Here is a 112,159-nt window from a genome sequence, read left to right as displayed (position 1 = left end):
CTCGCGTGCTCGCCGCCAAGGAAGAGATGTTCAAGAGCGGCGAAGGCTTCGACTGGGCGACGGCGGAGGCCCTCGCCTTCGGCAGCCTCGTCACCGAGGGCTATGGCGTTCGTCTCTCCGGCCAGGACTGCGGTCGCGGCACGTTCTCGCAGCGCCATGCGGTGTGGACGGACCAGACGAATGAGAACAAGTACGTCGCGCTTTCGACGCTGCCGCACGGCCGCTTCGAAGTGCTGGATTCGACACTGTCGGAATACGGCGTGCTCGGCTTCGAGTACGGCTTCGCCAGCGCCGATCCCAAAACACTCGTCCTCTGGGAAGCGCAGTTCGGTGACTTCGCCAACGGCGCACAGATCATCATCGACCAGTACGTCGCCTCGGCCGAATCCAAATGGCTGCGCGCGAACGGCCTCGTCATGCTGCTGCCGCACGGGTACGAAGGCCAGGGGCCGGAGCATTCGTCGGCGCGCCTGGAGCGTTACCTGCAGCTCTGCGCGCAGGACAACATCCAGGTCTGCAACATCACCAGCCCCGCGAACTACTTCCACGTTCTGCGCCGCCAGATGCGCCGTCCGTTCCGCAAGCCGCTGATCATCATGACTCCCAAGTCGCTGCTCCGCCACCCGCTGGCGAAGTCAAGCGCGAAGGAGTTCCTGGAAGGCGACTTCAAGCGCATCCTCTCCGACCCGAACGGCTCGGCGGACGAAGCGACGAAGAAGGTCATCCTGTGCTCGGGCAAGGTCTTCTATGATCTTCTCGAAGCGCGCGATGCCGCCGAGATCACCGACACCCAGATCATCCGTCTCGAACAGCTCTACCCCTTCCCGGGCGAACCGCTGACCGAGCGTCTCTCGAAGATGCCGAATCTCGAGGAGATCGTCTGGTGCCAGGAAGAGCCGAAGAACAACGGTTCATGGTTCTTCGTTGACCCGCTGATCGAGGAAGCCGCGAAGGCGGCAGGGGTTTCCGCCCCTCGTCCCCGCTACGCCGGTCGCGCCGCGTCGGCTTCGCCGGCCACCGGCCTCGCCAAGCGCCACACCGCCGAACAGGCGGCGCTGGTTGCCGATGCGCTGCATCTTTCCGTTCGTTCCGAACTCCGTCGCAAGCAGAAGGCTTGAGATACATCATGTCCACCGAAGTCAAGGTCCCCACGCTCGGCGAATCCGTCTCCGAAGCCACCATCGGCCAGTGGCTGAAGCAGCCGGGCGAAGCCGTCGCCGCTGACGAGCCCATTGCCAGCCTCGAAACCGACAAGGTCGCGATCGACGTCATGGCACCTCACGCAGGCGTGATGGGCCAGCACATCGCCAAGGAAGGCGACACCGTCACCGTTGGCGCGCTCATCGCCACGATCGAGGAAGGCGCAGGCGCACCGGCTGCGAAGCCTGCCGCAGCCCCCGCCGCCACCCCGGCGCCCGCTGCGGCGGTAGCCCCTGCCGCCGCTCCGGCCGCCGACGAGGCTTCGGCCGGTTCGTCGGTCCTGTCGCCGGCCGTGCGCCGCGCGATCCTTGAGCACGGCATCGATCCGGCGACCATCAAGGGCACTGGCAAGGATGGCCGCATCACCAAGGACGACGTCCTCGAAGCGGCCAAGAACAAGCCGGCGTCCGCGCCCGCCACGTCGGCACCGGCGGCGGCCGCCGCTCCGGCTGCCCGCAACGAGGAACGCGTCAAGATGACGCGCCTGCGCCAGACGATCGCCAAGCGCCTCAAGTCCGCGCAGGACAACGCGGCGCTTCTCACCACCTTCAACGACGTCGACATGTCGGCGGTCATCGAGGCGCGCGAGAAGTACAAGGACGTGTTCCAGAAGAAGCACGGCATCAAGCTGGGCTTCATGTCCTTCTTCGCCAAGGCGTCGGTCCTCGCGCTCAAGGACATCCCGGCGGTCAACGCGCAGATCGACGGCGACGAGATCGTCTACCATGATTACGTCGACATCTCGATCGCCGTCTCGGCGCCGAACGGCCTTGTCGTTCCCGTCGTGAAGGACTGCGACAAGCTCGGCTTCGCGGGCATCGAGAAGGCGATCGCGGGCTTCGGCAAGAAGGCCAAGGAAGGCACGCTCACCATGGAAGACATGAAGGGCGGCACCTTCACGATCTCCAACGGCGGCGTGTTCGGCGGCCTGATGTCGACCCCGATCATCAACCCCCCGCAGTCGGCCGTGCTGGGCCTCCACCGCATCGAGGACCGCCCGGTCGTCCGCAACGGCGAGATCGTCATCCGCCCGATGATGTACATCGCCCTGTCCTACGACCACCGCATCATCGACGGTCGCGAGGCGGTCACTGCCCTCAAGACCATCAAGGAAGCGATCGAGGATCCCACGCGTCTCCTGATCGACCTCTGAGATGAAACGCCCCGCCCGCCCCGAGTTCAGGTCGGGCGGGGTTTTCACTTGTGCTGAAACGCTTAACTACCGCTCGTACCAGTTTGTGAAATCCACGAGCGTGAGGAGGCCAAGAAATGGCTGATTACGACTACGACGTCCTTGTCATCGGTGGCGGCCCCGGCGGCTATGTCGCGGCGATCCGCGCGGCACAGCTGGGCCTGAAGACGGCCTGCGCCGAAGGGCGTGAGACGCTGGGCGGAACCTGCCTCAATGTCGGGTGCATCCCCTCGAAGGCGCTGCTGCACGCTTCGGAATACTTCGAAGCGGCCAAGGGCGGCGCAATGGCCGCCATGGGCATCAAGGTCACTCCCGAACTTGACCTGCCCACCATGCAGGGCCAGCGCCTTGACGCGATCAAGGGCCTTACCGGCGGCATCGAGTTCCTGTTCAAGAAGAACAAGGTCGATTGGCTGAAGGGTTACGCCCAGTTCAAGGACGCGCATAGCGTCGAAGTCGCGGGCAAGACCGTGACGGCCAAGAACATCGTCATCGCCACCGGCTCGTCGGTCACGCCCCTGCCCGGCGTTGAGATCGACAACGAAGGCGGTGTCGTCGTGGACTCGACCGGCGCGCTGGAACTGGCTTCGGTGCCGAAGAAGATGGTCGTCATCGGCGGCGGTGTGATCGGGCTGGAACTCGGTTCGGTGTGGCGTCGCCTCGGCGCGGAAGTCACCATCGTCGAATTCCTCGACCAGCTGCTTCCGGGCATGGACATGGACGTTCGCAAGGAAGCGTCCAAGATCTTCAAGAAGCAGGGCATGACCCTCAAGCTCGGCACCAAGGTCACCGGCGTGACCGTTGAAGGCAAGAGCGCGAAGGTCACCGTCGAGCCGGCCAAGGGCGGCGAAGCGGAAGTGATCGAGGCGGACGTGGTCCTCGTTTCCATTGGCCGCCGTCCCAATACCGAGGGTCTCGGCCTCGCCAACATCGGCCTTGAACTGAACCAGCGCGGTCAGATCGAAACAGACCACGACTTCGCCACCAAGGTGGACGGCGTCTGGGCCATCGGCGACGTAATCCCCGGCCCGATGCTCGCCCACAAGGCCGAGGACGAAGGTATCGCCGTGGCCGAGAACATCGCAGGGCTGACCGGCATCGTGAACCACGACGTCATCCCGGGCGTAGTCTACACCCAGCCTGAGATCGCGGGCGTCGGCCTGACCGAGGAAGCCGCCAAGGAACGTGGCGCGGTGAAGGTCGGCAAGTTCCCGATGCTGGCGAACTCTCGCGCGAAGACCAACCACGAGCCTGACGGCTTCGTTAAGGTGATCGCCGATGCCGAGACCGACCGCGTGCTGGGCGTGTGGTGCATTGCATCGGTTGCCGGCACGATGATCGCGCAGGCGGCGCAGGCTATGGAATTCGGCGCGACCAGTGAAGACATCGCCTACACCTGCCACGCGCACCCGACGCACTCGGAAGCGATCAAGGAAGCGGCAATGGCTGTCACCGGCAAGCCGATCCACATGTGATCGGATCTCGGATCTGACTTCGGAAGGCCGGCGCGAAAGCGCCGGCCTTTTCGTTTATGCGCGGATCCTGCAGCGCTGCCTAGCCAGAGGAGCAGGAACCACAAACCCCCTCGCGGATTTCATCGCGACACGGTTTGGGGCACTTTTTCCGCAAATGAACTATCCGCGCATCGGTCTGATCGCCATCGCCGGCACGCTTGCGCTGGCTGCCTGCAACCGCCACCGGAACGAGCCGCCCCCCCGCGCCCACGACGCAATCACGGTGGATTCACAGGCTTCCCTTATCACCGTTCCCGTGACGGCGGACCTCGGCAGCCTTGCCGCCGCCCTCGAACGCCAGATCCCGCGCACCTTGTGGACCATCAACAAGCCTGGGCAGACGTGCGTACCATCGAAGCGCGTGGACATTGGCATAGCCACGCTCAAGACCCCAAAGCTGAAGTGCCGGATCGTGGGCGAAGTCACGCGCGGCGCGCTGACTTTCGCGGGCAAAGGCAAGGAAATTCGCGTCGCCATGCCTTTGCACGCGGTGGTGCGCGCTGAAGACATTGGCGGCGTCCTGAAGCGCGAGACGGCAACAGCGGACGCCATGGCCCATGCCGTGATCCGTATCCGCCTCGCGCAGGACTGGGCGCCGCAGGGAACGGTGGACATCCGCTACGACTGGACCAACGCACCGCACCTCACGTTTCTGGGACAGCGTATCGACCTGCGCGAACAGGCCGAAAGCCAGCTTGCCCCCGTCATTGCGCGCCTGGAACGCGAACTGCCCGGCGAACTGGGCAAGCTCCAGGTGCGCCGCCAGGTGGAGAACGCCTGGCAGTCCGCTTTCACGACGCTGTCGCTAAACCGCCGAAACCCGCCGGTATGGATGCGGGTAAAGCCGACGGAGTTGCAGTACGGCGGCTACGAACTCGACGGCACGCGCATGCGGCTGCGCCTCGGCCTGAAAGCCGTTACCGAAACCTTCGTAGGGCATCGACCGAAGGACCCTGCCCCCACTCCGCTGCCGGCCATGACCCCGCTCGAGGCCGAGGCGGGGAGACTGGCGTTCTTCATCCCCGTCATTGCCGATTACCGCGAGCTTGAGCCGGTGCTGATGAAAGCCTTGCACAAGCGCTCGGCGCGCCCCTTCGCTGTACCCGGCGTCGGGCCTGTTCGTGCAAAGTTCCACAAGGCAACGATCTACGGGACCGAGGGCGGGCGCATCGCCGTGGGCGTAACCTTCACGGCTCGCGATGATGCCGGGCGGATCGGACCCACGACGGGAACGGTGTGGATGACAGGCAAGCCGGTCAATGCGGACAATTCGCGCCGCGTCCGGTTTGAGGAATTCGAAGTGAGCGGCACGACGGACATGAGAGGCGGCGACCTTATCCTGCGCCTTGCCAACACGCCGGTGCTCGACGCGACGATTGCCGATGCTCTCGCGCAGAACTTCGAAAAGGACTACGCCGAACTGCTGGGCAAGATCGACCGGGCCATAGAGGCCAAGCGCGAAGGCACGATCCTGATCCACGCCGAGATCACCCGCACACGCACGGGGCGCATCAAGGCTGCGGGGCAAGGCCTTTATCTTCCGGTCTGGGCCGACGGCGAGGCATCCATCACCGTCGCGCCGTGAAGTCAAATATCCTCACGCCTGCGCAACAAGCGGGAAGCAATTGGCCCCTACCTCCCCATTGCACAAGAAATGTGCACAGCTGCTTAGTTTTTAGGCATCCTAGTGGGAGACATCATGAGCCTTCTCGTTCTTGCGGCCATGTCGGCAGCCGCAGCCGCCGCACCGGTCCATACTGTCAATCTCGAACACCGGGGCAGCACGTACACCGTCGATTACCGGTCCAGGGTCGAAACCTCCACCCGCAGCATCGGCATCTCGCCGCCCACCCGGCCAAGCTCGCAGCGCTGCGTCATGACCGCGACCGTATCGGTCGAGCGTGCAATCACCGATGGTGGCCATGAACTCACGGCCAAGCTCCCGGGCAAGGAAACCTACACCCGCCAGCTGCCCGGCAGCTGCAGCGGCCGCGACGCGCAGCTTGCAAAGCTGGTCGAGGACAAGAGCGGCGCCATCAACGCGCATCTCGCGCAGCTTGCGGCGAAGGACCGGTCGCATGCAATCGCCGCCATCGATGCCGCTCATCACTTTGCATCCAACTGACAAGGCGCTAGACGCCGGGGATGCGATACATCTGTTGTCTGGCCGCTGCCTTGTGCGGCGGCCTCATCACGGCTGACGCCCGAGCCCAGTCGGCCCCGGCCTCCGCTTCCATCGAGTTCGAAACCGATCACCGCGAGCGTGGGCTGAGCTGGAGCGACGGCAAGGCCGCCTTCGGCCTCGAGGCGTCACTTCCCGTCACGTACGATCTCGCGCTTGATCTCGACGCAGTGACCCTCCGCGACAGCGCACGCCATGGCGGCGCCGACGTGGGCCTCACCATCGCCCCGCGTTACACCCTGCGCACGGGGGGGTGGGACGTGTCGGCGGGTGTCCGTGGCAACGTCTTCATCGGCCGGTCCGGGACCAGCTACGTCGAGTTGACCGGCGACGTCGCGCGCACGCTCGGCCCCGCACAGCTCGTCGTCGGTGCGGCCTTCGCACCCGCGCAGGACGCTATCGGCGGCAGCAACCTCTATATCGACGCGCAGCTCTCCGCGAGCTTGCCGGGAACGCCGGTCACCCTCTACGGCGGCATCGGCCACACCAGCGGCTCATCACGCAATGACCCTCGCGTGGCGCGCCTGCGTCCGGGCGGAGACTACCTCGACCATCACCTGGGTGCCGAGTATACCGCCGCCAACCTCACTGCAGGCGTGCGCTATTCGGGCACTTCCATCGGCGCCGACGAGGTCGATAGCCTGTCTCCCTGGACAGATCGCCACACGGGCTCCCGGGTCATGGCCTACCTGCGCTTCACCCCCTGATGCAAAAGCCCTTCTTCACCGGCTGAAGAAGGGCTTTCTCTTTCGCGCAGGCGGCGATGGGCGGGTGGCGCTCAGATGGCGTCGGGGTAGACGGGCCGGATATCCACCGGCAGGCTGGCCATGGCAGCGATCGCCGCTTCGGCCTCACCATCGAGCTTCGCCCAGCGCGCCATGAAGGCCTTGGTCCCCTCGTAGTCGCCGGTGGCTTGCAGCATGAGGATGTCGTGCAGCAGGGCCTTCAGCCCCGCTTCCATCCTGGCGTCGTCGATGACGTATCGGCGTGCGGCCACATCATAGGTAAAAGCGCCCTTGTCCCGCAGGTAAGCATATTGCAGCGCCGCGCCCTTGCCATGGGCTTCCACGGCACCGAACCGGACGGCGCGGAAGATGCCCGTGAAGTAGGTTGCGAAGAGCTGCGGACGCTGGGCGATCGGCAGTTCGCCCTTGTTCATCATCAGCAGGATGTTCCAGACCCCGGCGACGTCGGCCTTCGCCTCTTCGAGGGCGGAGTTCTGCTCTTTCAGCGCCTTGTCCACCGTGGTCTTCTCACCGTTGACGGTGATCGAACCCGGCCCGAGGCTGTGAGAAAGCTCATGGAACAGCGTCTCGTACTGCATGTAATCCTTGACCACGAGCCGAGCCTGGTCGGGCTTCAGGACAAGCGCGGCCATCGGCTGCAGGATACGGTCGAACTTCGCCCCCAGCACGTTGGAGAGGATCACCTTCTTGGCGCCCTTGGCCTCGCGCACACGTTCGTCGTTCGGCAGGTTGAACGCGATTGTCTGCGAACCGGGCACGTTGTCCCCGCCGCCACGGACCTGCTCGGCCACGGCAATCGGGCTCTCGAAGCCGCGCTGGAAGTTCTTGTAGGCATCCGCGATCGGAAGGTTCGCTTCCATGTCCCGCAGGTAGTTCTTGTACTTGGCGAGAGCGGCCGACTCCTGCGGGTCCTTCAGGGTGACGAAGCTCTCGAAAGCGGTCTTGGCCCCCATCAGCCGATCGGTGTAGACCTCGTAAGGTCCAATCGCCACTTCGATCGGCGTGCCGGACAGGTCCATCCAGGCCAGTTCGCTTTCATAGTAATCGTCCGTGAGGAAGGCCTTCGCTCGCAGGCTGAGGAAGCGCTTCAGGCTCGGATTGCTCGTACGCGCCGCAGCCTGTTCGAGCAGCCTGGCGGCGGGCTCCAGCCACTGCCGGTACGCCACCGAATACGGCACGGCCACGAGCTTTGCGCCATCCCGGCGAACCACCGTGTAAGGGTTCAGCAGTGCCGCCTTCTGGTGCGGGTTCGCGGCGATGTAGGCGTCCAGTTCCTGCCGCGTCATGTCCTCGGGATAGAAGCCCGCGCCTTCCGGCATCGGCATCGTTCCCCAGAACGGATGCAGGTCCGCCATTTCATCCCACGGCCCGAAGTTACGGGCGAACATCTCCACCAGAAGGTCCCGATCCGAACGCCGGTTCATCGATACGGCGCGCTGGACCTGCGGATTGCGTTCGTAGCGCTGGCGAAGGTAGATCTCGCTCATCAGGTCCGATGCCTTGATCAGCAGATTCACGACCTCCCGCTCCTCAGCGTTCAGGAAGGTAGTGTCGACCTCCATGGGGATGGTGGCGAGCTTTTCCTTCTGCGCGGCAAGATCGTAATCGACTTCAGCGGTCACAGGCAGGCTCTGCGCCAGGGGCGGCGTCGGTGAAGCGCCGGAAGCCACGTCTGCGGAAGAGGTGGCGGTACAGCCGGCGCTTGCCAGCAACAGAGCGGCAGGGGAAAGGCGCTTTAGGATGAGCATCAAGGACGTCCGTTGTGTTCTGCTATGCCTCCAGCCTAGTGCGACGAGCGCCTCATGCAAGCGCGCCGGGTGCAACCTTCCCCGGACACGGCTCAAACGCCGGCCTCAAACCTTCAAACCGGATCGAATTCGAGGTGGAGCGCCTTGAGCGCCCGCAGCACGTAGGTCGGTTCATACTCGAACCTGTGCGCGCCTTCCGGGCCGTGATGCGCCTCCGACAGACGAATGTTGTCCATGCGTGCGAGCAGCCGCTCGATGCTGACCGCAACCTCCCGCCGGGCCAGCGGCGCCCCGATGCAGGTATGGGCGCCGCGGCCGAAAGCCAGATGCTCCTTGATGCGTGGCCGGTCCATGTCGAAGCGGCCCGGCTCGGGAAAACGCGCGGGGTCGCGATTCGCGGCCATGTGGCTCATGAGGATCGGCGTGCCCGCCTTGATCTCCACGCCGCCCAGCGTCGTTGTCTTGCGGCAGATCCGCCCGCCGCTCTTGACCGAGCCATCGTAGCGCAGCAATTCTTCGATGAAGTCGGGGATGCGTGAAGCGTCACGCCGCAGCGTCTCCTGGATATCGCGGCGGGTCGCGATCACCTTGAAGCCGTTCGCCAGCAGCCGATTGGTGGTGTCCTGCCCGGCGCCGAAGAGGAACGCCGCCAATCCGGTAACATCGACCAGCGAAGGCTGCGACCCGTCCGGATAAGTCGCTCTGGCAAGGTCGTTGAGGATATCCTCCTGAGCGAGCAGGCGACGAAGCGGCCGCATCAGCGGATGGCTGGCCAGACGCCGGCGCGCGATGAGGCCGAAGAGATCCTTACCCACCGGCACGAGGGGGTTCTTCATCATTTCCTCGTGCGTGGCGTCCATCGGTATCGGAATGGCGCCTTCCAGAAGTCCACGAAACTTTGCGCGGGTGCCTTCTGACAGGCCGAGAAGGTCGGAGATCACGAGGGCACCGTAAGGGCTGCCGTACTGGCGCACGATATCGACGCGGCCATCCTTGTGGAACTCGTCGATCAGTCCCTCCGCTGTCGCGGCGAGTTGAGGCTGGAGCTGCTTCAACCGGCTGGGCGTGAACAGCCGCGAAAGGATCGAGCGCAGGTCGGCATGGCGAGCGCCCTGCTCCGCCACGATCTGGTCGGCAAACGCGATCTGCTTGCGGTGGGCTTCCAGCTCCGGTCCGATGTCGTCCCCCTCCGGTGTGAAAGGCAGTTCGACCATCCCGCCCGTGACCGCGTTGATCTCGGAGAAGTGTTCGGTATCGAGCAGAAGCTGCACCGTTTCCTCGTAGCCGACCACGGCCACCGCCCCCCGGTGAGGCAAGGGAACGACGGAGCCCTTTTGCCGCAGGTGGTCGAAATAGGCGTGTGGATCATCCACAAGCGACACGTCGCTGTACCAGTCGGCAGTCTCGTAGTTCATGCGGCCCGCTCCACTCTTATGATCCGCTGTGTATCGTAAATTGAATGTGGGTCAAGTGCTGCTCGTCATGCTACCAGCCCGGCCATGATCCCGCCCTCGCCCGCCCTGCCACCGGCCCTCGACTTGCTCGGTATCGCTGTCTTTGCGTTGACGGGTGCACTTGCGGCGGCACAGCTGCGCCAGACGTTCGTGACGGTCGCCTTCTTTGCACTGATCACGGGCGTGGGTGGTGGATCGCTGCGTGACCTGCTCATCGGCGCCCCGGTGTTCTGGGTTCACGACCCGCTGGTGGCCCCCGTCTGCCTTGCCGTGGCGCTCCTCGCCTGGTTTACGCCTGTTCGCTGGTGGCGCGGGCAGCTACTGGAATGGGCGGACGCGCTCGGTCTGGCGGTCTATGCCGTATTCGGCACGATCAAGGCCCTGCACTGGGGCGTACCGCCCGTCCCCGCCGTGTTGATGGGGGTCATCACCGGTTGCATTGGCGGCATCGTGCGCGACGTTCTGGCCGGGCAACCCTCGATCCTGATGCGACCGGAGCTTTACGTCACTGCCGCCGCGCTTGCCGCCAGCCTCGCCAGCCTCGGCATCGCGCTCGGTCTCTCAGCGCCGCTGACGTGGGCTATAGCGGTACTTGCCGGCTTCAGCCTGCGCGGAGCGGCGATACACTGGTCGCTTGGCCTCCCCGCTCACCAGGGCGACGACGACTAGCCGGCGCGTCAGGCTTGACCGTCCTGTCGGTCAAGCCGCTCCGCCAGCATCCGGGCAAGCTCGCGGCGCGCCACCTTGTTGGAATGCAGCAGAGGCACCTCTTCTCGCTCAAGTTCCAGATAGGCGCGAGGGACCTTGAAGCTGGATAGGCGCTGTCGCAACTCGCCCTCGATCACGGCGAAGTCCAAACCGGCACCATCCCTCGCGACGACGCCCGCCACAAGGCGATGGCCGCGTTCCCGGTCAGGCAGGCCGACGACATAGGCGGCGTGGATGGCGTCGAACGTCTGAAGCTCCATCTCGACCTCCGCCGGAGAGACGTTGGAGCCGGATACCTTGATCATGTCTCCGCTTCGTCCGACGAAATGAACGCGGCGGCCCTGCGGACGATCCTCCACAAGGCACATGTCGCCCGTCCGGTAGTATCCATCCGGCGTGAAGTGCTCTGCCCGCTCGATCTTGTGCAGCCCGAGTGCAACCGGATAGCCGCGCACCTGCATCTCGCCAGTCTCCCCCGGGGTGACCGGCCGGTTATCGCCGTCCGCGACACGGATATCGTAGCCCGGTGCAAAATGATCCATCGGCGCACAGACCGGCCGGCCGGGCGCCCGGAAATCGTCTCCCCAGGAGTACGGCCCCAGCGTCTCGCTCATGCCGAGGCCCCACCAGGGCTTTGGCCCGCGAATAGCGGCAAGGTCCTCCTCCGCCAGCACCGACCCCATCGCAAAGCGGCTGTCGGAAAGCGTCCGCTCCGTACACACCACGGTCGCGCCGGCTTCGAGCCCGGGCACAAGGTACATCATCAAGCCACCCACCCAGAACATCGGCAGCGGGCATTGCACGCGCTTGCCAGCAACATGCCCCATCATCTTCCGCAACGTGTGGCTGCGCAGGCACACCGCCCCATGGCCGTGCCGCACACCCTTGGGCAGCGCCATTGATCCCGAGGTATAGATCTCGATCATCTGGTCGGTCGGATGCACTTCCGCTTGGACGGAACAAAGCAGGTCGTCGCTCACGCTCCCGGCCGCGTCCGTCAGGAAGGTGGAGGTGCCCACGCAGCCGGGCAGTGCTGTGCCTGCCGATACGATCCAGCGCAGGTAAGGCACCGAAGGGAGGCGCAGCCTACCCTGCTCCTGCCCTTCGAGTTCCGGCAGCGCCTCCATCAGCCGCTCGATCAGATCCTTGCCGAGCATCGTGCGCTGCACAACAAGGCCCTGGATGTCCGATTGCCTCAGCACCCGCACCAGTTCATTCGCCCGGATCATCGTGCTGATCGGAATGGCGATCGCTCCAATCCGGCTGATCGCGGCAAGCCACACGGCAAAGCCGGGCCCGTTGCCGTGGATGAACCCCACCCGCGATCCCTTGCCGACCCCCTGCGCCAGCAGCCCTCGTGCAAGGAGCGCGGACCTTTCGCCAAGCTCCCGGTACGTCAAGGACGCAAGCACCTCACCCCCGTCCTCCAGTGTCACGGCAGGCGCATCACCATAGGCTGCGGCCACGGCGTGGATGAATTGCGCAAAGGTCGCCGCGGCCTCGGGAAGACCGGAGCCGCGCTCAGCACATTGCACCTCCCGCGATACGCCCTGCCTGCTCACGTCCTCGCCCTTACCCATCCTCATCTACCCCCGCACACCGTCAAGCGGCGCCTCCGCTGCCGCAAAGCCGATCGGGAAATAAGGAGAGGCTGCCGGGCCCGCGCAACAGCTATGTCCGCCGCAGCACCGATACCGCTCAGGCGTTTAGGGACTGTGCTCCGCGCGGGCGGCGCGGGCGAACTCCACTTCGGCCTTTCCCACGCAAAAGCGGCCGCGAACCGAAGTTCACGACCGCTTCCGTAGATCCTGTAAGGACGCCGCCGGGCTTAAGCCTCGGCGTATTCCTCGACGTCATTATTCACCGGACCCGAGTCCTGGCCCTTGGCCGCAACGTCGCGGTCAACCAGTTCGATGATCGCCACCGGAGCCGCGTCCGAGGCGCGGTAACCAGCCTTGATGATGCGGGTGTAACCACCGTTACGACCAGCGTAGCGCTCGGCGAGAACTTCAAACAGCTTCTTTTCCTGCGCTTCGTCCATGAGACGAGCGTGGGCCAGACGGCGGTTCGACAAGCCGCCATGCTTGGCGAGCGTGATCAGCTTCTCGACATAGGGGCGCAGTTCCTTGGCCTTGGCCGTGGTCGTCTGGATCTGCTCGTGCTTGATGAGCGCGGCCGCGAGGTTACGCAGCAGGGCGGCGCGGTGGCCAGAGGTGCGCTGCAGCTTGCGCTGGCCATACTTGTGACGCATGTTCTCTTCTCCGTTCGTCAGACAGCCGTTCAAGGTACTGCCTGCCGGGCGATGCAGTACGGCCATCGCCCAAAGCCGGTTCACCTATCGTGAAGCGCTGCCCTCAACCCGATTTCGGGCAAGGAGTCAAGCCAAAGAAAAAGGCCCCGCGATCTCTCGCGGAGCCCTCTTCATGTCAGCCTCGGGACGCCCGATCAGCCGAGCAGTTCCTGCTCCAGCTTCTTGGCCATCTCTTCGATGTTTTCGGGCGGCCAGCCCGGGATGTCCATGCCGAGGCGCAGACCCATCGACGAAAGCACTTCCTTGATCTCGTTGAGCGACTTGCGGCCGAAGTTCGGCGTGCGCAGCATCTCGGCTTCGGTCTTCTGGACCAGATCGCCGATGTAGATGATGTTGTCGTTCTTGAGACAGTTCGCCGAACGCACCGACAGCTCCAGTTCGTCGACCTTCTTGAGAAGGTAACGGTTGAGCTGATTGGTGTCGCTTTCTTCCGCGGTCGTCGTGCCGCCGACAGCGACGCCGATCATCGGCGAGGCGCCAACCGGAGCGATGTCCTCGAAGTGGACGAACAGCGCGAGCTGGTCCTGCAGAATGCGAGCGGCGTAAGCAACCGCGTCCTCGGGGGTCACGGTGCCGTCGGTCTCGACAGTCAGGTTCAGCTTGTCGAAATCGAGTTCCTGACCGATGCGGGCGTTCTCGACCTTGTAGCTCACCTGGCGAACAGGCGAGTACAGCGAGTCGACCGGGATCAGGCCGATGGGCGCGTCAACTGGACGGTTCGACACCGCAGGGACGTAGCCCTTGCCCGTGTCGGCGGTCAGCTCCATGTTGAGCGTCGCGCCCTCGTCGAGATGGCAGATCACCAGGTCCTTGTTCATGACCTCGATGTCGCCCGAGACGGCAATGTCGCCAGCCGTGACGGCAGCCGGGCCGGTCGCCGAAAGCTGAAGACGCTTCGGGCCGTCGCCCTGCATCTTGAGAGCGATCTGCTTGACGTTCAGGACGATGTCCGTGACGTCTTCACGCACGCCGGCAAGCGACGAGAATTCGTGAAGTACGTTCTCGATCTTGATCGAGGTGATCGCCGCACCCTGCAGGGACGAAAGGAGCACGCGACGCAGCGCGTTTCCGAGCGTCAGACCGAAGCCGCGCTCGAGAGGTTCGGCGACGAAGGTCGCCTTCAGCTTGGGGTCTGGTCCCGGCTTGACCTCAAGGCTGTTCGGCTTCTTGAGTTCCTGCCAGTTCTTGATGTTGACAGTCATGGACTTCCCCTGGGAGTGATGGCGGTTACGCCCCGAAGGCCTGGTGGAGAGGCCCGGGACGTTCCGAAGACGGGCGACGACCGGTCGTCGCCCGCATTAGCTCGATCAGACGCGGCGGCGCTTCGAGGGACGAACGCCGTTGTGCGGAATCGGCGTGACGTCGCGGATCGAGGTAATCGTGAAGCCGACAGCCTGGAGGGCGCGCAGCGCGCTCTCACGGCCCGAACCCGGGCCCTTGACTTCGACTTCGAGGGTACGGACGCCGTGTTCGGCGGCCTTCTTGCCGGCGTCATCCGCGGCCACCTGAGCGGCATACGGCGTCGACTTGCGGCTGCCCTTGAAGCCCATCATGCCTGCCGAGGACCACGAAATCGCGTTGCCCTGGGCGTCGGTGATGGTCACCATGGTGTTGTTGAAGCTTGCATTCACGTGGGCAATGCCGCTCGTGATGTTCTTGCGCTCGCGGCGCTTAATGCGCTGAGGTTCGCGTGCCATGTTCGTCTATCCTGTCGAAATATCGCTGCGGGAAACCGAAAGCCTGTACGGCTCCGCGGCTTACTTCTTCTTGCCGGCGATCGGCTTGGCCTTGCCCTTGCGGGTGCGCGCATTGGTGTGCGTGCGCTGGCCGCGAACCGGGAGACCCTTGCGGTGACGCAGGCCGCGGTAGCAGGCCAGGTCCATCAGACGCTTGATGTTCATCGCGGTCTCGCGACGAAGGTCACCCTCAACGGTGTGATCCGCGTCGATCGTTTCACGGATCTGCAGCACTTCGGCGTCCGACAGGTCCTGCACGCGGCGGGTATGATCGATACCGAGCTTGTCGGCGATTTCGACGGCCTTGGTACGACCGATGCCGTGGATATACGTCAGCGCGATAATAACGCGCTTGTTGGTGGGGAGATTTACCCCTGCAATACGAGCCACTTAATTCTCCTGCTCCACAGGGGCACGACAGCGCACCCCCATCTCAACGCTGTCACACCCGGAAAAGTCAAATGGCAAAAGGTCCGGTGGGCGGTAACTCGCGGGTGCATTGAACACGCGGTATTGGCCTTCCGGACTTGCCGTTGCTGTCGAGTGAAGGGGGCGCATAAGATGATTCGGCGTCAAAGTCAACGCCCGCAGCGCCGACGGCCGGCAGCACCCGGGACCGGTGCGTAACGCCTGACGGAATGCAGTTATGCTTAATACAGATCCGCACAGCCGTCAAAGGCCACCCGCCGATCCTCTACACCGGAGGTGCGCCGGGACGATCGATCAGCGACCTATAGGCGCGCCGGTCGGCGGAGCGGGGGACTCCGAAAGCGGCAGCAACCCGGGAGGAACGGCCGTATTCAAGCCCGGCGCTTCCTCTTCGGTCGGTTCGACATTCTCGACGGCTTTCCCGGCGTCGATGCCCGTATCAATGCCTGAAAAAGCCTCCGCGAAACTGCCCCCCAGTTTCTGGGCAAGTCGCTTCATCTGGTTCGCCAGGACGCCGTCGACCGCAGGTGCAAGTTGGTTGAAAGCCGTACGGGCGTACCCGCCGACCACATACTCCAGCAGGATCTGCGTAGAGGTGCCGCTGGGATCAGGCTTGAGCTGGAACGTCAGGGTTCCGGTCAGAGCTTCCGACTGCAACGGACCAAGCGCGCCCATCATTCGCAGGGCCCGCCCGGGCTCCGCGTAGATGACGCGAAGGTGCTCGACACTCCCGCGCCCGCCCGCCTTGTCCCCCGACTTCGCCGGCAGGATCTCGCAGAAGCAGCCCCCTGCCCGCGCGTCCAGCGACAGGTTCGCAGCCTCGCCGGACCATGTGTGTTCGGCGTCCCACCAGACCGAGGGCCTGGTAAGGACCGCCCAGGCCTCTTCGGGGCTGGCGGTGACCTGGACGATATGCCGCACGACGAAGCCGGCGCTCGCCACCTGCGCGACCCTGGCCACCGCCGGCATCGGCTGCAGAGCCAGTCCGGCCGTCAATAACGCGGCAGCTATCGCCATCCTCATAGATACTGCCCCGTTTGTCGCGAGATACCCGTGGGCGTCAGCCCGCCACGATGCTTTCGATGGCGGCGGTCACCTCGTCCATGTCCGCCATGCCATCGACCTTAGCGACGATGCCCCGCGCTTCGTAGATCGGCAGAATCGGTGCGGTCTTCGCGCGATACTCCGCCATGCGGGTGCGCACGGTCTCCGCGTTGTCGTCCGGACGCCGCTTGAACTCGTGGCCGCCGCACCTGTCGCAGGTGCCCTCGACCTTCGGCTTCTCGAAGCTGTCGTGATAGCCCTTGCCGCAGCTCGCGCACGTGAAGCGGCCGGTGATCCGCTCGACAAGAGCGTCCTCGTTCACCTCCAGCTCGATTACGTGGTCAAGCTTGCGGCCGCGCTCGGCGAGGATCGCATCGAGTGAAATCGCCTGCGCCTCAGTCCGGGGATACCCGTCGAAGATAGCGCCCGTGCCGGACCCCATCGCGTCAAGCTCGTCGCCAATGAGGGCAGAAACGATGGTGTCGGAGACCAGTTCGCCCCGCTCCATCACGGCCTTGGCCTCAAGCCCGGTCGGCGTTCCCGCACGCACTGCAGCGCGCAGCATGTCGCCGGTCGAAAGCTGCCGCATTCCGTGCTTGTCCACCAGGCGCTGTGCCTGGGTGCCCTTACCTGCCCCGGGCGGCCCCAGAAGGATGATATTCACGCCGTAAACCCCCTCACTACTTCGGTATGGGTCAGACCCTAGCGCGCATCAGCGCAGCCGACCCTTCAGCTTCGCCTTCTTGATGAGATCGCCATACTGGTGCGCCAACAGGTGCGACTGGATCTGCGTGATCGTATCGACGGTCACGTTGACCACGATCAGCAGGCTGGTGCCACCCATGAACAGCAGCGGCAAGCCCGTCAGCGACATGAAGTATTCCGGAACCGTGCAGACGATCACCAGGTACGCAGCGCCGAGGACCGTGATGCGGGTCAACACGTAGTCCAGGTACGTTGCGGTGTTCTTGCCGGGCCGGATACCCGGTATGAAGCCGCCATTCTTCTTCAGGTTCTCGGCCGTCTCCTCGGGATTAAACACAACCGCCGTGTAGAAGAAGCAGAAGAAGATGATGCCGGCCGCGTAGAGCAGCATGTACAGCGGCTTGCCATGCGCAAGGTACTGGTTGAGAGTCACAACGATCTTGCCGATCGTCGAGTCCGGCGTCAGCGAATTGCCCGCGAACTGGCTGATGGTCAGCGGCAGCAGCAGCAGCGAACTGGCGAAGATCGGCGGAATGACGCCTGCCGTATTCAGCTTCAGCGGGAGGTGGCTGCGATCCGCCTGCATCATGCCACGCTGGGTCGCACGCTTGGGATACTGGATCAGGAGGCGACGGGTCGCGCGCTCCATGAAACAGATCATCAGGATCATCGCTACAACAAGCGCGATCAATGCGATGATGAGGATCGAACCCGTGTCGCCGGCCGCGTAAGCCGCGCCCAGATTGCTGGCGAACGTCGGCATCTGCGCGACGATACCCGCCATGATGATGAGCGAAACGCCGTTGCCGATCCCCCGCGACGTGATCTGCTCACCAAGCCACAGGAGGAACATCGTGCCGCCGATCAGCGAGATCACCGCGCCGATACGAAACATCATGCCCGGATCAACGACAGCCGTCAGGCCGCGCGAGGTCGACAGGGCTTCCAGACCGGTGGCGATGGCATAACCCTGCACGATGCAAAGCAGGACCGTACCATAACGCGTGTACTGGTTCAGCTTCTTGCGACCGGCCTCGCCTTCCTTCTTCAGCGCGATGAGCGCCGGGTGAAGGGACGCGGCGAGCTGCACCACGATGGAAGCAGTAATGTACGGCATGACACCCAGAGCGATGAGGCTCATGCGCGACAGAGAACCGCCCGAGAACGTGTTGAAGAGATCGAGAATGCCGCCCTGCGTCTGCAGGTAGAGGTCGCGCAGCGCGATCGGATTGACACCCGGCAGCGGCACGAAGCTCAGGAAACGGAACACGATCAGGGCGCCGATGGTGAACCAGATGCGGTTCTTGAGCTCGGTGGCCTTGGAGAAGTTGGCCAGGCTGAGCGTGCTGGCGATGTTGTCGGCGCGTGAAGCCATGACGTTCTAAAAAGCCTCGAAGAATCTGATCGGATTCGCCCTTAGCCGCTCATGCCGGCGTTGTCGAACCCGGGAAAGGAACTGGCCATATAGACATTGGAACAAGCTCTGAAAGCCCCTGTCCCGCAGCATACGCGCTGGTGTGATGTGCGTGCATCACTTCCCGGCAGCCCCCGAAAGCAAAGAGAGGGCAAAGCGCCCGGCGCCCGCCCTCTCCCTTGATCTGCTCTCCGTACCCCGGAACTTAGGCCGCAGCCTCTTCCTTGGCGGGAACGATCACGGAGCCACCGACCTTCTCGACGGCGGCCACCGCGCCGGCAGATGCGCCGGCAACGTTGAAGGTCACCTTGGAAGTCAGCTCACCCTTGGCGAGAAGGCGCACGCCGTGCTTGCCGCCACGCGCAAGGCCGGCTGCCTTCAGCGCCGCGTGATCGACGACGCCAGCGACGTCGAGCTTGCCGGCGTCGATCGCCTTCTGGACGAGGCCCAAGTTCACTTCTGCGTAGTCCTTGGCGAACTTCTTGTTCGAGAAGCCACGCTTCGGCAGACGCATGTGAAGCGGCATCTGACCGCCTTCGAAGCCGTTGATGGACACGCCCGAACGCGCCTTCGCGCCCTTCTGACCGCGGCCGGCAGTCTTGCCCTTGCCCGAGCCGATACCACGGCCTACGCGGATGCGGCGGTGACGGGCGCCAGCGTTGTCACGGATGTCATTCAGTTTCATGTCTTGCACTCGCTTTCGCTTTGAGTCGCGCTGATAGGAAGTGGCGCCCTTAGAGGACGCGCCGCCGATTGTCACGCCCCAAACCGTACTCCTGCGCTCTGCCCTACCGCATGGCAGAAGGGGCCCTCGATCTGTCGGCCACCGTCAGTTGCCCCCGCCGAAGCCGACAAGCAGCTTCGCGGTTTCCGGCACCCGGGTACCGAAGGCGTCGCGTGCCGGAGCCCAACGCACGATCTCTACGGCCAAGCCGCACAGTTCCCTGTCGAACGCAGGTGAACCCGAGGCGGGTTCCATCACGCACTCCAGTGTGTTGCCCTTTTCGTCGACTTGGAAGTTCAGGTCATGACGGCTGAATCGCTGTCCGCGAAGAACCGTGCGGTAACGCTCCTTCAGCTCCGTCAGCGCATGATTGAACTCGATCAGGCTGGCATCGTCCCAGCGCGGTTTTTGGCGAAGGCTCGCGAACTCTTCCTCGGTCACCAGTGGCCGCATCGCGCGAATGACGCCGTACCACCGCATGATGCGGGCGATCTGCAACGGGGACTGGCGGTCGATCGTCGTCTGACAGGTGCCGCCCGTCGGGCTTGCCTTCGCGCGCAGCAGGGCCTGCGCAGCGGGCCATCGGTGGTAAGCGACGGCCCAGGCAAGAGGCGTGAGGCCGAAGAGGTCCGGACGATCCAGCGCTGCCGGATCCCGCTTCAGCAGCACCGCGATGTCACGGATGGACCCCCGGCGGGCTGCTGCTCCCAAGCCGTGCTCCATCCGGGCGACGCCGAGTTCCGCGAACCCGAACGGCTGCTCGACCCCCGCATCCGGGCTCTCCGGAAGGCTCGGTGCGGGTCCGGCCTTGTCCACGGCCCGGCACACGTCACCGTAGGGATACCGCGGATCCGCCAGGACGGCCGCGTTGTACCGCCGCCCGAAGCCCGTCACTGTGTCGTCGGGCTTCATCTGACCCTCGTCGATCTTGCCGTCCGGGACGAAAGCCACCGCCCGTACCGACCACGGCGAGAGCCCGCCGAGCACCCGGCACTGTACACCGTACGCTTCGGTCGAGATGCCAGAGGGTGTCGTCGCCGCGATCAGGCGGTAGTCGCCCCTGTCCAGCGCCTTATGCGCCTCGGCCACGGCGTTGGCATCCCCAAGCGCGAGCTTGCGGCGCAGCGACTTGTCGCTTTTGCGCAGCGCTGCAAGAAAGCCCGTATCCGCGCGGCGATCGCCGCACTGGCTGACCGCCGCCCCCTCCACTGTCAGGTTCGTCTCAGGAGCCTTCTGCGAGCAGCCAACCACCCCCAGCACTCCGAGAGACAGAAGAGAAGCTGCACAAAGCCGCCTGCCGATCAAGACTAGTCCCCGAATGGAAAAACGGCGCCGTCATGCGCCCATCATGCCGGCGCGAATAGCACAGCCGTGCCCTGTTGGAAGGCCTTTCCTGTAGCCGCCCCCGCCCGCATACGACAAAAGGCCCCGGCGTTTCCACCGGGGCCTTTCAAACTTCGCGGGCAAGGCCCGTGATGCTCAGTCGACGATAGCGACCATGTGGGGGAGCTTGGCAATGGCACCGCGCACTTCGGCGGTATCTTCCAGCTCCACGACGCGGTGCATCTTGCCGAGGCCAAGACCGATCAGGATCTTCTTCTGGCTCTCGGGACGACGGATCGGCGAACCGATCTGCTTGATCTTGATCTTCGCCATGCCTGTTACTCCGCGATCGCTTCGGCGGCGGCTTCAGCCTCCGCTTCGCTGGCGCCACCGCGACCCAGCAGGTCTGCGACCTTCTTGCCACGACGCTGGGCAACCGACTTCGGCGAAGTCTGGTTGGTCAGCGCGTCGAAGGTGGCGCGGATCATGTTGTAGGGGTTCGAAGTGCCGACCGACTTGGTGACAACGTCAGCGACGCCCAGGCTCTCGAACACGGCGCGCATCGGACCGCCGGCGATGATGCCGGTACCCGAAGGAGCCGTACGCACGTTCACGCGGCCCGCACCGAAGTGGCCCTTGCCGTCGTGATGGAGAGTACGACCCTCCTTCAGCGCGACGCGGATCATCTTCTTCTTGGCCGAAGCGGTCGCCTTGGTGATCGCTTCCGGCACTTCGCGTGCCTTGGAGTGACCGAAGCCTACCCGGCCCTTGCCGTCACCCACGACGACCAGAGCTGCGAAGCCGAAGCGCTTACCGCCCTTGACCGTCTTCGACACGCGGTTGATGTGGACGAGCTTCTCGATGAGCTCCTCGCCCTGTTCTTCCTCGTTGTTGCCACGGCCGCGACGGTCGTCGCGGCGGCCACGGCCACCACGATCGCCTCGGTCGTTGCCGCCACGGCCACGGCCGCCACGACCACGACCGCCGCCTTCGCGACCTTCGTGAGGAACGCCACCCTGCGGGTGCTCAGCCGCGATCGGCTGTTCGGTGATGTTTTCGTCGGCCATGATCAGAACTCCAGCCCGCCTTCACGGGCGGCTTCGGCCAGCGCCTTGACGCGACCGTGGTACAGGAAGCCGCCGCGGTCGAACACGACCGAGGTAATGCCCGCCTTCTTGGCGGCCTCGGCGAGTTCCTTGCCAACGCGGGTCGCGGCGTCGAGGTCGGTGCCCTTGGCGCCAAGCGTGTTGGCTGCGGCAACGGTGTGGCCCTGCGCATCGTCGATGATCTGCGCATAGATATGACGGCCGGTGCGGTGCACCGACAGACGGGGACGACCACCCGAACGGGCCTTGAGCGCGGTGCGTACGCGGCGCGCGCGGCGATCGAAGAGAGACAGCTTTGCCATTACTTCTTCTTCCCTTCCTTGCGGAAGATGTACTCGCCACGATAAGCGATACCCTTGCCCTTGTAGGGCTCAGGCTTGCGCCAGCGACGAATCTCGGCCGCGATCTGGCCGACCTTCTGCTTGTCGATGCCCGAAATTTCGACCGTGGTGTTATCCGGGGTCTTGATCTCGATGCCTTCCGGCACTGCGATGTCAACGTCGTGCGAGTAGCCGAGCTGAAGCTTCAGGGTCTTGCCCTGCGAGTTCGCACGGTAGCCGACGCCCTTGATCTCGAGGACCTTGGTGAAGCCGTTCGTCACGCCTTCGATCAGGTTCGAAACCAGAGTGCGCTGCATGCCCCAGTGGCTGCGGGCCTGCTTCGACTGGTTGACGGGCTGCACGGCGATCGAACCATCTTCCACCGCGTAGGTGACCTGGTCCGACAGGCTGAGGGTAAGCGTGCCCTTCGGGCCCTTTACCGACAGAACGCCGTTGTCGATGTTGGCGGTGACGCCGCTAGGAACGGCCACCGGCTTCTTACCGATGCGGCTCATTAGAACACCTCCGCCAGCACTTCGCCGCCGACGTTCTGCGTGCGGGCTTCGGCATCCGAGAGCACGCCGCGCGGGGTCGAGACGATGGTGATGCCAAGACCGTTGCGCACGATCGGAAGTTCCTTGGAACCCGAATAGACGCGGCGGCCCGGCTTGGAGACGCGAGCAATGTGCTTGATGGCAGGTTCGCCCTCAAAGTACTTCAGCTCGATGCGAAGCTGCGGGTGAGCGCCGGTCGCTTCGTCGGAGTAGCCACGGATGTAGCCCTCCCGCTGAAGCACTTCCAGGACGCGCGCACGCAGCTTCGAGGCCGGCGAAAGAACAGAATCCTTCTTCGCCTGCTGGCCGTTGCGGATGCGGGTGAGCATATCACCCAGGGGATCGGTCAATGCCATTGCTTCTAACCCTTACCAGCTCGACTTGGTCACGCCGGGGATCATGCCCTTGTTGGCAAGATCACGCAGCTCGACGCGGCACAGGCCGAACTTGCGGTAATAACCGCGCGGACGGCCGGTCGTGGCGCAACGGTTGCGAACCCGGGTCGGGTTGCCGTTGCGCGGGATCTCGGCCAGCTTCAGGCGAGCAATGAGGCGCTCGGTTTCATCGAGCGATTCATCAGCAGCGACCGCCTTGAGGCGCTCGTACTTGCCTGCATACTTCTTGACGAGCTTCTTGCGACGCTCGTTCTTGTTCACGGAACTCAGTTTCGCCATGGACTTAAGCTCTCTTCCTCAGCGGCTCACGCCGCTTCCTTCTGTTCCGACTCTTCAGCCGGGAACGGGAAACCGAACAGACGCAGCAGCTCACGCGCCTCGTCGTCGGTCTTCGCGGTGGTGGTCACGATGATGTCCATGCCACGCACCTTGTCGATCTTGTCGTAGCTGATCTCCGGGAAGATGATCTGCTCCTTCAGGCCCATGGCGTAGTTGCCACGGCCGTCGAACGACTTCGGGTTCAGGCCACGGAAGTCGCGGATGCGGGGCATCGCGATCGTCACGAGGCGATCGAGGAACTCGTACATGCGCTCGCGGCGGAGCGTCACCTTGCAGCCGATCGGCATGCCTTCACGCAGCTTGAACTGCGCAATCGACTTGCGAGCCTTGGTGATGACGGGCTTCTGACCGGCGATGGCTTCCATCTCGGCTGCAGCGGTCTGGACCTTCTTCTTGTCCTGGCTCGCTTCGCCCACACCCATGTTAAGGGTGATCTTCTCGATCTTCGGCACTTCCATCGCGTTCTTGTAGCCGAACTTCTCGGTCATCGCCTTGACGATTTCCGCATCGTACTTCGAACGCAGACGGGGGGTGTACTTGTCAGCCATCGATGGTCTCCCCGGACTTCACGGCCACGCGGACCTTGACGCCGTCCTTGGTTTCGAAGCGAACGCGGGTCGGCTTGCCGTCCTTGTCCGCCACGGCGACCTTGCAGATCGGCATCGCAGCCGGCGTGCGGTCGATGCCACCCAGCGGGTTCTGCTGGGTGGGCTTGCGGTGCTTGGTGGCGACGTTCACGCCTTCGACAACGACCTTGCCGTCCTTCGGCAGGACCTGCAGAACCGTGCCGGTGCGACCCTTGTCCTTGCCGGACAGGACGACGACCGAGTCACCCTTCTTGATCTTCGCGGCAGCCATTACAGCACCTCCGGAGCGAGCGAGATGATCTTCATGAAGCCACGGCCGCGCAGTTCGCGCACCACGGGGCCGAAGATACGGGTGCCGATCGGCTCCTCGTTCTTGTTGATCAGCACGGCAGCGTTGCTGTCGAAACGGATCACGCTACCATCGGTACGACGCACGTCCTTGCGGGTGCGCACGATAACGGCGCGGTGCACGTCGCCCTTCTTGACGCGAGCGCGGGGCTGCGCCTCCTTGATCGACACCACGATGATGTCGCCGACGCCTGCGAAGCGACGCTTGGAGCCACCCAGTACCTTGATGCACTGGACGCGCTTTGCGCCGCTGTTGTCCGCCACGTCGAGATTGGATTGCATCTGGATCATCGATCCGAGTCCTTCTCATCTGGCTTGCCGGAACCAGTCCGGCAGTTCCTAAAAATACAGGCCCCCGAAGAGGCCCGAGTCGCCCTGCGGGGGCGAAGGCGGCGCTTTGCCGCATTCATCCGCACAGGTCAACACTCGTGTCAGGCAAGGCCAAAGCCGGGAACTGAAGTCCCCGGCTTCGATCTCAGCGGAGGATCAAACCTCGGCCTCGAGTGCCGTACCCTTGCTCGCCTGAAGACGGTCAAGAACCTTCCAGGTCTTGGTCTTCGAGTAAGGAGCCGTCTCCTCGATCCGGACGCGCTCGCCGGTCTTGAAGGCGTTGTCCTCATCGTGAGCGTGGTACTTCTTCGAGCGGCGGATGATCTTCCCGTAGAGCGGGTGCTTCACCTTGCGCTCAACGAGCACGGTCACGGTCTTGTCCGTCTTGTCGGAAACGACGGTACCGGTCAGAATACGCTTGGGCATCGTTGTTTCTCCTTACGCCTTCGCCGCTGCCGAACGCTCAGCCTGGAGCGTCTTGATGCGGGCGATGTCGCGACGGACTTCCTTGATGCGCGCCGGGGCCTCGAGCTGGCTCGTGGCGGCCTGGAAACGCAGGTTGAACTGCTCGCGCTTCAGCTCGACGAGATCAGCGGTGAGCTGGTCGTCGGTCTTGGCGCGAAGGTCTTCGATCTTGTTAGCCATGATGGACTTCCTTACTCGCCGCCAAGGTGCGAGGTGTCGCCGAGGCGAGCAACGACCTTGGTCTTGATCGGCAGCTTCATCGCAGCGCGGCTGAAGGCTTCGGCTGCGAGCGGGCCGGCAACGCCGTCCAGCTCGAACAGGATGCGGCCCGGCTTCACGCGAGCTGCCCAGTATTCAACCGAACCCTTGCCCTTACCCTGACGGACTTCAGCAGGCTTCTTCGAAACCGGCACGTCGGGGAAAACGCGGATCCAGAGACGGCCCTGGCGCTTGATGTGACGGGTGATTGCGCGGCGTGCAGCTTCGATCTGACGGGCGGTAACCCGCTCCGGCTCGAGGGCCTTGAGGCCGTACGAGCCGAAGTTCAGATCGGTGCCGCCCTTGGCGTCACCCTTGATCCGGCCCTTGAAGGCCTTGCGGAACTTGGTCTTTTTGGGTTGCAGCATGGTGCTTCTCTAATCCTGGGATCAGCGGGCCGGACGGACGCCGGAGGTCTGAGCCTCCACCATCAGTCGGTCTTGCGCCGTCGGGTCATGGCCCAGGATCTCACCCTTGAAGACCCAGACCTTGATGCCGATGATGCCATAGGCGGTTAGCGCCTCGGCGTCGGCATAGTCGATGTTCGCACGCAGGGTGTGAAGCGGCACGCGGCCTTCGCGGTACTGCTCGACACGGGCGATTTCCGCACCGCCAAGACGGCCGCCGCACATGATCTTGATGCCTTCGGCACCCAGACGCATGGCGGACTGCATGGCGCGCTTCATCGCACGGCGGAACGCCACGCGGCGGATCAGCTGGTCAGCGATACCCTGTGCGATGAGCTTCGCATCGACTTCCGGCTTGCGGATCTCGACGATGTTCAGCTTCACTTCGCTCGAGGTCATGGCCGAAAGCTGCTTGCGCAGCTTTTCGATGTCCGCGCCCTTCTTGCCGATGATGACGCCCGGACGAGCCGCGAAGATCGAGATGCGGCACAGCTTGGCCGGACGCTCGATCACCACCTTCGAGATCGCTGCCTGCGGCACCGTCTCGATGATGAACTTGCGGATCTTGAGGTCTTCCTCAAGCAGCTTGCCGTAGTCCCGGCCTTCCGCGAACCAGCGGCTGTCCCAGGTACGGTTGATCTGCAGACGCAGACCGATCGGATTGCTCTTATGACCCATGGATCAGGCCTCCTCGACTTCGCGAACGACGATCCGCAGGCGCGAAAACGGCTTGAGGATGCGGGTGGACTTGCCGCGGCCACGAGCGTGGAAACGCTTCATGGTCACCGACTTGCCGACCGACGCCTCGGCGACGACGAGAGCGTCGACGTCGAGGTTGTGGTTGTTTTCCGCGTTGGCGATCGCCGAAGCGAGAACCTTGCGGGCATCGACCGCCATGGCCTTCTTGGAGAAGGCCAGGACGTTCATGGCGTCTTCGGCGCGCATGCCGCGGATCAGGGCAGCGACCAGGTTGAGCTTCTGAGCCGAACCACGAATGTTCGTGTTGACCGCGAGAGCTTCCTTGTCACCTACGCGACGGGGTGCTGCTGGCTTGCTCACTTGCGCTTGCCCTTCTTGTCGGCGGCGTGGCCAGGGAACGAGCGGGTGGGCGCGAACTCACCGAGCTTGTGACCGACCATGTCCTCGTTGACAGCAACGGGGATGAACTTGTGCCCGTTGTAGACCTGGAAGGTCAGACCAACGAACTGCGGGAGAATGGTGGAGCGACGCGACCAGGTCTTGATCGGACCAGCGCGGCTGCCGGCATCCTGCGCGACTTCGGCCTTCTTGAGAAGGTAGAGGTCGACGAAGGGGCCTTTCCAGACGGAACGTGCCATCGTGACTTACCTCTTCTTCTTGGCGTGACGCGAACGGATGATGAGCTTGTCCGTCTGCTTGTTGTTGCGAGTGCGGGCGCCCTTGGTCGGCTTGCCCCACGGCGTGACCGGATGACGGCCACCCGAGGTGCGGCCTTCACCACCACCGTGCGGGTGGTCGACCGGGTTCTTGGCGACACCACGAGTCAGCGGGCGACGACCCAGCCAGCGGCCACGACCGGCCTTGGCGAGGGTCTGGTTCGAGTTGTCGGGGTTCGAGACCGCGCCAACCGTACCCATGCAGTCACCACGCAGGTAGCGCTGCTCACCCGAGTTCAGGCGAACGATGACCATGCCGCGGTCACGACCGACGACCTGGACGTACGTACCGGCCGAACGGGCGATCTGACCGCCCTTTTCAGGCTTCATCTCGACGTTGTGGCAGATCGTGCCGACCGGCATCTGCGACAGAAGCATGGCGTTGCCCGGCTTCACGTCGGTCTTTTCGCCAGCGACGACCACGTCGCCAACAGCCAGACGCTGCGGAGCGATGATGTAAGCCTGTTCACCGTCGGTGTACTTCACCAGCGCGATGAAGGCCGTGCGGTTCGGGTCATACTCGATCCGCTCGACGGTGGCTTCCATGTCCCACTTGCGACGCTTGAAGTCGATGAAGCGGTACTTCTGCTTGTGACCGCCCGCGATGCCGCGCGAGGTCACGTGACCCTTGTTGTTGCGGCCGCCGGTCTTGCTCTTGCCTTCGGTCAGCGCCTTGAGGGGCTTGCCCTTCCAGAGCGACGACTTGTCGACGAGGACCAGGCCGCGGCGAGCGGGGCTGGTCGGGTTGTAGTTCTTGAGTGCCATCGGAAATTAACCCCGCGCGCCTTCGGTGATGTCAATCGACTGGCCTTCCGCCAGCGTGACGATCGCCTTCTTCACGTCGCTGCGGCGGTAAGCCTTACCGCGCCAGCGCTTGGTCTTGCCCTTGGTCACGAGCGTGTTCACGCCGGTTACCTTGACATCGAAGAGTGCCTCGACGGCAGCCTTGATCTCGGGCTTGGTCGCCTTGTCGGCAACCTTGAAGACGACCGCATTGTTCTCCGAAAGGAGGGTCGACTTCTCGGTGATGTGCGGAGCGAGAATCACGTCGTAGTGACGGATATCCACGGTCTTAGCCATTGAAACGCGCCTCCAGCTTCTCGACCGCGGCGCGCGTCAGCACCAGCGTATCATGCTTCAGGATGTCGTAGACGTTCGCGCCGACAGCCGGGAGCACGTTCACGCCGACGATGTTGCGGGCAGCGCGGGCGAAGCCCTCGTTGACCTGCTCACCATCAACAACGAGCACCTTCTTGCCGAAGCCAGCCTTCGCAAGCTGACCGGCGAGCGCCTTGGTCTTGGCGTCGGCTACGTCGAGGGTGTCGACGATGACGAGGCCGTTCTGTGCCTTCGACGACAGGGCCATCTTCAGGCCAAGCGCACGAATCTTCTTGTTCAGCGAGATGTTGAACTCGCGGCGACGAGCACCGTGAGCCTTACCACCGCCGATGAACACGGGAGCCGCACGGTCGCCGTGACGGGCCGTGCCGCCACCCTTCTGACGACCGAACTTCTTGCCGGTGCGCGCGACGTCCGAACGCTCGCGGGTCGCACGGGCGATGCCGCGACGGTTCTCGAGCTGCCAGGTGACGACGCGGTGCAGGATGTCCGCGCGCGGCTCGAGGCCGAACACGTCGTCCGAAAGCTCGATGTCGCCAGTGCCGGCGGAGCCATCGATATTGAGGACCTGAACCTTCATGATTAGCCCTCCTGGCCTTCGGTCGCTTCGGGAGCCGCGGTCTCAGCGGGCGTCTCGGCAGCGGCCGTATCATTGGTGTTGGCCACCGACTTGATGCCGGCGGGGTACGGAGCCTCGGCGTGACGGTTCACCTTGACGGCGTCCGAAACGGTGAGCCACGAGTTCTTCGCACCGGGGACAGAGCCCTTGACGAAGATCAGGCCGCGCTCGTCGTCCACTCGGACGATTTCGAGGTTCTGCTGAGTGCGCTGACGGTCGCCCATGTGGCCGGCCATCTTCTTGTTCTTGAACACCTTGCCCGGATCCTGACGGTTACCCGTCGAACCGTGCGCACGGTGCGAGATCGACACACCGTGAGTGGCGCGCATACCGCCGAAGCCCCAGCGCTTCATAGCGCCCTGGAAGCCCTTGCCCTGCGTGTGGCCACCCACATCGACGAGCTGGCCGGGGACGAAGTGCGAAGCCGCAATCGTCGCGCCAACTTCGAGGAGAGCGTCGTCGGCGACGCGGAATTCCGCGACGCGCATCTTGAGGGGAACCTGAGCCTTCGCGAAGTGCTCACGCTGCGGCTTCGCAACGTTCTTCTGCTTGGCTTCGCCGGCACCGAGCTGAACCGCGACATAACCATCGCGCTCTTCGGTGCGGACAGAGACGACCTGGCAATCCTCCAGCGCCAGGACGGTGACGGGCACGTGGCGGCCGTCCTCCTGGAACAGGCGGGTCATCCCGACTTTCTTTGCGATCACGCCGGTACGCATGACCTTACTCCTTACAGAGGCGTACGCAGGACCATCCCTCGCACGCATGTCCAACCCTATGTGTGATACGCACCCCGTCCGGGTCAGGTGTTCCCTGCAAGGCCTTTGAAGGCCTCGCGGAAACGAGACGGGGGACGCATTCCCGAACAAGGCCCGAAGGCGTTGCCGGAGGTATCCCTTGTGTCCCTTCGGGCTTTTCCCTCAGGGCTCTGTCTCTGCGGGTTTCTCCCCGCAAAGCCGGCGTCATCGAGCCGACAAGATAATCCTCGGTCTAGTTAGGGTCCGACCGGAAAGGACCATCGGGGCAATCGTGCGACTGCCCCGGTAAACCAGCTCAAGCGAGCTTGATCTCGACGTTCACGCCAGCAGCCAGGTCCAGCTTCATCAGAGCATCGACAGTGGCAGCATTCGGCTGCACGATGTCAAGCAGGCGCTTGTACGTGCGGACTTCGAACTGCTCACGCGACTTCTTGTCGATGTGCGGACCACGGTTCACCGTGAACTTCTCGATCTTGGTCGGCAGCGGAATGGGGCCACGAATCAGAGCGCCGGTGCGGCGGGCCGTGTCAGCGATCTCGCCAGTGGCCTGGTCGAGCACGCGATGGTCAAACGCCTTCAGGCGGATACGGATGTTCTGAGCTTCCATTACCTACTACCGATGAGAAAGAGCCATAGGACCGAAGTCCCGTCAAATTCGAGCCGCGCCCCTACAACGGCGCGGCGAGTCGATCAACCCCTAGTTTTCCGGGAATCGTCGCCCCTACCCTTTTTACGCGAAAAGCCCGCCCTTCCAAACGGAAGGCCGGGCCAATCACTTCAGCCTGAGATCAGCGAATTACTTCGTGATCGCGCTGACAACGCCCGAACCAACGGTGCGGCCGCCTTCGCGGATTGCGAAGCGCAGACCTTCGTCCATGGCGATCGGAGCGATGAGCTTGACCGACAGGGCAACGTTGTCGCCCGGCATGACCATCTCGGTGCCCTCGGGGAGGATCACTTCGCCGGTCACGTCGGTGGTGCGGAAGTAGAACTGCGGACGGTAGTTCGCGAAGAACGGGGTGTGACGGCCGCCTTCTTCCTTCGACAGAACGTAGACCTCGGCCGAGAACTCGGTGTGCGGGGTCACGGTGCCGGGCTTCGCCAGAACCTGGCCACGCTCGACGTCTTCACGCTTCAGGCCACGAACCAGTGCACCGATGTTGTCGCCGGCTTCACCCTGATCGAGCAGCTTGCGGAACATTTCGACGCCGGTGACGGTGGTCTTCTGGGTGTCGCGGATGCCGATGACTTCGACTTCCTCGCCAACCTTGATGATGCCGGTTTCGACGCGGCCGGTCACAACCGTACCACGGCCCGAGATCGAGAACACGTCTTCGACGGGCATCAGGAAGGGCTTGTCGGTCGGGCGCGGCGGCTGCGGGATGAACTCGTCAACGGCCTTCATCAGCTCAAGGATCTTTTCCTTGCCGATGTTGTCGTCACGACCTTCAAGAGCGGCCAGAGCCGAACCCTTGATGATCGGAATATCGTCGCCCGGGAAGTCGTACGACGACAGCAGTTCGCGAACTTCGAGTTCGACGAGCTCGAGAAGCTCTTCGTCGTCGACCTGGTCAACCTTGTTCATGAACACGACGAGAGCCGGAACGCCGACCTGACGTGCGAGCAGGATGTGCTCGCGGGTCTGCGGCATCGGGCCGTCAGCAGCGTTCACAACCAGGATCGCGCCGTCCATCTGGGCAGCACCGGTGATCATGTTCTTCACGTAGTCGGCGTGACCCGGGCAGTCGACGTGCGCGTAGTGGCGAGCGTCGGTCTCGTATTCGACGTGTGCGGTCGAGATCGTGATGCCGCGCTCGCGCTCTTCGGGAGCCTTGTCGATGTTTGCGAAGTCAACCGCTTCACCACCGAACGTTTCCGACATCACCTTGGTGATGGCGGCGGTCAGCGTGGTCTTGCCGTGGTCAACGTGACCGATGGTGCCGATGTTGCAGTGCGGCTTGTTCCGCTCGAATTTTGCCTTGGCCATTTTCAAACCTTCTTTCGTCTTGAATTTGAATCCGCGGGTATCGGAGCGGCTCCCATGGAATCAGGCGCCGCCCCTAAAACCTTTCTTGCCCTCAGGCAAGCTTCTCCTTGACTTCGGCCGCGACGTTCGCCGGAACCTCATCATAGTGGGAGAAGATCATCGAGTAGTTTGCGCGGCCCTGCGTGAACGAGCGGAGCTGGTTCACGTAACCGAACATGTTCGCCAGCGGCACCATGGCTTCGACGACCTGGGCGTTGCCGCGGCTGTCGGTGCCCTGGATCTGGCCGCGACGGCTGTTCATGTCGCCGATGACGTCGCCCAGGTACTCTTCCGGGGTCACGACTTCGACCTTCATGATCGGCTCGAGCAGCTTGATGCCAGCCTTCTGAGCGACTTCGCGCATCGCACCGCGGCCGGCGATTTCGAACGCCAGAGCGGACGAGTCGACGTCGTGGTACGCACCGTCGTAGAGGACGATGTCGAAGTCGATGATCGGGAAGCCGACCAGCGAGCCCGAGGCGGCGGTTTCACGCATGCCCTTCTCAATGGCGGGGATGTATTCCTTCGGAATGTTACCGCCCTTGACTTCGTCCTTGAAGGTGATGCCCGCACCGCGCTCGCCCGGCGTGACCTTGACCTTCACGCGGCCGAACTGACCCGTACCACCCGACTGCTTCTTGTGGGTGTAGTCGATGTCGACCGGCTTGCCGAGGTACTCGCGGTAAGCCACCTGCGGCGCACCGACGTTCGCTTCGACCTTGAACTCGCGACGCATACGGTCGACGATGATGTCCAGGTGAAGTTCGCCCATCCCCTTGATGATGGTCTGGCCCGACTCGTGGTCGGTGCTGACGCGGAACGAAGGATCCTCGGCCGAGAGACGGTTGAGCGCGACGCCCATCTTCTCCTGGTCGGCCTTGGTCTTCGGTTCCACCGACAGCTCGATGACCGGCTCGGGGAATTCCATGCGCTCGAGGATGATCGGGGTCTTCTCGACGCAAAGCGTGTCGCCCGTCGTCGTTTCCTTCATGCCCGCCAGAGCAACGATGTCGCCCGCAAAGGCTTCTTCGATGTCCTTGCGCTCGTTGGCATGCATCTCGAGGATGCGGCCGACCTTTTCCTTCTTGTTCTTCACCGAGTTCAGGTAGCTGCCCTTCGAGAGCGTACCCGAGTAGATGCGAATGAAGGTGAGCGAGCCCACGAACGGGTCGTTCATGACCTTGAACGCAAGGGCGCTGAACGGTGCGTCGTCAGCGGTCTTGCGGGTGTCGGGCTCGTCCGTGTCGGGGTTCACGCCCTGGACGTCGGCGATGTCGAGCGGCGACGGCATGAAGTCCACGACCGCGTCGAGGAGCGTCTGCACGCCCTTGTTCTTGAACGACGAACCGCACAGGACCGGAACGAACGCCTGAGCGAGCGTGCCCTTGCGGATCAGCGCCTTCAGTTCGTCGGCCGTGGGGATGGTGCCTTCGAGGTAGGCTTCCATCACGGCGTCGTCCTGCTCGACCGCCAGCTCGATGAGCTTTTCGCGGTACTCGGCAGCCTTTTCCTTCATGTCTTCCGGAATGTCGACGTACTGGAATTCAGCGCCGAGGCTCTCGTCCTTCCAGACGATGCCGCGCTCGTTGATCAGGTCGACGAGGCCGACGAATTCGGACTCTGCACCGATGGGCAGGTAGAGGACAGCCGGAACGGCGCCGAGACGGTCGATGATCGTCTGGACGCAGTAGTAGAAGTTCGCGCCGGTGCGGTCGAGCTTGTTGATGTAGCACATGCGGGGCACGCCGTACTTGTCGGCCTGGCGCCACACGGTTTCCGACTGCGGTTCGACGCCTGCGACGCCGTCGAACGCGGCCACGGCACCGTCGAGGACGCGCAGCGAGCGCTCCACTTCGATGGTGAAGTCGACGTGTCCGGGGGTGTCGATGATGTTGAGGCGGTGGTCGTTCCAGAAGCACGTCGTTGCGGCCGACGTGATGGTGATGCCGCGCTCCTGCTCCTGCTCCATCCAGTCCATGGTAGCAGCGCCGTCATGGACTTCGCCGATCTTGTAGGACTTGCCGGTGTAGTAGAGGATACGCTCGGTCGTGGTGGTCTTGCCGGCGTCGATGTGCGCCATGATACCGAAGTTGCGGTAGCGGTCGAGCGGATGGCTGCGTGCCATGGGATGAGTCCTTAGCGAGGGTTTCGGGAGCGAGAGCGGCCTTCAGATAAGACCTTGCCCCCTGAAATAAAAGTGTGACGCCCGGATGACCTTCCACCCGGGCATCACCACCCACATTACCAGCGGTAGTGCGAGAAGGCGCGGTTCGCGTCCGCCATGCGGTGCGTGTCTTCGCGCTTCTTCACGGCGTTGCCGCGGTTGTTGGCCGCATCGAGCAGTTCGCCCGAGAGACGCGCCGCCATGGTGGTCTCGGGACGGTTGCGCGCGGCGGTGATGAGCCAGCGGATGGCGAGGGCCTGGGCGCGCTCGGGGCGCACTTCGACGGGGACCTGGTAGGTCGCACCGCCGACGCGGCGCGAACGCACTTCGATCTGCGGCTTCACGTTGTTCAGGGCATCGTGGAACAGCTGGACCGGATCGGCCTTGGCGCGGGTTTCCATGGTGGTCATGGCGCCATAGACGATCGATTCCGCGACCGACTTCTTGCCGTCGAGCATGAGGTTGTTCATGAACTTCGACAGGACCAGATCACCGAACTTGGGATCAGGCAGGATTTCCCGCTTCTCGGGACGACGACGACGTGACATCGCTTGTATTCCTTGTTCTTTCGGGCGGGAGCGTGAGCGTCACCGGCCGGTAATTCCATCACCGTGCGAGCCGTGAAGGGTCAGCACCCCCGGCCCGCCACCAGCTTACTTCGGACGCTTGGCGCCGTACTTCGAGCGGCTCTGCTTGCGATCCTTGACGCCCTGCGTGTCGAGCACGCCGCGCAGGATGTGGTAGCGAACGCCCGGAAGGTCGCGAACGCGGCCGCCGCGGATGAGCACGACCGAGTGCTCCTGCAGGTTGTGGCCTTCACCCGGGATGTACGAGATGACTTCGCGCTGGTTCGTCAGGCGCACCTTGGCGACCTTGCGGAGAGCCGAGTTCGGCTTCTTCGGGGTCGTGGTGTACACGCGGGTGCAGACGCCGCGCTTCTGCGGGTTCTGCTCCATGGCCGGGACCTTGGACTTGGCCTTCTGCGGCTCGCGGCCCTTGCGGACCAGCTGGTTGATAGTGGGCATCTATACTCTTCTTTCAAATGGGAGTGCGATGGATCGAAACCGACGCATCGGCGTCGACCCGTCGCACCCCGGCAGGATCACCGGGCCGGGAGGGCTGCTGCAGCGATGTTCGGGAGAAGAGTAGTCGATCACGGGGCCTTGCGGCTGAGGAAGCCCCGAAACCGCCATCCAGGAAAAGGACGGACCGCCGGTGGCTGCCCTGCCTCCTTCTTCACGAAAGGAGGCCGCACCCGTGAGCCGAAAAACACTCCACCCGGTCGCCAAGAAGCGCTGCCGGATTACTTTGCCGCCCGCCCGCCGGATGCCCCCTCACCCGATTCGGGCAAGGAAAACCGTCCGAGATCACTGGCCCGCCGTGCCTGAAAGCCGCGGAAAAGCCGGAGAAACGCGCTGAAACGGCAATGTTCAGCTCTTTAGTATCCACCGCGAGCACGCCCGCAAGGGATGCGCGCCTTTAGGGGATTGAGGGTTTGGGGTCAAGGGAGAGCGGAAGGGGCGGCTTTGCGCCCGTCCAAGCCGCTCAATTGGAAAAGACTCATGCCTACGAGCGGTCAGTCCGGTTATGGCCGAGGCTGGGACTTTTCTGCCGCTCGATGCTGCGCCTTGGAAGGTCCATTCTTTCCAAAACCCGCCACTCTCGGATGCGCTTGAGCCTTTTTGCCAAAATTTTTCAAAATGGGTCAGGGTCATCGTCATAATCGTCGCTATCATACCCGTAACGGGTCCGGCTGATTGCGCGGACGTTGACCTCCTGCATGGTTTTCATGTGGGCCTTGAAATCGATGAGGCGTACCCGCTTTGTGGCCAAATGCTGAAATTCAGCGGCAAGCCCACCACTGAAAGCTGCCCCGGAATAACCTCTCGCTTTGGCCACAAGGTTGAGCAACCAATGTTGGTCTGTCGTGGCCAGCTTCAACCCGAGCTTAATGGGAGGCTTGCGGGTGATAAGGCCGTCTGTGAATGCGGCAACGACCAAGGAGCGGATATGGGCGTTGTCGTTGTTTGACAGAGAGGCGACCAATAGGTCGGTAATTTCGAGCCTCGCGACAAGTAGCAGCCACACAAGCCAAACTACCTCCTGATGGTGGTTCAGCGGGAGATGTCTCTGAATCAGGTCGTAGGCAGCTTCTTTCCAACCTGTCACATCTATGGGTTTTCCGCGCGCAACTCGTTTGGCAACGATGAGCGTTACGTAATCGATACAGTGGGGATGGTGGAACATCGTTCTCTGGAGGTACGGCTCCATCGTATCCCACAGCAGCGAATCGTATATCTTGAGCTGGTCGAACGCCCGCAGCGCGATTTTGACTGGGCTGTCGGAATGCACTTCCTTGGCTTGGATTAGCGCACGGTCGTAGAATAGAATGATGTCATTGGCATTCGTAGCCCAGAACTGTGCAGTTAAATTTCTTGCCTCCTTTCGCAACGCCTGAGCCCAGACATCGTTCAGCGGCTCAATACCAGGCATAACCCGCGTCTTTGCGTCATTGATGTGCAAGCTATAGCGTTGGAGTATATCCCGGAGGACAGACAGCGCCGCCAAGGCTTCGGGTTCACCTCTGACACCGATATAATAATCATCGACGTGCCGCGCGGCCCCGATGACAAAGTTTGCCTGGTTGGCAAAAAAATCGGCGTCCAATCCGGCCGCAATGTATTCGGCGATGAGACGAAAGGCATCAGGTCCAACCAGCACACCGCGGATTTCACCAAGCTGGCAACTGTGCGTGAAGAAATCGAGTTTATTGAAGTAGTTTTCTGCAGAACTAGGAGCGCGGTCCGCCTTCGCTTTGTCGATACCATGTGCCGACCAAGATATCGCATGGGTGTAAATACTAGGAAAAAATTGAGCGATATCGGTCTTTAGGAGGAATGCTGAGCGGCCCAATTTTTGCGACGCGATTGTCGTCAGCTCTGAAAGGGACTGAACGACTATGGGGCGATCATCCGTAGGCTTTCCAAGCTTTGGCTGGCTCACGGAAAAAGGCGAATTGGTGAACCGTGCTTCAAATTCCGGCCAATGATCCGAGATGAAGCTCGCCACGTAGAAGTAGGAGATCGGATTGGGTGTGCCGTAATACCGACGGTTGCCATCGTGTTTTGTTCCGCTGTAGCGTACATAGTCTGTGTGCCGACCGTTGCGTAGCTCTTTGGCCTTGAGGTCGCGGATCAGGCCAGAAAACGCGCGCTTCAGGTCAATGGATGTGAAGCAGGGCGGCAAAGTTTCAGGAAAAATCCGCGTTGTATCAGTGGCCACCGATCTTGCATGGCGCTCCAGTCTCGAGCTTTTTGGATCCCTATTTTTCATTACAATCAGTTCGCACCAATATTGGCAAGTTCTGTCATGATCGGACATTTCCGGAACCAGTTGGGAACGGCCGGGCATGGTCGGCTGCCGCCCACGCGAGCGTCGGCTATCGCGGCACCCCAGCTCTAAACCGGACGGACGCTTACCGGCCAATCTCCGCCCCAACAAACCATTTTCCTACACACCCCGGCCTGCGTTACACAGGTCCGCCATGAGGGGCCTTCACTCCAACATTCATGGAGTTCCCAGCCATGTCGGACCCGTACGATCCTCCCGCCTTCGGGTGGAACGATGACCCTTTTGCGTCCTCGCCATCCAGCCTGAACCCTTTTGACGCCGCGCCGCCGGGCGCTCCCGACTGGCGGGCGCTTCCGCCCGGGGACGGGGACGGCTTCGGCCGCTTCGGCGATCCCTTGCTGCCGCAGCCGGAGAGGTCGGGGGCGGGATGCCGGTCCGCCCGGCCGTCGCGGCGGACTTCGGCCGTGGCCTTCTTCGAGGAAGAGCCGGAGGCGGACGATCCGCTGCTCGGTTTTGCGCCCTATATCCACGCGGCGCCGCGTCGCAATTCGATCACGCCGGAGCGGCAGCGCGCCTTCATCGCCGCGCTGGCCGGGTGCGGCATCGTCACGCAGGCGGCGCGCTCCATCGGGGCGAGTCTGGAAGCGCTCTATCGCCTGCGCCACCGCAAGGGTGCGGAGGGCTTCGCGGCGGCGTGGGAACGCGCGCTCGATCGCGGCGTGCTGCGGCTTGAGGACTGCGCCCTCGAACGCGCGATCCGGGGCGAGGAGCGCCCGGTGGCGAGCCAGGGCAAGGTCGTGGCGACGTACCTGCGCCATGACACCGCGCTCATGCTGTTCCTGCTGCGCCACCGGCGGGCGCAGCGTTATGCCGAGGGCGGCGGCGGCGGGATCGGCGGGCGGCGCGATCCGCAGCCGGGCTCGGCGCTCTACGAACGGATCGTCGCGGACTACAAGGCGCGCCAACCCTCCTCCGAAGAGGTGATCGAAAGCATCAACGCCAAGATCGAACGCATCCGCCAGCGCCGCCTCGCCCATGCCGCCGAACTGGCCGAGGAGCAGGAGCGGATCGCGCAGGAGGAGATGGAGGGCTACTGGGGGACGTGACGCCCCCCTCTCGTTCCCGCGGGCTCAGACGTCCAGCTTGGTCGGCGCGCCGCGCCCTTCCATGAAGTTGGCGAGGTTGCGGTGCAGGTTGATGACCTTCTGCTCCTGGTGCGGGTTGGGCAGCGGGCCGCGAAAGCCGCTGGACTTCATGCCCTTCTGCACGAACTGCATGTTGGAGAAGTCCTGCGCCAGGACCGAGCCCCAGTTCTCCCCGATGGGATCGGCGTAGGTCCACTGCGTCTCCGGCTCCTCCCCTTCCGGGAAGCGTTCAAGGGCGTAGCTTTCGAAGATGCACTTGTCCGGGTCGTCCTTGTAGGGGCGCACGCGGTAGCACAGGGCGAAGGTCTCTCCGTGAAGGATGTTCTGGTTGGGGAACAGGCCCCAGGCGAGGCCGCCCTCCTTCTTGACCTCGGGCGGGACCTCGGGCCAGATCACCCCGCGCGCGGCATCGTCGGCCTTGGCGGATTTCAGCCAGTGCGCGATGCACTCCTGCGGCGTCGCGTCCTCGGGCAGCTCGTGCTGGAGGCGGGAGGCGGCCTTCACCAGCGTTTCGGTGGAGGCGGAGTAGTTCACCGTCTCGTAATTCTCGCGGATGAGTTCGTAAGTGGAGACGCGGGGGTCATCCCCCTTTCCGGCGCGGGTGGTGCCGGCGCTCTCGCTCATCGCGAACTTGGCGTCGCGGGTGTCGTAGCTGGAGACGGAGTGCAGGCCGTACTGCTTCGACAGGGCGTAGTAGTCCCCGTAGGCCAGCAGCTGCGTGTGCGTGCCCGCGACGTGGTAGGGTTCGAGGAACGCCTCGATCGCGGTCTTCCAGTTGCAGTCGTAGATCGCCCACTGGCGCCACTTGTAGCGCATCTTCTCCAGCTGGAAGTGATCGAGGATCTCCCCGGCGCGGCCCATCCACTCCTTCAGCGGCACGGCGTCCGGGTCCATGGTGATGTAGATGTACCCGCCCCAGGTATCGACCTGCACTTCGGACAGGCAGGTCATCTCGGGCGTCAGCTTGTTCTGCCAGTCCTGCGGGTCGAGGATATAGGTGTTCTGCCCGTCGAGGTCGAAGGTCCAGCCGTGGAAGCCGCAGATGAAGTTGCGCCGGTTGGAGCCGCGCACGTCGTGGACCTTGCCCGGCAGCATGTCCGGCACGGACACGAGCTGGCGGCCCCGATGCGGGCAGACGTTGTGAAACGCCTTGAGCGAGCCGTCGTCCCGGCGCAGCACGATGATCGATTCGTCCGCGACGTCGTAGGTCATCCAGTCCCCGGGGTTTGGCAGGTCGCTCTCCCGCTCGACCATTTGCCAGACCTTCGGCCACAGCAGCCTCTTCTCGGCCTGGAGGTAGTCCTTCGAGAGGAACGCTTCGGTCGGGTATGTGGCGAGCACTTCGGCGTCCATGTCGGCGGCGGTCAGGCGGCCAGTGTCACGGCGGTCGGCCTCGCAGGCTCCGGGCTTGGTCACGCAGTCTCTCCCATGCGCGCTATTCAACAGGCCTGTCTATTAAGCCACCCGGCGCGCAGTTCCAAGGCGCTTGCGCGTGCAACGCGGGAGCGATGAAGCGGCCATAAATCGCATTCTTCACTCACGCAGGCAGCAATCATCGCCTGGAGTGATAACTCTCATCGGTGAAGCGCGCTTCAGCCACGACAAGACGTGCCGTAACGCCGGTGGGCCCGCCTGAGGGCAGAGATACAACAGGAGGAGGACAGCATGTCCCGCAAGATTTCACGCACGGCCCCCGGCCGCTCCATCATGCTGCTGCTGAGTGCGGCATGCTGCGCGCTCAGCGCCCCCGTCAACGCGGCGGAAGAGGCCAAGGGAAACAAGGGTGCAACCGAGGCCGAGACCGTCACCGAACAGGGCGCCGCTCCCGAGACCAAGCCGGGCGGCATGTCCAACCGCGACTGGTGGCCCAAGAAGCTCGACCTGACCGCGCTGCGCCAGCATGAGGCGCAGTCGAACCCCTATGGCGCCGACTACGACTACGCCAGGGAGTTCGCGAGCCTCGACCTCGAAGCGGTGAAGGCCGACATCCGCAAGGTCCTCACCACGTCGCAGCCGTGGTGGCCCGCTGACTACGGCCACTATGGTCCGTTCTTCATCCGCATGGCCTGGCACAGCGCCGGAACGTACCGCGTGGGCGACGGCCGCGGCGGTTCGGACGGCGGCGAACAGCGCTTCGAACCGCTGAACTCCTGGCCCGACAACGTCAGCCTCGACAAGGCCCGCCGCCTCGTCTGGCCGATCAAGCAGAAGTACGGCCGCAAGATCTCCTGGGGTGACCTCATGGTGCTGACCGGCAACGTCGCACTGGAGGACATGGGCTTCAAGACCATCGGTTTCGCCGGTGGCCGCGTCGACGCCTGGCAGCCGGACCTGGTGTTCTGGGGCCCGGAAACCAAGATGATGACTGACAAGCGCCGCGACGCGAAGGGCAACCTCAAGGGCCCGCTCGCCGCCACGCAGATGGGCCTCATCTACGTCAACCCGGAAGGCCCGAACGGCAACCACGACCCGATTTCGGCAGCCGCCGACATCCGCCGCGCCTTCGGCAACATGGCGATGAACGACGAGGAAACGCTGGCGCTGATCGCGGGCGGCCACACCTTCGGCAAGGCGCACGGCGCGCATGACCCGAACAAGTGCATGGGCGCGGAACCGTCAGCCGCCGGCATCGAGAAGCAGGGCCTGGGCTGGGACAACAAGTGCGGCAAGGGCAACGCCGAGGACACGATCACCAGCGGCCTCGAAGGCGCATGGTCGGCAAACCCCATCAAGTTCACCACGCAGTACCTCGACAACCTGCTGGACATGGACTGGGTGAAGGCCAAGAGCCCGGCCGGTGCGACGCAGTGGATCCCCACCGATCCGGCGGCCGCCAGCCTGGTTCCGGACGCGCACGTAAAGGGCAAGACTCACGCGCCGATCATGTTCACCACGGACATCGCGATCAAGGAAGACCCCGGCTTCCGCAAGATCGCCGATCGCTGGCACGCCAACCCCGAGGAATTCGCACAGGCCTTCGCCCGCGCGTGGTTCAAGCTGACGCACCGCGACCTCGGTCCGCAGGGTCGCTACCTTGGCAAGGATATCCCGAACCAGACGTTCAGCTGGCAGGATCCGCTCCCGCAGGCGACCTTCGCGCCCCTGAACGACGCCGATCAGGCGGCGGTGAAGGCCAAGGTTCTCGCCACCGGCCTGACCACTCCGGAACTGGTGCGCACGGCCTGGGCCTCGGCCGCGAGCTTCCGCGGCACCGACATGCGCGGCGGCGCCAACGGCGCTCGCCTGCGGCTTGAACCGCAGCGCAACTGGGCGGTGAACGACCCGGCCGAACTGGGCAAGGTCCTCACCAGGCTGACGAGCGTGCAGAAGGACTTCGCCAAGGCTGGCAAGCCCGTGTCCATGGCCGACCTCATCGTTCTGGCGGGCAACGCCGGCATCGAGCAGGCCGCCGCCAAGGCTGGCTATCAGGTCAAGGTGCCCTTCACCCCCGGCCGCGTCGACGCCACGCAGGAGCAGACGGACGTCGCCTCCTTCGCCTACCTGGAACCCAAGGCTGACGGCTTCCGCAACTACTACGCGCCCAACGCCGACCTCGATCCCGCTTCGGCGCTGATCGACAAGGCCGACGCGCTGAACCTCACGGTTCCGGAAATGACCGTCCTCGTCGGCGGCATGCGTGCCCTTGGCGCGAACTCCGGCAAGTCCGCCGCCGGTGTGTTCACCGCCAAGCCGGGCCAGCTCGACAACGCCTTCTTCGTCAACCTGCTGTCCATGGACACGGTCTGGGCGAAGAGCGCGACGCCGGGCCTCTACGAAGGCAAGGACCGCGCCACGGGCAAGCTGCGCTGGACCGCCACGCCGGTCGACCTGGCCTTCGGTTCGAACTCCGAACTGCGCGCCGTATCGGAGGTCTACGCCTCCAACGACGCCGGCCAGAAGTTCGTCGACGACTTCGTCGCCGCCTGGACGAAGGTCATGAACGCGGACCGGTTCTGATCCGCACAGGGTTCTGAGCCACAAAGGTTCTGATCCCCGGGGGGTGGGCGAAAGCCCGCCCCGGTCGGTCCGGCAGCGCGGCCCCGCCCCCTCCGGTCGCGCTGCCGGTACCGCCACAGGATTGGCACGAAGACGAAGGGAGGCGCCTGCAAGGCGCCTCCCTATCGCGTGTCGGCGGCGCAACGCGAAAGGGAGGAGACGCCGCGCGGCGCCCCCTCCCCTGCACTGTTCCGGCGAACGCAGGGCCCGATCAGAGGCCGATCACGCCGCCGTCGTTCTTGGTGATGACCACCAGTGCCGAGCGCGGGCGGGTCGTCGCCGTCGGCGTGGTGCCGTCCTGTCCGGCTGGCCAGTGACCGCCCGGAGCGGCGATGGTGCCGCTGTCACCCGGGTGCTGGACGCCCACGAACATGGTGCGGCCGTCCGGCGTGGTGTCGATGCCGGTGATCTCGCAGTCCACCGGGCCGACGAGGAAGCGGCGCAGGTTGGCGCCGGTTGCCTTGGTGCCGACAATCGTGCCCTGCGTATTGCCGCCGCCATTGTCGATGGTGACAGCACCGCCGTCACCGACGTGACCCGGAAGCGCGGCCAGCAGCATACAGTTGGTGCGGTCGGTCATCGCGCCGTCATCGGTCTCGATCCAGAGCAGCGGGTTGATCTGCCCGCCCACGTTGGTCGCGCGCGAGAAGAAGGCGCCGTCCGGGCTCGAGAAGTCGTTCGCGGGCGTCAGGCCCGAGACGTTGACGTTCGGGTTGCTCGGGTAGTCGGTCGAATCGACGCCGAACATGTAGATGTCCCACCGGAAGGTCAGCGCGCTGGTCGTGTCGCCGTCCTCGCGGATGCGGACGATATGGCCGTTCGGGTTGCCCTGGCTACCGGTGCCCGGGTTGTTCTGGTAAGAGCGCGGGTTCGGCGCGTTCGTCGTGGTGGGCGAACGACCGCTGTTGTTGGTGAGGGTGAGATAGATCTCGCCGGTCACCGGGTTGCCGGTCGTCCACTCGGGCCGGTCCATCGGCGTCGCGCCGACGGCGTCACCGGCGAAGCGGGTGTTGACGCAGATGTCGGCCTGATCGGCGAAGGTGTAACCGTCGGGGTAGCTGGTGCTCGGTGCGCGCGGCGGAACCTGGCCATAGACCAGCGGCTTCCACGCACCCGTGCCGTCCGGGTTGAACACGGCGGCATAGAGCGTGCCGTTGTCCATGTACTTGTCACCGATGGCGAGACGGTCGGCGGCGTTGGCGTCGGCGGCGGCCCAGGTGGCGGCCGAGACGAACTTGTAGAGGTACTCGCCGCCTGAATCGTCGCCCATGTAGAAGCCGACCTTCTGGTCGGCGGCGACGCGGACGAAGGCGCCTTCGTGGCCGAAGCGGCCGAGCGCGGTGCGCTTGCGCGGGGTCGAGTTCGGGTTGTACGGGTCGATCTCGACCACCCAGCCCATCTGGTTCATCTCGTAGCGGTAGTCGTCCGCCGAAGTGGCGGTCGCGCTGCTGATGGTGGCGTTCCAGCGCTTGATGGCGGTGTTGGTGGTGTTCGCGCTCGACCACGAATAGCTGCCCGTACGGCTGGTCACGCCGTTGCGGCGCAGCGAGGCCAGCTCACGCGGGGTGCGCAGGGCATCGTCCGAAGCGTCGCGGCGGAAGTAGCCGGCGTAGTTCTCCTCGCAGGTGAGGTAGGTGTTCCAGCCGGTCATGCCGTTGGCGCAGTTGTTGATGGTGCCGCGGCCCCGGGTGCCCTCCGGCGAATACTGCGTGCGCAGCATGGCCGAACCGGCTGCCGGTCCGTGGAAGTCCATCGGCGTGAAGGGCGTGATGCGGCGGTTGAAGGCGCTGTTCTGGTTGTAGCTCCACTTGCGGCCGCCCGCGTCGTTGTACTCGACGATGGAGACGCCGTGGCAGTTCATTTCCTTCACGACTTCCGCTTCGAGGCGGGCGCCGGTCGAGGGTGCGGCGGCGTGGAGGTACTTCTGCGTGATGTTCTCGTGGTTCTGCACGAGCAGGCCGCGCGTCGAGCTGGCCGCATCGACGCCGCCGGCTGCCGAAAGGCCGAAGTAGACGAGGCCGTCGTGATGGTCGCCCACGCGCTTGTCGAAGTCGGTGTCGGTGCCGTCGTTCTTGTAGGCGGCAAGGCCTTGCGCCAGCGGGTCGCCGAGGCGGGTCACGACGGTGACGGTGTAGCCTTCCGGAACGACCACGGCGTCGCCCGTGAAGTGCGCGACGGCAGCGAAGCCGAGCGCCGCGGGCGACACGCGGATGGTGGTGGTGGCGCTGGCGCTCTCGCCAAAGGTCGAGACGGCGGTGTAAGTGAAGACAAGGTCAGTCGCGGTGGCGACGGCCGGGGCGATGAAGCTGACGCTGCTGCCGGTGCCCATGAGCGTGGCGCTGGGGCCGGAGGTCTGCTTCCAGGAAGGAGCGGTGTCCCCGACGAGACCGGTGACGGTGCCGGTCAGGTTGACGACGCGGCCCGAACTGGTCGCGGCGTTCTCGCCGGCCGTCACGCTGATCTGGCCACGATCGTCGTCATCGTCACCGCAGGCGGCGAGCAGGCCGGTGCCCATGAAAGCCATCGTCGTGGCGCCCGCACCGCGGAACATCGCCTGGCGGCGCGAATACCGCTCGGCTGCCATGCTCTCCAGAGTGCGCTGGGTGGAATCGTTCACATCAACTTCGCCGTCGGTGTAGGTAACGGCGGGATCTGCTTCATTCATGGTGTAGCCCCTGTGGTTGATCGCGGGGGCGACAGCTAGGGGCGCTTCATGACAGCACCGCGCAAGAACGATGGCGGCTTGATTGCCGTTTCATGACCGAATTTCGACCATCACGCCGAACGGCTCGCCGCATCGGCGGATTACCGCGGGTTGACGGACGACGAGCGCACAGGCGGGCGGAGAACTTTTTTATGTGATGCTGGCCCGTCTGCGAAGGCGAAGCCCCCGCCCCGCCTAGCTTTCGTGCGGGTAGACGCCGCCCAGCACGCGGTGGAAGTGTTCCTCGACCTGGGTGTTGCAGGCGCAGGCGCGGCCCCTCAGCCCCTCGCGGTCCAGCACCTCGATGCCGCCGCGTCGCGTGCGCACCATGCCGTCGCGCTTGAAGCGCTGGAGCACGCGACTGGCGTAGCTGCGGCCGATTCCCATCATCGAGGCCAACTGTTCCTGCGTCATCGTCACGTCGTTGCGGCCGATGCGGTCGACGGCGGCGGAGAGCCACTTGGCCGCGCGCTCCTCGATCGTGTGGACGGCGTTGCAGGCGATGGACTGGAAGACCTGCGCCATCACGCAGTCGGCATAGCGCGCGAAAAGGTGCGAGACGGCCGGGCACCGCTCCTTCACGGCCTCAAGGTCGCGAACCGAGATGCGCAGGAAGGCCCCGTCATGAAGAACGTTGGCGCGCGCGTAGGCCGGCAGCGAGCCATGGCTGACGATGCCGCCCAGCGCGCCTTCCCGGCCGACGAGGATCGTTTCCACCGCCGTGCCGTCCTCCATCTCCACGAAGTAGGAGCACATGGCGCCGCCCGTCGGGAAATAGCAGTATTCGACCTCGTCGCCCGGCTGGTAGATGATGTCGCCCGAGGAAAGGCGGCATTCGCCGAGCCGGGACTCGAGCAGCGCAAGGTCATCCTGGCGCAGGGCCGACAGCAGTTCGCTGCCCGCGACGGTGGCAGCGGATACCGGGCTTGTCTGCGGGATGGTGCTCATTGTGCGTCCTTGGCCGAGACTGGGGTAAGCGCGCGAACGACGCCGTCGCGAACGACAACCCAGATGAGCCGTTGCGGTTCCATGCTCCTGCGGTCATAAGTGAACAGACCGAACCACACGGACCTGTTACTGTGTGACTCCGGAACATTCCAGGAGCCTAAGTGTTCCCGGATCCAGGCGCACCAGCCGGTTCGCTTGTTACAGCCCAATGGGCCTCTACTGCGGGACCTCATGCAAGCCGACTGCGGATCGCCTGAAATGCCAGACGTGCTGACTCTACTACGCGAAGCAACCGGCCCGTCCCATGAGCGGCTCGACGCGGCATTCGGCTCGCTCGACCTGTCGAAGCGCGCCGACCTCGCGGGCTTCCTGTCGGCCCATGCCATCGGGCTGGAACCCCTCTTCCCCGCCTTCCGCGCGTTCGTCGAGGATGAACTCGGCCTTGAATGCCCCGACTATCCCGCCATGCTGCGGGCGGACCTCGACGCGCTGGGCGTCGGCGCGCTGCCGTCCATCGCCGCGCGCCCCGGCATCGGGGACGAAGCCGGCAGGGCCGGTGTTGCCTACGTTGTCTCCGGCTCGCGGCTCGGCCTCGTGGTTATCCGCCAGCGCGGCTACTGGGGCGAGGCGCAGGGCTTCCGCTCTGCCTACATGAGCGACGGACGCGGGCACGAAGCGTGGAAGGCCCTCGTGCCGGTGCTGCGCAGCCGCACTCGTCCGGGAATGGACGTGGACGCGGTGCGCACGGCCGCTCTTGCCGCCTTCGATACCTTCGCCGATGCCTTCGCCACCGGCGCCGGGGTCAAGGCACCTGCCAATGGCTGATTCCGCCCCCACCGTCGACCTGACGACGTGTGATCTCGAACCGATCCACATCATCGGTCGTATCCAGAGCTTCGGCTGGCTGCTGTCCTTCTCGAGCGACTGGATCATCAACCATGTCTCGCTGAACTGTCAGACGCTGTTCGGCCGCGAGGCGCGGGACCTCATCGGCTTTTCGGCGGTGGAGTTCCTCGCCCCGGAGGCCATGCACGATATCCGGACGCGGCTGCAGATCCTTGGCAGCGCCGACACGGTCGAGCGGCTGTTCGAACTCGACCTGCTCGGCGACGGCCGCCTCTTCGATGTCGCGGTGCACGTCTCGGGCCGCTCGTTCGTGCTGGAGATCGAACAGCACGACGCCACCAGCCGGCGCGACTTCGTCTCCTACGTGCGGCCGATGATCGAACGGCTGCGCCAGTCGGCAAGCGTGGAAAAGCTCTGCGCCAGCGCGGCGCGCCACCTGCGGGGCCTTACCGGGTTCGACCGCGTGATGGTCTACCGCTTCGAAGGTGACGGTGCGGGGGAAGTGATCGCCGAAAGCCTGAACGGCATGGTGGACAGCTTCAAGGGGCTGCACTTCCCCTCATCGGACATCCCGGCCCAGGCCCGCAAGCTCTACACCCGCAACCTCCTGCGCATCATCAGCGACGTCGACGACCCAACGGTCCCGATCTACCCGACCACCGGGCCGAACGGCGATCCGCTCGACCTTTCGATGTCCGGGCTGCGCGCCGTCTCGCCCATCCATATCGAGTACCTGCGCAACATGGGGGTCAAAGCCTCCATGTCCGTGTCGATCATGCGGCGCGGCAAGCTGTGGGGGCTGATGGCCTGTCACCACTATTCGCCATTGACCCTGTCCTATGCGGTCCGCACCGCCAGCGAGCTGTTCGGGGAATTCTTCGCCTACCTGCTGGAGCAGAAGGAAACCGACTTCGCGCTGGAGAAGCGGGACCAGTCCACACGCCTCCACGACGAGATCATGGCTCGCGTCGCCAGCGGCGGTTCGCTGCTGGAGGCCTTTGACGAGTTCACCGAATCGATCGGCCACGTCATTCCGTTCGACGGTGTCGTCGGCTGGGTGGACGGCCGCTTCCTGTCGCACGGCTCCACCCCCGGTAAGCAGGAGTTCGCAGGGCTGGCCCGGTTCCTCAACACCGCCGGGGCCAGCGCGATCTGGGCCACCGACAATATCGGCGCGCTTTACGAACCGGCGCGCGAATGGGTGGACAAGGCCGCAGGTCTCCTTGCCCTGCCGGTCAGCCGCAGGCCGCGCGACTACATCGTTCTCTTCCGCAACGAGGCGCTGCGCGAGGTGCGCTGGGCCGGCAACCCCGAAAAGCCGGTCGAGCTCGGCCCCAACGGCGCCCGCCTCACGCCGCGCAAGAGCTTCGAGATCTGGAAGGAAGAACGCCGTGGCCATGCGCGCCCCTGGACGGATGAGGAAATCTCCGCCGCCGAGGCGCTGCGCGTCACTCTGCTCGAAGTAGTCCTGCGGCTCTCGGACGCCGCTCACGTGGAGCGGCAGCAGGCCAGCCAGCAGCAGGACATGCTGATCGCCGAGCTCAACCACCGCGTCCGCAACATCCTAAACCTGATCCGGGGGCTCGTCTCGCAGAGCAAGGAAGGCGCGCGCACCATCGACGAGTTCGCGCAGATCGTGGGCAGCCGCATCCACGCCCTCGCCCGGGCGCACGACCTCGTCACCCGCAAGGACTGGTCGCCGTCACCGGTCTACGAACTGATCCGGACCGAAGCGGCCGCCTACACCACGATCGACATGGACCGCGTCGTCATCGAAGGGCCGGACGCTCTTGTCGCGCCCAGCGCCTTCACCACGCTCGCGCTGGTGTTTCACGAACTGATGACCAACTCGTGCAAGTATGGCGCGCTTTCGGTTCCGGAAGGGCACGTGAAGGTCACGCTGGAACGTTCGGACGACGGCGCGCTGGAGATCGACTGGCGCGAGGAAGGCGGCCCGCCGACCCATGAACCGACCAGGCGCGGTTTCGGCTCGACCATCATCGAACGCACGATACCGCACGAACTGAACGGTTCCGCCTCGGTCATCTTCCCGAAAGAGGGGCTTCACGCCCTGTTCCTCATCCCCGGCGATCACGTCTCCGGCTTCGAGACGCCCGGCGTCCCCTTGCACGAACCCGCGGTTGAACCGCCCGCGCCGAGCGACTTCAGGAGCGAACTGGCCTTGGGTGCCGCGCTGATCGTGGAAGACAACGTCATCATCGCCATGGAGGCGGAGGACGTCCTGCGCGGGTTCGGCTTCACCGACTGCCGCATCGCCGGCTCGGTCGCGTCGGCCCTTGGCGTGCTGCAGGATGCCGACGTCACTTTCGCGATGCTGGACGTGAACCTCGGCCAGGGTACGAGCGAGCCTGTGGCGCACGCGCTCAGGGAACGGGGCATTCCGTTCATCTTCGCCAGCGGCTACGGCGACCGCGCCCTTCAGAGCGGCGCCTTCAGCGGGGTTCCGGTGGTGACGAAACCTTATGGTGAGCGCGACGTGCGCTCCGCGATCGGCCGCGTTCTCAAGAAGCCCGCCTGACCTGCGCGGGGGCCCGGAGGCCCCCGCCAGTCAGCAGGCGCCTTTCAGCAGGCGCCGGTCAGCGGGCGACGAACTTGCCCGCCTCGCGGTCCTTGCGAACCTTCAGCCCGTCAAAGACGGTGCCGCTCATGGTGATCCACACGCCGGGGCTGGCGGACTGGCAGCAGCCGAACGCCATGCCAAGGTTGAACGCCGCGTCGCTTTCGGCGAAGCGGGCCGGTGCCAGCGCGCCGCACAGCACGATCGTCTTGCCTTCGATATCAGCGAGCGCCGCCGCCGTTTCCGTCATCGTGTCCGTCCCGTGCGTGATGACGACGTGCCTTTCCGGTGCGTTGGCAATGGTCGCGGCGATCAGGGCGCGGTCCTCGTCCGTCAGTTCGAGACTGTCCTTGCGCAGCAGTTCGATGACGCGGAACGGGTGCGCGACGCGTGAAGTCTTGAGCATCTTGTCGATGACGCTCTCGGCGATCTGGTATTCGCTGAGAGCGTCGAAGTACTGCTTGTCGATGGTGCCGCCGGTGGTGACGACGAGAATGGGTGCCTGGGTCATGCCCTGCCCATACTGCGCCCGGAGCCGGTTTCCAACACGCTCGGACACAAGGTTTGCCTTAGCGCTGTTCCCGCCCGCCGATCAGCCGTTCTTCTCCAGGAACAGCAGCAGGCCGCGCTCTTCGCGTGTCATCCAGCGCGTCTTGCGCGGCAGGGTGGCCGGCAGCTGCGGCGCGTCCGCTCCCCCCTTTGCCGCCGCGAGGACGAGGGGGTGGATGTAGGACTTGCGGGCGATCGCCGGCGTGTTGCCGAGGCGCTGGGACACCTCGTCCAGCATCGCCTTCAGCGTAAGCCCCGGGTTGCGGTGCAGCAGCGTAAAGGCCAGCGTGCTCGCCGCCCAGGTGCGAAAGTGCTTGGCGGTGAAGCCCGCCCCCATCGTCTCGGCCAGGTATTCGTTGACGTCATGGCTGTCGACCGGAACGGCCTCACCCGCCTCGTCGACATACTGGAACAGGTGCTGCCCGGGCAGGTCCTGCATCTTGCGCACGCAGCGCACCAACCCCGGATCGTCGCAGGTGATCTGGTGCAGCTTGCCGGACTTTCCCTTGAAGCGCAGCATCAGCGTGCCGCGCTCGATCTTGGCATGACGGTTGCGCAGGGTCGTGGCACCGAAGCTCTTGTTGGCCTTTGCATAACATTCGTTACCCACGCGGATGGCGCCCGTGTCCAGCAGAGCGACGACGGAGGCGATCGCCCGCGTCCGGGTCAGCCCGCGCGACTTGATGTCGGCCGCCACCCGCGCCCGCACCGCTGGCAGCGCCTCTCCGAAAGCGATGCAGCGATCGAACTTCATCTCCTCGCGCGACTGGCGCCAGTCGGGGTGGTAGCGGTACTGCTTGCGGCCCTTGGCATCGTACCCGGTGGCCAGCAGATGCACGTCGGGATCCGGTGAAAACCAGCAGTTTACATAAGCGGGCGGCATGGCGATGCGGTTGAGCCGGTCGATCTCGTCGCGTTCGGTAATGCGCTTGCCGTCGGGGTCGAAGTAGGCCCATTTGTTCCCGCGCACCGGTTTGCGAACGATGCCCGGCGCGCTGTCGTCAGCGAACTTGAGGCGCGGTGTCGTGGAACGCGTCATCAGCATTGCGGCTTTCCCGAAAGATCCTGCCCTGTTCAACGCGCGGCCGGTGATCTGGTTGTCGGGGCCGTCAGGAAACCGGAAGCCCCCGGCACCGTTCCTTCAGGCAAGGCAAGACCAATCCACAGGAGCATACCATGGCAGATGCGAAGATCTTCCGGGATCTCAAGGCCGATCACGACACCCATCGCGCGCTTCTGGAGAAGCTGGGCGCGACGGAGGCCAAGGGCGAGGAACGCGCCACTCTCTTCGAGGAGCTGCGCAAGGAGCTTCAGGCCCACGCCGCCGCCGAGGAGGAATCCCTCTATGCCACGATGCTCGGCTGCCCGGAACTGCGCGACGAGGCCCGGCACTCCGTCTCGGAGCACAAGGAGATCGACGACTTCCTGGGCGAGCTGGTGGAGATCGACACCGCTTCGTCCGAATGGATGACGAAGTTCAAGGAGATGCGCCACCGCTACCTCCACCACATCGACGAGGAGGAAGAGGACATGTTCCCCTCCGCCGCCAAAATCCTTTCGGAAGACGCCGAGAGGAAGCTTGCGGAGATCTTCGAGAACCGCAAGCCGAAGGAACTCGAGATCGCCGAGAAGGAATTGCCCGGCGACGCGCGCGAGTGAGCCCTGCCCGGCCGGTCTTGCGCCGGCCGGGAAAACGCGTCCGGGCGACACGTCGGAACGGGGGAACAGTGAGGCCAGGCGGTGCGTTGCCTCCCAGATAGTCACAACAAGGAGACGGACCATGGATAAGGACATCCGTGAGCACTTCTGGAAGTCATTCCAGGCCAGCCCCTTCATCATGATGAAGCTGCAAGGCGCTTCCGGTCACGCCGAGCCGATGACGGCCCAGCTCGACAAGGACGCCCATCACGCGATCTGGTTCTTCGCCAAGCGCGACAACCGCATCGGCGGCGGCGGCAAGGCGATGGGTCAGGTGATGACCCGAGGGCACGAAGTCTTCGCCTGCATCGAAGGCACGCTGGTCGAGGAAACCGATCCTGCCGTGCGTGACAAGCACTGGGACAACTCCGTGGAAGCGTGGTTCCCGGAAGGGAAGAACGATCCCTCAGTCCTCATGCTGCGTTTCGACATCGAGGATTCCGAGGTCTGGACTTCCGACATGGGCGTGAAAGGCGCGTTCAAGCTGATGACCGGCAAGCCGATGAAGGACCATGACGCGGGAGAGCACGCGCTCGGGCGGGTCTGAACCCTCTAGGACCCGCGACTGGGCAGCGGGGGCGCGGTGGCCATGCCACCGCGCCCTTTTCGCATCGGCGCCCCGCCTGAAGCCTTTCGGGCGTCAGGCGTTTTGGCGAGGTCGCTTGGAGAGAAGGTAGCGCCACACGCCCAGGCAGTTGATCACGAACAGGACCATGTTCTGCACACCGATCCCCTCCGCCTCACCGCTGAGGAAACCCCAGGCGATCAGCGTGATGGAGCTGGTGACGAAGATCACGAACCCGGCCCCTGTCCAGCGCCGCCCAAGGTCCAGCGACACGATGAGCGCCGCCACGGTTCCCGCGGCGGCGCCATAGTACTGCAGACACTGAAGGACGAACTCGCTCATCCGCGAACCGATGCCTCGGGGTGTTCAATCTTCTTCATCGTCATTGCCCTCCGCCTCGCGGCTCTCTCAAGGATATGGACCGCTCAGGCGTGCCGCAGCGGTTCCAGTTCCCTGGGCCGGTCGGTCTCCGGGCAACCGGAGAGGGCGTACGAAATCGCGGAAAGGATGGCCTGTCGCGTGAAAGGCTTCTGAACGATCCCGACCGCAGTCGGCGCGGGAGTGTCAATCTGTCCGGGGTTCGCGGTGACATAGATCACCCGCACGCCGTAGCGGCCGGAAAGATCACGCGCGATCGCTGGGCCTGTCAGTCCGTCCCGGAGGTTGAGATCCACCAGCGCGATGTCCGGTATCTCGCCCAGGTTGCCGAGCGACGCCATGTCGGGAACCGTGCCGATGACGGCGTGCCCGCCATCGGCCAGTATGTCTTCAAGTTGCAGCGCAACTAGGAATTCGTCCTCGACGATGAGGACTTTTCCGGCGCCGTTGGCCTCTACACCCAAGGACGCAGTTCCTGTTCAGGCCGCGAGGCTCTGGTCGGCGTCGACGTTGGCGATCTTCACCAGTTCGGCGAAGAACGCGTCGATAGCCTCACCACCGAGCACGAAGTTGTGACGGAAATCCGGAAGCTGGCCGGATTCGATGATCTTGGACAGCATGGCGCGGGCCCGGCAGATCCGGCTCTTCACAGTGCCAAGAGCGATGCCGCAGATGTCGGCGATTTCCTCGTACGAGAGATTGCCGGCGGCAACCAGCACGAGGGCTTCGCGATAGGTCTCGGGAATGGCGGTCAAAGCGCGCAGGACGTCCGCCAGCTCGATGGCACTTTCCTGGCTCGCTTCAGCGCGCAGGATGCGCTCGGCGGCCACTTCGTCATATTCGCCGTGGAAGCGGGCGCGGCGCGCTTCGGAATAGAAGTGGTTGCGCAGGATGGTGAAGGTCCATGCCTTGAAATTGGTGCCGGCGGCATACCGCTCACGAGCAGCCCAGGCGCGCAGCATGGCTTCCTGAGCCAGATCGTCCGCGCGATCGCGGCAGCCGCACAGGCCGCGCGCAAAAGCGCGCAGGTGCGGGGCGACCTCCGCGAGAGCCCGACGAAAATCGCGATCGCTCAGGGCGACTTTTTGTTCGGGCTGGACCCCTTCGACGCGTGCTTCGACCAGAGTCGACATTGCGGTTACCCTCCATAAGAAACCAGTGGGTAGCTAACGGCGCGCGAAGTCATTTAGTTCCCGGACCGCGCCACTTCGTTCCACGGATGCGCATATTTGCGGCGAATCGCGCGCAACGAAGGACCGGATGCCAAATTTTCTCGCCGGTCGGGAACAAACCGGCCTTTAAAAAAATTGAGGCCCCGTCCACCTTTGAAGGTGAGCGGGGCCTCCGGGATCGGATCACCACTGGTTTGCGGGGGGGGGTGGGGGAGCCAGTGGTGATACAGTGGGAACGTAGTCGCCCGCCGTTGGTTCCCCGGAAAGCGTCCTGCCGCGAAAAATTTTCCGGTTGCCCTAAACGCGCCACGGAGTCAGACAAACGACACCGGCCTTATGGCGCAAGGGCGCCTATCGACGTACAATCGGGAAGCCCGCTTCCCCATTAGGCCTGAGGAACTTGAATGTCCGTCTCTGATCAGATCGCGATCCAGCTGCCTTACCTGCGCCGCTATGCGCGCGCCCTTACAGGCTCGCAGCACTCGGGCGACGCCTATGTCCGCGCGACGCTGGAAGCCGCGCTGGCCGACCGTTCGCTGCGCGATGCCATAGCCCGCAGCCGCGCCGCGCTCTACGAAGCCTTCACCCGCATCTGGTCCACCAGCCATGTGGAGGAACCGGCAGGCGACATCGACGCAGGCACGCACGAGCAAGCGGCCCAGGAACGCCTCTCGACCATAGCACCCACGCACCGGCAGGCTCTGCTCCTCACCACGGTCGAGGAATTCTCGCGCGAGGACACCGCGACGATCCTTGGCCTCGAGGTGGAGGAGGTCGACGCCCTGGTGAGCCAGGCCATCCGCGAGATCGAAGGCGAAAGCACCACGCGCGTCCTCATCATCGAGGATGAACCGCTGATCTCGATGCAGCTGGAAGGCCTCGTCACCGATCTCGGCCATACCGTCGTCGGCACCGCCGCCACGCGCAAGCAGGCGCTGGAAATCTTCGAGCGTCACCCCGCCGGGCTGGTGCTTGCCGACATCCAGCTGGCCGACGGCAGTTCCGGCATCGATGCGGTCGAAGATCTGCTGAAGTTCGGCGAGGTTCCGGTGATCTTCATCACCGCCTATCCGGAACGCCTGCTTACCGGCGAACGCCCTGAACCCACGTATCTGGTGACGAAGCCGTTCCAGGAAACCACCGTCCGGGCGACGATCAGCCAGGCTCTGTTCTTCAACTCCACCCATCCGCAGGACTGATCCCGCAAGCCACCCGCTCGTCGCCGCTCCTCACCGGAGCGGTGGCGGGGCGGGCCTCGCCCGGGCTATCGCCGCTTCCTGTCCGGGACTGACTCGGACCCGCTGACCGGCTCGAAGCCGGGAACCTGCGGGGCGAAGCCGTTCCGGCGCACCGCCGTTGCGCAGATCGGCACCTCAAAAACAGACTGCCCCAGAGGTCTTCCTGCCAGACGACCTGCCCGCCCATGGCGCGAGCAGCGGCGAGCGCGAACATGCCAGTCGACCTGGCGGCAGATTGCCCGCGTCCCTTCTTCTACCCCTCAAAGCGTCCCGGAGTTGCAACGGCACGCTTCAGCCATCGCTGAAGGGAGGGACGGATCCGGCCGCCTGTCGGCGGCGGGTGTCACTTGCGCTCGTTGCGCAGCACGAACTCGCGCGAGGCGCGCACGGGAACCTTGAGCCGGCATTCGACGCCGCCCGGCTCGAACCGCAGGTCGACTTCGGATTTCAGTTCGTGCGCGACGATCTTCTCGATCAGGTCGCGCCCGAAGCCGCGCTTGCTCGGTTCGGACACGGGCGGGCCGCCCTCTTCGCGCCAGTGGAGTTCGGCGAGGTCGGGCGAGAGCAGCTGCCAGTTCACGTGTATCCGCCCCTCGATGGTGCTGAGGGCGCCGTACTTGGCCGCATTGGTCGCCAGTTCATGAATGGCGAGGCCCAGCGACATCGCATCGTTCGGGGCCAGCTTGATCGTCGGCCCGGACATCGAGACGTGGCTTTCATTGCCGTCCATGTAAGGGGCCAGTTCGGACTGCACGATGTCACCGAGCGCCGCGTTGCCCCAGTCGGACTGCGAGAGCAGATCGTGCGTGGCGGACAGCGCGCGGATGCGTGCGGTCAGGCTCTCGGTGAAATCGTCGATGTCGCGCGAGCGGCGCCGGGTCAGCGCCGCGATCGACAGGACGTTGGCGAGCGTGTTTTTCACGCGGTGATTGAGTTCGCGCGTCAGCGAGTTGCGGATCGAGGCCTGGCTCGTCAGCCACTCCAGCACCATGCGATCCTCTGCCGCGCGCTTGGTAATCAGGCGGCCGATCGCCATGACCATCAGCGAGGCCAGCGCGCCGAAAAACAGAGTGAGGCGCGACAGCGGCGAGAGGGTGTTGGACTTGCGGTCCCGGACCTGCACCACCCAGACGCGGCTGCCCACATCGATGCGCCGCTCCAGCGTGCGGCCGTCGGCGGATTCCGCCCGGCGCTCCGCCAGGAGCGTCTCGCTGTCGACATGGTCGTCATATATCGCCATGTCGATACTGTCGTCACGGTACAGCTCGCTTGCGGACTTGAGGAAGGTTCCGGCGCGGAACGGACTATAGACGAAACCGCGGGTGACCCGGCGGCCCTGTTCCATGGCGATGACGGGCATATAGATCAGGAAGCCGGGCGTACCCTCCCCCTCCTGGTCCTGTATCAGCCCGACCTTGCCCGAAACGATCGGCCGGCCGAGCTTTCGCGCCTTGTCGATCGCCTCCCGTCGCACGGGTTCCGAATACATGTCGTAGCCGAAGGCCAGCTGGTTGCCGTTGCCGTGTTCGGGCTCGAGGTAGACGATGGGGACCGCCAGATCCCGCTTGGTGCCGGGCTGGGGATGAACGAAGTAGTTCGGCACGCCGGATTCGTAGATCCGCTCTTCCAGATTGGGAATGTCGCGGGCACGCACCAGCGGCGCCCAGCCCATTCCGAGCGACCCATAGAGCCGTCCATCACCCTGCAGCTCGCTGCTGAGTTCGGCGAACTGCTGGCGGCTGACGGAGGACTGCCCGGCGAACATGGCGGAGGCGGCGCGCAGGAGCGCGGTGTTCTCGGTGATGCGGCGCTGAAGGGCGGACGCCGCCTCGGTGAGACTGCGGTCAAGTTCAACCGCGCGCGTCTGCTTGTCGGCGCGCTCGATCGCCATGACCGATACCGCCGTCGTTATGCTCGCGATCAGGAACAGCAGGAACGGCCAGCCACGCGGATACTTATGGAACCACGCCTGCTTCTGCACCCTGTCGAGCAGCGCCTGGTTAATCACCCCGCAACGTCCTGTACCCTCAAAATCCGTGACTTGCGATCACATCTGACCACAGGCACCGCGCTATGCCAACACTTTCAGAAAAGGGGAACTATGCATTGCGTCGATTGTTCCAGTTTTCAAAGGACGTCCGTTTCGCTTGCAGATCGGACGGGGCCCGTGCAGCGCCGTGACTTAGGCTGTTAGCCATAAGGATAATCGCCGCGCTCCGGGCTTGACCGGCTTCCGGTCTCGCCGCAAGTGTACTCGGGAAAGGGAGTTCGTGTTGAGTCAGCCCAATGGACGTGGTGCACCCGGCCAGATGATGCCGGGCCTACCGCCTGAAGTCCGCAAGGACGGTGAGCCCGGCTGGGCCGGGGGGTTGAGGAAGCTCTATAACTCCGTGGTGGAAGAACCGCTGCCGGACAGCTTCAAGGATCTCCTGAAGAAGCTGGATGACAGCGACGATGCCTGAGCGGATCACGCCGAACTCCACTGATGAAGGTTTCCGCAAGGAACTTCTCGCCGTCCTCCCTCACCTTCGCGCCTTCGCCCGCGGTCTCTCCGGCCGCTCCGACTTTGCAGACGATCTCGTACAAGAGGCCGCGATCAAGGCGTGGACCGCGCGGGAGCGTTACCAGGCCGGCACGAACATGCGCGCCTGGACCTTCGCGATCCTGCGCAACCACTACCTCTCCGAGCTGCGTCGGTCGAAGCGCCAGACGGACCTTGACGAAGGCGCGGTCGAGCGAATGCTTGTCATGGAAGCCGACCAGGAAGGCCCGTTGCACCTGGGCGACATGGAATCCGCCCTGCAGAAGCTCGCTCCGGAGCGCAGGGAGGCTGTGCTGCTCGTCGGCGCCTCCGGCTTCAGCTACGAGGAAGCGGCGGAGATCGCCGGCTGTCCGATCGGCACCATGAAGAGCCGCGTTGCCCGCGCCCGCGCCGATCTGGCCCGGATGCTCGATGGCGACCAGCCGCCGCAGCCCGTCGAAGTCCGGGCACGCAAGGCGGGCTGACCACCGGCTGCTCCTGCTGGAACGGAAGAGCCGCCACGATCTTCGCACAAACGAATGAAGCACAGGCGCCGCGCCCGCGAGGATGCGGCGCCTTGCCTTGCACGCGGCGCCTTTACGCGAAAGCCCCCGCAGCCTTGCGGCCGCGGGGGCTTCAACGATCTTCAGGCCATCCGGCTTACGAAGGGTAGACCCAGTCGGTGCCGCGGTCAAAGTTCTCGGACGCGAACTTCCAGTTCAGAATGTTCTCGAGAACGGCCTTCACGTAGGCGGGGCGCTTGTTCATCTGGTCGATGTAGTAGGCGTGCTCCCACACGTCGACGGTCAGCAGCGGGTTCACGTCCTTGACGAGAGCGCTGTCGGCGTCGTGGGTCGAAATGACCTTGAGCTTGCCGCCATCCACGACGAGCCAGGCCCAGCCGTTCGAAAAGTGATTGATCGCCTCGTTCGAGAGCGCTTCGAGCAGCGCGTCCATCGAACCGAAGTCGGCCGTGATGGCAGCGGCAAGCGCCTCGCTCGGCTCGGTCTTCTCGGGGCTGAGCGAGTGCCAGTAGAAGCCGTGGTTCCAGGTCTGCGCGGAGTTGTTGAACAGCGGGCCCGACGAGTTCCTGGCGATTTCCTCGACCGGCTTGCCTTCGTTCTCGGTTCCCGCGATCGCGGCGTTCAGCTTGTCGACGTACGTCTTGTGGTGCGCGCCGTGGTGGATTTCCAGCGTCTTGCTCGAAACGTGCGGTTCGAGCGCGTCCTGCGCGTAGGGCAGCGGCATCAGGGCAATGGTCATGGCTTGTTTTCCTGTTCAGGTTATCGAAGCTTGGCTGCACCCCCGGCCTGCGCCGGAGCTGGAGAACGTACGCGCCTATTTCTGACGAGCCGCCCCACAATTCAAGCGTGCAATAGTGCCATTTTCACATTGGGCACAATTAGGCAGGCGGCAGACGCGAAAAAGGATGGCGGGGTTACCGCCATCCTCTCCCGTGGTCGTCCTCGTTCTGCAAGGGGGTGGCGAACGAGGGCAAGCCAACCTTGGCCGGCGTTGAAGCGCAGCCTTGGCAGGATCAGGGGTTCTGCTTAGCCTCGTCGGCCGCTTCCTCGAGGGCGTCAGCCTTGGCTTCGCCGGCATCCTCAACGGCGTCAGCCTGGTTCTCGAGGGCATCAGCGGCAGCACCACTGGTGGCGGCGGCCTGGGTCTCAAGCGCGTCCGCAGCAGCGTCCGACCGTGCCTCCACCGCGTCTGCGGCCTGTTCCGTGGCGTCGTCCGTGGGATTGTTGCAGGCGGCGAGTCCGAGAGCCGCCGACGCGACCGCGATCATGGCCAGACGCGAGGTGGTATTGGCTTTCATGGCTAGAGATCCTTTGTCCCTGTTACAGTTTCAGACGCGTTCATTCAGATCAAGGGCAACGCGCGTACCCCAATAGGCCGGGCAGCGATGCTGCCCGGCCCTTGCCGTGGGGCTCTTAGCGAACCGAGCCGCGACGGAAGAGGTTGACGATCGCCAGCAGGATCACGGCGCCGAGGAAAGAGGCAAAGAGCGACAGGATGTCGAACGAGCCACTGGTGATCGGCGCGCCGCCGATGAGCGGAGTGATGATGAAGCCGGCGATCACGGCGCCGACGATGCCGACGACGATGTTCAGGAAAACACCCTGCTGGGCGTCGGTGCGCATCAGAATGGATGCGAGCCAGCCGATGATACCGCCGACAAGCAGAATAAGAAGGAGGGTCATGGGTTCGTCTCCGGGATAGCGTGTTCTGAACCCATAACAAGCAGTGGAACGCAAGGTTCCGCCCTCCCCTCCACCGCTTGTCGCAACGCAGTTCCATTACGCTGCGGCGATTGAGCGTATGGCGATTGAAACCCTGAAGGTGCTTAAAAAGCCGAAGGAAAGCTGAAGGCGTCCAGGAGACGCGGAAATTACCAGTAGCGGTTGAAACGACAAAGGTGTTAAAATACACTCGCGCCGTGCAAAGGTCCCGCCCAAGAGGAGACCGGCAGGCTGGAGAAGATGCGTCTATGCTCGATAACACTCCCCGAAAGTGGGACGCCGAAACCGATTTCGTGTCGATTGGGTCCGGAATTGCCGGTCTCTCCGCTGCCATAACGGCCCGCGACCAAGGCCTGGAGGCGATGGTGCTGGAGAAATCCGTACTCCTTGGCGGCGTGACGGCCCTGTCGATGGGTGAGGTCTGGGTGGCCGGGAACCATCACGCCGCTGATCTTGGCCTGGAGGACAGCGCGGAAAGCGGCTTCCGCTACCTCCAGCGGCTTTCGATGGGATACGGCGCCGATCTCGCGATCCTCAACAAAGTCGTTCACGCCCGCGAGGCGCTCTCCTATTTCGAGGACCGCATCGGCCTCAGGATGGAGGTGATCCGTGACTGTCCGGATTACTACTACGGCCACAGCAACGATGCCGTGGCCGAGGGCCGAATGCTGGAGGTGGAGCCGTTCCCGGCCGCAACGCTGGGGGAGTGGCAGGCAGGCACCCGTATTTCCCCGCAGATGCCCTATGGTCTGACCCACCACGACATGTTCGCCGCAGGCGGTACGGCCAATATCGTGAAGTGGGATTTCGGCCGTATGGCGGACCGCCTGACGAAGGATGAGCGCTGCCTCGGACCCGGCTTGGCCGCCTACTTCGTCAAGGGCGCCATCGATCATGGCGTCACGCTTATGACCGAGACCGGCGTGGAGGAACTGATCGCCGACGGCTCGCGCGTCGTCGGTGTGCGGGCGGTGCGCGACGGGCGGGACATCTTCGTCAGGGCACGGCGTGGGGTTCTCGTCTCGGTTTCCAGCTACGAACGCCATCAGGGCTTCAACCGCACGCTGGGACAGCAGCTGGAGCTTGGATCGATGGTGTTCTCGACGGTGGACGGCGCGAACTTCCGGCTCACCAGCCCGCTCGGCGCACGCATCGCGCGCGTGCCGGACATCACTTCGCTGGGTTTCACCATCCCCGGGATGGAGGGGGAGGATGGCCAGCCCCTCTGGAACAGCGCGCTGCCCGTAATCGGCCAGCCGCACACGATCGTCGTCAACCGGGCGGGAAAACGCTTCGGCAACGAGGCGTTCTACCGCAGCTTCTACTACACCATCGACCAGATCGACGGCTCGAACCAGACGCACCCCAACTTCCCCTGCTGGGCGATCATCGACAGCCAGGCGCGCGAGAAGTACCCCTTCGGCTCGATCATGCCGGGCTCGGACTGGCCGGAAGGATTCGGAGCGCAGGCCGATACGCTGCGCGAGCTGGCACAGGTCATCGGCGTCGATCCCGACGGGCTGGAAGAGACCGTGGCGCGGTTCAACCCGAATGCCGAGCGCGGGGTCGATCCGGACTACGGGCGCGGCACGCATCCATGGAGCACCTGGATGTGCGGCGATCCCTACCACAAGCCCAGCCCCGTGCTCGGTCCCCTGCAAGAGGGGCCATTCCACGCCGTCCGGCTGGAGCGGATGGGCGGAACCGCGATCAGTTCGTCCGGCATCCTCACTGACATGCACGGGCAGGCGCTCGACTGGAACGACGCGCCGATACAGGGCCTCTACGTCGCCGGGAACTCGCAGGCCCGGATGGAAACGGGCGCGGTCATGCAGTCGGGCATCTCCAACGCCCGGGGCATGACCTACGGCTGGCTGGCGGCGCAGCACGCGGCCGGCAGACCCAGCGACCGGCTGGCGCGCGAGGCGGAGCGAATGGGCCTGTGATCGAGACGAGCCAGAGCGTCCGGGTCGCCGCCCCCCTCGAGCTCGCCTGGAACTATGCTCGCGACGTGGATCGCTGGGCGCAGATCATGCCGGGCTACCAGGCCTGCGAGATCACCGATGCGGACAACTCTGTCTGGACGCTCAAGGTCGGGGTCGGCGGGCTCGTGCGGACGGTGAAGGTGGCGGTGCACGTCACCCGCTGGGCGGGCCCGCAGGAGGTGGACTTCGCGTTCCGCCTGCTGGGCGATCCGGTCGAGGGGGCCGGCTCCTACCGTGCGGCGGCCGACGGAGACGGCACGGCGATCACGCTGGCCGTGCAGGTGCGCGGGTCGGGGCCGATGGCGCCGATGTGGGAAGCGATGGGTGGCCCCGTGCTTCCCCGTTTCGCCCGCAGCTTCGCCGAGGACCTGAAGGCGCGCATCGAGGCGGAGACAGGCGCAGCCGGAGCCGCCCCGCGATCAGCCGGTGACGATGCGCGGGCCAGCGCCTCCGGGCCTTCGGTTTCCCTGATCGCGCGCATGCTGGCCTGGCTGCGTCGGCTCTTCCGGTAGCGCGCAACCAACCCGCCGTTCTTCGGGTTCTCCTGCCGAGGAGACCCGAGAAGTGTACACGTCCGCCCGCGACCGCGTGGTATCCGCGCTCGCATCACTGCTGATCGTGGCAGGCGGCGTGGCCGCGCTGGTGGCCGGGCTTGCCGCTCAGATGACGCCGAAAGAACGGCGCGAGGCGCTCGCCGCCGTGCTGCCGCTGCGCAACGAACCGGAGGAGCCTCGCCCGAAGGAGACCCCGGCCAAGGCGCGCTCCACCGCCGCGAAAGGGCGCCCTTCGCCCCCGAACCTGCGCAACAAGGCCACGCAGATCGTCGCCCCTCCGGCCAGGGTGCCCCCGCTCATCGTGCCGCCGCCCGTCGTCACCGCGCCCAGGGCCGGAACCGGCGCAGCCGCGCAGAGCGGCGCCGCGGATCGCGCCGGCCCGGGACAGGGGGCCGGCGGCATCGGCGACGGCGATGGTGGCGGGGGTGACGGGAACGGCGACGGCGAGGGTGACGACGCCCTCACCCGCCCGGAGCAGATCCGCGGACGCCTGCGCTTCTCCGACCTTCCGCGCGACCTGCGCGAGGGCAAGACCGGCGGCGAACTCAAGCTGCGCTACCGCATCGGCGTGGATGGCCGGGTGAGCGACTGCCGCATCCTGGTGTCCAGCGGACGCCCCTCGCTCGACGCCACGACCTGCCGGCTCATCACCGAACGCTTCCGCTTCAGGCCATCCCGGAACAGCCGCGGAGAGCCGGTGCCGGCGATTATGGTGGAAACGCACGGCTGGTACTTCGATCCAGAGGAAGATCTGCCCTGAGGCGCCGTGCACCGCGCTGTTGACGGTTTACACAGGTTCGGGATTGGCGCACACTGTACACCTGTACAGCACCCGGCAATCGGGGCCTGCGGAGAGGAGCCTTTCGTGACCATCAGCGTGAACGCCATCAAGCCGCACATCGGCGGCATTATCGACGTTTCCCCCGATCACCTTCTTGACGACGAGACAATCGAGGCCGTTCGCCGGGAACTGGAAATGCGCGGCGTGCTGGTGTTCCCGCAGATCAACGTGTCGGACGAATTGCAGCTCGCCTTCACCGACCGGCTGGGAGACCGGGTGAACTTCACGCGTCAGGTGCCCGGTTCGGACGCGGAAACGCCCGACGTCTACAAGATCACGCTGGACCGCAGGCTCAATTCGGAGCCGGACTACGTGCTCGGTACTTTCTTCTGGCATATCGACGGCATCACGATCGACCAGCCGCTGCCCAAGGCCACCGTGCTGTCGGCGCGCAGGCTGTCGGACACAGGCGGTGCCACCGAGTTCGCCAATCTCTACGCGGCGTGGGACCACCTGCCCGAGGACGAGAAGCGCGAGTACGAGGGGCTGACGGTCATCCATTGCGTCGAGGCTGCTGTCCGCCCGGTCCACGGCCATCCGAGCGAGGAGCGCCGCGCCCGCTACAAGGCCATGGCCGCGGTCATGGAACAGCCGCTCGTCTGGACCCATGACGACGGGCGCAAGTCGCTCCTGCTCGGCACCCATGCGGACGGGATCGTCGGCATGCCCGGCGCGCACGGACGCGCCCTCCTCGCCCGGCTTCAGCAGTGGGCCGCGCAGCCGGACTTCGTCTACACGCACAAGTGGCAGGAGGGCGACCTCGTGATCTGGAACAACCAGGGCCTGATGCACCGCGTCGTCCCTTACACGGACGAGGGCCGGGTCATGCATCGCACCACCATCGCGGGCAAGGAGCGCCCCGGCGTCGCCGCCGACCCCGCAAAGGTCGATCGCATCTATCAGGTGGCGTGAGCCAGACCGCCTGAAGGGCAGGCGGCCGGCGCCGGCACAATCCACCGGCCGCCGCCCGGACCGGCGGCGCTCCGGGTTGACGGCGCGACGGAGATTGGAGCAAGTGAGGGCCCCCCACCCTTGCGAGTGATGCGCCGATGCTTTCGCAGAAGACCCGATATGCGATCCGCGCCATGCAGCACCTCGCGGACAAGTACGGCCAGGGGCCCATACCCCTGACTGACATCGCCGAGACGCAGAACATCCCGGCCAAGTTCCTCACCGTCATCCTTTCCGAACTCTCGCGCTTCGGCATCGTCGCCTCGCAGCGCGGCAAGGATGGCGGATACTGGCTGGGGGTTCCGCCGATCGACATCACGTATGGCGACCTCATCCGGATCATGCGCGGCTCGCTCGCGCTGGTGCCCTGCGCCAGCCGCTTCGCTCACGAGACATGCAAGAACTGCGTCGAGGAGAAGGACTGCCGCACCCGCGCCCTGATGCTTCAGGTGCGCGACGCCACCGCCAGCCTGCTCGACGGCGTGCGCCTGTCCGACCGCATCGACCCCGTGCCGGCGGCCGAAGGGCTTGAAAGCGCCACGGGCCCGGACATGGGCTGAACTTTCGGACCTGAAAGTAAAGCTTCGTGCTTCTCCCCATTGTCAACCTCAAAACTTGACAATAGGCATGTGGCATTCGTCCCGCAGGAGAGGAGATGCGCATGCGAATAGCAAAGCCGAACGAGCCGAATGTCACTGAGCATCCGCTGCTCAACGAAGGCGTGCAGCACGTCATCGAGGCGCTGCAGCAGCTACGCTTCGGTGTCATCCAGCTCACCGTCCACGATGGCAAGCTCATGCAGGTGGATGTGACCGAGCGCCGCCGCTTCAACCACTGAGCCGTTGCAGGGGTGCCGATACCGCCGGTCCACCGGCGGATCCTGCCCCGGTTGGCGGCTTGCCGCTCGCCTCACCGCCGAATGCACCGGCCGGCGCCTTCTGCTCGGCAACAGCCAGGCCACCAAGGTCGAGACCTGATCCAACCCTGCCCCGGGAGGAGTACGAATGCTAGATTCGCTGCCGACACTGGCTGAAATCGCCCCCTTCATCGCCATCGGTTTTGCCGCACAGATCGTTGACGGTGCCCTTGGCATGGCCTTCGGGGTGATCACCCAGACCCTGCTGGTCAGCGTCGTCGGCGTGCCCCCGGCCGCCGCATCGGCAAGCGTCCACCTGGTCGAGCTTTTCACCACCGGCACATCGGGCATCAGCCATATCCTGCACCGCAACGTGAACTGGGGGTTGTTCCTGCGGCTCGTTCCGACCGGGATCGTCGGGGGCGTGACCGGGGCTTACGTGCTTTCCAGCATCGACGCCTCGGTCGCCAAGCCCTACGTGATGATCTATCTCACCGGGATCGGCATTTACCTGATGATCCGCGCGATCCGCATGCGCAAGCCGAGCTTCGAGGACCCCCGCTACACGGCGCCCCTTGCGCTGGCCGGAGGCTTCCTCGACGCGGCGGGCGGCGGCGGCTGGGGTCCGGTCGTCACCTCCAACCTGCTTGTCCAGGGCGGGGAACCGGCCAAAACCATCGGTACGGTCAATACCGCCGAGTTCCTGCTGACCCTCTCGATCTCCGTCGCCTTCATCTCCACCATCGGCCTCTCCGCCTTCACGGCGGCAACGGTGGGCCTCATCATCGGCGGCGTCGTGGCCGCGCCTTTCGGTGCCCTGTTTGCCAAGCGCATCAAGCCGCGCGCGCTGCTGATCGCCGTCTCTGCGGTGCTGATCGCCACCAGCCTGTTCAGCATCTGGAAGGCCTGGCCGGTCTTCTGATCCCGCCGACGACGCCCGCGACCCCTGCCGTTTTTCAACCGCCACGGCGGCAGGAGAACCTCGTCCCGCACACGTAACCGCCGTGGCGATCTTACGCCTCGCGCGTCCCGAAACGGCGGTGTTCCGGCGCCGACCCGCTTTGACCGGGGACGCCGGGGTGGCAAGCTGCACGCCCAGACAAAAAAGCCGTGCGGAGAGAAGAAGCCTTGCGTTATCTGTCGGAAATCCTCGCGGCCTGGCGCCCCTTGCTGGCTGCCGGCCTGGGCATGGGCACGGGCATGTCCATCATCGGCACCATCACCAGCGCCATTGCACCCTCGCTTGTCGCGGACGTAGGCTGGTCCAAGGCGCAGTTCGCAATGACCGGGATGCTGGGCATGCTGACCGCCCTCGCGATGCCCTTCATCGGGCGACTGGCCGATGTCGCGGGCGTGAAGCTCACCGCGCTGATCGGCATCGTCGCCATGCCGCTCGCTCTGCTCGGCTTCAGCTTCAACGGCGGCTCCTTCGGCGTCTACGTCGCCGTCTTCGTGTTTCAAAGCATCGTCTGCGTCACCACCACCGCAACCGTCTACACCCGCCTTGTCGTCCAGCACGTTATCCACGCAAGGGGCCTCGCCCTGGCCATCGTCGCCTGCGGCCCCGCGCTCTTCAGCGCGATCGGCGGGCCGGTCATCAACGCCTACGTCGAGGCGAACGGCTGGATGGCGACATACCAGATGCTTGCGGTGTTCACGGCGATCGCGGGCGCGGTCACCTTCCTGCTGATCCCGTCGTCGCACGCGGCAGCGACCGTGGACGCCCCTGCAGGCGCCTCCGCCCGGCGAGAACCGAAACGCTCCGCGCGTGAGGATTACCCGCTGATCTTCCGCGAACCCGCATTCTGGGTGCTGCTCGGCGCCATGTACCTGTGCAACCTGCCGCTCACACTGATCCTCGTGCAGCTCAAGATGCTCGTGCTCGATCAGGGCATCACGGGCGAAGGCGCGTCGATCATGTTCACGGCGCTTGCCGCCGGCATGCTGCTGGGCCGCTTCATCACCGGCGTCGCTCTCGATCGCTTCGCCCCGCAAGTGGTCTCCTTCTTCACGCTTGGCCTTCCCGGGCTCGGCCTCTTCGTGCTGGCAACGGACCTTGACGCCGCCTGGATCGTCACCGCCTCCATCTTCAGCCTGGGCTTCGCGGTAGGTGCCGAGGGTGACATCCTGGCCTTCCTCGTCGCGCGGCACTTCCGGCCCGCCATCTACTCGAGCGTGCTCGGCCTGCTCACCGGAGTCTGTTCACTGGCAGCCGCATCGGGTGCGGCGCTGCTGAGCTGGACCCTCGCCAGCACAGGTACCTTCAACACCTTCCTGGTGACCACCGGGACAGCCGTGTTCGTCGGGTCGCTACTGTTGCTCATGCTGCGCGGAGCGCCGCATGAAGAAGCGGCGGGAGAGCCGGTCCCGGCCTGAGCCTCACTCAGGCGAGAGAGGCACGTTCAAGCAGGTCGTAACGCGCGATGTAGTCCCCGAACGGCGCGCGCGCTTCGTCTGCCGTCATGCCGTAGTCCTCGATGGCATAGCGATGGACCCCGTGCCGGAGCTCCGGCTTCTCCTCTATCCGGCGGAGCAGTGCGGCGCGTGTGGCTTCCGGGATGTCCATGCCGATGAAGCGGTAGATCGCCTCCACCGTCTCCATGGGCCGCGCGTGGAAATCGGCGTGGACGACGTCCAGCACCTGCCCCGGGTGGCGGGCGCGCACGGCCTCGCACTTGCGGACCGCCTGCGCCCACTTCGCCACTTCGCGCCGCAGGAGGTTCTCTGCCCGCTGTTGCGTGCGGTCGGGCTCCGTCAGCCCGTTCAGGTTCATCAGCAGGGACACGAGGCTGGGGATCGCCTTCCCCGGATCGCGGTGCGTCTGGATCACGCGGGCATCGGGGAACACCGCCAGCAGCAGATCCAGATGCTCGATGTGCCCGGGGTTCTTGAGGAGCCAGCGCCGATCCGGATCGTTGAGCCCGATCAACTGCACGCAGCGCGCGTAATGACGGTACGCCTCGGCCTCGCTCTGGCACTGCCACCAGGCGTCGTAAGTGGCCGCCGACCACGCGCAGGACCAGAGGTTCGACACGAACGACTGGCGCAGCACCATGCAGCATTCGTGCACCTCCTCCGCCGCACGGAAGTGAGCCGCCTTCGCGCCGGGCACGGCCGCATACTGCGCGTCAAGCGCGGCGACGGTGCTGCGGTACTGTGGGTAGCGCGCCCACTCCTCCATCGGCGGACGCGGCATGGGGCTGTCGAGCAGCCATGTCTGCAGCCCCTGGAACCGCGGGTCCACCGCCAGCAGCCGGTGCAGCGCCGTGGTCCCGGTCCGCGGCACGCCGGTGATGACGACCGGCGAAAGCACCGGCCTTGCATCGAACCCCGGGTTGGCCTTCATCGATGCGATGGCCTGTGCCCGCCCGCGCAACACGCCCACGACCATGCCCCAGGCGATGCGCCGCCCCTGGTCCGAGAAGCGGGGATCGTAGTCCATCGACTGCAGCAGCACGGTGAGACCGGACAGGTAGTCAGCCGGACCGAAATCGTGCAGCCCCGTTTCCGCGCTGACCAGATCGTGGAGCTGGTCGCGGGAATGGCGGAACGCGGCGGGGGGATCGTAGCGCACGTCCATCGGATCGCTCCCTTACCACCGGCGCCGGCGCTGGCAGGCGACGGCGCGGCGACGGATCTCTTCGGCCCGCTGCCCGGGCGTGACGACCGGCGTGTCGGCGGGCAGATGCGCAGGCAACTCGGCAAGCTTTACGCGGGTGATCGTCGGGACCGGCTCACTGTCGCAGTCGTACCAGCGGCCATAGATGCCACCCTCATTGTACCCGGCAGGATCAAGCCAGTTCGGCACCCCGGGGTCGGTCAGCGCAATAACGCCGCGAAACTTCCCGTCGCTCGAAAGCGTGGCCATGGCACCGTTCGTGCTGCTCAGTCGGTACACGTATTCGAGCGCGTTGAAGTAGGGGTCGTTGAGCTGGACATTCCAGTACGGCGCCCGCGCCGGGATCTCTGTTTCAATGATGAGCGCCTCGTCGTCATCCAGCTGGAAGCAGGCAGGCCAGTAGGTCTGCTTCACCAGCGCGCCGGGATAGCGCACAGGCTCGAATACGTTGAAGCCCACCCGGTCCTTCACGCCGTTCTGCATGGGATAGTAGAGATCGGTCTTGCGGCGCGGCAGCTTCGCCATTTCAGTGATGCGGTGCAGGATCTCCTCCTGCGAAAGGCGCGGCTTGGGGGGGACCGGATCCAGGCACTCGATGGACAGCACCGGGTCCACCTCGGTTTCCCAGTCGTACATGCGGTACCGGGTGAAGAGCCCACGCGCGGATCGGTCAATGGGCGCCCAGTGCCCTTCGTAACCCGCCGGACGCTCCGCACTGAAGATGATCGAGAAGTTTTCACCCAGCCCGATCCCCAGGTCGTTGGTGTCGCACTCCCGGTGGCCGCTGGGCTGCGGCATCGTATCGACCGTGCCGGAAAGCGCCGCCTGCGAGGTGAACGAGAGGATGCGGCAGGTGCCCCGGTTTCCCGAGACACGGTAAGTGAGATCGCCTCGGATGGGGGATTGCACGTAGATGTCGTCGGGGTTGGGCTGGAGCGTGTAGACGGGGTTCCACAGCGGCGCCCAGTCCGGATGTTCCGCATCGGCATGGAAGTACATGAAGTAGGCGTAGGACAGGCTCATCATCGTCTGTCGGCAGACGTCGGCGCGATAGGCCGGGTCGTCGGGTCGCCAGGTGTTCCGCAGGTTGCCGATGGCCCCTTCGAGATCCGCGAGATACGGGAGGAGATCGCGCTCTGTCTGCATGGAAGCCTCGGCAGTGAAGGTCGTTGATGCCGTTATGGTAGTCAGCACTATCTATGTTCGCCATCCCCGGGAATATCGCTCCGGCGAAAAAGGCTCCTTCGCTTGTCGGTTGGCGACAGCGATTGTGCCGGTACACTGTGAGCCAGTGAGTCTCGCTAAGAGACCGCCCGGAGAGAGGACCACCGCCATGGCCACCACGGCACAGCGCATCGAAGATCTCACGCTGTTTCACCTTCCCGTCGAAACGGCCGCGTTCGCCGAGGCCCCCGATCCGTGGCTGGCCAAGGCGCGGGAGCAGCATCCCTGGCTCGCGACGAGCACCATCGGCCCGGTGCTCACCTCCTACCGCGCCATCGACGAGATCATGCGGATGGACGACGCGCTGGCGATGCCCGGCGCTGAAATCGCCGAGATCATGGGTGCGAAGGGAACTGGCTGGGGGGACTTCGCGGAGGAGATGCTGCTGGTGCGCCACGGGGCTGACCACCAGCGCCTGCGGTCAAGCGTGAGCGGCGCGTTCGGCCCTAACAACGTCAAGCGCATGCGCCCGGTCATGCGTGAAACGATCGCGGCCCTCCTCGACGAGTGGGCACCCCGGGGCACGTTCGATTTCACCGAGTTCGCCGCCAACTTCCCGGTCCGCATCATGTTCGCGCTCATCGGCGGCGACATCGCGAAGCTCCCGGCGATCATCTCCTCGCTCGAAGTGCAGGGCACCAGCTTCAACATGGTCGTCGAGGATACGCCACGGATCGAAGCCGCCTACCAAGTGCTCTGGCGGTTCGTGGACGACCTCATCGCCGAGCGCGGACCGGAGGGAGGACACGGCGACCTCCTCGACGATCTCATTGCCGCAAACACCGGGGGGAACATCACGGACAAGGAACTGCGGCAGATGCTCGTATTCCTGTTCGGCGCGGGTTACGACACCTCGAAGAACCTGCTGACCCTGCTCATGGACTCCATGATCGCACACCCCGCCATCTGGAAGCGGTGCGCGCAGGACTTTGACTACTGCCGCAAGGTCGTGCGCGAGCAGCTGCGCCTCACCAGCCCTTCCAATACGTACCGGGTCACTACCCGGGACGTGACGTGGCAGGACGTCACTATCCCGGCGGGCACCATGCTGCTGTTCCCGCTCGGCATCTCCGGGCGCGACCCGGAGCTTTTCGCGCGTCCGCTGGAATTCGACCCGGACCGGACAGACCGCACGGCGCCGCTGGCTTTCGGACGAGGCATGCACATCTGCCTCGGCCAGTTCCTCGCCCAGGCCAACGTCGAAGAGGCGACGCACCTCATCGCCCAACGCATCACCAACCCGCGCCACGCAGGCCCACCCAGCTGGCGCAGCTTTTGCGGCGTCTGGGGCATCAAGTCCCTGCCGATCGCGTTCGACCCCGCTCCCGCACGGGCGCACCAGCCCGCCTGACCCAGGGTCAGGCGGGTGCGGTTCCCTGCTCCGCCGCCTCCCCGGTGGTTGCGGCGAAACGGCGCGCCAGGACGGCGCAAACCATGAGCTGGATCTGGTGGAAGAACATCAGCGGCAGGATGACCGCGCCCACCTGCGCGGCTGGAAAGAGCACGCCCGCCAGAGGCACCCCCGTCGCCATGCTTTTCTTGGAGCCGCAGAACAGGAGCACGATCCGGTCCTCCCGCGAGAAGCCAAGCGCCTTGCCGATGGCCACCGCCGCGCCCATCACCACCGCCAGGAGGGCAAGCGAAAGAACCGCGATCAGCGCCAGCTCCTGCAGCGACACCTTCTGCCAGAGGCCGTCGAGGACCGCCGCTCCGAATGCGGTATAGACGACCAGCAGAATCGATCCACGGTCGACGTAGCCCAGCATCGCCTTCCGCCGCGTGACGAAATCGGCGATCCACGGCCGCAGGAGATGGCCCGCCAGGAACGGCAGGAGCAGCTGAACCGCGATGCTCACGATCGGATCGGTGGAGAAGCCCTGGCTCTTGCCGGTGATGAACAGCGCGGTGAGCAGGGGCGTGATGAAGATGCCCGCGAGGTTGGAGAAGGAGGCGCTGCACACGGCCGCCGCTACGTTGCCGCCGGCGATCGCCGTGAAGGCGATGGAGGATTGCACGGTGGAGGGGAGCAGCGTCAGGAACAGGATGCCCGTCCCCAGCGAAGGCTCGATGCCGGGAATGGCCTGCACGGTCAGCCCGAGGACGGGGAACAGCACGAAGGTCGTGGCGGCAACCGTCAGGTGCAGCTTCCACGCCTTCGCCCCGGCCACGATGGCCTCGCGCGAAAGCTTGGCGCCATGCAGGAAGAACAGGAGGGCAATGCCCAGGTCGGCCGCCCGACCGACCACCCCGGCCCACACGCCCTGCGCCGGCAGCACCGTCGCCAGCACCACCATACCGATCAGCAGCAGCAGATAGGGATCGAGATAGAACCGGTCGAGCAGGCGCTTCATGCGGGGATCACGCTCCTACAGCCACTTATGCTCGCGATACCACTGCGCCGTGGCCTTCAACCCCTCGCGCGTTTCCACCCGTGGTCGCCAGAGCGTCGCAGGCGGTGCCGCTTCCGGCGATACCACCCAGTCCGGGTGGCTGAAGTACGCCGCCCGGTCGAGCGTCATCTTCGCGCGGGAGCCACGGAAGAAGCCGTCGATCCGTGCGCTGCGCTCCAGCATGGAGGGTGACAGGCCGATCACGCGGGGGCGCCTGCCCATGGCCCAGCCGATGGCCAGGCCCAGCTCGAAATGCTCCCATCCCTGCGGCTTGCCGTCGTCCGGCTCGAACACCTTGCCGGTCACGGCGAGTCCGCCAGGCTCCAGTGCGACGAGCAAGCGGGCCAGATCCTCGACGTGGATCATCGAGGCCCGGCCCTCCCGCGGCATCGGGATGAACCCCCAGCGCGCCGCGCGGAACAGCTCGAACATTTCCTTGTCGCGCGGCCCGTAGATCGCGGGTGGGCGAACGATCGTCCAGTCCAGCGGGCTGGCCATGACGATCTTCTCCGCCCGCGCCTTCGAGGCGCCATAGGCCGACAGGTCCGGCTCACGCGCCGAGAGGGAAGAGACATGCACGAAGCGCCGCACGCCCATGCGGACAGCCGCCTCCACAAGGTTGAGCGTGCCGGTGACGTTGCCCTCCTCGAACGCGGCCGCATCCGGAGCATTGACGACGCCGGCGACGTGGATGACCGCTTCGGCACCGCCCACCAGCTCGACCAGCGAGGCCGCGTTGCCCAGTTCGCCACCGATCCACTCGACATGCGGGCGCTCGGGCTGGGTGCGCCGCGTCAGGGCGCGGATCGAAAAGCCCGCATCCACCGCCGCATCGAGCACCGCCTGCCCGACGAAACCGGTCGCACCGGTCAGCGCGATGACCGGCCTGTGCCTCAGGGATGGCCGACCGCTCATTTCAACACCATCTGGTCGCGGTGGACCACGGCGGAGCGCGGTGCATAGCCCAGCACGTCCTCCTGTTCACGCGAATGCAGGCCAAGGATCGCGACGCACTCACCGGCCGCGTATTCGGAAAGGCCATGCCCCAGCACCCTGCCCTCCCGATCCACGATCGCGACCGCGTCACCGCGTGCGAAGATGCCTTCTACCGCCGTCACGCCCTTGGCGAGAAGGCTGGAGCCCCGCTCCAGTGCCGCGGCAGCGCCGTCATCCACCATGATCTCCCCCTTGAGGCGCAGACGCCCGCCCAGCCATGCCTTGCGCGCCGCGGCCTTGCGCCGGGGCACGAAGAGCGTCCCGATACCCTGGTCGATGATCCGGGCCACGGGCCGCTCATGCTGGCCGTTACCGATAACGAGGCAGATGCCTGCAAGCTCCGCGATTTCGGCTGCCTGCAGCTTCGACACCATACCGCCGGACCCCATGCCGGAGCTGGACTCGGGACTGGCCATGGCGCGCACCTCTTCTGTCACACCCTCCACCACCGGGATCATCCGCGCGCCCGGGAGCCTGGGATGCCGGTCGTAAAGGCCGTCGATGTCCGACAGCAGGACAACCGCGCTGGCCCCGGCGGCCTGCGCGACCCGTGCCGCGAGACGGTCGTTGTCACCGAAGCGGATCTCCTCGGTCGCGACCGAATCGTTCTCGTTGATGACGGGAACCGCGCCCGCATCCAGAAGCCGTGTCAGGGTTGCGGTGACATTGAGGTAGCGGCGGCGATCCTCCAGATCCTCCAGCGTCAGCAGCATCTGCGCCGCCGTCAGGCCGTGCCGGCCCAGCAGCTCCGCCCAGAGACCCGATAGCGCGATCTGCCCCACGGCGGCGCTTGCCTGCGCGTCGGCGAGGCTGCCGCGCCCCCCTCTCTCAAGCCCGAGAGTCGCCGCGCCCAGCGCGATTGCGCCCGAAGATACGACGATGACGTCCTGGCCGCGCGCACGCGCCTCCGCGATTTCGCCGACCAGCTGCGTGATCCAGGCGCGGCGCACGCCATCCGCGCCGACCAGCAACGCGGACCCCACCTTGATGACAAGGCGCGGGGCGAGAGCGGGATCGGCGAGGTCGGAGATTCGGGCTATGGGCATGGGAACGCCAGCCTCTAAGGGAAAGCGCAAGTTGAGGAAAGCGCAAGGTTGGTCGGTCCAGGCCGCGTCCGGCCCGCCTCGCCGTCACAGCAGGACGCGCGGCAGGCCGACGACGCGACGGACCCGGCCGATCAGATCGGCGACCAGGGCTTGTCGTCCGCGTCCTCACGCTCGCCCTCGGGGCGTTCGGTGACGGTCGCGGCAGGCAGGTAGTCGATCACCGCGTCCAGCAGCTTCGAGATACCCTTGCCCGTAGCGCCGGAAATCGGGAACACCTCGTCCGCACCCGCCTTCAGCAGTTCGCGCGCGTAGTCTTCCGCCAGCGCGTCATCGACGAGGTCGATCTTGTTCAGCGCGACAAGGCGCGGCTTGTCTTCAAGCCCGCCACCGTAGGCCTCGAGCTCCTCCTCCACGATCTGCATCGCTTCCACCGGATCGGTGTTCGAGATGTCGATCAGGTGGACAAGGACACGGCAGCGCTCGATGTGACCGAGGAAGCGGTCGCCGATGCCCGCGCCATCCGCCGCGCCTGCGATCAGGCCGGGAATATCGGCGAGGACGAACTCGCGGTGCTTGTGCGTGACCACGCCCAGCTGCGGGCGCAAGGTGGTGAAGGCGTAGTCGCCGACCTTCGCCTTGGTGTTGGACAGCTTGTTGATGAAGGTAGACTTGCCCGCGTTGGGCATACCCACAAGGCCGACGTCGGCAAGCAGCTTGAGCCGCAGCCACACCCACATTTCCTCCGCAGGCATGCCCGGCTGGTGCTGGCGCGGTGCGCGGTTGGTGCTGGTCTTGTAGCTGGCGTTACCCCGGCCGCCGAGTCCGCCTTCGAGCAGGACGACGCGCTGGCCCGCCTCGGTCAGGTCGGCGAGCACCGTTTCGCGATCCTCGTCCGAAATGATCTGGGTGCCGACGGGAACCTTGATGACAAGGTCCTTGCCCGCAGCGCCGTTGCGGTTCTTGCCCATGCCATGCCCGCCGCGCGGCGCCTTGAAGTGCTGGGTGTAGCGGAAGTCGATGAGGGTGTTGAGACCGGCGACTGCTTCGACCACGATGTCCGCGCCCTTGCCGCCGTTGCCGCCGTCGGGGCCGCCGTATTCGACGTACTTCTCACGCCGGAAGCTGACGGCACCCGGGCCACCGGCGCCGGCGCGAATGTAGATCTTGGCTTGGTCGAGAAAATGCATGGTCCGTCGCCTTTGGCGCTGTTCCTGGCGCCCTGATCGCGACCGGTCCCGGTCGCTGGTGACGATTTCCCCGTCGAGCGCCGCTGGCCGCAGATAAACAAAAAACCCGGCCGTGTCGCGGGCCGGGTGGTGCCCGGCTCTTCCGGACATGCCTGAAATTCTGATATACTGGTGGTGGAGCCGAGGGGGATCGAACCCCTGACCTCGTCATTGCGAACGACGCGCTCTCCCAGCTGAGCTACGGCCCCGTTCCAGTACTCAAGCCCGCCGCGTCACCGCACCGGGAGCGCTCCTTTAGCGAACAGCGGCGGCGCGCGGAAGTCCAAAAATGCATGGCGCGAGAATCGACATTCCCGCGCCACGCGGTCTTGTCACGGCCTCACTGCACCGTCGGCAGCGTGATCGTCGGCTGAACGGCCTGTGGCTGCGCCGGCGCCTGCGTCACCGTCTGGGCCTGCGACAGTGGCTGCGGCTGCGGCAAGGTTTGCGTCGCCACCGGGGTCGGCACCGGACCGGCGGAGGCCTGTCCCGAGGTAGGCCGCACGATGATCAGCCCGTTCGACCCGTACCGCGACTGCCAGGCGGCGAGATCGGCGCGGTACTGGTCGTAAGCGTCGAAGAACGCCTTGAACGGCGCTTCGAGCTTGGCCAGCCCGGTGTAGGACCACGCCTCGAACTGAGTGGGATCAACCGTCATCAGTTCGGCGCTGACTTCCATCGCAGCCTTGCAGAAGCCGGAATCCACCGGCGGCAGCGAGAAGAAGTTGTAGACCTGCGTCTGATAGGTTTCGCGCGCCACGATGGCGGCACGGCCGGTGTGCTGCGTGCGGAAGCTGGCGTCGATCTCGTTGCTCGCGCGGTCGAGCGACTGGTCGTAAACCGTGAGGAAGCGCTTGTAGCCGTCAAGAATCGGCGTGTATTCCGCCTCGACGCAGTTCAGCGCGGCGACGTTGTAGGCCGACCGGAAGTTCCACACCGTCTGCGATGTGGAGATGCCGCGGTTCACGGTCTGGCGCGTGCCGTCTTCCGCCTTGGGCGGCGTCACCATGTTGAGCGGCGCGCCCATCGGCGGCGCCGGCATGGGTGGAATGACCACCACGGGCGGCGGCGGCGGCGGGGGTGGCGGCGGCTTGGCGCACCCGGCCAGAGCCGCGAGCGTAACGGCGACCGCCGAGCCCGCCAGCAAAGAAAGGCGGCGGCGCCCCTGCTCGATCACCGTCATCTCATTCCCTTGGTTCACCGATCGTTCTCCATCAGGTGGACCACGAGGTCTAGCGTCACGTCGGCACAAAGAAAATGCCCGGTGCGATGAAACGCACCGGGCATCGCAGCTATCCCCGAACTGGACTGTGGATTACTCCGCCAGCCCATCGTTTTCGGGTCAGTCCCGCTGGCCGAGGAAGCTCAGCAGGAACTGGAACATGTTGATGAAGTCGAGGTACAGGCTCAGTGCGCCCAGCACGACCGCCTTGCCCACGAAGTCCGTTCCGCGAAGGTGGAAGTACTGGTTCTTCAGCATCTGCGTGTCATAGGCGGTCAGGCCCGCAAAGATCAGCACGCCCAGCACCGAGATCACCATCTGCAGCACGCCCGAACCCACGAAGAGGTTGATAAGCGAGGCGACGAGGATGCCCACGACACCCATGATCAGGAACGTGCCGAAGCCCGACAGGTCCTTCTTCGTGGTGTAGCCGTAGAGACTGAGACCGGCAAAAGCTGCGGCCGTCGCGAAGAAGGTGGTTGCGATCGACGTCATCGTGAAGACCACGAAGATCGTCGAGAGCGACACGCCCATGATTGCGGCGAACGACCAGTAGAGAGCCTTGAGAGTGCCTTCGCTGAAGCGCTGCGCACCGCCGCTGATCGCGAAGACGAAGCCGAGGGGGGCCAGCATGACCACCCACTTGATCGGCGACTGCATCATCTGCAGCGCGTAAGGCGCGAAGAGCAGCGCGACGATGCCCGAAAGCAGCACGCCCGAGGCCATGTAGTTGTAGATCGACAGCATGTGCCGACGCAGACCCGCATCGTAGGTGGTCCGGCCGGCGGTACGCCCGTCGAGGCTCGGAGACGCACCGAAGCCCGAACGGGGCTGGGGGTCGTTCCAATTCGCCATTTCTAACTCCCTTCAGCGGAAAGCCTGCACAATGCGGTTCCGCTCTGAAGTGAATATCGCGCCGCCCCCCGAAAGTTTCAAGAAGAACCGGACCCAGTCATTTGTGACAAAGTGTATAAGACGCAGGGGCGCTGCTTACCCCTTTCGCGCCTCGGCGGCCATTTCGGCGTTCCGGTCGCGCGAAGCGGCCATGGCCGCAGCCACCAACTCCGCCAGCGCCCCGTCGGCGTCGAGCACGTTCATCCCCGCCCGCGTCGAGCCACCCGGACTTGCCACGCGGTCCGCCAGTTGGCCGGGCGTCGCGTCGGATGCGGCGGCGAGAAGCGAGGCCCCCTCCACCATCGCCAGCGCCAGCCGGCGCGACTGCTCCTCGTCCAGGCCGAGGCGGATCGCGCCTGCCGCCAGCGAATCGATGAACCGGTAGACGAAAGCAGGCCCACAACCGGCAAGCGCCGTCACCGCGTCGAACTCGTGCTCGCCCGCCAGCCATTCCGGTGTGCCAAGCGGCTCCATCAGCGCGGTCACGGCTGCCCGCCCGGTTTCGTCAAGGCCCCGCGCGTCGAGAGCGATGGGGGACTTGCCGATCGCGACCGCCAGGTTCGGCATGATCCGCACCAGGGCGCCTGCGTTCGGGAACCGGGCGGCAAGGCTGTTGAACTCCACACCTGCGAGGATAGAGAACAGCACCGTCTCCCGCCCGACGAGCGGAGCCAGCGCGGGCGCCACGCCATCGAGCCCCTGCGGCTTCACCCCGAGGAGCACGGCATCGAAGCGACCATCCCGGGGCAGCTCGCGCAGGAGCCGCACGCCGTCCGGCAACCCCTCACGCGCAGGGTCGACGACCGTGAACCGAGCGGCAGGAATGCCCGCGGCCAGCCATCCGGTCAGCATGGCCCCGGCCATGTTGCCGCAGCCCACAAGCAGGATGTTCTGAAACCGCTCCATGTCCGTCCCTTCCGGATAGCCGAGGGGCGCGGCTTAGGCGAGCGATGCCGTTCTGCCAAGGCCCTCGCCCGCAGGCCGCGCGCCGCTCAGGCTTCCCCGGCCGCGTCCACGAGCGCCGCGGCAAGCGCCTCGGCCGGCGTCTTGTCGCCCCAGAGGATGAACTGGAACACGGGGTAGAAGCGATCGCACTCCTCGACCGCCGCTTCGACGACCATCTGCGCCTGACCGGGGCCGAGCAGACCGTCCGGCCCCAGCATCAGCCCGTGGCGGTACAGCACCACGCCGCCGTTCGACCAGACGTCGAAGTGGCCGAGCCACAGCTGTTCGTTGATCAGCGCCAGCGCCTCGAACACGGCCGGACGCTTGGCCTCGGCGATGCGGATGTCGGGAAGACACAGGAGCTGAAGCACGCGGTCTTCCGAGCGCCAGATGGCCTGCAGCTGGTACGTGGCCCAGGCCCCCTTGATCTCGGCGGAGATTTCATCCTCGCCGGAGAATTCGAAAGGCCAGTCCCGCGCCTCGAACAGCGAGGCAAGCATCTCCACGGGTGCGGCCTCGTCGTCCCGGTCGATATCGTCCTCAACGGTCCTCATAGTATACGACATCAGCCCTCCGCGAATACGCGTGCATGGATGCTGCCTGGCGACGGGTAAGCACAATCCGTGTTCCGCGTTCCCCTGCGCATAACTGCACAAGCCTGTTTACAGCGTGTGGATAAACGTCGCCTCACGGGACTTGTCCGCCACCTGAAATGACCTGCGCGGCCGCCGGCACTACTTCGCCGCTAGCGGTTCCACCGCCTCGCCGTCCTCGCTGACCCATGGGAGAACGTTCGTGAAGCCCTGCTTGCGCGCGTCGGCGATGAACGCGTTTGCCGCCGTGCGGGACGCGAAAGGCCCCACCACCACGCGGTTCGTGTGCCCCATATCGCTGACGTAAGGTTCACGTGATTTGAAGAGAAAGCCGTACTCCCGCACGTTGCGACGCCAGTCAAAAGCGATGGCGGCCTTGTCCCGGCCGACGCCGATCTGCACCCAGGTCCGGCTGGGATGAGCGGGCTTCTTCTTCGCCGCGTCCGCCTTTGCCTTGCCCTTGGCCGGGGCTTCGCTCGCCTTCGCGGTCCGGCTCCGGGGCTCGGCCTTGGCTTCCGGCTCTGCGGCCTTCGTCCTGGCCTCGATCGGCTTCATGTCTTCAGGCGTGGGCAGCTGAACGCGCGGCGGCGGGGGCGGCGCAGCCGGCGTGATCAGCCGCATGTCGACCGCTCCTGAGACAGGCAGGGCTTCCACGGTAGGCCGACCGAGATCGGCGAAGATGTCCGAAAGCGACAGCTGACCGGGGCCGGGCGGAGGACCGCTCGGCGCGGAAGCGGCCGCGATAGGCGAAGCGGTACGCGCGGGGGCGGGGGCGGGGGCAGGCGCGGGCGCCGCCGCAGCCAGAGCCGGCGCTGACGACGTGGTCCCCGTCCCGGAAGGCGCCGAGGCGCCCTGCACCACCTGCGGAAGCGTCACGCGCGGCGTGGCTCCAGGCGTGGGCGAAGGGGCCTGCGTGACCGGAGGAAGGCTAAGACGCGGCGGCGCTGCGGGTGTCGGCTGCCCCGCACCCGAAAGGGGGACCGCGCTGGACGATGGTGCCGCCGCACCCCAAAGGCCGGGCGCGGCAGTCGGCGTCGGCGCGAGGGTGGCTGTGGAGGCCGTTGTCGCCTGCACCGGCGCGAGGGCTGCGACCATCGTGGCAGCCGTGCTCGGCGCAGGGGTGCTGCGCGCCAGCGGCGGCAATTCGCCCGTCGCGCGTTCGATCGCCGGTTTGGGTTCAGGAGGAGCCACGCGCTCCGGATCGGCAGCGGCAACCTGCGCCGCGCGGGTGGCGTTCGCGCCGGTCCTCTGCCGCCCCCCTGTCGCCGCGGAACGCGCGCTGCGCGTCCGGCGCGTCGTCGCTGCGGTGCGGGCCGCCGCCGTCGTCGTCGCCAGCGGCCGACCGAGCGGCGCGCCTTTGGGAACGAGGGCGCCCCCTGCCCCGACCGTTGCGGGCGGGGTGTAGGCGGCTATGCGCGGATCGTCGCGTCCGATTTCGGAAGCCTTGGGAAAGCGCCCGAGGTTTGCCGCCGCAGCCTGCTGTGCGGGCGTGAGCCGGGGCATGTACCGCAGGTAGGGCGCGATATTCGCGGCGAGCGGCGAGGGCAGGATCTTGCCCGCCACGTCCACGGCCTCACTCGTCTCCCCGGCGATGGCAAGCGTGAAAGCCCGCGTGCGCCAGCCCGGCTTGTCCTGCTTGTTAAGCAGCGGCAGCAGCGTCTTGTAAGCTGCATCCGCGTTGCCGGCGATCGCCTGGCTGACCGCGAGTCGGCTGCGGACCTCGTCCGCCTGGGCGGAGGGCACGGCGGACAGGGCCTGCGTGTAGTACTTCTGTGCGGAAGCGTTGTCCCCCAGCAAGTCGTAGGCGAGGCCACGATCGGCCGCCATCAGTGCAGGCGTGCCTCCCGCCCGCTCGGCGGCATCGAAATGCGGGAGCGCGGAAAGGGGATCGCCCTTCAGCACGAAGGCGCTGCCGAGGCCGGCCTTCACACGGGCGTTGGACGCGCTCACCTCTTCTGCGCGGCGGTAGAAGCCGATGGCCGCATCGTAGTCCTGAAGCGCCCTTGCGGCATCGCCGGCATCGATCAGAGCCGCGAGGTCGCGCGAATCACGCCCGAGCCGCGCCAGCGCGGCGGTGAGCTTCCGGTTGTCCTCACCCGGGATAGCCTGAACGACGGGATGCGACGCCCCTTGCGCCGATGCGGTGGGAGCCGAGGCAAGCGCCGCTACCGAGGCGACGCCGCCGAGCAAGCCCGCAAGCAACTGTTTCACCGGTAAGTCCTCATCTCATTCCAACCGAAGGGCAAGGCACGGCCACGGCGGGTTGCCTGCATCTCGTGAACTGCTGAATGACCGCCGGCCGGTCGGAAGCCGCGCGGCGCGCACTTCTGTCAAGGCGCGGGGCGCTTATGCACCGTGACAGATGAACCGGAAACGAACGTGTCGCCTTCCGAAGGACCGAAGGGGAAGCCAGTCCACCCGGCCTCCCCTTTCTGTAGTCTTACTGGTTGTTCTGGCGGCCCAGGAAACGCGGGATGCTGATGGAGCCTCCCTCGCCCTCGTCCTCGCCGCCCGACGGAGCGTCCGCGCCCGGACGGGGCCGCGAAAGGCTGGTCATCCGTTCAAAAAGGGTGCTGCCACCGCCTGCGGGCTTCGGACGAGCCGCCGCCGGCACGGGTGCGGGCGCAGCCTGTCCGCCGTCGAGCAGAAGTTCATCCTGCGCCTTCGGTGCAGGTGCAGGTGCCGGTGCAGCCGTCGGAGCGGGCGCCGCTTCCTGGTTGAGGTGCAGCGCATCCTTCTGGAAACCGCGCAGCCCTGCAAAACCGGTCGGAGCCGGGGTTGCCTGAGCCTCTTCCTCGGCGCCGAGCTCGAGCTCGGCCGAAGGTTCGTACGCCGCCGGACGGGGGGCGGGTTGCGGCGCGGGCGCCGCCACGGGCTGCGGCGGAACGACCGGGGCCGGCGCCGGGGCCGGAGCGGGCGCCTGGTAGGACGGCACGACAGGAGCCTGGACCGCCGGGCGCACCGGACCGCGCGAGGCGCCCAGGTTCAACGGACGCGAGGCGATTTCCGCCATTTCGGTCGTCTGTTCGATGCCGGTGGCGACGACCGAGACGCGGATCTTGCCTTGGAGGTCAGGGTTGAACGCCGAACCCCAGATGATGTTCGCGTCCGGATCGACCAGTTCGCGGATGTGGTTGGCGGCCTCGTCGACTTCGAGCAGCTTCATGTCGTCGCCGCCGATGATCGAAATAATGACGCCCTTGGCGCCCTGCATCGACACCCCGTCAAGCAGCGGGTTGGCGATCGCGCGCTCCGCCGCTTCGAGCGCGCGGTTCGGGCCTTCGCCCTCGCCCGTACCCATCATGGCCTTGCCCATCTCGCCCATGACGGAACGGACGTCTGCGAAGTCAAGGTTGATGAGGCCCGGCATGATCATCAGGTCGGTGATCGACCGCACACCCTGCTGCAGCACCTCGTCCGCAAGCTCGAACGCTTCCTTGAAGGTTGTCTCCGCCTTCGCCACCAGGAACAGGTTCTGGTTCGGAATGACGATCAGGGTGTCGACGTGCTTCTGCAGCTCATCAATGCCGGAGTCGGCTGCGCGCATGCGGCGCGTGCCTTCGAACATGAACGGCTTGGACACGACGCCGACCGTCAGGACGCCCTTCTCACGGGCGGCTTGCGCGATGATCGGCGCGGCGCCCGTGCCGGTGCCACCGCCCATGCCGGCGGCGATAAAGACCATGTGGACACCGTCCAGCAGGCGCTCGAGATCCTCGCGCGTTTCCTCTGCCGCCGCGCGACCCACTTCCGGGCGGGCGCCGGCACCCAGCCCCTGTGTGATCTCAGGCCCCAGCTGAATGCGCGTTTCCGCGATCGAGTTGTTCAGTGCCTGGGCGTCGGTATTCGCGACCACGAAGTCGACACCTTCGACCTGGGCGCGGATCATGTTGGCGATCGCGTTGCCGCCGGCTCCGCCTACACCGATCACGAGGATACGCGGACGAAGCTCGTCGATCGCCGGCGGTCCGATGTTAATGCTCATTTCGCTCTCCTGCAGACACGTCGCGCGAAGAAAATCTCTTGACCACTCTGATTGCACGCTTCGATTCGTCTAGGCAAAGGATCATAGACCTTTGTCCACAGCCAAAGCCGGGAATTCCGCCACTTTGCGCGCGTTGGTCCCCCGGGTTGCACGGCTGGTCCGCAGCGCTCCCGAACACGGTTCGTTCCGGTGGGCGCGCGGCATGTGAATGAAAGAAAAAGAAAGAACGGCGCCGCCGGTGCGGCTGCCCGCGCGGCGCTGCGCCGGCGGCCGTTACGGCGAAGGACGCAGGACCGTTCATCGCGCTCAGAAATACTCCCGCAACGCCTGATAGACGCGGCCCACCATGCCAAACTTGCCCAGCCGGATCGTGCGGGTGTGGTTGCGCCCCATCGCGCGGATGTCGACCGGATCCGCGGCGGCGTAGAGGACGAGCCCGGCAAGGGTCGAGAAGCCCGGCTTGACGTGCGCCTCGGCGAGCCCGGAAAGGTGCGGCACCCGGCCGATGCGCACGGGCTTGCCGATAGCCGCCTGGGCGTAGTCGGCAAGGCCCACAAGCTCCGCGCCGCCGCCGGTGAATACCACCTGCTTGGCGCGCTGGCCGGTGAAGCGCATCGTCTTGAGCGCCTTGTTCACCTCCTCCATCAGTGTGCCCAGCTGACCGGTGATGACGCCGATCAGCTCGGCACGGGGGATGCGGTTCTTGTCGTCCGCATGCCGGGCGATGGGGCCAGTGCCCTCCTCGCCCGGAGCGTTGACGGGGATCATCTCGCGGTGGTCGTGCGGGCTGGCGATGGCGGAGCCGTTGACGCACTTCAGCCGCTCGGCCTGAAAGCGGCGAATGCCGAACGCCGAGGCGATGGCGTCGGTGATGTCGGCCGATCCCATCGGGATCGACATCATGTCCTTGAGCATGCCCTGCTCGTAGATCGCGACGTTGGTCACCTCTCCGCCGAATTCGACGAGCGCGACACCAAGGTCGCGCTCCTCCGGCGAAAGGCAGGCCTGGCCTGCGGCGATCGGAGAGCCGACCACCGCCTCGACCTCCAGGTGGGCCGACTGCACCGCTTCGGTGAGGTTGCGGATAGGCGCGCCGTCCGCCAGCATGATGTGGATGTCGACGCCAAGTCGCTCGGCATGAAGGCCCTTCGGGTTGCCCACGCCATGCGCGCCGTCGAGCCGGTATTGCGCGGGTTGGGCGTGCAGCACCATGCGCCCGTCAGGCTGGATCACGTCCTTGGCCGAGATCAGGAGCTGGTCGATGTCCTCCTGCTCGATCCGGCGGCCGCCGATCTCCGCGTCGAACTGGTCGATGCGGCTGGCAAGCCCGGCGCCGGAGCAGCCGATCCACACCTTCTGCACGGCGGTGTCGGCCATCTTCTCAGCCCGATCAATTGCGTCGCGCACGGCGTAAGTCGCTGCCGCCATGTCCGTGACGTAGCCGCGCTTGATGCCCTGGCTGGCGCGGTGGCCGGAGCCCAGCACCACCATGTCCCCCACCTCGTTGATCCCGGCGACGATCGCGGAGATCCGAAACGAGCCAATATTCACCGCCCCGAACACGCGGGTAATGCGTTGGTTGGCCATCAGCGCGTGCCCCTCATCACTGTTCTTCCCCACCACTGCTTGCGCTCGCCCCCGTGCGCGGGACGGCGCCGGCCTTGAGCGCCAGTTCCTGCCCGTCCTGCTCCGGCACGCGCAGGTAGATGCGGTCCTTGGCCCGCATGTCGAACGCCGTCACCTTGCCGCCGATGAGGCGGTTGGTGCCGTCAAGCCGCGCAAACGTGACGAGTGCGCTGGCTGAAGCGCTCTCGCCCTCCGGCAGGGCCAGGACCTGCCCGGACTGGAACGTCAGGTTCCACCGGCGATTGCCGATCCATTCCGCCTCGGCCACCCGGGGCTTCATGGCGGGCGCGGCCTCCAGCATCTTGCCCAGTGCGATGACCTGCTGTCCCGCGCCGGGACCGGAAACGATCAGTTTGCCACCCGCATTCCTGCGGCTGACGGCTTCCAGCTCATGCCCGGTCTCGTCGATCAGCACGAAGCGATCCGCCTTGCGCAGGACGGCGTGGGGTTCACGCTCCACGATGTCGATGACGAGTGTGTCAGGCAGCTGGCGCGACACGCGTGCATCCTTGACCCAGGACAGGCCGAGCAGGTCCTGCCGCAGCCCTTCGATATCCACCAGCGGCATCGCCCGGTCGCGTTCGGCCAGCGCCTTCTCGTAGACCTTGAGCTCGTTGATGTTCTTGACGCCGCGCACTTCGACGCGTTTCACCTCGAAGCCGGTCTGGCCGGCGACGAGGGCCATCTGGTGCCCGGCAAGGGTCGGCAGGCCGGCGAAACTCGCCACGACGCAGACCAGTGCCGCCGCCCCGCCGAGGATCGCGACAAGGAAGATCCTGTGCAGCTGGCTTTCCGAAAACGGCAGCCAGGCCATGATCATGTCCATCGCCGAGCCCGTCCGTGCCTTCGCGGCGCGCACTTTGCGCTGCGCCCCTTGCGCGGCGGCGGCCTTGCGTGCGGTGGTGGCCTTGCGCCGGATGGTCTGGCTCATGAGGTCTCGGCCTTTGCCTGGGCATCCGCGAGCGCTTCTGCGATGATCGCCTCGACGAGTTCCGGATACTCCATGCCGCAGGCGCGTGCCTGTTCGGGAACGAGGCTCAGGGGTGTCATGCCGGGCTGGGTGTTCACTTCCAGCAGGAACAGCCCTTCGATACCCTGCGTGTCATCCCAGCGAAAGTCCGAGCGGCTGGTGCCCTTGCAACCCAGCAACTGGTGCGCACGAAGGGCGATGTCCTTGCAGGCCTGGGTGATCGCGTCCGGGATCTCGGCCGGGCAGACGTGCTCCGTCATCCCGTCCGTATACTTGGAATCGAAATCGTAGAAGCCGGACTTGGGCTTGAGCTCGGTGACCAGCAAGGCCCGGTCGCCAATCACCGCCGTCGTCAGTTCGCGCCCGCGGATGTAAGGCTCGGCCAGCAGTTCATCGAACTCCTGCCACGGCCCCTTTGCGCCGCGCGCGATGGGATTGCCGTAGTTGCCTTCGGCCGTGACGATGGCGACGCCGACGGACGAGCCCTCGTTCACGGGCTTGAGCACATAGGGGCGCGGCAGGGGATCGCGCTCGTGAATGTCCGCGCTTTTGACCACACGCCCGCCAGGCATCGGCACGCCATGCGGCACGAGCGCCTGCTTGGTCAGTTCCTTGTCGATCGCGATCACCGAAGTCGCCAGACCGGAATGGGTGTAAGTGAGACCCATCAGGTCCATCATGCCTTGCACCGTACCGTCTTCACCGGGCGCGCCGTGCAGCGCGTTGAACACGACGTCCGGCTTCGCCTCGGCAAGGCGCAGCGCGACTTCGCGATCCATGTCGATGCGCGTGACCCTGTGACCCTTGGACTCCAGAGCCTTGGCCACGCCTTCGCCGCTCATCAGCGACACGGGGCGTTCGCTCGACCAACCGCCCATCAGGACCGCGACGTGAAGGGGCTTGAGGCTCATGAATTCAGACTCGTTCGGTAAAGCGGGGTTTGCAGGTCACGGACCGCTTGGGAGCAGCCCTTGTCCCAGGGGAAGAGGCCGTCGTCGACGCCGGGCCAGACGATCTGCATCGCCCGCGTCATCAGGTCGCCCTCATGCTCGGCGAACCACATCGCCGAATTGAAATAGTGCGGGATCAGGCAGTCCGGCTCGACTTCGCGAACCATGCAGCGATGCCCCTTGAGCAGGCCGTCGATGACCTTCCAGTCCTCCAGCACCAGGCCTTCGCGGCACATGTCGAGGACGCCGTTGATGACGGCCGCCGAAAGTTCGGTCGAGAAGCCGAACACGATCACTTCGGGCTGGTCGACCGTCAGCGGAAAGCCGACGGAATAGGCAAAGCGCTCCTCGCCCTCGTCCTCATCCAGTTCGTCGGGCGGGGTGACGACGGTGATGTGACAGCCGAACTCCTCGACGTTGTCGATGATCTGCTGCTCAAGGCGGGAGAGGCGGTCGTCCCTCATGGGCGGCGGCCTACCCGCTGGATTTCCCATTCGAGTTCGACACCGGAATGGTCCTTGACCCGGCGCCGCACTTCTTCGCCGAGGCCTTCGATATCGTCGCTCGTGGCATCACCGGTGTTGAGGAGGAAGTTGGTGTGCTTCTCGCTCACCTGCGCGCCGCCCAGCGTCAGGCCACGGCAGCCCGCCTCGTCCACCAGCTTCCACGCGGCATGGCCCTCGGGATTCTTGAAAGTCGACCCGCCCGTCTTCGACCGCAGCGGCTGGCTTGCCTCGCGGGCGGCGGAGATGCGATCCATCTCGGCCTGGATGGCGGCGGGCTCTCCGGGGCGCCCTTTGAAGCGTGCAGCCACGACGACCGCGCCTTCGGGCAGTTCCGAATGGCGGTAGGTGTAGCCGAGATCCGCGTTGCCCAGCGTCACAAGTTCGCCCGAACGCAGCACCACGTCGCAGTCCACCAGGATGTCCTTGACCTCACCCCCGTAAGCGCCGCCGTTCATCCGCACGAAGCCGCCGACGGTGCCCGGGATCGAGCGCAGGAACTCTAGCCCCGCGATGCCTTCGTCCCGCGCCGTGGAGGAGACGAGGATGCCTGAGGCGCCGCCGCCGCAGTCCAGCGTCTCGCCGTCCAGACGGGCCACCTTCGCGAAGGCCTTGCCCAGCCGGATTACCACGCCGGGCACACCGCCCTCGCGCACGATCATGTTGGAGCCAAGGCCAAGCGCCATGACCGGCACCGCCGGGTCCAGGGCGCGCAGGAAGTCCTGCAGGTCAGCGAGATCCTTCGGTTCGAACAGCCACTCCGCATGGCCGCCCGCCTTGAACCAGACGAGCGGGGCCAGCGGCGCGTCGGCCGTCAGCTTGCCCCGGACAGCCGCCTGATCGAACGTAAGGCTCACCCGACCCTCCGGGCGCGGATCGCGTCGGCAAGACCCGCCGCCCACTTCGTGATGTCACCGGCACCGAGGCAGACGACCATGTCGCCCCGCTGGATCGAGGTCGCCAGAACCTCCGCCAGCTCTTCGGGACCCGCAACGACCTGGGCCGAACGATGACCGCGCGCCTTCATCCCGGCCACCATGGCCGCGCTGTCGATGCCCTCGATCGGCTGCTCGCCAGCGGTATAGACGGGCGCGGCATAGACCACGTCGGCGTCGTTGAAGGCCGCCTGGAAGTCTTCCATGTGATCGCGCAGGCGCGTGAAGCGGTGCGGCTGCACCACCGCGATGACCCGGCCCTTCACGCCTTCGCGCGCCGCGGCGAGTACCGCGCGGATCTCGACCGGATGATGCCCGTAGTCGTCGATCACGCTGGCGGTGCCGCCGTCCACCTCCACCTCGCCGACCTTGGTGAACCGGCGCTTCACACCGCCGAACTTGGAGAAGCCGGTGCGGATGCACGCGTCCGAGCAGCCCATCTCCACCGCGACGCCGACGGCCGCCAGCGCGTTCTGCACGTTATGGCGGCCGGGCATCGGCAGTTCGATGCCTTCGATGCGGCGGAATGAGCCGTCACGCTGGCGCAGCGCCACATCGAAGCGGTTGCCGCCCGGGATCGGCGTCACGTTCTCGCCCCGGATGTCGGCCTGCGCCGAGAAGCCGTAGGTGACGACGCGGCGGTCGCGCACCTTGGGGATGATCGCCTGAACTTCCGGGTGGTCGATGCACAGGAGCGCCGCGCCGTAGAACGGCACGTTCTCGATGAACTCGACGAAGCTCTCCTTCACGCGATCGAACGAACCGTAGTGATCGAGATGCTCGGGGTCGATGTTAGTGACGACAGCGATGGTGCCGTCGAGACGAAGGAATGAACCGTCGCTCTCGTCCGCCTCGACCACCATCCAGTCGGACGCGCCCAGGCGGGCGTTCGAGCCGTAGGAGTTGATGATCCCGCCGTTGATGACCGTCGGATCGACGCCGCCGGCGTCCAGCAGCGCGGCCACCATCGAAGTCGTCGTGGTCTTGCCGTGCGTGCCGGCCACCGCGACGGTGTTCTTCAGGCGCATCAGTTCGGCGAGCATCTCGGCCCGGCGGACCACCGGGATGCGGTGCTCCAGGGCATAGACCACTTCGGGATTCTCACGCTTCACCGCCGTGGAGGTGACGACGACCGCCGCGCCTTCCACGTTCTCGGCCGCGTGGCCGATCATCACCTTGATGCCCCGCTGGCGCAGGCCTTCGATGACATAGCCTTCCGCGATGTCGCTGCCCTGCACCGAATAGCCGAGGTTATGCATGACTTCGGCGATGCCGGACATGCCGATGCCGCCGATGCCGACGAAGTGGATCGTCCCGATTTCGGTGCCGACACCCTTCACTTCGCGGTCCCCACGGCAAGCGCTTCGCCGCTCTTGGGAGCGGGCTTCTTTTCCATTCTGATTACATCCATGATCGGAGCCGCGCCGAAGCTCTCCACGAGATCGGCCAGATCTTTCGCGGCATTGGGATAGCCGCAGTTCCACGAGGCGTGCGCCGCATTGGCCAGCGTCTCGGGGCGCTGCGCGATGGCCTGGATCTGCAGGCACAGGTCCTTGGCCATCTTCTGGTGAATTTCGCCCTGCTCCTTCAGCAGGGCGTTGCGCTTGTCGCCCTTGTAGGCGTGCGGATCCTCCGTGGTGATCGCCGGCTGACGGATCACGCGCGCGCCCCCGCCCGCCACCATCTCGCGCGCGTTCGCGCTCTGGTGGTCGTCCGTGGCGTAGGGAAGCGGGATGAGGATCGCCGGACGGCCGACCGCAGTCAGCTCCGCGATCGTGGACGCGCCGGAGCGGCCGATGAACAGGTGCGCACTGGCAAGTCGCTCGGCCATGTTCTCGAAGTAAGTCGCCAGCTCGGCCGGGATGCCGTGCGCCGCATAGCGCTCGCGCACGCGCTCGATGTCCTCGGCGCGGGCCTGCTGGATCACCTGCAGGCGTGAGCGCAGGGCGGGCGGAAGCATAGCCAGGCCATCGGGCACCACTTCCGAGAGCACCCGCGCGCCCTGGCTGCCGCCCGTGACGAGGATGCGGAACAGGCTGTCCTCGGTGAACTCGGGAAAAGGCTGGTCGCGCAGCTTCAGCACGTCGTCCCGCACCGGATTGCCGACGAGGGTCACCTTGCCCGCCAGCGCGGGATCGAGACGCTCCGTCCGCTCGGCGGAGGTGGCGATCGCATCGACCTTGGCGGCGAAGAAGCGGTTCACCCGGCCCAGCACCGAGTTCTGCTCGTGCAGGATCGTCGGCAGCTTGGCGGATCGCGCCGCCAGGAGCGTCGGCAAAGCGGGGTAGCCGCCGAAGCCGATCACCGCCGAGGGCTGGAAGCTTTCGAACAGGCGCAGCGCCATGCGCCGCCCGTCGTACACGCCTTTGGCACCTTTGAGCCAGTTCAACGGGTTCTTGCCCGCGATGCGGCCCGGCGGCAGGACGTGCGTGGTGAGGTAGGAAGGCTTGCCCGGAATGGCGGCGCCGCGCTGGTCCGTCACCAGCGCGACATGATGGCCCCGCGCGTGGAGTTCGGCGGCAAGGGCGAAGGCCGGGATGAGGTGTCCGCCCGTTCCGCCCGCGGCCAGAACGTAATGGCGGGAAACCTGGCTCATGGAAGGTCTCCGATGGCGCGCAGCGTGAACTTCTCGCGCTGGATGAACGGATTGCGCCGGGTCACAGCCAGCAGCAGGCCCATGCTGAGGCACATCGCCACCGTCGACGATCCGCCGTAGCTGATCAGCGGCAGGGTCATGCCCTTGGACGGAAAGAGCTGCAGGTTGACCAGGATGTTGATGAACGCCTGCGCGCCGAACTGCGCGGCGAACCCGGACGCGGCGAGGACGGTGAACAGGTCTTCCTCTTCCACGAGGCGCAGGATCACTCTCACGAGGATCGCGATGTAGACCATGACGATCACCATGCACGACAGCAGACCGAACTCTTCACCGATGACTGAGAAGATGTAGTCGGTGTGCGCTTCGGGGAGCGCCATCTTGCGGGTGCCCATCCAGAAGCCGAGCCCCGTCCAGCCGCCGTTCAGCAGGGTGCGCTGAGCAAGGTCGACCTGATCGAAGGCGGAGCCGCCGAACAGGAAGTTGTCGATGCGGTTCCGGCCGTTGTCGTACGTGAAGTACATCAGGACGATGCCCAGCACGCCTCCGCCGACGAACATTGCGATGCGCTTCACGTCGATGCCAGACAGCAGGATAAGAACCATGAAGGCGCAGCCGAACAGCATGGTCGATCCGAAATCCGGCTGTAACATGAGCAAGAGGCCAAGGACGCCCATCAGGCCGAAGCAGATGCCGACCACCGGGATCTGCGGATCGCGGGTCCGCCAGGACACGATCCACGCCAGCAGTATCGGAAATCCGCACTTCAGGAATTCGGAAGGCTGCAGCGAGAAACCGAAACGCAGCCAGCGGCGCGCACCGTTCACTTCCGAGCCGACGACGGGCACCAGCACCAGGGCGAACAGCATCGCTCCCGCCAGGAGGATGCCGAAGCGCCGCGCGTTCTCCTTGGTGAGGCTGGCAGCCCAGAACAGCGCCACCAGGCCAAGAAGCTGCCAGCGCATATGCAGGTAGAAAAAGTGCAGCGAACGCAACGTCTCCGCCGACGTGGAGAGGCGCTTGGCGCTTGCGGGGGAGCCGGCCGCCACGGCAACCGCGCCGATCGCCATCAGGATCAGCACGAGGACCAGCGTGGTCCGGTCTATCTCCTGCCACCATATGGCAAGCTGGCTGCGGCGATTGCGACTGTAGCGCTGCGTGCTGCCCGGATTGGGTGCGAGTGTCGCCATCAGGGCCGTCCCTCCGGTTCGAGCAGCGCCTCGACGATCTGGCGAAAAGCCTGGCCCCGCGCCTCGTAGTCACGGAACTGGTCGAAGCTGGCACAGGCGGGGGACAGCATCACGATGTCGCCCGGCCGGGCTTCCGTCATGGCCTGACGAATGGCCTCGGCCATCATTTCGGAACGGTGCACCCGGGTGTGCGGCGCGAGGATTTCGGCAAACAGCGGTCCCGCGTCGCCGATGGTGTAAGCCGCCGCGATGTTCCCGAAGAACGGCGCGCATTCGTCCAGGTTGTCGCCCTTGGGAAGGCCGCCGACGATCCAGTGAATGCGGGGTTCCGGATCGGGCGGGAAAGCCGCGATGGCAGGCGCGGTCGATGCGGGATTCGTGGCCTTGCTGTCGTTGATGTAAGTGACGCCATTCGCCACCGCGACACGCTCCATCCGGTGCGGCAGGCCGCTGAAGGTGCGCATCCCCTTGCGCCACTGCGCCTTTTTGACGCCCAGCGCCTCCACGATGGCGACCGCGATGGCGGCGTTCTGCAGGTTGTGCGGTCCCTGGAGCGAAGGCCATTCCTTCTGCAGGCCCGCCAGATCCGTTCCGTCGACAAGGCGCACGAGCCCAGGCGCACGGCGCGCCGCCTCGATATGCGCAATGGCGCGCGTTTCCTTGTCGCTTGTGCCGAAGACGGCGGATCGCTCACGCGTCTGCATCTCGAAGAGGCGCGCCTTGGACGCCGCGTAGGCTTCGAAGCTCGCGTAGCGGTCCAGGTGATCCGGCGTGATGTTGAGCAGCGCCGCCACGTCGCAATCGAGGCTCTCGGTGATGTCGATCTGATAGCTCGACAGTTCGAGCACGTAGACCCCGCCGGCAGGCAGCGGATCCGTGCCGAGCACCGGCACCCCGATGTTGCCGCTGGCGCGCGCGATCACGCCCGCTGTCTCGAGCAGATGACAGACGAGCGAGGTCGTGGTCGATTTGCCGTTGGTACCGGTAATGCCGACCACGCGGTGCGCCGGCAGGCTCTCCCGCGCCAGCGCGAACAGTTCGATGTCCCCGATAAGAGGAACCCCGGCGCGGGCGGCGGCTTCGGAAATGGGGTGGCGGTTGAGCGGGATGCCCGGCGATACGACGATGCCGTCATAGCCGGTCAGGTCGGCGGTGGCGGGATCCGCCAGTTCCACCTTGCCACACTGCGTCCACTCGCAAAGCTGCTGGCGCGCTTCGTCCCTGCTGTCCCAGGCCATGACATGGGCCCCGCTCTCGACCAGCGCGGAGGCCGCAGCCAGGCCCGACCGCGCGAGGCCCAGAACCGCGTACCGCTTGCCGGCGAATACAGGGGAGACGATCACGCGCCCGCCCCCTTATCGCAGCTTCAGAGTGGCAAGGCCGAGCACCGCGAGGACGATGGAGATGATCCAGAAACGGATCACAACCGTCGATTCGCGCCAGCCTTTCTGCTCGAAGTGGTGGTGGATCGGCGCCATCCGGAAGACGCGACGCCCGGTGCGCTTGAACCAGAACACCTGAATGATGACGGAGGCCGCTTCCAGGACGAACAGGCCGCCAACGATGGCGAGCACGATCTCGTGGTGCGCGGCAACCGCGATGCAGCCGAGCGCGCCGCCGAGCGCGAGGCTCCCGGTGTCACCCATGAACACGGCGGCGGGCGGCGCGTTGAACCACAGGAAGGCGAGCCCTGCACCCATGATTCCCGCGCAGAAGATCGCCAGTTCGCCCGCGCGCGGCACGTGGGGGATGCCGAGGTAGTTCGCGTAGTCGACGCGGCCGGCGAGATAACAGATGATCGCGAACGTACCGGCTGCGATGATGACCGGCATCGTGGCCAGGCCGTCGAGGCCGTCCGTCAGGTTGACGGCGTTACCCGCCCCGACGATCACCACGGCTGCGAAGACGTAATAAAGCCACCCCAGCGGGATATAGCGCCCGGAGAGGAACGGCACGTAAAGGTTGGTGCTGATCTGGCTGACGATGATGTAGGCGGCAATGCCCGCGACCACGAATTCCAGCAGCAGCCGCACCTTGCTCGACAGACCGGCGTGGTGGCGCTTGGTCACCTTGTCGTAGTCGTCCATGAAGCCGATCAGGCCGAAGCCCACTGTCACCGCGATGCAGGCCCAGACGAACGGGTTCGTCACGTCCATGAACAGCACCATCGACCCGATCAGCGCGGTCAGGATCATGAGGCCGCCCATGGTCGGCGTCCCGCGCTTCGCCAGGTGGCTTTGCGGACCGTCCTCGCGGATCGGCTGCCCCTTGCCCTGGCGCACACGCAGCATGTTGATGAACTTGGGGCCGATGATCAGCCCGATGACAAGCGCCGTCATGAAGGCCGCGCCCGAGCGGAACGTCTGGTAGCGGAAGAGGTTGGACAGTCCCTCGTACTGGAACCATTCTGCGATGAGATACAGCATCTTGCGGGCTTTCGCCCCTACCCTTCCTGCTTGCCGAACGCGCTTACGAGCGCTGCGAGACCCACTGAATTCGAACCCTTGACGAGAATCGCATCGTCCCGCTGGAGCCCGAAAGCCCGCAAGGTTTCGACAGCTTCCCGCACGCTCGGGCAATGAGCGAAGGCAACCCTTTTGCCAAGCGCCGCCGCGTCCGATTTCCCCAACTCCACGGCGAGCGCGGCCATTTCGTCGCCCACCAGAAGCGCATAGTCGACACCGGCGTCACGCAGCGGACCGGCAAGGGCGGTATGGTAGTCCGGACCATGGCTGCCCAGCTCCTTCATCGCGCCCAGAACCGCAATACGGCGGTTCGCCGGGGTCCGCCCCAGCTGCGCCAGCGTCGCCCGCATCGAAGCCGGGTTCGCGTTGTAGCTCTCATCGATCAGGAGCGCGGTTTCGCCGTCCCCTCCCACCGGGATCTGCATCCTCGCGCCGCGTCCGGCGAGCCCGCCCATTTCGGCAAGCGCCACCCCGGCCGCGCCGAGATCGCCCTTGACGGCCCGGACGGCCGCCATGACCGCGAGCGAATTGATCACCTGATGTTCGCCGGGCGCCGCTACCGTATAGCACACGCGCCGGTCGCCCATATCGGCCGTGACGAGGGAGCCTCCATCGGCGGAGGGCACTGCGTCCAGAAGCCGCACGTCGGCGTCGGCGGCCTTGCCGAAGGACACCACCCTGGCACCGCAGGCGGTCGCGGCATCCCGAAGCCGAAGGAAATGCTCGCTGTCGGCGGGAATGATGGCCGTGCCGCCCTCCTCCAGCCCCTCGAAGATCTCGGCCTTCGCGTCGGCGATCGCCTCCTCTGAGCCGAGCATCTCGATATGGGCGGGCGCGATCGTGGTGATCAGCGCCACGTCCGGGCGGACCTGCCGGGTGAGCGCGGCGATCTCACCAGCATGGTTCATGCCCATCTCGAACACGCCGAAACGTGCCCGGGCCGGCATGCGGGCAAGGCTCAGCGGCACGCCCACGTGGTTGTTGTAGCTTTTGACCGAGCGATGCGCGTCGCCACGGCTCGCCCGGTCCAGCGCGGCGAACAGCATCTCCTTCACGCCCGTCTTGCCGACCGAGCCGGTGACGCCGATGATCGGGCCACGGGCGCGCAGGCGGGCGGCGGCGCCGAGCCGCTCCAGCGCCTGCAGGGTGTCTTCGACAAGGATGTGCGGGCCGTTGACGGGACGATCGACGACAGCGCCAGCCGCGCCTTTCGCGAAGGCGGCTTCGACAAAGCGGTGGCCGTCCATCGCCTCGCCCTTGAGCGCGAAGAACAGGTCGCCGGGCTGGACGTCCCGGCTGTCGATCTCCACCCCGGACACGGTGAAGTCGGAACTCGCCACCCCGCCGACCACGCGCGCGATGGTGACGGCGTCCCAGAGGACCAGCGGGCTCTCCTCAAGCGGCGTTGCGGGCCAGTCGAGGATCCGGGTGACAGCGTTCATATCCTACCTCCCCAGTGAGCCAGCCATTTCCCTGGCCACCGTGACGTCGTCGAATGGCAGGACGCGCACGTTGTCGCCGCTGCCGATGATCTGCCCCTGTTCGTGCCCCTTGCCCGCGATGAGGACGATGTCCCCAGCCCCGGCTTCTGCGACCGCGAGCCCGATGGCCTTGCGCCGGTCGCCCACTTCACGCGCGGCTGGCCCCATGCCCGCCAACACCATTGCCCGTATCGCGGCCGGATCCTCGCCGCGCGGGTTGTCGTCGGTGACGATAGCGAGGTCTGCCCCCTCGTCCGCCACCCGGCCCATTTCCGGCCGCTTGCCCTGGTCGCGATCGCCGCCGGCGCCGAATACCACGATCAGCCGGCCGCTGACGTGCGGGCGCAGGGCCGCCATCGCGGCTTCCAGCGCGTCCGGCGTATGCGCGTAATCCACATAGACGGGAGCGCCGGCCGGCGTGATCGCCGCCCGCTCGATGCGGCCCCGCACGGTCACGAGCCGCTTCATCGCATCGAACGTGGCATCCACGTCCCCGCCCGTCGCCAGCACCAGCCCCGCCGCGACGAGCGCGTTGGCGGCCTGATATGCGCCGATCAGCGGCAGGTCGATGATCCGCGCGCGGCCCGCGTGCTCGATCTCCAGCTTCTGGCCCAGCCCGCTGGGCGTGCGGCCGACGAGGCGAATGTCCGCGCCCTTTTCGCCAACGGTGAAAAGCCTGAGCCCGCGCAGGCGGGCATGTTCCATCGCTTTGTCCGACCACGCGTCGTCAGCCCAGACGACAGCCGTCCCACCCTCGGCGACGACCTCATCGAAGAGGCGCATCTTCGCGGCGAAATATTCATCCATCGTCGCGTGATAATCGAGATGATCGCGGCTGAGGTTGGTGAAGGCGCCCGCCGCCACCCGCGGCCCCTCGATGCGGAACTGCGAAAGACCGTGGCTCGACGCCTCGTAGGCGACATGCGTCACCCCTTCCCGGGCGAGACCGGCAAGGTTCGCCAGGAACGTCGCGATATCCGGCGTCGTCAGCCCGGTGGAGACGGTTTCGTCGCTGGTGGTGACGCCAAGGGTGCCGATCGAGGCCGCGCGATGACCCGCCATGCGCCAGAGCTGCCGGGTAAGCTCGACGGTCGAGGTCTTGCCGTTGGTTCCGGTGACGGCGACCAGAGTTTCGGGCACGGGCGCGAAAAACGGCGCGGCAAGGCGCGCGAAGAGGCGGCGCGGTTCGGGGTCGGCGAAATGAAGCGCGCCTTCCACCACGGCGTCAGGATGTGCGACGATCGCGACTGCGCCGGCCTGGATCGCGGCGGGAATGAAATCCTCGCCGTTGAAGCGGGCGCCGCGAAAGGCGCCGAAGATGGTGCCCGGCGCAACCTTGCGGTTGTCGATCGCAAAGCCGGTGACGGTGACGTCGTCCACCGGGTCCTTCGTTGCCGGAGAGACCCCGGCGGCGCTGCACAGGACGGAGAGTTTCATTATTCGGCGTCTCCCCCGGGGACCAGCGGCCTGAGGTCGCTGGTGTCGATGTCGCGCGTTTCATCGGGCATGATGCCGAGCAGCGGTCCGATGCGGGGCACCACCCGCTGGATCACGGGAGCGGCGTTCCACGCGGCCGTGCGCTGGTAGGACGTGGCCGCCGTACCCTGCGGCTCATCCATCATCGAGATCACCACGTAGCGCGGCTTGTCCATCGGGAAGGCGGCCGCGAAGGTCGAGATCAGCGAGTGGCGCCGATAACCGCCCGCGCCCGGCTTCTCGGCCGAACCCGTCTTGCCCCCGACCCGGAAGCCCGGAGCGTCCGCCTTGCGGCCGGTGCCGTACTGCACGATCATCCGCAGCAGCTGGCGCATCCGCGCGCTGGTGGAGGCCTTGAACACCCGGCGGCCTTCGGGAACATCCGAGGGCGCCAACTTCTTGAGGGTCGCCGGACGCCAGATCCCGCCGTTGACGAGCGCGGCGTAGGCAGAGGCGAGGTGGAGCGGCGTGACGGCGATGCCGTGGCCATAGGCGACGGTCATGGTCCGCAGGCGCGGCCATTCACCCCGCGCCCAGATCGGGAAACCGCGTGCGGGCAGCTCCACGTACGGCCGCTCGTTCATGCCCAGCGACTCCATCGTCTTCTTGAGCCTGACGCCGCCGAGTTCGTCGGCGATATGAGCGGTGACGATGTTGGAGGAGTGGATCAGCGTTTCAGGCACGTTGAGCGTGGCGCCGTAGCGGTGCGTGTCGTTGATGGTGAAGCGCCCGACCCGCAGCGGGCTGGCCGGGAATCGGCGGCCAAGATCGGTGATCGTGCCCGCGTCCAGCGCCGCTGCGACCGTGAGCGGCTTGAAGGTGGAGCCGAGTTCGTAGACCTGGTTGGTCACGCGGTTGAAGCCGTGCGGGACTTCGCCCTGGGCGGCCTGCTCTGGTGTGACGACCATGTCGTTGGGCTTGACGTGGTTGGGATCGAACGAGGGCAGCGAGGCGAGAGCCAGGATCTCGCCCGTATCGACGTCGAGAATGACACCCGCCGCGCCCTTGGCCTGGCTGAGCTGTATGGCGCGGGCCAGTTCGTCCTCCAGCGCGCTCTGCACGCGAAAGTCGATCGACAGGACGGACGGGTTCATGCGCCCTTCGGGGCTGATCAACTGGTCGTTGAACGCCTCCTCCATGCCGACCTTGCCCTTGCCGTAGCTGTCGACATAGCCCAGCACGTGCGCCGCCATCGATCCTTGCGGATAGAAACGGGTCGCCTCCAGCGGGAACTCCAGCGCCGGTTCGCCCAGCGCGTGGACCTTGTTGGCGTCCTCGGGCAGCAGCGACTTGCGCAGGTAGCTCGGGCGGCCCGCGCGCAGACGCGCCAGGATGTCGTCATGATCAAGGTCGGGGAAGATCGCCACGAGCTTGGCGGTCACTTCCTCGGGACTGTGGATCAGCGAGGAGCCCTCAGTCATAGCCTTGGGATTGAACCAGAGCGAGTAGACGCGAAAATCGCGCGCCAGCGGCACGCCGTTGCGGTCCACGATCTCGCCCCGGTCCGGAACGAGCAGCCCCGCCAGATCGATCTGACGCGGCGTCGCGCCCGTGAAGCCAAGATAGACGATGCGCAAGAGCGCCAGGACCGTGATCAGCACGAACACGCCCAGCACCCACAGGGTGCGCATCTTGGCGACCAGCAGCGAGCGCTGGCGCACGTTCACCAACCGCCGACGCCCGACCGAGACCGTGGTGGGGATCGTGCCGAGGGGAAAGGCAGGGGCGTTCACTGTTTGGCCGCCTCGGCGACCTCGATGTGAGCGAGGCGCTTGCTGAGAGCCGCGGCATCACGCGCAAGCGCCGCACGTTCCGGATCGCGACCGTCGTCCCGCGAGGCGGCCGTGGCCTTTGAACTCTCCGCGAGGGCTGCCGCCGTCGCGCCCGCCACCGGGGAAACCATCGCCAGCAGCGATCCCTCTCCGGCAGCGCTGCCCGGAGCGTCGGCATTGGCGTAGCGGATCGGCGCGGGGGCGCCCGGTCCGGCAGGCACGCCGAGGGCGGCAAGCTGGCGTTCGCCTTCGATGTACTGCGCGGCCGTCGGGGCCTTGTAGCCGAACTCAAGCTCGTTGAGGTCGCTCAGTGCCTGCTGATTGGAGCGGGTCTGGAATTCCGTTTCCAGAAAGTCGATGTCCTGCTTCACCCAGACAATCTTCTTTTCGGTGTCGTGCACCTGGCTCTTCACCGCGTTGACGCGCAGCGTGAGGCCCACGGTCACGGCGCCGCAGATCACCAGCGCGGACACCCAGCCGATCGATCGGATGCGGTCACTGGTCAGGTTCATGCGGCATTCCTTCGACCGGGGGCGCCATCAGGCATTCGAGGGGGAGCATCGGTTCGTACCGCGCTGCGCAGGGTGGCCGAGCGCGAGCGGGGGTTGGCTTCCAGTTCCGCCTCCCCCGGCCGAATCCCCTTCGACACCTGAGTGAAGGGCGCGGGCGCGGTGGCGGTCTGCGGCAGGTGGCGCGAGGTCGCACGCGCCGCGCTGCCCGCATCGCGCAGGAAGCGCTTGACCTTGCGATCCTCAAGGCTGTGGAAGGTCACGACCGCCAGCCGTCCACCTTCGCGCAGCAGCGTCTCGGCACCGCCGAGCGCCGCTTCAAGCTCGTCCAGTTCCCCGTTCACGTGGATGCGCACGGCCTGGAAGCTGCGGATCGCGGGATCCTTTTGCGCCGCGTTTCCTTTGTAGGCCGGGTTGTAGCCCAGCGCCTTGCGCACCACGCGGGCGAGATCGCCAGTGGTGGCAAGCGGACGCGCGGCGACAATGGCCCGCGCCACGCGGCGGGACTGGCGCTCCTCTCCATACAGGTAAAGCACGTCGGCGATCTCGGCCTCGTCGGCCCCGTTCAGAAAGTCTGCAGCGGAAGGGCCGTCCTGGCTCATGCGCATGTCCAGCGGGCCATCGGCGCCGAACGCAAAGCCGCGCTCCGCCTGATCGAGCTGCATGGAGGATACGCCGATGTCCATGACGACGCCATCAACCTTGTCGATACCCCGTTCACCGAGACCCTCGACCATTTCGGAGAAGCGGCGCGGGTGCAACACGAGGCGCGGTGGATTGCTGGCAAGCTCCGGCCATTTCCCCGGATTGTTTTCCACCGCGGCGATCGCGTCGGGATCGCGGTCGAACGCGTGCACCGTCGCGCCGGCGTCCAGCAGGCGGCGGGTGTAGCCGCCGGCTCCGAGGGTGGCATCGACGATCACGTCGCCCTCGCGCGGGGCGAGGGCGGCGACCACTTCCTCGAGAAGGACCGGGATATGCGGCTGACCGGGGGCACTCACGACTTCTTCGCCTTTGCGAGTTCCGCTTCCTGGAGAGAGCGGCAGGTTGCGATCGCCGCCTCGAAGGCGGGATCGTCGGCATGTTTGTAGAGCTCGTCGGGATTCCAGATCAGGATGCCGGTGCGGCCGATCCCCTGGAAGAAGAGCTGGTCACCAACGGCGGCAAGCCCGGCCAGAGCCTCGGGCATCGTGAAGCGGCCACTGCCATCGAAGGGCACCTGCTGAAAGTTGTAGAGCTGCATGGCCCGGCTGTCGCGATTGAAAGGCTTCCCGGCGCCATCAGCGCGGGTCTGCTCGGCGTCGAGCTGCGCTTCGAAATCATCGACGCGGGAGAGGCCGAACCCGACAAGGCATTTCCATTCGGCATGCTTGGCAAGACAAAGCACGTCCTTGCCACTGGAATCGCGGACGGGGGAGCGAAGCTCCTTGGGCAGCACGAAACGGTTCTTGTCGCGCAGAAGCGAGAAGCCCGGTCCGCTGTAGATGTATGGCTGCCCCGCCATTCCCGTTTGTGATGCCCCTGTGTTGCCATCCCGGACGATAATGAGCCCCGCACCCGGCGGCGCGCGCGCCGGGGGTCCGCACCTGAATCAGGCGCGGCGAGACTCAGTCTTTCCGATTGACGGTGTTCTATAACGGGAAGATCGGGGATAAAAGGGAAATGTGGGGAAACGAGGGTATTTCTACGGTGAACTGCCCTTGGATAGACGAGGCCTTTACTCTGCGCTGACATTTCGGAAGCAAAAAACCGCGTCTATTCAGACGAATATCGGGGTCAGCAGGCGCACCTGCGCCGTCCCGCGTCATCCCCGGTATTACGAAATCTTCACCGCGGACGGGCTTCAGCGGGGCGCGGCGGTCAGCCGAGAAAGTAGCGCAGCAAGGGCATCGCGACGTGCCGTTATGATCCCCGGATTTTCAGGGCTCTCAAGCAAGGCCGCATCGGCAAAAGCGACGATCCGGCCGCGGCCGGAGAGGCACTCCGCCAGCAGCCCTTGCGCGGAAATGTCGCAGGACGCGACCGCATCCCCGGTTTTCCCGGAAGCCCCTTCCCCAGCTTTCCCCAAGGCCCGGAAGCGCCCCGCGAGATTGACCGGCACCGAACCGGCGGCGAGCTCGGCCTCGCGCTCCCCGGCGGGCTGCGCCTCGTCGAACTCGAGCCCCAGACCCCACCGCGCGAGGATCGGGGACATCATGGCGACGTCCTGCGGCCGGCGCGGGTCACCGGGGCCGAAGAGGGAATGGGCGGTGAGAAGGGGATCGACGAACAGCAGCACCCGCCCTCCCTGGCGCACCCAGGCGTCAAGGGCGACATTCTCCTGCGGCGTGAGGGGCCGGGGCTGCGCAAGAACGAGGACGGCGGAGAGCGGCAGCGGCAGCTTTCCAGTCGCATCGGCAAGCGAATCGAGCGGCACTACCTTTCCTCTGTCGCGCAACAGCCGAAGAGCCCAGTGTGGAGGATGGTCATCCGCAAGCAGACCGCGGATATCGCTGCTCTCGTTCCAGGCTATCGGCAGGCTGGAATAGAGCCCGATCGTTTGCTGGCTGGCCGTCTCCAGGTTCTCCGCGCCACCGGATCCGCAGGCGGCCAGCAAGGGTCCCAGCAGGAAGCCCGGCAGGAGGACACGACGGCTACGGCGCGACAGGCGCACCTGGCTCATCCGTCATCTCCGCGTCGGGGATGGGTGACGGCTTGGAACGGGTGGTCGTATCGGCAGACGGCACGACGCCGATGTCGGCCAGCGGATCGCTGGCAGCCTTCGTCGGCTTCGCGTCGACGGCGACGACCTGCTGGATGGGGTCGGCGCTTTCCGAAAGTCGCAGACGGTCGCGGATGACGTTGGCGAGGCCGACGATCAGCAGCATCGCACAAAGGCCGAACAGGCCCACCTGCAGCCGGTACACGGCCTGCGAGCGCAGTTCACGCGCGGACCGCGGCGTATAGTGCTGCGCCGTTTTCAGAGGTTCGAGAATACTTTGCGACTCAATCATAGTGCATGTTGGCGGAAGAACACCTGCCGTTCGTTCCCGGCTTACATCACCGCGCCAGCCAAGGGAAGACCGGCAGGCCTTTCGCTTCAAGCCACTCCGGGTTGTACAGCGAGGACAGGTATCGGAAGCCCGTATCGCACAAGATCGTCACGACGCGTGGATCCTCCCGCCCTTCGGCAACGAGCTGGCGGCCGAGCGCCACGGCGCCCGCCACATTGATGCCCGAGGAAAGGCCAAGGCACAGCCCCTCCTCGCTGAGGAGGCGGCGCACCCATTCCAGGCCCTCCTGGTCGGAGACACGGAACTGGGTGTCGATGGGCGCACCTTCGAGGTTAGCGGTGATGCGCCCCTGCCCGATCCCTTCGGCGACCGAGTTGCCCTCGGCCTTCAGTTCGCCATGGGCGTAATAGTTGTAGAGGGCGGCGCCGTGAGGGTCTGTCAGAGCCACGACGATGTTCTCGTCGAACGCCTTCAGCCCCATGCCGGTGCCCGCGATCGTCCCGCCGGTGCCCGCCGCACAGGTGAAACCGTCGATGCGACCATTCATCTGCTCCCAGAGCTCGGGAGCGGTGGATTCGATGTGCGACTTGCGGTTCGCGATGTTGTCGAACTGGTTCGCCCAGATCGCCCCTTCGGTCTCCTCGGCAAGACGGCGGGAGGTGTGAACGAAATGGCCGGGGTTCGAGAAGGGCGCGGCCGGGACCAGCACCAGTTCCGCGCCGAGCGCGCGCAAGGTGTCCATCTTCTCCCGCGACTGTGTCTCGGGCATGACGATGACGGTGCGATAACCCAGGGCATTCGCCACCAGCGCCAGGCCGATGCCGGTATTGCCCGCCGTACCTTCGACGATGGTGCCGCCGGGCTTGAGCAGGCCCTTTTCCTCGGCATCGCGCACGATCCACAGGGCGGCACGGTCCTTCACCGAGGCGCCGGGATTGGCGAACTCGCACTTGCCCCAGATCTCGCAGCCGGCGGCTTCGCTCGGCCCCTCGAGCAGCACCAGAGGGGTGTTGCCGATAAGATCGAGAGTCGAGGGCCTGGAGAGCGGGGCGCTTGGCATTGTCGCGGTCATGGCGCGACAGTTAGGAAGCCAAGGCGCTGCGCGCAAATGTTTTGATCGACAAATTTGTGCCCCCGGGATCCTTCCGGAGGTGAGCGACGCCGGCACAGGCCGGCGCCGTCGCGCAGTTCAGCCCGGAGTCGCGCTTAGTCCTCCGGAGCGATCGTGACCTTCAGGCCTTCCAGATCGGCGGTCACCGGCACCTGGCACGACAGGCGCGAGTATTCGTTGCGATGATCCGAACTGTCGAGCAGGTCGTTCTCGTCCTCGCTCATCGCGGGCAACTTGCCGATGAAAGCGGGGTCGATATGGACGTGACAGGTCGCGCACGAGCAGCAGCCGCCACACAGCGCCAGCAGTTCATCGAAGCCGTTGTCGCGGATGACTTCCATCAAGGTGCGACCTTCCGGAGCCTCTACGTTCGACTCTTCGCCCGACTGATTCACAACGATGATCTGCGGCATATCTCTCGAGTCCCCTTCTGATACATCCTGTATCATATCTGCATTTCTATGCGCACTTGCCGCAGGCTGCTAAAGGCTGCAACCTTGTTTTGCAAGGTTACGACAACGCATGGGTTTGACGGCACACGAACTTCGCACCGGGCTGGACGCGATTGCCCGGACAGAGCCCGCTATCGCGCGGGCGATCGAGCGGGCCGGCTACCCTGAACCGCGCATCCGCGCCACGGGCTACGCGACGCTGTTGCGCACGATCGTGGGCCAGCAGGTCAGCGTGGCCGCCGCCGCGTCGGTCTGGAACCGGCTCGAAGCCCTGCTGGGCGAAACGATGGCACCCGAAGCCCTGCTGGCGGCCGAGTTCGACGCCCTGCGAGGCTGTGGCCTTTCCCGCCAGAAGCAGGGCTATGCCCGCTCGCTCTGCGAACTGGTGGTGGCAGGGAGCCTGGACCTCGATAACCTGCCGCGCGACGATGAGGAGGCCATAGCCCAGCTGGTGCAGATCAAGGGCATCGGGCGTTGGTCCGCCGAGATCTACCTCCTCTTCGCCGAGGGCCGCCCAGACATCTGGCCGGCCGGCGACCTTGCCGTGCAGGTCGGGCTGCAGAAGCTGCTGACTCTCGGGGAACGGCCGAGCGAAAAGCAGACCCGCGAACTGGCAGAGGGCTGGCGCCCGCACCGGGGCGCCGCAGCCATCTTCACGTGGCACTGCTACAACAATCCAGCGCTTTGATCGGCCCGCCCTTTGACCGGCCGCTTCTTCAGCCCGGCAGCAGCGTCTCGACGAACCGCGCCATGTCCGCGTCCCGCTGGCTGAGGCCGCCGGCGTCGTGGGTCGTCAGCGTCATGCGCACCGTGCTGTAGACGTTGAACCATTCGGGATGATGATCGGCCTTGTCAGCATAGAGGGCGACCCGGGTCATGAAGCCGAACGCCTCGTTGAAGTCGGCGAACTTCAGTTCGGCCTCGATCGCAAGGCCGTCGCTCCGCAGCCGCCAGCGCGGCAGTTCCGCGAGGATGGCGTCACGCTGGTCGGCGGTCAGGCGGGAAATGGTCACTGGCGTCTCCTTGGCAGGCCGCGAGGTTTCCCCTATCGCTCCGCGCCATGCAAGGGGCACCCTTACGAACCGCAGCCATCACCGCCCGGAACATTGCCTGCCGGCGTGGGGATCGGGTGCTTTTCGCCGAGCTCTCGCTCAACCTCTCGTCAGGAGAGGCGGTGCAGATCGCGGGGCACAACGGCATCGGCAAGTCCAGCCTCCTGCGCATCCTCGCGGGGCTGGCCCCCGCCTACGCCGGGACCGTCACCGTGGAAGGCTCCGTTGGCCTGCTGGACGAGCGCCCCGCCCTTGACCCTGCCCTGCCGCTCGGCCGGGCTCTGGCGTTCTGGCAGCGGATGGACGGTGCCCCGACCGAAGCGGTTCAGCGCAACCTTGAGCGGCTCGGCCTGGCCGCTCTTGTAGACGTGCCGGTACGCTACCTCTCGACCGGCCAGAAGAAGCGCGCCGCTTTCGCCCGCCTCCTCGCACAGGAGGCGACGGTCTGGCTGCTCGACGAACCGCTCAACGGGCTGGACTCGCGGGCTGTCGAACTGGCCGAGACCCTCACGGCCGAGCATTGCGCGGCCGGAGGCGTGGCGATCGTCGCCTCGCACCAGTCCTTTCGCCTGACCGGCCTTGCGCGCCTCGCGCTCGCGGATTTCGGGGCATGAGCCGGGCCGCCGCGCTGCTGCGCCGGGATCTGGGACGACTGCTGCTTGGCGGCCGGGGCGGCGGGCCGCTCCTTCCCGTGCTGTTCTTCCTTTCCGTCGCGATGCTCTATCCTTTCGCCGTCGGCCCTGATGCGCCGTTGCTGGCCCGCACGGGCGGCGGCGTGATCTGGGTTGCCGCGCTGCTGGCTGCGATCCTCCCGCTCGACCGGCTGGTGGAACCTGACATCGAGCTCGGCGTCTTCGACCAGTGGGCCCTGCGCGGGATCTCGGAAGAGCTCGTCATCGCCGTGCGCGTCCTGGCGCACTGGCTCAGCTTCGGCCCGCCCCTGATGCTTGCCGCGTTTCCCGCCGCCGCCCTGCTGGGACTGGATGGTGCCACCCTGCGTATGGTCGAGCTCGGCCTCCTGGCGGGTACACCGGGACTCGCCGCGCTTGGTGTCACCGTGGCGGCGCTGACGGCGGGCCTTCGCGGCGGAGCGGCTCTCGCGGGCCTGCTCGTCATTCCGATGGCAGTACCGGTGCTGATCTTCGGGGCCGGCAGTCTGGGCACGGGCGGCGAGAGCGGCCTCGCCCTTGCTGGAGCCAGCAGCCTCGTCCTCATCGCCATAGCGCCCTTCGCCGGAGCTGCGGCGGTCAGGGCCGCGCGGGGGTAGCCCCCTCTCCACGCGCCAGTATCGCCGCGGCGCTTGGCGCCCCGCCCGCGCCCGCGCATACTGGTGCGCAAGACCGGACGAACCGGGCGGGGAGAGGCATGGAAGACAGCAAAGCCCTGATGGCGGCGGCGCAAGCGGAGACCGGCCTGTCCGACTTTGGCGACGATGGCTTCCAAGAGGGGCTGGAACGTCTCGTCCGGGCGCTGAACACCGAAGCGCGCCTGAATGCCGCCGGCGACCACGCCTTGCGTGACCGCATCCTGCTCCACCTGCGCCAGCGCCTGATGGTGGAGGACTGGTATCGTCGCTTCCCGCAAATCGAGGACGAGCGGATCCGCTCCCCCCTCTTCGGCGTCGGCCTGCCGCGGACGGGATCGTCGGCCCTGTCGTTCCTGCTCTCCAGTGACCCGGAAATCCGCTATCTGCGGGTCTGGGAAAGCGCGCAGCCCTGTCCGCCCCCCTCCACCGTAGAGGCCGCCGACCCCCGTCGCGGCGCCTCGGCCAGCGCCGTCGACGAGACGCTGAAGGGTGGTCGCCGCACGCCCACCGGCATCGACGGCGCGATGGAATGCCAGGACCTCATGGCGCTCGATTTCCGCAGCCAGATCTTCCAGGCCTTCGCCCAGATACCCAGCTATTCCGAATGGCTGATCGAAGCTGATCTGGCCGGTACCTACCGCTACGAAAGACGCGTGCTCAAGCTGCTGCAATGGGGGGAGTCGGCGCGGCCGTGGCGTCTCAAGGCTCCTACTCACATGCTTTACCTCGGCGCGCTGGATGCCGCTTTTCCCGATGGCCGCTTCGTGATGACGCACCGCGATCCGGCCGAGGTCATGCTTTCCGTCGCCACCGTCTATGCCGACATCATCGGCAAGTTCACCGACCATCCGGACCCGGTCTACATCGGCGAACTCAACGTGCAGTGCTGGTCCGAAGCGATGAAGCGCGCCATGGCTTTCCGCGCGGCAGGGCAGGACAATCGTTTCTTCGACATTCACTTCCGGACCATGGAAGCCGATCCGATCGGCGAAGTTCGCCGCCTTTACGATTGGCTGGGAGAGGACGTTTCCCCCGCCTTCGCCCGAGCCATGAGCCAGTGGTGGGCCGGCAACGAACAGGCCGAGCGCATGGTCAAGCCCGACCCCGCCCGCTTCGGCCTCGACCTGGAGGCGGTGCGCGCGCGCTTCACCGATTACTTGCATCACATGGACCGCTGGGCGGCCTGACGACGAAGGAACCCGAATGCCCGAACCGATCACCGGCACGTACGATTTCGATGCTGCCGCCCGCATGAAGCAGACCGTGGACAAGGGCCCGCGCTACGCCCCGCTGCGGCTGGAGGACGTCAGCCCCGAAGGCATGGAGCAGGTCGCCGTCATCCGCGCCGCCTTCTCCATCCCCGAAAGTCGGCCGTTTCCCGACGTCAGCCTCATCACCCTGCGTCATCCCGGGATGTTCAAGGGGCAAATGGTTCTTGGCATCGAACTGGCGAAGGGGGCGATCCCCGGTCGGGAGCGGGAACTGGCGATCCTGCGCCTTGCCCGCCTCGCCCGCGCGCCGTTCGAATGGTGTGAGCATGTCGACATCGGCAAGGCGTTCGGCGTCACCGCCGAGGAAATCGAGCGCGTGCTCGAAGGGTCGCAGGCGCCCGGCTGGACGGAGCACGAATCGGCCATTCTGCGCGGGGTGGAGGAACTGCTTTCCGACCACTGCCTGAGCGATGCGACGTGGGACACGCTTGCAAGAACCTGGGACGAGAAACAGATGCTCGAATTCCCGATGCTGGTCGGATCGTACCTGATGACGGCACTCCAGCAGAATTCCCTGAAGGTGCAGCCGAAGGGCGGCTTCGACTACCGCTGATCGGCAAGCCGCTTATTGCCGCACAACCTGTTGGCAAGCTTGTGGATAAGCTGTTCGCAGGCTGCGCATGGAGCGTGGACGACCTGGGGAGAAGGTAGAGAGAAGGGCCCTCTGCAGGGCGCCTGCGATTACCGGGTCGGGAAGTAAGTCGCTCCTCCTTGTGAAAAAGATGGCCGGGGCGGGCAAGGCAAGGAGCCGCCCCGGCCAAGGTCACAGGATGGGAGGAGTGCCCCATGACAAGCAGTCCTCCAGGCTGCGGGCTTGACGAGAGGAGCAAGCCGCGTAACACTAGCTAATGATAATCATTCGCATGTGCAAACCTTAAAAGGAGACCTCGCATGTACCAGTACGTCGACCGTCCGCTCACTTCTCTGGACGAAGGTTGCCGGTTCCTTGTCTGGTCCATGCGGGCATGGGTGACGGCCATCGCCCAACGGCGCTGCCCTGCGCACGTCCTTGCCCCGGCCTTCGCCCGGTGGCGCATGATCGGCGGCCTGCAGCCGTTCAACCGGGTGATGGTGCTGCTCAACCGGGATGCGCTAGAGACGCTCGCCTTCTGCCCGATGGGCTGCAGCCATGTCTCGGAGCACGAGGCGGTGATTCTCGAACTCGTCACGTCCCTGCGGGATCGCGGCCCCCTCCCCACGCGCGAGACGCTCAACCTGCTGGTCGCCGAGGAAAGCGTGGGCGACGTGCTCGACACGCTTTCCCGCATCGGCGCCGCGCTTGCCATCGCAGGCATATTCCCCGGCGAGCCAGTGACCGATCCGAGCCGCAAGTCCTGAGCGTCGCCCGGTCTTCCAGCCGGCCCTGACCGTATGCGGCCTGGATCGCCGGGAACAAATCGCCTTACCAGCTGTATGGGGGCGCTCCCCCTTTCCACAATTGCAGCAATTGTGTCATCCTGCCGTGCCAGAGGCGCTTGAGTGAATACCATGGACATGCCGAGCACGAGCGAACCACCCGAGACTGTCGACGAACTGACGGTCCAACCCGCACGCTATTTCAACCGCGAACTGAGCTGGCTTGCGTTCAACGAGCGCGTGCTTGCGGAAGCCAGCAACCCGAACTACCCGCTGCTGGAGCGACTGCGCTTCCTGTCCATCTCTGGCAACAACATCGACGAATTCCTGATGGTGCGCGTGGCCGGTTTTCACGCACAGGTCCGCAGCCAGATCGAGGAGATCTCCATCGACGGGCTCACCCCGTCGCAGGCGATCGCCATCACGCACGAAAAGGTGCTGGAGCTCGAGCAGATCCAGCAGCAGACCTGGACGACGCTCAAGGCGCAGCTTGCCGAAGCGGGCATCGTGGTCGTGGGCGAGGATGACGAGATCAGCCCCGAGCGCGACACCTGGCTGCGGGAATACTTCACCGAACACGTCATGCCGGTCATCACCCCCCAGGCGATCGATCCGGCGCACCCGTTCCCCTTCGTGGCCAACCAGGGCATCGGCGTCCTGTTCTCCCTCTCCCGAATCGCGGACAACGCGCCGGTCATGGAGATGGTGCTCATCCCCTCCCCGCTGCCGCGCTTCGTGCGCATCCCGGGCGAGGAAGCCGCCTGGATTTCGATGGAGGATCTGATCTGCCGCGCGACGGCCGAACTGTTCCCCGGCTTCCGCCTCAACGGCCACGGCGTGTTCCGCATCCTGCGCGACAGCGACCTCGAGATCGAGGAGGACGCGGAAGACCTCGTCCGGTATTTCCGTACCGCGATCCAGCGCCGCCGCCGGGGGATCGTGATCGTGCTGCAATTGCAGGGACGGTTCGACCCGGCCGCCGAAGAGCTGCTCCGAACGCAGCTGGGGCTCGACCAGGCGCTGGTCATGAAGACAGAGGGCATCATCGGCCTCTCCGGGCTTTCCGCGATCTGCGACGAGGATCGTCCTGAACTGAAGTTCGAGCCTTACAGCCCCCGCTACCCCGAACGCATCCTCGAGCACGATGGCGATATCTTCGCCGCCATCCGTGAGAAGGACATCGTCGTCCAGCATCCCTACGAAAGTTTCGAGGTGGTGATTGACTTCCTCAAGCAGGCGGCGCGCGACCCCGACGTGGTCGCCATCAAGCAGACGCTGTACCGTGCCGGCAAGCAGTCCGCGATCATCTCGGCCCTGATCCAGGCGGCCGAGCAGGGCAAGTCCGTGACGGCGGTCGTCGAACTGAAGGCCCGCTTCGATGAGGAGCAGAATCTGCTCTGGGCCAGCCAGCTAGAGCGCGCGGGCGTGCAGGTGATCTACGGCTTCGTCGACTGGAAAACTCACGCCAAAGTTTCCGCCGTGGTGCGGCGCGAGGGCGGAGCATACCGAACGTATTGCCACTTCGGAACGGGCAACTATCACCCGATCACGGCGCGGATTTACACGGACCTGTCGTACTTCACCGCAGACCCCGCCGCCGGGCGCGACGTCGTGCGGCTGTTCAACTTCATCACTGGCTATGTCGAGCCCAAGAGCACCGACATGCTCTCCATCTCTCCCATCTCACTGCGCGCGACGCTGAACGCGTGCATCGATGCGGAGATCGCCAACGCCGAGGCGGGCAGGCCCGCAGCGATCTGGGCCAAGCTCAATTCGCTCACCGATCCGGACCTCATCGACCGGCTCTATGCGGCAAGCCGCGCGGGCGTCGACATCGAGTTGGTCGTGCGCGGCATCTGCTGCCTGAGGCCAGGGGTACCCGGCCTGTCCGACAACATCGCGGTCAAGTCGATCATCGGTCGCTTCCTGGAACATGCACGCATCTGGGCTTTCGCCAACGGTGCGGACCTGCCCAACCGCCATGCGAAGGTGTTCATAACATCGGCCGACGGCATGAGCCGCAACCTCGACCGGCGCGTCGAGGTTCTCCTGCCGATCCGCAACGAGACGGTTCATGACCAGGTGCTCGACCAGGTCATGCTCGCCAACCTGCTCGACAGCGAACAATCGTGGGACCTGGCGCCGGACGGCACCTATACCCGGGTGGGAGAGGTGGAGAACGCCTTCAACCTGCATCGGTACTTCATGACCAACCCGTCCCTGTCCGGTCGCGGCGCCGCACTCGACAGTGGACGAAAGGTCCCCAAGCTCTCGCTCAGACGGGGGCACATCTGACATAGAGCGGTCTAAACCGGGGGCCTTTTCAAGACTATGCGGAAATTCGTTCGCGGCGGGCCTCGGAACCTTCGGGCCTTGTGGTAAGTATTGATCAGAATGATCGGCATCAGCCAGTCCGGCGCCAGGCGCGCAATCATCGACATCGGCTCGAACACGGTGCGTCTCGTCGTTTACAACGGGACGCCGCGCGCACCCTCGGTCGTGCTCAACGAGAAGGTCAACGCGCGGCTGGGCAAGGATCTTGGCCGCAGCGGGGCGATCTCCGAAAAATCCATGCGGCTCGCGCTCGCCGCCCTGTCGCGGTACGCCACGCTGCTGCGCCTGCTGGAGGTCGAGGACGTGCAGTGCGTCGCGACGGCGGCGGCACGCGACGCCTCGAACGGCCCGGAGTTCCTCGAGGCGGTCAGGGGCTTCGGCCTTTCCCCACGCCTGCTTTCGGGGAATGAGGAAGCGCTGGCCAGTGCCACGGGCGTGATCGCGGCCTTTCCAGGGGCCAGCGGCGTTGCCGCGGACCTTGGCGGGGGCAGCCTGGAACTGGTCGAGATCGAAGCGGCCGCCGACGCCGGAACGCCGGCCACCATCGGCGGCGGCATCACGCTGCCGTTCGGAACGCTGCTTCTTCCCGATCTTCGCGCAGGCGGTGAGGCGAAGTTCGCCGCTGCCGTGCGTGGCGGTCTGGCCAAGCGCGGATGGGGCGTCGGCCCGCATGAAGGGGGACGTGGGAAGCCCCTCTACATCGTGGGCGGATCGTGGCGGGCGCTCGCCCTCCAGGCCATGCGCGTGCTCGAATGGCCGGTCGATGATCCTCACGGGTTCGAGCTTGCGCCGTCCGAAGCCATGCGGCTTGCCCGGCAGTTCGCGAAGGGCAGGATCGAAGACCCCGACCCGCGCATTTCAAGCTCCCGCCTCGCGACGCTTCCGGACGCCGCCGCGCTGATGGCGCAG

At 65.6% G+C, this 112,159-nt stretch carries 115 protein-coding genes and 1 tRNA gene (2 of these 116 only partly in view); 33 read left to right on the top strand and 83 right to left on the bottom strand.

Features of this window, described 5'->3' with window-relative positions; genetic code table 11:
• The 6 genes from C2R25_RS06235 to C2R25_RS06210 all read left to right on the top strand — a co-directional run.
• A protein-coding gene (locus tag C2R25_RS06235) for a 2-oxoglutarate dehydrogenase E1 component (protein ID WP_103728334.1) crosses the window boundary here: on the top strand, positions 1–1,118 show its final stretch. It extends 1,732 nt beyond the left edge of the window; the window shows 1,118 of its 2,850 coding nt (coding positions 1,733–2,850); the start codon falls outside the window, past its left edge; the stop codon is at positions 1,116–1,118.
• An 8-nt stretch (positions 1,119–1,126) separates the two neighbouring features.
• Positions 1,127–2,353, top strand: coding sequence for a 2-oxoglutarate dehydrogenase complex dihydrolipoyllysine-residue succinyltransferase (odhB, locus tag C2R25_RS06230; protein ID WP_103728333.1), 1,227 nt, complete (start codon positions 1,127–1,129; stop codon positions 2,351–2,353).
• A gap of 116 nt (positions 2,354–2,469) precedes the next feature.
• A complete protein-coding gene (gene lpdA, locus C2R25_RS06225) occupies positions 2,470–3,867 on the top strand; it encodes a dihydrolipoyl dehydrogenase (RefSeq protein WP_103728332.1) in 1,398 nt (465 codons plus the stop codon).
• A gap of 154 nt (positions 3,868–4,021) precedes the next feature.
• Complete coding sequence (locus tag C2R25_RS06220) at positions 4,022–5,491, top strand: DUF4403 family protein (RefSeq protein WP_103728331.1); 1,470 nt, start codon at positions 4,022–4,024, stop codon at positions 5,489–5,491.
• A gap of 114 nt (positions 5,492–5,605) precedes the next feature.
• A complete protein-coding gene (locus tag C2R25_RS06215) occupies positions 5,606–6,031 on the top strand; it encodes a hypothetical protein (RefSeq protein ID WP_103728330.1) in 426 nt (141 codons plus the stop codon).
• 20 nt (positions 6,032–6,051) lie between these two features.
• Positions 6,052–6,795: a TorF family putative porin gene (locus C2R25_RS06210; protein WP_103728329.1), complete on the top strand. Its 744-nt coding sequence runs from the start codon at positions 6,052–6,054 to the stop codon at positions 6,793–6,795.
• A 71-nt stretch (positions 6,796–6,866) separates the two neighbouring features.
• Here the strand turns inward: C2R25_RS06210 and C2R25_RS06205 are convergent, their stop codons facing one another.
• Together C2R25_RS06205 and C2R25_RS06200 are read right to left on the bottom strand one after the other, a co-directional pair.
• A complete protein-coding gene (locus C2R25_RS06205) occupies positions 6,867–8,582 on the bottom strand; it encodes a hypothetical protein (protein ID WP_103728328.1) in 1,716 nt (571 codons plus the stop codon).
• Positions 8,583–8,695: 113 nt separating this feature from the next.
• Positions 8,696–9,997, bottom strand: coding sequence for a cytochrome P450 (locus C2R25_RS06200; protein ID WP_103728327.1), 1,302 nt, complete (start codon positions 9,995–9,997; stop codon positions 8,696–8,698).
• An 84-nt stretch (positions 9,998–10,081) separates the two neighbouring features.
• Between C2R25_RS06200 and C2R25_RS06195 the strand changes: the two genes are divergently transcribed.
• A complete protein-coding gene (locus C2R25_RS06195) occupies positions 10,082–10,705 on the top strand; it encodes a trimeric intracellular cation channel family protein (protein ID WP_103728326.1) in 624 nt (207 codons plus the stop codon).
• Positions 10,706–10,713: 8 nt separating this feature from the next.
• Here C2R25_RS06195 and C2R25_RS06190 read toward each other — a convergent pair whose 3' ends face one another.
• The 35 genes from C2R25_RS06190 to C2R25_RS06020 all read right to left on the bottom strand — a co-directional run bounded on the left by C2R25_RS06190 (position 10,714) and on the right by C2R25_RS06020 (position 36,922).
• The gene (locus C2R25_RS06190; RefSeq protein WP_103728325.1) at positions 10,714–12,330 is read right to left on the bottom strand and encodes a class I adenylate-forming enzyme family protein; all 1,617 of its coding nucleotides are present in this window, start codon (positions 12,328–12,330) and stop codon (positions 10,714–10,716) included.
• Positions 12,331–12,572: 242 nt separating this feature from the next.
• Positions 12,573–12,995 carry a 50S ribosomal protein L17 gene (gene rplQ / locus C2R25_RS06185; protein WP_103728324.1) on the bottom strand — a complete coding sequence of 141 codons (423 nt, stop codon included), beginning with the start codon at positions 12,993–12,995 and terminating at the stop codon, positions 12,573–12,575.
• A 194-nt stretch (positions 12,996–13,189) separates the two neighbouring features.
• On the bottom strand, positions 13,190–14,257 hold the full coding sequence (locus C2R25_RS06180; RefSeq protein WP_103728323.1) for a DNA-directed RNA polymerase subunit alpha: 1,068 nt from the start codon (positions 14,255–14,257) through the stop codon (positions 13,190–13,192).
• 105 nt (positions 14,258–14,362) lie between these two features.
• A complete protein-coding gene (gene rpsK / locus C2R25_RS06175; protein WP_007011846.1) occupies positions 14,363–14,752 on the bottom strand; it encodes a 30S ribosomal protein S11 in 390 nt (129 codons plus the stop codon).
• Between the two features lie 60 nt (positions 14,753–14,812).
• Positions 14,813–15,181, bottom strand: a complete 369-nt coding sequence (rpsM, locus tag C2R25_RS06170; protein ID WP_103728322.1) for a 30S ribosomal protein S13 — start codon at positions 15,179–15,181, stop codon at positions 14,813–14,815.
• Between the two features lie 333 nt (positions 15,182–15,514).
• Positions 15,515–16,237 carry an SRPBCC family protein gene (locus tag C2R25_RS06165; protein WP_233203781.1) on the bottom strand — a complete coding sequence of 241 codons (723 nt, stop codon included), beginning with the start codon at positions 16,235–16,237 and terminating at the stop codon, positions 15,515–15,517.
• A 43-nt stretch (positions 16,238–16,280) separates the two neighbouring features.
• A complete protein-coding gene (locus C2R25_RS06160) occupies positions 16,281–16,928 on the bottom strand; it encodes an adenylate kinase (RefSeq protein WP_103728320.1) in 648 nt (215 codons plus the stop codon).
• A 48-nt stretch (positions 16,929–16,976) separates the two neighbouring features.
• A complete protein-coding gene (gene secY / locus C2R25_RS06155; RefSeq protein WP_103728319.1) occupies positions 16,977–18,344 on the bottom strand; it encodes a preprotein translocase subunit SecY in 1,368 nt (455 codons plus the stop codon).
• 244 nt (positions 18,345–18,588) lie between these two features.
• Positions 18,589–19,068, bottom strand: coding sequence for a 50S ribosomal protein L15 (gene rplO / locus C2R25_RS06150; protein ID WP_103728318.1), 480 nt, complete (start codon positions 19,066–19,068; stop codon positions 18,589–18,591).
• 144 nt (positions 19,069–19,212) lie between these two features.
• Complete coding sequence (locus C2R25_RS06145; RefSeq protein WP_233203780.1) at positions 19,213–20,358, bottom strand: ankyrin repeat domain-containing protein; 1,146 nt, start codon at positions 20,356–20,358, stop codon at positions 19,213–19,215.
• Positions 20,359–20,586: 228 nt separating this feature from the next.
• Positions 20,587–20,763 carry a 50S ribosomal protein L30 gene (gene rpmD / locus C2R25_RS06140; protein WP_103099210.1) on the bottom strand — a complete coding sequence of 59 codons (177 nt, stop codon included), beginning with the start codon at positions 20,761–20,763 and terminating at the stop codon, positions 20,587–20,589.
• Between the two features lie 5 nt (positions 20,764–20,768).
• Complete coding sequence (gene rpsE, locus C2R25_RS06135; protein ID WP_103728316.1) at positions 20,769–21,497, bottom strand: 30S ribosomal protein S5; 729 nt, start codon at positions 21,495–21,497, stop codon at positions 20,769–20,771.
• Positions 21,498–21,499: 2 nt separating this feature from the next.
• Positions 21,500–21,838, bottom strand: a complete 339-nt coding sequence (gene rplR / locus C2R25_RS06130; protein ID WP_103728315.1) for a 50S ribosomal protein L18 — start codon at positions 21,836–21,838, stop codon at positions 21,500–21,502.
• Positions 21,838–22,371: a 50S ribosomal protein L6 gene (gene rplF / locus C2R25_RS06125; protein ID WP_103728314.1), complete on the bottom strand. Its 534-nt coding sequence runs from the start codon at positions 22,369–22,371 to the stop codon at positions 21,838–21,840. Before rplF ends, rplR begins: the two co-directional genes overlap by 1 nt.
• Positions 22,371–22,766: a 30S ribosomal protein S8 gene (gene rpsH, locus C2R25_RS06120; protein ID WP_103728313.1), complete on the bottom strand. Its 396-nt coding sequence runs from the start codon at positions 22,764–22,766 to the stop codon at positions 22,371–22,373. Before rpsH ends, rplF begins: the two co-directional genes overlap by 1 nt.
• Before the next feature lie 12 nt (positions 22,767–22,778).
• Complete coding sequence (gene rpsN, locus C2R25_RS06115) at positions 22,779–23,084, bottom strand: 30S ribosomal protein S14 (RefSeq protein WP_086490047.1); 306 nt, start codon at positions 23,082–23,084, stop codon at positions 22,779–22,781.
• Positions 23,085–23,110: 26 nt separating this feature from the next.
• Positions 23,111–23,692, bottom strand: coding sequence for a 50S ribosomal protein L5 (rplE, locus tag C2R25_RS06110; RefSeq protein WP_103728312.1), 582 nt, complete (start codon positions 23,690–23,692; stop codon positions 23,111–23,113).
• The gene (gene rplX / locus C2R25_RS06105) at positions 23,685–24,002 is read right to left on the bottom strand and encodes a 50S ribosomal protein L24 (protein ID WP_103728311.1); all 318 of its coding nucleotides are present in this window, start codon (positions 24,000–24,002) and stop codon (positions 23,685–23,687) included. The genes rplE and rplX overlap by 8 nt, the downstream gene beginning before the upstream one ends.
• Positions 24,002–24,370: a 50S ribosomal protein L14 gene (gene rplN, locus C2R25_RS06100; protein ID WP_008828228.1), complete on the bottom strand. Its 369-nt coding sequence runs from the start codon at positions 24,368–24,370 to the stop codon at positions 24,002–24,004. The genes rplX and rplN overlap by 1 nt, the downstream gene beginning before the upstream one ends.
• Before the next feature lie 195 nt (positions 24,371–24,565).
• The gene (gene rpsQ / locus C2R25_RS06095) at positions 24,566–24,835 is read right to left on the bottom strand and encodes a 30S ribosomal protein S17 (protein ID WP_103728310.1); all 270 of its coding nucleotides are present in this window, start codon (positions 24,833–24,835) and stop codon (positions 24,566–24,568) included.
• Positions 24,836–24,847: 12 nt separating this feature from the next.
• Positions 24,848–25,054, bottom strand: a complete 207-nt coding sequence (rpmC, locus tag C2R25_RS06090; RefSeq protein WP_103728309.1) for a 50S ribosomal protein L29 — start codon at positions 25,052–25,054, stop codon at positions 24,848–24,850.
• An 11-nt stretch (positions 25,055–25,065) separates the two neighbouring features.
• A complete protein-coding gene (gene rplP, locus C2R25_RS06085; protein WP_103728308.1) occupies positions 25,066–25,500 on the bottom strand; it encodes a 50S ribosomal protein L16 in 435 nt (144 codons plus the stop codon).
• A gap of 21 nt (positions 25,501–25,521) precedes the next feature.
• Complete coding sequence (gene rpsC / locus C2R25_RS06080; RefSeq protein WP_103728307.1) at positions 25,522–26,217, bottom strand: 30S ribosomal protein S3; 696 nt, start codon at positions 26,215–26,217, stop codon at positions 25,522–25,524.
• A gap of 3 nt (positions 26,218–26,220) precedes the next feature.
• Positions 26,221–26,598 (bottom strand): 50S ribosomal protein L22, encoded by a 378-nt coding sequence (rplV, locus tag C2R25_RS06075; RefSeq protein WP_103099200.1) that lies wholly within the window; start codon positions 26,596–26,598, stop codon positions 26,221–26,223.
• Positions 26,595–26,876, bottom strand: coding sequence for a 30S ribosomal protein S19 (gene rpsS, locus C2R25_RS06070; RefSeq protein WP_008828234.1), 282 nt, complete (start codon positions 26,874–26,876; stop codon positions 26,595–26,597). The genes rplV and rpsS overlap by 4 nt, the downstream gene beginning before the upstream one ends.
• 6 nt (positions 26,877–26,882) lie before the next feature.
• A complete protein-coding gene (gene rplB, locus C2R25_RS06065) occupies positions 26,883–27,719 on the bottom strand; it encodes a 50S ribosomal protein L2 (protein WP_103728306.1) in 837 nt (278 codons plus the stop codon).
• Positions 27,720–27,725: 6 nt separating this feature from the next.
• Positions 27,726–28,034: a 50S ribosomal protein L23 gene (locus C2R25_RS06060; RefSeq protein WP_103728305.1), complete on the bottom strand. Its 309-nt coding sequence runs from the start codon at positions 28,032–28,034 to the stop codon at positions 27,726–27,728.
• On the bottom strand, positions 28,027–28,653 hold the full coding sequence (rplD, locus tag C2R25_RS06055; RefSeq protein WP_103728304.1) for a 50S ribosomal protein L4: 627 nt from the start codon (positions 28,651–28,653) through the stop codon (positions 28,027–28,029). The genes C2R25_RS06060 and rplD overlap by 8 nt, the downstream gene beginning before the upstream one ends.
• Positions 28,654–28,655: 2 nt before the next feature.
• Positions 28,656–29,411 carry a 50S ribosomal protein L3 gene (gene rplC / locus C2R25_RS06050; protein ID WP_103728303.1) on the bottom strand — a complete coding sequence of 252 codons (756 nt, stop codon included), beginning with the start codon at positions 29,409–29,411 and terminating at the stop codon, positions 28,656–28,658.
• Between the two features lie 334 nt (positions 29,412–29,745).
• Positions 29,746–30,057, bottom strand: coding sequence for a 30S ribosomal protein S10 (rpsJ, locus tag C2R25_RS06045; protein ID WP_007011873.1), 312 nt, complete (start codon positions 30,055–30,057; stop codon positions 29,746–29,748).
• Positions 30,058–30,246: 189 nt separating this feature from the next.
• The gene (tuf, locus tag C2R25_RS06040) at positions 30,247–31,437 is read right to left on the bottom strand and encodes an elongation factor Tu (protein ID WP_103728302.1); all 1,191 of its coding nucleotides are present in this window, start codon (positions 31,435–31,437) and stop codon (positions 30,247–30,249) included.
• Positions 31,438–31,528: 91 nt separating this feature from the next.
• Positions 31,529–33,601 (bottom strand): elongation factor G, encoded by a 2,073-nt coding sequence (fusA, locus tag C2R25_RS06035; RefSeq protein WP_103728301.1) that lies wholly within the window; start codon positions 33,599–33,601, stop codon positions 31,529–31,531.
• A gap of 116 nt (positions 33,602–33,717) precedes the next feature.
• Positions 33,718–34,188: a 30S ribosomal protein S7 gene (gene rpsG, locus C2R25_RS06030; RefSeq protein ID WP_103099192.1), complete on the bottom strand. Its 471-nt coding sequence runs from the start codon at positions 34,186–34,188 to the stop codon at positions 33,718–33,720.
• A gap of 105 nt (positions 34,189–34,293) precedes the next feature.
• Positions 34,294–34,665, bottom strand: a complete 372-nt coding sequence (rpsL, locus tag C2R25_RS06025) for a 30S ribosomal protein S12 (protein WP_103728300.1) — start codon at positions 34,663–34,665, stop codon at positions 34,294–34,296.
• 670 nt (positions 34,666–35,335) lie between these two features.
• A complete protein-coding gene (locus C2R25_RS06020; protein ID WP_158250622.1) occupies positions 35,336–36,922 on the bottom strand; it encodes an RNA-directed DNA polymerase in 1,587 nt (528 codons plus the stop codon).
• Between the two features lie 302 nt (positions 36,923–37,224).
• On the opposite strand from C2R25_RS06020, the gene C2R25_RS20880 reads away from it, so the two are divergent.
• Positions 37,225–38,097: a hypothetical protein gene (locus C2R25_RS20880; RefSeq protein WP_233203779.1), complete on the top strand. Its 873-nt coding sequence runs from the start codon at positions 37,225–37,227 to the stop codon at positions 38,095–38,097.
• A 24-nt stretch (positions 38,098–38,121) separates the two neighbouring features.
• Here the strand turns inward: C2R25_RS20880 and C2R25_RS06010 are convergent, their stop codons facing one another.
• A complete protein-coding gene (locus C2R25_RS06010) occupies positions 38,122–39,489 on the bottom strand; it encodes an SRPBCC family protein (RefSeq protein ID WP_369825696.1) in 1,368 nt (455 codons plus the stop codon).
• A 492-nt stretch (positions 39,490–39,981) separates the two neighbouring features.
• On the opposite strand from C2R25_RS06010, the gene katG reads away from it, so the two are divergent.
• Complete coding sequence (gene katG, locus C2R25_RS06005; protein ID WP_233203812.1) at positions 39,982–42,093, top strand: catalase/peroxidase HPI; 2,112 nt, start codon at positions 39,982–39,984, stop codon at positions 42,091–42,093.
• A gap of 250 nt (positions 42,094–42,343) precedes the next feature.
• Here katG and C2R25_RS06000 read toward each other — a convergent pair whose 3' ends face one another.
• Positions 42,344–44,797 carry a PhoX family phosphatase gene (locus tag C2R25_RS06000; RefSeq protein WP_103728298.1) on the bottom strand — a complete coding sequence of 818 codons (2,454 nt, stop codon included), beginning with the start codon at positions 44,795–44,797 and terminating at the stop codon, positions 42,344–42,346.
• Between the two features lie 234 nt (positions 44,798–45,031).
• On the bottom strand, positions 45,032–45,784 hold the full coding sequence (locus C2R25_RS05995) for a Crp/Fnr family transcriptional regulator (protein ID WP_103728297.1): 753 nt from the start codon (positions 45,782–45,784) through the stop codon (positions 45,032–45,034).
• 258 nt (positions 45,785–46,042) lie between these two features.
• Here C2R25_RS05995 and C2R25_RS05990 point away from each other — a divergent pair, with 258 nt between their 5' ends.
• Together C2R25_RS05990 and C2R25_RS05985 are read left to right on the top strand one after the other, a co-directional pair.
• Positions 46,043–46,609: a biliverdin-producing heme oxygenase gene (locus C2R25_RS05990; protein ID WP_103728296.1), complete on the top strand. Its 567-nt coding sequence runs from the start codon at positions 46,043–46,045 to the stop codon at positions 46,607–46,609.
• Positions 46,602–49,169, top strand: coding sequence for an HWE histidine kinase domain-containing protein (locus C2R25_RS05985; protein ID WP_103728295.1), 2,568 nt, complete (start codon positions 46,602–46,604; stop codon positions 49,167–49,169). Before C2R25_RS05990 ends, C2R25_RS05985 begins: the two co-directional genes overlap by 8 nt.
• A 58-nt stretch (positions 49,170–49,227) precedes the next feature.
• Here C2R25_RS05985 and C2R25_RS05980 read toward each other — a convergent pair whose 3' ends face one another.
• Positions 49,228–49,719, bottom strand: coding sequence for an asparaginase domain-containing protein (locus tag C2R25_RS05980; RefSeq protein ID WP_103728294.1), 492 nt, complete (start codon positions 49,717–49,719; stop codon positions 49,228–49,230).
• Between the two features lie 81 nt (positions 49,720–49,800).
• Positions 49,801–50,802: a DNA topoisomerase IB gene (locus tag C2R25_RS05975; protein WP_103728293.1), complete on the bottom strand. Its 1,002-nt coding sequence runs from the start codon at positions 50,800–50,802 to the stop codon at positions 49,801–49,803.
• Positions 50,803–50,933: 131 nt separating this feature from the next.
• On the opposite strand from C2R25_RS05975, the gene C2R25_RS05970 reads away from it, so the two are divergent.
• Both C2R25_RS05970 and C2R25_RS05965 read left to right on the top strand, forming a co-directional pair.
• Positions 50,934–51,416 (top strand): hemerythrin domain-containing protein, encoded by a 483-nt coding sequence (locus tag C2R25_RS05970; protein WP_103728292.1) that lies wholly within the window; start codon positions 50,934–50,936, stop codon positions 51,414–51,416.
• Between the two features lie 121 nt (positions 51,417–51,537).
• Positions 51,538–52,002, top strand: coding sequence for a pyridoxamine 5'-phosphate oxidase family protein (locus C2R25_RS05965; RefSeq protein WP_103728291.1), 465 nt, complete (start codon positions 51,538–51,540; stop codon positions 52,000–52,002).
• A gap of 93 nt (positions 52,003–52,095) precedes the next feature.
• Here C2R25_RS05965 and C2R25_RS05960 read toward each other — a convergent pair whose 3' ends face one another.
• The 3 genes from C2R25_RS05960 to C2R25_RS05950 all read right to left on the bottom strand — a co-directional run bounded on the left by C2R25_RS05960 (position 52,096) and on the right by C2R25_RS05950 (position 53,531).
• Entirely contained in the window at positions 52,096–52,362 is a 267-nt protein-coding gene (locus C2R25_RS05960; RefSeq protein WP_103728290.1) for a hypothetical protein, read from the bottom strand.
• A gap of 83 nt (positions 52,363–52,445) precedes the next feature.
• Positions 52,446–52,862 (bottom strand): response regulator, encoded by a 417-nt coding sequence (locus C2R25_RS05955; protein WP_103728289.1) that lies wholly within the window; start codon positions 52,860–52,862, stop codon positions 52,446–52,448.
• 15 nt (positions 52,863–52,877) lie between these two features.
• Positions 52,878–53,531, bottom strand: a complete 654-nt coding sequence (locus C2R25_RS05950) for a sigma-70 family RNA polymerase sigma factor (protein WP_103728288.1) — start codon at positions 53,529–53,531, stop codon at positions 52,878–52,880.
• Between the two features lie 443 nt (positions 53,532–53,974).
• Here C2R25_RS05950 and C2R25_RS05945 point away from each other — a divergent pair, with 443 nt between their 5' ends.
• Complete coding sequence (locus tag C2R25_RS05945) at positions 53,975–54,769, top strand: response regulator (RefSeq protein ID WP_103728287.1); 795 nt, start codon at positions 53,975–53,977, stop codon at positions 54,767–54,769.
• 382 nt (positions 54,770–55,151) lie between these two features.
• Here C2R25_RS05945 and C2R25_RS05940 read toward each other — a convergent pair whose 3' ends face one another.
• Positions 55,152–56,816, bottom strand: a complete 1,665-nt coding sequence (locus C2R25_RS05940) for a CHASE domain-containing protein (RefSeq protein WP_103728286.1) — start codon at positions 56,814–56,816, stop codon at positions 55,152–55,154.
• 265 nt (positions 56,817–57,081) lie between these two features.
• Here C2R25_RS05940 and C2R25_RS05935 point away from each other — a divergent pair, with 265 nt between their 5' ends.
• Positions 57,082–57,270 (top strand): NepR family anti-sigma factor, encoded by a 189-nt coding sequence (locus tag C2R25_RS05935; protein ID WP_103728285.1) that lies wholly within the window; start codon positions 57,082–57,084, stop codon positions 57,268–57,270.
• Positions 57,263–57,814 (top strand): sigma-70 family RNA polymerase sigma factor, encoded by a 552-nt coding sequence (locus C2R25_RS05930; RefSeq protein ID WP_103728284.1) that lies wholly within the window; start codon positions 57,263–57,265, stop codon positions 57,812–57,814. Before C2R25_RS05935 ends, C2R25_RS05930 begins: the two co-directional genes overlap by 8 nt.
• A gap of 175 nt (positions 57,815–57,989) precedes the next feature.
• Here C2R25_RS05930 and C2R25_RS05925 read toward each other — a convergent pair whose 3' ends face one another.
• From C2R25_RS05925 to C2R25_RS05915, 3 genes are all read right to left on the bottom strand, one after another.
• Positions 57,990–58,592: a superoxide dismutase gene (locus tag C2R25_RS05925; RefSeq protein WP_103728283.1), complete on the bottom strand. Its 603-nt coding sequence runs from the start codon at positions 58,590–58,592 to the stop codon at positions 57,990–57,992.
• Positions 58,593–58,866: 274 nt separating this feature from the next.
• Positions 58,867–59,151: a hypothetical protein gene (locus tag C2R25_RS05920; RefSeq protein ID WP_103728282.1), complete on the bottom strand. Its 285-nt coding sequence runs from the start codon at positions 59,149–59,151 to the stop codon at positions 58,867–58,869.
• 115 nt (positions 59,152–59,266) lie between these two features.
• Positions 59,267–59,536 carry a GlsB/YeaQ/YmgE family stress response membrane protein gene (locus tag C2R25_RS05915; protein WP_103728281.1) on the bottom strand — a complete coding sequence of 90 codons (270 nt, stop codon included), beginning with the start codon at positions 59,534–59,536 and terminating at the stop codon, positions 59,267–59,269.
• Between the two features lie 287 nt (positions 59,537–59,823).
• Between C2R25_RS05915 and C2R25_RS05910 the strand changes: the two genes are divergently transcribed.
• From C2R25_RS05910 to C2R25_RS05875, 8 genes are all read left to right on the top strand, one after another.
• Positions 59,824–61,521, top strand: a complete 1,698-nt coding sequence (locus tag C2R25_RS05910; RefSeq protein WP_103728280.1) for an FAD-binding protein — start codon at positions 59,824–59,826, stop codon at positions 61,519–61,521.
• On the top strand, positions 61,518–62,072 hold the full coding sequence (locus tag C2R25_RS05905; RefSeq protein ID WP_158250621.1) for a CoxG family protein: 555 nt from the start codon (positions 61,518–61,520) through the stop codon (positions 62,070–62,072). The genes C2R25_RS05910 and C2R25_RS05905 overlap by 4 nt, the downstream gene beginning before the upstream one ends.
• Positions 62,073–62,124: 52 nt before the next feature.
• A complete protein-coding gene (locus C2R25_RS05900) occupies positions 62,125–62,874 on the top strand; it encodes an energy transducer TonB (protein WP_103728278.1) in 750 nt (249 codons plus the stop codon).
• A 105-nt stretch (positions 62,875–62,979) separates the two neighbouring features.
• Positions 62,980–63,867, top strand: coding sequence for a TauD/TfdA family dioxygenase (locus C2R25_RS05895; protein WP_103728277.1), 888 nt, complete (start codon positions 62,980–62,982; stop codon positions 63,865–63,867).
• A gap of 137 nt (positions 63,868–64,004) precedes the next feature.
• The gene (locus tag C2R25_RS05890; RefSeq protein ID WP_103728276.1) at positions 64,005–64,466 is read left to right on the top strand and encodes an Rrf2 family transcriptional regulator; all 462 of its coding nucleotides are present in this window, start codon (positions 64,005–64,007) and stop codon (positions 64,464–64,466) included.
• Between the two features lie 101 nt (positions 64,467–64,567).
• Entirely contained in the window at positions 64,568–64,744 is a 177-nt protein-coding gene (locus C2R25_RS05885) for a YezD family protein (protein WP_103728607.1), read from the top strand.
• Positions 64,745–64,910: 166 nt separating this feature from the next.
• Entirely contained in the window at positions 64,911–65,684 is a 774-nt protein-coding gene (locus C2R25_RS05880; RefSeq protein WP_103728275.1) for a sulfite exporter TauE/SafE family protein, read from the top strand.
• Between the two features lie 206 nt (positions 65,685–65,890).
• Positions 65,891–67,138, top strand: a complete 1,248-nt coding sequence (locus tag C2R25_RS05875; RefSeq protein ID WP_103728274.1) for a nitrate/nitrite transporter — start codon at positions 65,891–65,893, stop codon at positions 67,136–67,138.
• Positions 67,139–67,145: 7 nt separating this feature from the next.
• On the opposite strand, the gene C2R25_RS05870 is transcribed toward C2R25_RS05875, so the two are convergent.
• Entirely contained in the window at positions 67,146–68,342 is a 1,197-nt protein-coding gene (locus C2R25_RS05870; protein WP_103728273.1) for a sulfotransferase, read from the bottom strand.
• A gap of 12 nt (positions 68,343–68,354) precedes the next feature.
• Positions 68,355–69,527 carry a hypothetical protein gene (locus C2R25_RS05865; protein WP_103728272.1) on the bottom strand — a complete coding sequence of 391 codons (1,173 nt, stop codon included), beginning with the start codon at positions 69,525–69,527 and terminating at the stop codon, positions 68,355–68,357.
• Positions 69,528–69,714: 187 nt separating this feature from the next.
• Between C2R25_RS05865 and C2R25_RS05860 the strand changes: the two genes are divergently transcribed.
• A complete protein-coding gene (locus tag C2R25_RS05860) occupies positions 69,715–70,956 on the top strand; it encodes a cytochrome P450 (RefSeq protein ID WP_158250620.1) in 1,242 nt (413 codons plus the stop codon).
• Between the two features lie 7 nt (positions 70,957–70,963).
• Here C2R25_RS05860 and C2R25_RS05855 read toward each other — a convergent pair whose 3' ends face one another.
• The 31 genes from C2R25_RS05855 to C2R25_RS05705 all read right to left on the bottom strand — a co-directional run bounded on the left by C2R25_RS05855 (position 70,964) and on the right by C2R25_RS05705 (position 103,892).
• Positions 70,964–71,956 (bottom strand): bile acid:sodium symporter family protein, encoded by a 993-nt coding sequence (locus C2R25_RS05855; RefSeq protein WP_103728270.1) that lies wholly within the window; start codon positions 71,954–71,956, stop codon positions 70,964–70,966.
• Positions 71,957–71,971: 15 nt separating this feature from the next.
• Positions 71,972–72,910 (bottom strand): NAD(P)-dependent oxidoreductase, encoded by a 939-nt coding sequence (locus C2R25_RS05850; protein ID WP_103728269.1) that lies wholly within the window; start codon positions 72,908–72,910, stop codon positions 71,972–71,974.
• Complete coding sequence (gene proB / locus C2R25_RS05845) at positions 72,907–74,037, bottom strand: glutamate 5-kinase (RefSeq protein WP_103728268.1); 1,131 nt, start codon at positions 74,035–74,037, stop codon at positions 72,907–72,909. The genes C2R25_RS05850 and proB overlap by 4 nt, the downstream gene beginning before the upstream one ends.
• Positions 74,038–74,168: 131 nt before the next feature.
• Positions 74,169–75,224, bottom strand: a complete 1,056-nt coding sequence (gene obgE / locus C2R25_RS05840; RefSeq protein ID WP_103728267.1) for a GTPase ObgE — start codon at positions 75,222–75,224, stop codon at positions 74,169–74,171.
• 172 nt (positions 75,225–75,396) lie between these two features.
• Positions 75,397–75,472, bottom strand: a tRNA-Ala gene (locus C2R25_RS05835).
• A gap of 131 nt (positions 75,473–75,603) precedes the next feature.
• A complete protein-coding gene (locus C2R25_RS05830) occupies positions 75,604–76,446 on the bottom strand; it encodes a hypothetical protein (RefSeq protein ID WP_233203777.1) in 843 nt (280 codons plus the stop codon).
• 159 nt (positions 76,447–76,605) lie between these two features.
• Positions 76,606–77,340, bottom strand: coding sequence for a Bax inhibitor-1/YccA family protein (locus C2R25_RS05825; RefSeq protein ID WP_103728266.1), 735 nt, complete (start codon positions 77,338–77,340; stop codon positions 76,606–76,608).
• 135 nt (positions 77,341–77,475) lie between these two features.
• On the bottom strand, positions 77,476–78,285 hold the full coding sequence (locus C2R25_RS05820) for a pyrroline-5-carboxylate reductase (RefSeq protein ID WP_103728265.1): 810 nt from the start codon (positions 78,283–78,285) through the stop codon (positions 77,476–77,478).
• A gap of 86 nt (positions 78,286–78,371) precedes the next feature.
• Positions 78,372–78,890 carry a YbjN domain-containing protein gene (locus C2R25_RS05815; RefSeq protein WP_103728264.1) on the bottom strand — a complete coding sequence of 173 codons (519 nt, stop codon included), beginning with the start codon at positions 78,888–78,890 and terminating at the stop codon, positions 78,372–78,374.
• A 168-nt stretch (positions 78,891–79,058) separates the two neighbouring features.
• Positions 79,059–81,128, bottom strand: a complete 2,070-nt coding sequence (locus tag C2R25_RS05810; RefSeq protein WP_103728263.1) for an SPOR domain-containing protein — start codon at positions 81,126–81,128, stop codon at positions 79,059–79,061.
• 229 nt (positions 81,129–81,357) lie between these two features.
• Complete coding sequence (gene ftsZ, locus C2R25_RS05805) at positions 81,358–82,902, bottom strand: cell division protein FtsZ (protein ID WP_103728262.1); 1,545 nt, start codon at positions 82,900–82,902, stop codon at positions 81,358–81,360.
• Between the two features lie 306 nt (positions 82,903–83,208).
• Positions 83,209–84,489: a cell division protein FtsA gene (gene ftsA, locus C2R25_RS05800; RefSeq protein ID WP_103728261.1), complete on the bottom strand. Its 1,281-nt coding sequence runs from the start codon at positions 84,487–84,489 to the stop codon at positions 83,209–83,211.
• 16 nt (positions 84,490–84,505) lie between these two features.
• Positions 84,506–85,459, bottom strand: a complete 954-nt coding sequence (locus C2R25_RS05795; RefSeq protein WP_103728260.1) for a cell division protein FtsQ/DivIB — start codon at positions 85,457–85,459, stop codon at positions 84,506–84,508.
• Complete coding sequence (locus C2R25_RS05790) at positions 85,456–86,409, bottom strand: D-alanine--D-alanine ligase (RefSeq protein ID WP_103728259.1); 954 nt, start codon at positions 86,407–86,409, stop codon at positions 85,456–85,458. Before C2R25_RS05790 ends, C2R25_RS05795 begins: the two co-directional genes overlap by 4 nt.
• A complete protein-coding gene (locus tag C2R25_RS05785; RefSeq protein WP_103728258.1) occupies positions 86,406–86,912 on the bottom strand; it encodes a DUF4262 domain-containing protein in 507 nt (168 codons plus the stop codon). Before C2R25_RS05785 ends, C2R25_RS05790 begins: the two co-directional genes overlap by 4 nt.
• Positions 86,909–87,808, bottom strand: a complete 900-nt coding sequence (gene murB / locus C2R25_RS05780) for a UDP-N-acetylmuramate dehydrogenase (RefSeq protein ID WP_103728257.1) — start codon at positions 87,806–87,808, stop codon at positions 86,909–86,911. The genes C2R25_RS05785 and murB overlap by 4 nt, the downstream gene beginning before the upstream one ends.
• Positions 87,805–89,226, bottom strand: coding sequence for a UDP-N-acetylmuramate--L-alanine ligase (gene murC / locus C2R25_RS05775; RefSeq protein ID WP_103728256.1), 1,422 nt, complete (start codon positions 89,224–89,226; stop codon positions 87,805–87,807). The genes murB and murC overlap by 4 nt, the downstream gene beginning before the upstream one ends.
• Complete coding sequence (gene murG / locus C2R25_RS05770; protein ID WP_103728255.1) at positions 89,223–90,482, bottom strand: undecaprenyldiphospho-muramoylpentapeptide beta-N-acetylglucosaminyltransferase; 1,260 nt, start codon at positions 90,480–90,482, stop codon at positions 89,223–89,225. Before murG ends, murC begins: the two co-directional genes overlap by 4 nt.
• Positions 90,479–91,672: an FtsW/RodA/SpoVE family cell cycle protein gene (locus C2R25_RS05765; protein ID WP_103728254.1), complete on the bottom strand. Its 1,194-nt coding sequence runs from the start codon at positions 91,670–91,672 to the stop codon at positions 90,479–90,481. The genes murG and C2R25_RS05765 overlap by 4 nt, the downstream gene beginning before the upstream one ends.
• Positions 91,672–93,015, bottom strand: coding sequence for a UDP-N-acetylmuramoyl-L-alanine--D-glutamate ligase (murD, locus tag C2R25_RS05760; RefSeq protein WP_103728253.1), 1,344 nt, complete (start codon positions 93,013–93,015; stop codon positions 91,672–91,674). The genes C2R25_RS05765 and murD overlap by 1 nt, the downstream gene beginning before the upstream one ends.
• A 12-nt stretch (positions 93,016–93,027) precedes the next feature.
• The gene (mraY, locus tag C2R25_RS05755; protein WP_103728252.1) at positions 93,028–94,098 is read right to left on the bottom strand and encodes a phospho-N-acetylmuramoyl-pentapeptide-transferase; all 1,071 of its coding nucleotides are present in this window, start codon (positions 94,096–94,098) and stop codon (positions 93,028–93,030) included.
• Between the two features lie 17 nt (positions 94,099–94,115).
• On the bottom strand, positions 94,116–95,579 hold the full coding sequence (gene murF, locus C2R25_RS05750) for a UDP-N-acetylmuramoyl-tripeptide--D-alanyl-D-alanine ligase (protein ID WP_103728251.1): 1,464 nt from the start codon (positions 95,577–95,579) through the stop codon (positions 94,116–94,118).
• A 3-nt stretch (positions 95,580–95,582) separates the two neighbouring features.
• On the bottom strand, positions 95,583–97,055 hold the full coding sequence (locus C2R25_RS05745; RefSeq protein WP_103728250.1) for a UDP-N-acetylmuramoyl-L-alanyl-D-glutamate--2,6-diaminopimelate ligase: 1,473 nt from the start codon (positions 97,053–97,055) through the stop codon (positions 95,583–95,585).
• Positions 97,055–98,827, bottom strand: a complete 1,773-nt coding sequence (locus C2R25_RS05740) for a penicillin-binding protein 2 (RefSeq protein WP_103728249.1) — start codon at positions 98,825–98,827, stop codon at positions 97,055–97,057. The genes C2R25_RS05745 and C2R25_RS05740 overlap by 1 nt, the downstream gene beginning before the upstream one ends.
• Positions 98,824–99,378, bottom strand: a complete 555-nt coding sequence (locus C2R25_RS05735) for a hypothetical protein (RefSeq protein ID WP_103728248.1) — start codon at positions 99,376–99,378, stop codon at positions 98,824–98,826. Before C2R25_RS05735 ends, C2R25_RS05740 begins: the two co-directional genes overlap by 4 nt.
• Positions 99,375–100,376 (bottom strand): 16S rRNA (cytosine(1402)-N(4))-methyltransferase RsmH, encoded by a 1,002-nt coding sequence (gene rsmH / locus C2R25_RS05730; RefSeq protein ID WP_103728247.1) that lies wholly within the window; start codon positions 100,374–100,376, stop codon positions 99,375–99,377. Before rsmH ends, C2R25_RS05735 begins: the two co-directional genes overlap by 4 nt.
• Positions 100,373–100,879, bottom strand: a complete 507-nt coding sequence (locus C2R25_RS05725) for a division/cell wall cluster transcriptional repressor MraZ (RefSeq protein WP_103728246.1) — start codon at positions 100,877–100,879, stop codon at positions 100,373–100,375. Before C2R25_RS05725 ends, rsmH begins: the two co-directional genes overlap by 4 nt.
• Before the next feature lie 339 nt (positions 100,880–101,218).
• Positions 101,219–102,037: a DUF4350 domain-containing protein gene (locus C2R25_RS05720; protein WP_103728245.1), complete on the bottom strand. Its 819-nt coding sequence runs from the start codon at positions 102,035–102,037 to the stop codon at positions 101,219–101,221.
• On the bottom strand, positions 102,009–102,368 hold the full coding sequence (locus tag C2R25_RS05715; RefSeq protein ID WP_103728244.1) for a hypothetical protein: 360 nt from the start codon (positions 102,366–102,368) through the stop codon (positions 102,009–102,011). The genes C2R25_RS05720 and C2R25_RS05715 overlap by 29 nt, the downstream gene beginning before the upstream one ends.
• A 46-nt stretch (positions 102,369–102,414) precedes the next feature.
• Positions 102,415–103,440: a cysteine synthase A gene (locus tag C2R25_RS05710; protein ID WP_103728243.1), complete on the bottom strand. Its 1,026-nt coding sequence runs from the start codon at positions 103,438–103,440 to the stop codon at positions 102,415–102,417.
• Between the two features lie 134 nt (positions 103,441–103,574).
• Positions 103,575–103,892 (bottom strand): 2Fe-2S iron-sulfur cluster-binding protein, encoded by a 318-nt coding sequence (locus C2R25_RS05705; protein ID WP_103728242.1) that lies wholly within the window; start codon positions 103,890–103,892, stop codon positions 103,575–103,577.
• 109 nt (positions 103,893–104,001) lie between these two features.
• On the opposite strand from C2R25_RS05705, the gene C2R25_RS05700 reads away from it, so the two are divergent.
• A complete protein-coding gene (locus tag C2R25_RS05700; protein ID WP_103728241.1) occupies positions 104,002–104,619 on the top strand; it encodes a DNA-3-methyladenine glycosylase in 618 nt (205 codons plus the stop codon).
• A gap of 28 nt (positions 104,620–104,647) precedes the next feature.
• Here C2R25_RS05700 and C2R25_RS05695 read toward each other — a convergent pair whose 3' ends face one another.
• Entirely contained in the window at positions 104,648–104,944 is a 297-nt protein-coding gene (locus C2R25_RS05695; RefSeq protein ID WP_103728240.1) for a 4a-hydroxytetrahydrobiopterin dehydratase, read from the bottom strand.
• 47 nt (positions 104,945–104,991) lie between these two features.
• Between C2R25_RS05695 and ccmA the strand changes: the two genes are divergently transcribed.
• The 7 genes from ccmA to C2R25_RS05660 all read left to right on the top strand — a co-directional run.
• Positions 104,992–105,597, top strand: a complete 606-nt coding sequence (ccmA, locus tag C2R25_RS05690; RefSeq protein ID WP_103728239.1) for a heme ABC exporter ATP-binding protein CcmA — start codon at positions 104,992–104,994, stop codon at positions 105,595–105,597.
• Complete coding sequence (locus C2R25_RS05685; protein WP_103728238.1) at positions 105,594–106,250, top strand: heme exporter protein CcmB; 657 nt, start codon at positions 105,594–105,596, stop codon at positions 106,248–106,250. The genes ccmA and C2R25_RS05685 overlap by 4 nt, the downstream gene beginning before the upstream one ends.
• Positions 106,251–106,348: 98 nt before the next feature.
• Positions 106,349–107,476, top strand: coding sequence for a sulfotransferase (locus tag C2R25_RS05680; RefSeq protein WP_103728237.1), 1,128 nt, complete (start codon positions 106,349–106,351; stop codon positions 107,474–107,476).
• Positions 107,477–107,492: 16 nt separating this feature from the next.
• Positions 107,493–108,113, top strand: a complete 621-nt coding sequence (locus C2R25_RS05675) for a carboxymuconolactone decarboxylase family protein (RefSeq protein ID WP_103728236.1) — start codon at positions 107,493–107,495, stop codon at positions 108,111–108,113.
• Between the two features lie 338 nt (positions 108,114–108,451).
• Entirely contained in the window at positions 108,452–108,898 is a 447-nt protein-coding gene (locus tag C2R25_RS05670; RefSeq protein ID WP_103728235.1) for a hypothetical protein, read from the top strand.
• A 150-nt stretch (positions 108,899–109,048) separates the two neighbouring features.
• Complete coding sequence (locus tag C2R25_RS05665; protein WP_103728234.1) at positions 109,049–111,211, top strand: RNA degradosome polyphosphate kinase; 2,163 nt, start codon at positions 109,049–109,051, stop codon at positions 111,209–111,211.
• A 99-nt stretch (positions 111,212–111,310) separates the two neighbouring features.
• A protein-coding gene (locus C2R25_RS05660) for an exopolyphosphatase (RefSeq protein ID WP_103728233.1) crosses the window boundary here: on the top strand, positions 111,311–112,159 show its 5' portion. 669 nt of this gene lie beyond the right edge of the window; only the first 849 of its 1,518 coding nucleotides appear in the window; it begins with the start codon at positions 111,311–111,313; its stop codon lies off the right edge, out of view.

Origin of the sequence: Novosphingobium sp. HII-3 (genome assembly GCF_002916655.1) — a bacterium.
In the GTDB taxonomy this organism is placed as follows: Bacteria; Pseudomonadota; Alphaproteobacteria; order Sphingomonadales; family Sphingomonadaceae; genus Novosphingobium; species Novosphingobium panipatense.
The sequence above is the reverse complement of the archived record's forward strand: the minus strand, read 5'-3'. Positions and strand labels throughout refer to the sequence as shown.

Bases quoted from the DNA above. Each gene is read 5' to 3' on its own strand.
- odhB (WP_103728333.1), top strand. From the start codon at position 1,127: ATGTCCACCGAAGTCAAGGTCCCCACGCTCGGCGAATCCGTCTCCGAA.
- lpdA (WP_103728332.1), top strand. From the start codon at position 2,470: ATGGCTGATTACGACTACGACGTCCTTGTCATCGGTGGCGGCCCCGGC.
- C2R25_RS06220 (WP_103728331.1), top strand. From the start codon at position 4,022: ATGAACTATCCGCGCATCGGTCTGATCGCCATCGCCGGCACGCTTGCG.
- C2R25_RS06215 (WP_103728330.1), top strand. From the start codon at position 5,606: ATGAGCCTTCTCGTTCTTGCGGCCATGTCGGCAGCCGCAGCCGCCGCA.
- C2R25_RS06210 (WP_103728329.1), top strand. From the start codon at position 6,052: ATGCGATACATCTGTTGTCTGGCCGCTGCCTTGTGCGGCGGCCTCATC.
- C2R25_RS06205 (WP_103728328.1), bottom strand. From the start codon at position 8,582: ATGCTCATCCTAAAGCGCCTTTCCCCTGCCGCTCTGTTGCTGGCAAGC.
- C2R25_RS06200 (WP_103728327.1), bottom strand. From the start codon at position 9,997: ATGAACTACGAGACTGCCGACTGGTACAGCGACGTGTCGCTTGTGGAT.
- C2R25_RS06195 (WP_103728326.1), top strand. From the start codon at position 10,082: ATGATCCCGCCCTCGCCCGCCCTGCCACCGGCCCTCGACTTGCTCGGT.
- C2R25_RS06190 (WP_103728325.1), bottom strand. From the start codon at position 12,330: ATGAGGATGGGTAAGGGCGAGGACGTGAGCAGGCAGGGCGTATCGCGG.
- rplQ (WP_103728324.1), bottom strand. From the start codon at position 12,995: ATGCGTCACAAGTATGGCCAGCGCAAGCTGCAGCGCACCTCTGGCCAC.
- C2R25_RS06180 (WP_103728323.1), bottom strand. From the start codon at position 14,257: ATGACTGTCAACATCAAGAACTGGCAGGAACTCAAGAAGCCGAACAGC.
- rpsK (WP_007011846.1), bottom strand. From the start codon at position 14,752: ATGGCACGCGAACCTCAGCGCATTAAGCGCCGCGAGCGCAAGAACATC.
- C2R25_RS06165 (WP_233203781.1), bottom strand. From the start codon at position 16,237: ATGGCGATAGCTGCCGCGTTATTGACGGCCGGACTGGCTCTGCAGCCG.
- secY (WP_103728319.1), bottom strand. From the start codon at position 18,344: ATGGCTTCACGCGCCGACAACATCGCCAGCACGCTCAGCCTGGCCAAC.
- rplO (WP_103728318.1), bottom strand. From the start codon at position 19,068: ATGAAACTGAATGACATCCGTGACAACGCTGGCGCCCGTCACCGCCGC.
- rpmD (WP_103099210.1), bottom strand. From the start codon at position 20,763: ATGGCGAAGATCAAGATCAAGCAGATCGGTTCGCCGATCCGTCGTCCC.
- rpsE (WP_103728316.1), bottom strand. From the start codon at position 21,497: ATGGCCGACGAAAACATCACCGAACAGCCGATCGCGGCTGAGCACCCG.
- rplR (WP_103728315.1), bottom strand. From the start codon at position 21,838: ATGGCAAAGCTGTCTCTCTTCGATCGCCGCGCGCGCCGCGTACGCACC.
- rplF (WP_103728314.1), bottom strand. From the start codon at position 22,371: ATGAGCCGCATCGGTAAGAAGCCGGTGGCCGTTCCTAGCGGCGTCACC.
- rpsH (WP_103728313.1), bottom strand. From the start codon at position 22,766: ATGGCATTGACCGATCCCCTGGGTGATATGCTCACCCGCATCCGCAAC.
- rpsN (WP_086490047.1), bottom strand. From the start codon at position 23,084: ATGGCGAAACTGAGTTCCGTGAACAAGAACGAGCGTCGCAAGAAGCTC.
- rplE (WP_103728312.1), bottom strand. From the start codon at position 23,692: ATGGCTGACAAGTACACCCCCCGTCTGCGTTCGAAGTACGATGCGGAA.
- rplX (WP_103728311.1), bottom strand. From the start codon at position 24,002: ATGGCTGCCGCGAAGATCAAGAAGGGTGACTCGGTCGTCGTCCTGTCC.
- rplN (WP_008828228.1), bottom strand. From the start codon at position 24,370: ATGATCCAGATGCAATCCAATCTCGACGTGGCGGACAACAGCGGCGCA.
- rpsQ (WP_103728310.1), bottom strand. From the start codon at position 24,835: ATGCCCAAGCGTATTCTGACCGGTACCGTCGTTTCCGACAAGACGGAC.
- rpmC (WP_103728309.1), bottom strand. From the start codon at position 25,054: ATGGCTAACAAGATCGAAGACCTTCGCGCCAAGACCGACGACCAGCTC.
- rplP (WP_103728308.1), bottom strand. From the start codon at position 25,500: ATGCTGCAACCCAAAAAGACCAAGTTCCGCAAGGCCTTCAAGGGCCGG.
- rpsC (WP_103728307.1), bottom strand. From the start codon at position 26,217: ATGGGTCATAAGAGCAATCCGATCGGTCTGCGTCTGCAGATCAACCGT.
- rpsS (WP_008828234.1), bottom strand. From the start codon at position 26,876: ATGGCACGTTCCGTCTGGAAAGGCCCCTTCGTCGACCTCTACCTTCTC.
- rplB (WP_103728306.1), bottom strand. From the start codon at position 27,719: ATGGCACTCAAGAACTACAACCCGACCAGCCCCGCTCGCCGCGGCCTG.
- C2R25_RS06060 (WP_103728305.1), bottom strand. From the start codon at position 28,034: ATGGCTAAGACCGTGGATATCCGTCACTACGACGTGATTCTCGCTCCG.
- rplD (WP_103728304.1), bottom strand. From the start codon at position 28,653: ATGAAGGTTCAGGTCCTCAATATCGATGGCTCCGCCGGCACTGGCGAC.
- rplC (WP_103728303.1), bottom strand. From the start codon at position 29,411: ATGCGTACCGGCGTGATCGCAAAGAAAGTCGGGATGACCCGCCTGTTC.
- rpsJ (WP_007011873.1), bottom strand. From the start codon at position 30,057: ATGGAAGCTCAGAACATCCGTATCCGCCTGAAGGCGTTTGACCATCGC.
- tuf (WP_103728302.1), bottom strand. From the start codon at position 31,437: ATGGCCAAGGCAAAATTCGAGCGGAACAAGCCGCACTGCAACATCGGC.
- fusA (WP_103728301.1), bottom strand. From the start codon at position 33,601: ATGGCACGCAGCCATCCGCTCGACCGCTACCGCAACTTCGGTATCATG.
- rpsG (WP_103099192.1), bottom strand. From the start codon at position 34,188: ATGTCACGTCGTCGTCGTCCCGAGAAGCGGGAAATCCTGCCTGATCCC.
- rpsL (WP_103728300.1), bottom strand. From the start codon at position 34,665: ATGCCCACTATCAACCAGCTGGTCCGCAAGGGCCGCGAGCCGCAGAAG.
- C2R25_RS20880 (WP_233203779.1), top strand. From the start codon at position 37,225: ATGTCGGACCCGTACGATCCTCCCGCCTTCGGGTGGAACGATGACCCT.
- C2R25_RS06010 (WP_369825696.1), bottom strand. From the start codon at position 39,489: ATGGACGCCGAAGTGCTCGCCACATACCCGACCGAAGCGTTCCTCTCG.
- katG (WP_233203812.1), top strand. From the start codon at position 39,982: ATGTCCAACCGCGACTGGTGGCCCAAGAAGCTCGACCTGACCGCGCTG.
- C2R25_RS06000 (WP_103728298.1), bottom strand. From the start codon at position 44,797: ATGAATGAAGCAGATCCCGCCGTTACCTACACCGACGGCGAAGTTGAT.
- C2R25_RS05995 (WP_103728297.1), bottom strand. From the start codon at position 45,784: ATGAGCACCATCCCGCAGACAAGCCCGGTATCCGCTGCCACCGTCGCG.
- C2R25_RS05990 (WP_103728296.1), top strand. From the start codon at position 46,043: ATGCCAGACGTGCTGACTCTACTACGCGAAGCAACCGGCCCGTCCCAT.
- C2R25_RS05985 (WP_103728295.1), top strand. From the start codon at position 46,602: ATGGCTGATTCCGCCCCCACCGTCGACCTGACGACGTGTGATCTCGAA.
- C2R25_RS05980 (WP_103728294.1), bottom strand. From the start codon at position 49,719: ATGACCCAGGCACCCATTCTCGTCGTCACCACCGGCGGCACCATCGAC.
- C2R25_RS05975 (WP_103728293.1), bottom strand. From the start codon at position 50,802: ATGCTGATGACGCGTTCCACGACACCGCGCCTCAAGTTCGCTGACGAC.
- C2R25_RS05970 (WP_103728292.1), top strand. From the start codon at position 50,934: ATGGCAGATGCGAAGATCTTCCGGGATCTCAAGGCCGATCACGACACC.
- C2R25_RS05965 (WP_103728291.1), top strand. From the start codon at position 51,538: ATGGATAAGGACATCCGTGAGCACTTCTGGAAGTCATTCCAGGCCAGC.
- C2R25_RS05960 (WP_103728290.1), bottom strand. From the start codon at position 52,362: ATGAGCGAGTTCGTCCTTCAGTGTCTGCAGTACTATGGCGCCGCCGCG.
- C2R25_RS05950 (WP_103728288.1), bottom strand. From the start codon at position 53,531: ATGTCGACTCTGGTCGAAGCACGCGTCGAAGGGGTCCAGCCCGAACAA.
- C2R25_RS05945 (WP_103728287.1), top strand. From the start codon at position 53,975: ATGTCCGTCTCTGATCAGATCGCGATCCAGCTGCCTTACCTGCGCCGC.
- C2R25_RS05930 (WP_103728284.1), top strand. From the start codon at position 57,263: ATGCCTGAGCGGATCACGCCGAACTCCACTGATGAAGGTTTCCGCAAG.
- C2R25_RS05925 (WP_103728283.1), bottom strand. From the start codon at position 58,592: ATGACCATTGCCCTGATGCCGCTGCCCTACGCGCAGGACGCGCTCGAA.
- C2R25_RS05920 (WP_103728282.1), bottom strand. From the start codon at position 59,151: ATGAAAGCCAATACCACCTCGCGTCTGGCCATGATCGCGGTCGCGTCG.
- C2R25_RS05915 (WP_103728281.1), bottom strand. From the start codon at position 59,536: ATGACCCTCCTTCTTATTCTGCTTGTCGGCGGTATCATCGGCTGGCTC.
- C2R25_RS05910 (WP_103728280.1), top strand. From the start codon at position 59,824: ATGCTCGATAACACTCCCCGAAAGTGGGACGCCGAAACCGATTTCGTG.
- C2R25_RS05890 (WP_103728276.1), top strand. From the start codon at position 64,005: ATGCTTTCGCAGAAGACCCGATATGCGATCCGCGCCATGCAGCACCTC.
- C2R25_RS05885 (WP_103728607.1), top strand. From the start codon at position 64,568: ATGCGAATAGCAAAGCCGAACGAGCCGAATGTCACTGAGCATCCGCTG.
- C2R25_RS05880 (WP_103728275.1), top strand. From the start codon at position 64,911: ATGCTAGATTCGCTGCCGACACTGGCTGAAATCGCCCCCTTCATCGCC.
- C2R25_RS05870 (WP_103728273.1), bottom strand. From the start codon at position 68,342: ATGGACGTGCGCTACGATCCCCCCGCCGCGTTCCGCCATTCCCGCGAC.
- C2R25_RS05865 (WP_103728272.1), bottom strand. From the start codon at position 69,527: ATGCAGACAGAGCGCGATCTCCTCCCGTATCTCGCGGATCTCGAAGGG.
- C2R25_RS05860 (WP_158250620.1), top strand. From the start codon at position 69,715: ATGGCCACCACGGCACAGCGCATCGAAGATCTCACGCTGTTTCACCTT.
- C2R25_RS05855 (WP_103728270.1), bottom strand. From the start codon at position 71,956: ATGAAGCGCCTGCTCGACCGGTTCTATCTCGATCCCTATCTGCTGCTG.
- C2R25_RS05850 (WP_103728269.1), bottom strand. From the start codon at position 72,910: ATGAGCGGTCGGCCATCCCTGAGGCACAGGCCGGTCATCGCGCTGACC.
- proB (WP_103728268.1), bottom strand. From the start codon at position 74,037: ATGCCCATAGCCCGAATCTCCGACCTCGCCGATCCCGCTCTCGCCCCG.
- obgE (WP_103728267.1), bottom strand. From the start codon at position 75,224: ATGCATTTTCTCGACCAAGCCAAGATCTACATTCGCGCCGGCGCCGGT.
- C2R25_RS05830 (WP_233203777.1), bottom strand. From the start codon at position 76,446: ATGACGGTGATCGAGCAGGGGCGCCGCCGCCTTTCTTTGCTGGCGGGC.
- C2R25_RS05825 (WP_103728266.1), bottom strand. From the start codon at position 77,340: ATGGCGAATTGGAACGACCCCCAGCCCCGTTCGGGCTTCGGTGCGTCT.
- C2R25_RS05820 (WP_103728265.1), bottom strand. From the start codon at position 78,285: ATGGAGCGGTTTCAGAACATCCTGCTTGTGGGCTGCGGCAACATGGCC.
- C2R25_RS05815 (WP_103728264.1), bottom strand. From the start codon at position 78,890: ATGTCGTATACTATGAGGACCGTTGAGGACGATATCGACCGGGACGAC.
- ftsZ (WP_103728262.1), bottom strand. From the start codon at position 82,902: ATGAGCATTAACATCGGACCGCCGGCGATCGACGAGCTTCGTCCGCGT.
- ftsA (WP_103728261.1), bottom strand. From the start codon at position 84,489: ATGGCCAACCAACGCATTACCCGCGTGTTCGGGGCGGTGAATATTGGC.
- C2R25_RS05795 (WP_103728260.1), bottom strand. From the start codon at position 85,459: ATGAGCCAGACCATCCGGCGCAAGGCCACCACCGCACGCAAGGCCGCC.
- C2R25_RS05790 (WP_103728259.1), bottom strand. From the start codon at position 86,409: ATGAGCCTCAAGCCCCTTCACGTCGCGGTCCTGATGGGCGGTTGGTCG.
- C2R25_RS05785 (WP_103728258.1), bottom strand. From the start codon at position 86,912: ATGAGGGACGACCGCCTCTCCCGCCTTGAGCAGCAGATCATCGACAAC.
- murG (WP_103728255.1), bottom strand. From the start codon at position 90,482: ATGAGCCAGGTTTCCCGCCATTACGTTCTGGCCGCGGGCGGAACGGGC.
- C2R25_RS05765 (WP_103728254.1), bottom strand. From the start codon at position 91,672: ATGGCGACACTCGCACCCAATCCGGGCAGCACGCAGCGCTACAGTCGC.
- mraY (WP_103728252.1), bottom strand. From the start codon at position 94,098: ATGCTGTATCTCATCGCAGAATGGTTCCAGTACGAGGGACTGTCCAAC.
- murF (WP_103728251.1), bottom strand. From the start codon at position 95,579: ATGAACGCTGTCACCCGGATCCTCGACTGGCCCGCAACGCCGCTTGAG.
- C2R25_RS05745 (WP_103728250.1), bottom strand. From the start codon at position 97,055: ATGAAACTCTCCGTCCTGTGCAGCGCCGCCGGGGTCTCTCCGGCAACG.
- C2R25_RS05735 (WP_103728248.1), bottom strand. From the start codon at position 99,378: ATGAACCTGACCAGTGACCGCATCCGATCGATCGGCTGGGTGTCCGCG.
- C2R25_RS05725 (WP_103728246.1), bottom strand. From the start codon at position 100,879: ATGGCGGGGCAGCCATACATCTACAGCGGACCGGGCTTCTCGCTTCTG.
- C2R25_RS05720 (WP_103728245.1), bottom strand. From the start codon at position 102,037: ATGAGCCAGGTGCGCCTGTCGCGCCGTAGCCGTCGTGTCCTCCTGCCG.
- C2R25_RS05715 (WP_103728244.1), bottom strand. From the start codon at position 102,368: ATGATTGAGTCGCAAAGTATTCTCGAACCTCTGAAAACGGCGCAGCAC.
- C2R25_RS05710 (WP_103728243.1), bottom strand. From the start codon at position 103,440: ATGACCGCGACAATGCCAAGCGCCCCGCTCTCCAGGCCCTCGACTCTC.
- C2R25_RS05705 (WP_103728242.1), bottom strand. From the start codon at position 103,892: ATGCCGCAGATCATCGTTGTGAATCAGTCGGGCGAAGAGTCGAACGTA.
- C2R25_RS05700 (WP_103728241.1), top strand. From the start codon at position 104,002: ATGGGTTTGACGGCACACGAACTTCGCACCGGGCTGGACGCGATTGCC.
- ccmA (WP_103728239.1), top strand. From the start codon at position 104,992: ATGCAAGGGGCACCCTTACGAACCGCAGCCATCACCGCCCGGAACATT.
- C2R25_RS05685 (WP_103728238.1), top strand. From the start codon at position 105,594: ATGAGCCGGGCCGCCGCGCTGCTGCGCCGGGATCTGGGACGACTGCTG.
- C2R25_RS05680 (WP_103728237.1), top strand. From the start codon at position 106,349: ATGGAAGACAGCAAAGCCCTGATGGCGGCGGCGCAAGCGGAGACCGGC.
- C2R25_RS05675 (WP_103728236.1), top strand. From the start codon at position 107,493: ATGCCCGAACCGATCACCGGCACGTACGATTTCGATGCTGCCGCCCGC.
- C2R25_RS05670 (WP_103728235.1), top strand. From the start codon at position 108,452: ATGTACCAGTACGTCGACCGTCCGCTCACTTCTCTGGACGAAGGTTGC.
- C2R25_RS05665 (WP_103728234.1), top strand. From the start codon at position 109,049: ATGGACATGCCGAGCACGAGCGAACCACCCGAGACTGTCGACGAACTG.